The 115,343-nt window shown below is 32.2% G+C and carries 119 protein-coding genes, 1 tRNA gene and 2 pseudogenes (1 of these 122 running past the window's edge); 60 read left to right on the top strand and 62 right to left on the bottom strand.

Annotated features, from left to right (window positions below):
* The 25 genes and pseudogenes from P8H50_RS09445 to rpsL form a co-directional block, all read right to left on the bottom strand.
* Positions 1–587, bottom strand: a pseudogene (locus P8H50_RS09445) (preprotein translocase subunit SecY); the annotation flags it as partial.
* A gap of 10 nt (positions 588–597) precedes the next feature.
* Positions 598–1,050, bottom strand: coding sequence for a 50S ribosomal protein L15 (gene rplO / locus P8H50_RS09450; RefSeq protein WP_295832507.1), 453 nt, complete (start codon positions 1,048–1,050; stop codon positions 598–600).
* 16 nt (positions 1,051–1,066) lie between these two features.
* On the bottom strand, positions 1,067–1,246 hold the full coding sequence (gene rpmD, locus P8H50_RS09455) for a 50S ribosomal protein L30 (RefSeq protein ID WP_300208271.1): 180 nt from the start codon (positions 1,244–1,246) through the stop codon (positions 1,067–1,069).
* 12 nt (positions 1,247–1,258) lie between these two features.
* Positions 1,259–1,783, bottom strand: coding sequence for a 30S ribosomal protein S5 (gene rpsE, locus P8H50_RS09460; protein ID WP_271476200.1), 525 nt, complete (start codon positions 1,781–1,783; stop codon positions 1,259–1,261).
* A gap of 6 nt (positions 1,784–1,789) precedes the next feature.
* On the bottom strand, positions 1,790–2,146 hold the full coding sequence (rplR, locus tag P8H50_RS09465; RefSeq protein WP_300208274.1) for a 50S ribosomal protein L18: 357 nt from the start codon (positions 2,144–2,146) through the stop codon (positions 1,790–1,792).
* 10 nt (positions 2,147–2,156) lie between these two features.
* Positions 2,157–2,699 carry a 50S ribosomal protein L6 gene (gene rplF, locus P8H50_RS09470; protein WP_271476198.1) on the bottom strand — a complete coding sequence of 181 codons (543 nt, stop codon included), beginning with the start codon at positions 2,697–2,699 and terminating at the stop codon, positions 2,157–2,159.
* A gap of 12 nt (positions 2,700–2,711) precedes the next feature.
* Positions 2,712–3,110, bottom strand: a complete 399-nt coding sequence (gene rpsH / locus P8H50_RS09475; RefSeq protein WP_271476197.1) for a 30S ribosomal protein S8 — start codon at positions 3,108–3,110, stop codon at positions 2,712–2,714.
* Positions 3,111–3,190: 80 nt separating this feature from the next.
* Entirely contained in the window at positions 3,191–3,460 is a 270-nt protein-coding gene (rpsN, locus tag P8H50_RS09480; RefSeq protein WP_271476196.1) for a 30S ribosomal protein S14, read from the bottom strand.
* 2 nt (positions 3,461–3,462) lie between these two features.
* Positions 3,463–4,014, bottom strand: coding sequence for a 50S ribosomal protein L5 (rplE, locus tag P8H50_RS09485; protein ID WP_300208278.1), 552 nt, complete (start codon positions 4,012–4,014; stop codon positions 3,463–3,465).
* A gap of 2 nt (positions 4,015–4,016) precedes the next feature.
* Entirely contained in the window at positions 4,017–4,328 is a 312-nt protein-coding gene (rplX, locus tag P8H50_RS09490) for a 50S ribosomal protein L24 (RefSeq protein ID WP_300208280.1), read from the bottom strand.
* 14 nt (positions 4,329–4,342) lie between these two features.
* A complete protein-coding gene (gene rplN / locus P8H50_RS09495; protein WP_300208283.1) occupies positions 4,343–4,711 on the bottom strand; it encodes a 50S ribosomal protein L14 in 369 nt (122 codons plus the stop codon).
* Positions 4,712–4,713: 2 nt separating this feature from the next.
* Positions 4,714–4,971 carry a 30S ribosomal protein S17 gene (gene rpsQ, locus P8H50_RS09500; RefSeq protein ID WP_013869035.1) on the bottom strand — a complete coding sequence of 86 codons (258 nt, stop codon included), beginning with the start codon at positions 4,969–4,971 and terminating at the stop codon, positions 4,714–4,716.
* A gap of 12 nt (positions 4,972–4,983) precedes the next feature.
* The gene (gene rpmC, locus P8H50_RS09505) at positions 4,984–5,175 is read right to left on the bottom strand and encodes a 50S ribosomal protein L29 (RefSeq protein WP_300208286.1); all 192 of its coding nucleotides are present in this window, start codon (positions 5,173–5,175) and stop codon (positions 4,984–4,986) included.
* A gap of 13 nt (positions 5,176–5,188) precedes the next feature.
* Positions 5,189–5,608: a 50S ribosomal protein L16 gene (gene rplP / locus P8H50_RS09510; protein WP_300208289.1), complete on the bottom strand. Its 420-nt coding sequence runs from the start codon at positions 5,606–5,608 to the stop codon at positions 5,189–5,191.
* Between the two features lie 20 nt (positions 5,609–5,628).
* A complete protein-coding gene (rpsC, locus tag P8H50_RS09515) occupies positions 5,629–6,351 on the bottom strand; it encodes a 30S ribosomal protein S3 (RefSeq protein ID WP_300208292.1) in 723 nt (240 codons plus the stop codon).
* A 7-nt stretch (positions 6,352–6,358) separates the two neighbouring features.
* Positions 6,359–6,766 (bottom strand): 50S ribosomal protein L22, encoded by a 408-nt coding sequence (gene rplV, locus P8H50_RS09520; protein WP_300208294.1) that lies wholly within the window; start codon positions 6,764–6,766, stop codon positions 6,359–6,361.
* Between the two features lie 6 nt (positions 6,767–6,772).
* Positions 6,773–7,051, bottom strand: coding sequence for a 30S ribosomal protein S19 (gene rpsS / locus P8H50_RS09525; protein WP_290696415.1), 279 nt, complete (start codon positions 7,049–7,051; stop codon positions 6,773–6,775).
* 3 nt (positions 7,052–7,054) lie between these two features.
* Complete coding sequence (gene rplB / locus P8H50_RS09530; RefSeq protein WP_300208298.1) at positions 7,055–7,879, bottom strand: 50S ribosomal protein L2; 825 nt, start codon at positions 7,877–7,879, stop codon at positions 7,055–7,057.
* Positions 7,880–7,890: 11 nt separating this feature from the next.
* Entirely contained in the window at positions 7,891–8,181 is a 291-nt protein-coding gene (gene rplW / locus P8H50_RS09535; RefSeq protein WP_300208301.1) for a 50S ribosomal protein L23, read from the bottom strand.
* Between the two features lie 8 nt (positions 8,182–8,189).
* Positions 8,190–8,819, bottom strand: coding sequence for a 50S ribosomal protein L4 (gene rplD / locus P8H50_RS09540; protein ID WP_300208304.1), 630 nt, complete (start codon positions 8,817–8,819; stop codon positions 8,190–8,192).
* Complete coding sequence (gene rplC / locus P8H50_RS09545) at positions 8,819–9,436, bottom strand: 50S ribosomal protein L3 (RefSeq protein ID WP_300208306.1); 618 nt, start codon at positions 9,434–9,436, stop codon at positions 8,819–8,821. Before rplC ends, rplD begins: the two co-directional genes overlap by 1 nt.
* A gap of 124 nt (positions 9,437–9,560) precedes the next feature.
* Positions 9,561–9,866, bottom strand: coding sequence for a 30S ribosomal protein S10 (gene rpsJ / locus P8H50_RS09550; RefSeq protein WP_007650482.1), 306 nt, complete (start codon positions 9,864–9,866; stop codon positions 9,561–9,563).
* Positions 9,867–9,879: 13 nt separating this feature from the next.
* A complete protein-coding gene (fusA, locus tag P8H50_RS09555) occupies positions 9,880–12,006 on the bottom strand; it encodes an elongation factor G (protein WP_300208309.1) in 2,127 nt (708 codons plus the stop codon).
* A gap of 6 nt (positions 12,007–12,012) precedes the next feature.
* The gene (gene rpsG, locus P8H50_RS09560; RefSeq protein WP_267678212.1) at positions 12,013–12,489 is read right to left on the bottom strand and encodes a 30S ribosomal protein S7; all 477 of its coding nucleotides are present in this window, start codon (positions 12,487–12,489) and stop codon (positions 12,013–12,015) included.
* 23 nt (positions 12,490–12,512) lie between these two features.
* Positions 12,513–12,887: a 30S ribosomal protein S12 gene (gene rpsL, locus P8H50_RS09565; protein WP_013869047.1), complete on the bottom strand. Its 375-nt coding sequence runs from the start codon at positions 12,885–12,887 to the stop codon at positions 12,513–12,515.
* Between the two features lie 233 nt (positions 12,888–13,120).
* Here rpsL and P8H50_RS09570 point away from each other — a divergent pair, with 233 nt between their 5' ends.
* The 7 genes from P8H50_RS09570 (at position 13,121) to rlmB (ending at position 23,679) form a co-directional block, all read left to right on the top strand.
* Positions 13,121–14,767 (top strand): POTRA domain-containing protein, encoded by a 1,647-nt coding sequence (locus P8H50_RS09570; RefSeq protein ID WP_300208314.1) that lies wholly within the window; start codon positions 13,121–13,123, stop codon positions 14,765–14,767.
* A gap of 119 nt (positions 14,768–14,886) precedes the next feature.
* Positions 14,887–17,976: a SusC/RagA family TonB-linked outer membrane protein gene (locus tag P8H50_RS09575; protein ID WP_300208316.1), complete on the top strand. Its 3,090-nt coding sequence runs from the start codon at positions 14,887–14,889 to the stop codon at positions 17,974–17,976.
* An 11-nt stretch (positions 17,977–17,987) separates the two neighbouring features.
* Entirely contained in the window at positions 17,988–19,517 is a 1,530-nt protein-coding gene (locus P8H50_RS09580; protein ID WP_300208320.1) for a SusD/RagB family nutrient-binding outer membrane lipoprotein, read from the top strand.
* A gap of 35 nt (positions 19,518–19,552) precedes the next feature.
* A complete protein-coding gene (locus tag P8H50_RS09585; RefSeq protein ID WP_300208323.1) occupies positions 19,553–20,404 on the top strand; it encodes a hypothetical protein in 852 nt (283 codons plus the stop codon).
* 13 nt (positions 20,405–20,417) lie between these two features.
* The gene (locus P8H50_RS09590; RefSeq protein WP_300208326.1) at positions 20,418–21,179 is read left to right on the top strand and encodes a hypothetical protein; all 762 of its coding nucleotides are present in this window, start codon (positions 20,418–20,420) and stop codon (positions 21,177–21,179) included.
* A gap of 71 nt (positions 21,180–21,250) precedes the next feature.
* Positions 21,251–22,879: an aryl-sulfate sulfotransferase gene (locus tag P8H50_RS09595; RefSeq protein ID WP_300208329.1), complete on the top strand. Its 1,629-nt coding sequence runs from the start codon at positions 21,251–21,253 to the stop codon at positions 22,877–22,879.
* 65 nt (positions 22,880–22,944) lie between these two features.
* Positions 22,945–23,679 carry a 23S rRNA (guanosine(2251)-2'-O)-methyltransferase RlmB gene (gene rlmB / locus P8H50_RS09600; protein WP_300208331.1) on the top strand — a complete coding sequence of 245 codons (735 nt, stop codon included), beginning with the start codon at positions 22,945–22,947 and terminating at the stop codon, positions 23,677–23,679.
* A 37-nt stretch (positions 23,680–23,716) separates the two neighbouring features.
* Here the strand turns inward: rlmB and P8H50_RS09605 are convergent, their stop codons facing one another.
* A complete protein-coding gene (locus P8H50_RS09605; RefSeq protein WP_300208334.1) occupies positions 23,717–24,469 on the bottom strand; it encodes a rhomboid family intramembrane serine protease in 753 nt (250 codons plus the stop codon).
* A gap of 115 nt (positions 24,470–24,584) precedes the next feature.
* On the opposite strand from P8H50_RS09605, the gene P8H50_RS09610 reads away from it, so the two are divergent.
* On the top strand, positions 24,585–25,862 hold the full coding sequence (locus tag P8H50_RS09610; protein WP_300208336.1) for a replication-associated recombination protein A: 1,278 nt from the start codon (positions 24,585–24,587) through the stop codon (positions 25,860–25,862).
* Here the strand turns inward: P8H50_RS09610 and P8H50_RS09615 are convergent.
* The 4 genes from P8H50_RS09615 to radC form a co-directional block, all read right to left on the bottom strand.
* Positions 25,859–26,698, bottom strand: coding sequence for a hypothetical protein (locus P8H50_RS09615; RefSeq protein ID WP_300208337.1), 840 nt, complete (start codon positions 26,696–26,698; stop codon positions 25,859–25,861). The genes P8H50_RS09610 and P8H50_RS09615 overlap by 4 nt on opposite strands.
* Before the next feature lie 8 nt (positions 26,699–26,706).
* Positions 26,707–27,393 carry a YjjG family noncanonical pyrimidine nucleotidase gene (locus P8H50_RS09620; protein ID WP_300208338.1) on the bottom strand — a complete coding sequence of 229 codons (687 nt, stop codon included), beginning with the start codon at positions 27,391–27,393 and terminating at the stop codon, positions 26,707–26,709.
* On the bottom strand, positions 27,383–28,684 hold the full coding sequence (locus P8H50_RS09625; protein WP_300208339.1) for a polysaccharide deacetylase family protein: 1,302 nt from the start codon (positions 28,682–28,684) through the stop codon (positions 27,383–27,385). Before P8H50_RS09625 ends, P8H50_RS09620 begins: the two co-directional genes overlap by 11 nt.
* Before the next feature lie 97 nt (positions 28,685–28,781).
* Complete coding sequence (gene radC / locus P8H50_RS09630) at positions 28,782–29,483, bottom strand: DNA repair protein RadC (protein WP_300208340.1); 702 nt, start codon at positions 29,481–29,483, stop codon at positions 28,782–28,784.
* A 57-nt stretch (positions 29,484–29,540) separates the two neighbouring features.
* Here radC and P8H50_RS09635 point away from each other — a divergent pair, with 57 nt between their 5' ends.
* Positions 29,541–30,134, top strand: a complete 594-nt coding sequence (locus P8H50_RS09635; RefSeq protein WP_300208341.1) for an FMN-binding negative transcriptional regulator — start codon at positions 29,541–29,543, stop codon at positions 30,132–30,134.
* A gap of 280 nt (positions 30,135–30,414) precedes the next feature.
* Here the strand turns inward: P8H50_RS09635 and P8H50_RS09640 are convergent, their stop codons facing one another.
* Positions 30,415–31,770 carry a Mur ligase domain-containing protein gene (locus P8H50_RS09640; protein WP_300208342.1) on the bottom strand — a complete coding sequence of 452 codons (1,356 nt, stop codon included), beginning with the start codon at positions 31,768–31,770 and terminating at the stop codon, positions 30,415–30,417.
* A 72-nt stretch (positions 31,771–31,842) separates the two neighbouring features.
* On the bottom strand, positions 31,843–32,793 hold the full coding sequence (locus P8H50_RS09645; RefSeq protein WP_300208343.1) for a tetratricopeptide repeat protein: 951 nt from the start codon (positions 32,791–32,793) through the stop codon (positions 31,843–31,845).
* 241 nt (positions 32,794–33,034) lie between these two features.
* Between P8H50_RS09645 and P8H50_RS09650 the strand changes: the two genes are divergently transcribed.
* Positions 33,035–34,159, top strand: coding sequence for a hypothetical protein (locus P8H50_RS09650; RefSeq protein ID WP_300208344.1), 1,125 nt, complete (start codon positions 33,035–33,037; stop codon positions 34,157–34,159).
* A gap of 290 nt (positions 34,160–34,449) precedes the next feature.
* Positions 34,450–34,899 carry a hypothetical protein gene (locus tag P8H50_RS09655; protein WP_300208345.1) on the top strand — a complete coding sequence of 150 codons (450 nt, stop codon included), beginning with the start codon at positions 34,450–34,452 and terminating at the stop codon, positions 34,897–34,899.
* Between the two features lie 114 nt (positions 34,900–35,013).
* On the opposite strand, the gene obgE is transcribed toward P8H50_RS09655, so the two are convergent.
* Together obgE and P8H50_RS09665 are read right to left on the bottom strand one after the other, a co-directional pair.
* The gene (gene obgE / locus P8H50_RS09660; RefSeq protein WP_300208346.1) at positions 35,014–36,009 is read right to left on the bottom strand and encodes a GTPase ObgE; all 996 of its coding nucleotides are present in this window, start codon (positions 36,007–36,009) and stop codon (positions 35,014–35,016) included.
* A gap of 83 nt (positions 36,010–36,092) precedes the next feature.
* Positions 36,093–37,202, bottom strand: a complete 1,110-nt coding sequence (locus tag P8H50_RS09665) for an adenylate kinase (RefSeq protein ID WP_300208347.1) — start codon at positions 37,200–37,202, stop codon at positions 36,093–36,095.
* A gap of 160 nt (positions 37,203–37,362) precedes the next feature.
* Here P8H50_RS09665 and P8H50_RS09670 point away from each other — a divergent pair, with 160 nt between their 5' ends.
* From P8H50_RS09670 to P8H50_RS09690, 5 genes are all read left to right on the top strand, one after another.
* Complete coding sequence (locus tag P8H50_RS09670; RefSeq protein ID WP_300208349.1) at positions 37,363–38,517, top strand: 5-(carboxyamino)imidazole ribonucleotide synthase; 1,155 nt, start codon at positions 37,363–37,365, stop codon at positions 38,515–38,517.
* A 2-nt stretch (positions 38,518–38,519) separates the two neighbouring features.
* Positions 38,520–39,005: a 5-(carboxyamino)imidazole ribonucleotide mutase gene (gene purE / locus P8H50_RS09675; protein WP_300208351.1), complete on the top strand. Its 486-nt coding sequence runs from the start codon at positions 38,520–38,522 to the stop codon at positions 39,003–39,005.
* A gap of 369 nt (positions 39,006–39,374) precedes the next feature.
* Positions 39,375–41,408 carry a M3 family metallopeptidase gene (locus tag P8H50_RS09680; RefSeq protein WP_300208354.1) on the top strand — a complete coding sequence of 678 codons (2,034 nt, stop codon included), beginning with the start codon at positions 39,375–39,377 and terminating at the stop codon, positions 41,406–41,408.
* A gap of 71 nt (positions 41,409–41,479) precedes the next feature.
* Positions 41,480–41,710 (top strand): hypothetical protein, encoded by a 231-nt coding sequence (locus P8H50_RS09685; protein ID WP_300208907.1) that lies wholly within the window; start codon positions 41,480–41,482, stop codon positions 41,708–41,710.
* Positions 41,703–41,960 carry a glycine dehydrogenase gene (locus P8H50_RS09690; RefSeq protein ID WP_300208357.1) on the top strand — a complete coding sequence of 86 codons (258 nt, stop codon included), beginning with the start codon at positions 41,703–41,705 and terminating at the stop codon, positions 41,958–41,960. Before P8H50_RS09685 ends, P8H50_RS09690 begins: the two co-directional genes overlap by 8 nt.
* Here P8H50_RS09690 and P8H50_RS09695 read toward each other — a convergent pair.
* Positions 41,937–42,767, bottom strand: a complete 831-nt coding sequence (locus tag P8H50_RS09695) for a hypothetical protein (RefSeq protein WP_300208360.1) — start codon at positions 42,765–42,767, stop codon at positions 41,937–41,939. The genes P8H50_RS09690 and P8H50_RS09695 overlap by 24 nt on opposite strands.
* Positions 42,768–42,887: 120 nt before the next feature.
* On the opposite strand from P8H50_RS09695, the gene gcvP reads away from it, so the two are divergent.
* The 5 genes from gcvP to P8H50_RS09720 all read left to right on the top strand — a co-directional run bounded on the left by gcvP (position 42,888) and on the right by P8H50_RS09720 (position 49,369).
* A complete protein-coding gene (gene gcvP / locus P8H50_RS09700) occupies positions 42,888–45,737 on the top strand; it encodes an aminomethyl-transferring glycine dehydrogenase (RefSeq protein WP_300208363.1) in 2,850 nt (949 codons plus the stop codon).
* A gap of 183 nt (positions 45,738–45,920) precedes the next feature.
* Positions 45,921–46,979 carry a 3-oxoacyl-ACP synthase III family protein gene (locus P8H50_RS09705; RefSeq protein WP_300208366.1) on the top strand — a complete coding sequence of 353 codons (1,059 nt, stop codon included), beginning with the start codon at positions 45,921–45,923 and terminating at the stop codon, positions 46,977–46,979.
* Between the two features lie 55 nt (positions 46,980–47,034).
* The gene (locus P8H50_RS09710) at positions 47,035–47,559 is read left to right on the top strand and encodes a methyltransferase (RefSeq protein WP_300208369.1); all 525 of its coding nucleotides are present in this window, start codon (positions 47,035–47,037) and stop codon (positions 47,557–47,559) included.
* Between the two features lie 83 nt (positions 47,560–47,642).
* Positions 47,643–48,494 (top strand): glycosyltransferase family A protein, encoded by an 852-nt coding sequence (locus P8H50_RS09715; RefSeq protein WP_300208372.1) that lies wholly within the window; start codon positions 47,643–47,645, stop codon positions 48,492–48,494.
* Positions 48,495–48,517: 23 nt separating this feature from the next.
* Positions 48,518–49,369 (top strand): glycosyltransferase family 2 protein, encoded by an 852-nt coding sequence (locus tag P8H50_RS09720; protein ID WP_300208375.1) that lies wholly within the window; start codon positions 48,518–48,520, stop codon positions 49,367–49,369.
* A 45-nt stretch (positions 49,370–49,414) separates the two neighbouring features.
* Here P8H50_RS09720 and P8H50_RS09725 read toward each other — a convergent pair whose 3' ends face one another.
* Positions 49,415–50,188 (bottom strand): DNA/RNA non-specific endonuclease, encoded by a 774-nt coding sequence (locus tag P8H50_RS09725; protein WP_300208894.1) that lies wholly within the window; start codon positions 50,186–50,188, stop codon positions 49,415–49,417.
* A 131-nt stretch (positions 50,189–50,319) separates the two neighbouring features.
* Positions 50,320–52,956: a valine--tRNA ligase gene (locus P8H50_RS09730; RefSeq protein WP_300208379.1), complete on the bottom strand. Its 2,637-nt coding sequence runs from the start codon at positions 52,954–52,956 to the stop codon at positions 50,320–50,322.
* 183 nt (positions 52,957–53,139) lie between these two features.
* Between P8H50_RS09730 and P8H50_RS09735 the strand changes: the two genes are divergently transcribed.
* Positions 53,140–53,568, top strand: a complete 429-nt coding sequence (locus tag P8H50_RS09735; RefSeq protein ID WP_300208382.1) for a DUF1573 domain-containing protein — start codon at positions 53,140–53,142, stop codon at positions 53,566–53,568.
* Positions 53,569–53,619: 51 nt separating this feature from the next.
* Here P8H50_RS09735 and P8H50_RS09740 read toward each other — a convergent pair whose 3' ends face one another.
* Positions 53,620–54,954 carry an aspartyl protease family protein gene (locus P8H50_RS09740; RefSeq protein ID WP_300208385.1) on the bottom strand — a complete coding sequence of 445 codons (1,335 nt, stop codon included), beginning with the start codon at positions 54,952–54,954 and terminating at the stop codon, positions 53,620–53,622.
* A 75-nt stretch (positions 54,955–55,029) separates the two neighbouring features.
* Here P8H50_RS09740 and P8H50_RS09745 point away from each other — a divergent pair, with 75 nt between their 5' ends.
* From P8H50_RS09745 to P8H50_RS09760, 4 genes are read left to right on the top strand one after another with little or no spacing between them, the layout of a single operon-like run.
* Positions 55,030–56,220: a pyridoxal phosphate-dependent aminotransferase gene (locus P8H50_RS09745; protein ID WP_300208388.1), complete on the top strand. Its 1,191-nt coding sequence runs from the start codon at positions 55,030–55,032 to the stop codon at positions 56,218–56,220.
* Positions 56,220–57,233 carry a UDP-N-acetylmuramate dehydrogenase gene (gene murB / locus P8H50_RS09750; RefSeq protein ID WP_300208391.1) on the top strand — a complete coding sequence of 338 codons (1,014 nt, stop codon included), beginning with the start codon at positions 56,220–56,222 and terminating at the stop codon, positions 57,231–57,233. The genes P8H50_RS09745 and murB overlap by 1 nt, the downstream gene beginning before the upstream one ends.
* A 52-nt stretch (positions 57,234–57,285) precedes the next feature.
* The gene (locus P8H50_RS09755; protein ID WP_300208394.1) at positions 57,286–57,816 is read left to right on the top strand and encodes a sigma-70 family RNA polymerase sigma factor; all 531 of its coding nucleotides are present in this window, start codon (positions 57,286–57,288) and stop codon (positions 57,814–57,816) included.
* A gap of 11 nt (positions 57,817–57,827) precedes the next feature.
* Positions 57,828–58,625 (top strand): anti-sigma factor, encoded by a 798-nt coding sequence (locus P8H50_RS09760; protein ID WP_300208396.1) that lies wholly within the window; start codon positions 57,828–57,830, stop codon positions 58,623–58,625.
* 61 nt (positions 58,626–58,686) lie between these two features.
* On the opposite strand, the pseudogene P8H50_RS09765 reads toward P8H50_RS09760, so the two are convergent.
* Positions 58,687–59,058: pseudogene (locus tag P8H50_RS09765) on the bottom strand (aquaporin); the annotation flags it as partial.
* Between the two features lie 201 nt (positions 59,059–59,259).
* On the opposite strand from P8H50_RS09765, the gene P8H50_RS09770 reads away from it, so the two are divergent.
* The 7 genes from P8H50_RS09770 to P8H50_RS09800 are packed head-to-tail and all read left to right on the top strand — an operon-like array spanning position 59,260 to position 66,517.
* Positions 59,260–59,463, top strand: coding sequence for a membrane or secreted protein (locus P8H50_RS09770; RefSeq protein WP_300208399.1), 204 nt, complete (start codon positions 59,260–59,262; stop codon positions 59,461–59,463).
* A 6-nt stretch (positions 59,464–59,469) separates the two neighbouring features.
* On the top strand, positions 59,470–60,582 hold the full coding sequence (locus tag P8H50_RS09775; RefSeq protein ID WP_300208402.1) for a glycosyltransferase: 1,113 nt from the start codon (positions 59,470–59,472) through the stop codon (positions 60,580–60,582).
* Entirely contained in the window at positions 60,573–61,118 is a 546-nt protein-coding gene (locus P8H50_RS09780; RefSeq protein WP_300208405.1) for a sigma-70 family RNA polymerase sigma factor, read from the top strand. The genes P8H50_RS09775 and P8H50_RS09780 overlap by 10 nt, the downstream gene beginning before the upstream one ends.
* Positions 61,118–62,329, top strand: coding sequence for a divalent metal cation transporter (locus tag P8H50_RS09785; RefSeq protein WP_300208408.1), 1,212 nt, complete (start codon positions 61,118–61,120; stop codon positions 62,327–62,329). Before P8H50_RS09780 ends, P8H50_RS09785 begins: the two co-directional genes overlap by 1 nt.
* Positions 62,330–62,365: 36 nt before the next feature.
* Positions 62,366–63,247, top strand: coding sequence for a lipoyl synthase (gene lipA / locus P8H50_RS09790; RefSeq protein ID WP_300208411.1), 882 nt, complete (start codon positions 62,366–62,368; stop codon positions 63,245–63,247).
* Between the two features lies 1 nt (position 63,248).
* Positions 63,249–64,265: a type I glyceraldehyde-3-phosphate dehydrogenase gene (gene gap / locus P8H50_RS09795; RefSeq protein WP_300208413.1), complete on the top strand. Its 1,017-nt coding sequence runs from the start codon at positions 63,249–63,251 to the stop codon at positions 64,263–64,265.
* Positions 64,266–64,294: 29 nt separating this feature from the next.
* Positions 64,295–66,517, top strand: coding sequence for an ATP-binding protein (locus P8H50_RS09800; RefSeq protein ID WP_300208415.1), 2,223 nt, complete (start codon positions 64,295–64,297; stop codon positions 66,515–66,517).
* A 1-nt stretch (position 66,518) separates the two neighbouring features.
* Here P8H50_RS09800 and lpxK read toward each other — a convergent pair whose 3' ends face one another.
* Positions 66,519–67,517 carry a tetraacyldisaccharide 4'-kinase gene (gene lpxK / locus P8H50_RS09805; RefSeq protein ID WP_300208417.1) on the bottom strand — a complete coding sequence of 333 codons (999 nt, stop codon included), beginning with the start codon at positions 67,515–67,517 and terminating at the stop codon, positions 66,519–66,521.
* A gap of 67 nt (positions 67,518–67,584) precedes the next feature.
* On the opposite strand from lpxK, the gene P8H50_RS09810 reads away from it, so the two are divergent.
* The 3 genes from P8H50_RS09810 to msrA all read left to right on the top strand — a co-directional run bounded on the left by P8H50_RS09810 (position 67,585) and on the right by msrA (position 70,252).
* Positions 67,585–68,679, top strand: a complete 1,095-nt coding sequence (locus tag P8H50_RS09810; protein ID WP_300208419.1) for a Nif3-like dinuclear metal center hexameric protein — start codon at positions 67,585–67,587, stop codon at positions 68,677–68,679.
* 3 nt (positions 68,680–68,682) lie between these two features.
* Positions 68,683–69,462 carry a C4-type zinc ribbon domain-containing protein gene (locus tag P8H50_RS09815; RefSeq protein WP_300208422.1) on the top strand — a complete coding sequence of 260 codons (780 nt, stop codon included), beginning with the start codon at positions 68,683–68,685 and terminating at the stop codon, positions 69,460–69,462.
* A gap of 124 nt (positions 69,463–69,586) precedes the next feature.
* Entirely contained in the window at positions 69,587–70,252 is a 666-nt protein-coding gene (msrA, locus tag P8H50_RS09820) for a peptide-methionine (S)-S-oxide reductase MsrA (RefSeq protein ID WP_300208424.1), read from the top strand.
* A 112-nt stretch (positions 70,253–70,364) separates the two neighbouring features.
* Here msrA and P8H50_RS09825 read toward each other — a convergent pair whose 3' ends face one another.
* The 4 genes from P8H50_RS09825 to P8H50_RS09840 form a co-directional block, all read right to left on the bottom strand.
* Positions 70,365–70,799 (bottom strand): hypothetical protein, encoded by a 435-nt coding sequence (locus P8H50_RS09825; protein WP_300208426.1) that lies wholly within the window; start codon positions 70,797–70,799, stop codon positions 70,365–70,367.
* A 236-nt stretch (positions 70,800–71,035) separates the two neighbouring features.
* Entirely contained in the window at positions 71,036–71,380 is a 345-nt protein-coding gene (locus P8H50_RS09830) for a DUF481 domain-containing protein (RefSeq protein ID WP_300208428.1), read from the bottom strand.
* 12 nt (positions 71,381–71,392) lie between these two features.
* The gene (locus P8H50_RS09835) at positions 71,393–71,722 is read right to left on the bottom strand and encodes a hypothetical protein (protein WP_300208430.1); all 330 of its coding nucleotides are present in this window, start codon (positions 71,720–71,722) and stop codon (positions 71,393–71,395) included.
* A gap of 80 nt (positions 71,723–71,802) precedes the next feature.
* Entirely contained in the window at positions 71,803–72,603 is an 801-nt protein-coding gene (locus P8H50_RS09840; RefSeq protein ID WP_300208432.1) for a class I SAM-dependent methyltransferase, read from the bottom strand.
* Between the two features lie 63 nt (positions 72,604–72,666).
* On the opposite strand from P8H50_RS09840, the gene P8H50_RS09845 reads away from it, so the two are divergent.
* The 11 genes from P8H50_RS09845 (at position 72,667) to nhaA (ending at position 82,965) form a co-directional block, all read left to right on the top strand.
* Positions 72,667–73,278 carry a hypothetical protein gene (locus P8H50_RS09845; RefSeq protein WP_300208434.1) on the top strand — a complete coding sequence of 204 codons (612 nt, stop codon included), beginning with the start codon at positions 72,667–72,669 and terminating at the stop codon, positions 73,276–73,278.
* Positions 73,279–73,334: 56 nt separating this feature from the next.
* Positions 73,335–74,603, top strand: a complete 1,269-nt coding sequence (gene kynU / locus P8H50_RS09850) for a kynureninase (RefSeq protein WP_300208436.1) — start codon at positions 73,335–73,337, stop codon at positions 74,601–74,603.
* Between the two features lie 3 nt (positions 74,604–74,606).
* Positions 74,607–74,951 carry a hypothetical protein gene (locus P8H50_RS09855; protein ID WP_300208438.1) on the top strand — a complete coding sequence of 115 codons (345 nt, stop codon included), beginning with the start codon at positions 74,607–74,609 and terminating at the stop codon, positions 74,949–74,951.
* Positions 74,944–76,341 carry an NAD(P)/FAD-dependent oxidoreductase gene (locus P8H50_RS09860; RefSeq protein WP_300208440.1) on the top strand — a complete coding sequence of 466 codons (1,398 nt, stop codon included), beginning with the start codon at positions 74,944–74,946 and terminating at the stop codon, positions 76,339–76,341. Before P8H50_RS09855 ends, P8H50_RS09860 begins: the two co-directional genes overlap by 8 nt.
* 4 nt (positions 76,342–76,345) lie before the next feature.
* Positions 76,346–76,750, top strand: a complete 405-nt coding sequence (locus P8H50_RS09865; RefSeq protein ID WP_300208442.1) for a RidA family protein — start codon at positions 76,346–76,348, stop codon at positions 76,748–76,750.
* Between the two features lie 86 nt (positions 76,751–76,836).
* On the top strand, positions 76,837–78,273 hold the full coding sequence (locus P8H50_RS09870) for an aldehyde dehydrogenase (RefSeq protein ID WP_300208444.1): 1,437 nt from the start codon (positions 76,837–76,839) through the stop codon (positions 78,271–78,273).
* 58 nt (positions 78,274–78,331) lie between these two features.
* The gene (locus tag P8H50_RS09875) at positions 78,332–79,114 is read left to right on the top strand and encodes an SDR family oxidoreductase (protein WP_300208446.1); all 783 of its coding nucleotides are present in this window, start codon (positions 78,332–78,334) and stop codon (positions 79,112–79,114) included.
* Between the two features lie 156 nt (positions 79,115–79,270).
* Positions 79,271–79,804, top strand: coding sequence for a 3-hydroxyanthranilate 3,4-dioxygenase (locus P8H50_RS09880; protein ID WP_300208448.1), 534 nt, complete (start codon positions 79,271–79,273; stop codon positions 79,802–79,804).
* Between the two features lie 80 nt (positions 79,805–79,884).
* On the top strand, positions 79,885–80,970 hold the full coding sequence (locus P8H50_RS09885) for an amidohydrolase family protein (RefSeq protein ID WP_300208451.1): 1,086 nt from the start codon (positions 79,885–79,887) through the stop codon (positions 80,968–80,970).
* Entirely contained in the window at positions 80,970–81,611 is a 642-nt protein-coding gene (locus tag P8H50_RS09890) for an O-methyltransferase (RefSeq protein ID WP_300208453.1), read from the top strand. Before P8H50_RS09885 ends, P8H50_RS09890 begins: the two co-directional genes overlap by 1 nt.
* A 37-nt stretch (positions 81,612–81,648) precedes the next feature.
* Positions 81,649–82,965: a Na+/H+ antiporter NhaA gene (gene nhaA / locus P8H50_RS09895; protein ID WP_300208456.1), complete on the top strand. Its 1,317-nt coding sequence runs from the start codon at positions 81,649–81,651 to the stop codon at positions 82,963–82,965.
* Positions 82,966–83,026: 61 nt separating this feature from the next.
* Here nhaA and P8H50_RS09900 read toward each other — a convergent pair whose 3' ends face one another.
* The 3 genes from P8H50_RS09900 to rsmG all read right to left on the bottom strand — a co-directional run bounded on the left by P8H50_RS09900 (position 83,027) and on the right by rsmG (position 84,705).
* A complete protein-coding gene (locus tag P8H50_RS09900) occupies positions 83,027–83,314 on the bottom strand; it encodes a twin-arginine translocase TatA/TatE family subunit (protein ID WP_300208896.1) in 288 nt (95 codons plus the stop codon).
* Positions 83,315–83,405: 91 nt separating this feature from the next.
* On the bottom strand, positions 83,406–83,933 hold the full coding sequence (locus P8H50_RS09905; protein ID WP_300208458.1) for an inorganic diphosphatase: 528 nt from the start codon (positions 83,931–83,933) through the stop codon (positions 83,406–83,408).
* A gap of 142 nt (positions 83,934–84,075) precedes the next feature.
* Complete coding sequence (rsmG, locus tag P8H50_RS09910) at positions 84,076–84,705, bottom strand: 16S rRNA (guanine(527)-N(7))-methyltransferase RsmG (RefSeq protein WP_300208461.1); 630 nt, start codon at positions 84,703–84,705, stop codon at positions 84,076–84,078.
* Between the two features lie 141 nt (positions 84,706–84,846).
* Here rsmG and P8H50_RS09915 point away from each other — a divergent pair, with 141 nt between their 5' ends.
* Positions 84,847–85,941, top strand: a complete 1,095-nt coding sequence (locus P8H50_RS09915; RefSeq protein ID WP_300208464.1) for an acyl-CoA desaturase — start codon at positions 84,847–84,849, stop codon at positions 85,939–85,941.
* A gap of 30 nt (positions 85,942–85,971) precedes the next feature.
* Positions 85,972–87,159 carry a pyridoxal phosphate-dependent aminotransferase gene (locus tag P8H50_RS09920; protein ID WP_300208467.1) on the top strand — a complete coding sequence of 396 codons (1,188 nt, stop codon included), beginning with the start codon at positions 85,972–85,974 and terminating at the stop codon, positions 87,157–87,159.
* A 430-nt stretch (positions 87,160–87,589) separates the two neighbouring features.
* On the opposite strand, the gene P8H50_RS09925 is transcribed toward P8H50_RS09920, so the two are convergent.
* Both P8H50_RS09925 and trkA read right to left on the bottom strand, forming a co-directional pair.
* The gene (locus P8H50_RS09925) at positions 87,590–89,095 is read right to left on the bottom strand and encodes a potassium transporter TrkG (protein WP_300208470.1); all 1,506 of its coding nucleotides are present in this window, start codon (positions 89,093–89,095) and stop codon (positions 87,590–87,592) included.
* A gap of 6 nt (positions 89,096–89,101) precedes the next feature.
* The gene (gene trkA, locus P8H50_RS09930) at positions 89,102–90,451 is read right to left on the bottom strand and encodes a Trk system potassium transporter TrkA (RefSeq protein WP_300208472.1); all 1,350 of its coding nucleotides are present in this window, start codon (positions 90,449–90,451) and stop codon (positions 89,102–89,104) included.
* A 98-nt stretch (positions 90,452–90,549) separates the two neighbouring features.
* Here trkA and ubiE point away from each other — a divergent pair, with 98 nt between their 5' ends.
* Positions 90,550–91,278, top strand: coding sequence for a bifunctional demethylmenaquinone methyltransferase/2-methoxy-6-polyprenyl-1,4-benzoquinol methylase UbiE (ubiE, locus tag P8H50_RS09935; protein ID WP_300208474.1), 729 nt, complete (start codon positions 90,550–90,552; stop codon positions 91,276–91,278).
* A 1-nt stretch (position 91,279) separates the two neighbouring features.
* On the top strand, positions 91,280–92,002 hold the full coding sequence (locus P8H50_RS09940) for a porin family protein (RefSeq protein WP_300208476.1): 723 nt from the start codon (positions 91,280–91,282) through the stop codon (positions 92,000–92,002).
* Between the two features lie 94 nt (positions 92,003–92,096).
* On the opposite strand, the gene P8H50_RS09945 is transcribed toward P8H50_RS09940, so the two are convergent.
* Positions 92,097–92,813, bottom strand: a complete 717-nt coding sequence (locus P8H50_RS09945; RefSeq protein WP_300208479.1) for an RNA methyltransferase — start codon at positions 92,811–92,813, stop codon at positions 92,097–92,099.
* Positions 92,814–92,893: 80 nt separating this feature from the next.
* Here P8H50_RS09945 and P8H50_RS09950 point away from each other — a divergent pair, with 80 nt between their 5' ends.
* The 9 genes from P8H50_RS09950 (at position 92,894) to rpe (ending at position 103,500) form a co-directional block, all read left to right on the top strand.
* Complete coding sequence (locus P8H50_RS09950) at positions 92,894–95,425, top strand: BamA/TamA family outer membrane protein (protein ID WP_300208482.1); 2,532 nt, start codon at positions 92,894–92,896, stop codon at positions 95,423–95,425.
* Between the two features lie 116 nt (positions 95,426–95,541).
* The gene (gene fbaA / locus P8H50_RS09955; protein ID WP_300208485.1) at positions 95,542–96,609 is read left to right on the top strand and encodes a class II fructose-bisphosphate aldolase; all 1,068 of its coding nucleotides are present in this window, start codon (positions 95,542–95,544) and stop codon (positions 96,607–96,609) included.
* 207 nt (positions 96,610–96,816) lie between these two features.
* Positions 96,817–97,674, top strand: coding sequence for an acetyl-CoA carboxylase, carboxyltransferase subunit beta (gene accD / locus P8H50_RS09960; protein ID WP_300208488.1), 858 nt, complete (start codon positions 96,817–96,819; stop codon positions 97,672–97,674).
* Positions 97,675–97,779: 105 nt separating this feature from the next.
* Positions 97,780–98,049 carry a 30S ribosomal protein S15 gene (rpsO, locus tag P8H50_RS09965; protein ID WP_300208490.1) on the top strand — a complete coding sequence of 90 codons (270 nt, stop codon included), beginning with the start codon at positions 97,780–97,782 and terminating at the stop codon, positions 98,047–98,049.
* Between the two features lie 202 nt (positions 98,050–98,251).
* The gene (locus tag P8H50_RS09970) at positions 98,252–100,501 is read left to right on the top strand and encodes a polyribonucleotide nucleotidyltransferase (protein ID WP_300208492.1); all 2,250 of its coding nucleotides are present in this window, start codon (positions 98,252–98,254) and stop codon (positions 100,499–100,501) included.
* A 107-nt stretch (positions 100,502–100,608) separates the two neighbouring features.
* Positions 100,609–100,785: a hypothetical protein gene (locus tag P8H50_RS09975; protein WP_300208494.1), complete on the top strand. Its 177-nt coding sequence runs from the start codon at positions 100,609–100,611 to the stop codon at positions 100,783–100,785.
* A 467-nt stretch (positions 100,786–101,252) separates the two neighbouring features.
* Positions 101,253–102,116 carry a sigma-70 family RNA polymerase sigma factor gene (locus tag P8H50_RS09980; protein ID WP_034062287.1) on the top strand — a complete coding sequence of 288 codons (864 nt, stop codon included), beginning with the start codon at positions 101,253–101,255 and terminating at the stop codon, positions 102,114–102,116.
* A gap of 273 nt (positions 102,117–102,389) precedes the next feature.
* Positions 102,390–102,800 carry a BLUF domain-containing protein gene (locus tag P8H50_RS09985; protein WP_300208499.1) on the top strand — a complete coding sequence of 137 codons (411 nt, stop codon included), beginning with the start codon at positions 102,390–102,392 and terminating at the stop codon, positions 102,798–102,800.
* Positions 102,801–102,837: 37 nt separating this feature from the next.
* On the top strand, positions 102,838–103,500 hold the full coding sequence (gene rpe, locus P8H50_RS09990) for a ribulose-phosphate 3-epimerase (protein WP_300208501.1): 663 nt from the start codon (positions 102,838–102,840) through the stop codon (positions 103,498–103,500).
* Positions 103,501–103,557: 57 nt separating this feature from the next.
* Here the strand turns inward: rpe and P8H50_RS09995 are convergent, their stop codons facing one another.
* The 12 genes from P8H50_RS09995 to murD all read right to left on the bottom strand — a co-directional run.
* Positions 103,558–103,977, bottom strand: coding sequence for a CBS domain-containing protein (locus P8H50_RS09995; protein WP_300208503.1), 420 nt, complete (start codon positions 103,975–103,977; stop codon positions 103,558–103,560).
* A gap of 83 nt (positions 103,978–104,060) precedes the next feature.
* Positions 104,061–104,996 (bottom strand): pyridoxal-phosphate dependent enzyme, encoded by a 936-nt coding sequence (locus tag P8H50_RS10000; protein ID WP_300208505.1) that lies wholly within the window; start codon positions 104,994–104,996, stop codon positions 104,061–104,063.
* Positions 104,997–105,028: 32 nt separating this feature from the next.
* Positions 105,029–105,928 carry a zinc-dependent peptidase gene (locus P8H50_RS10005; RefSeq protein ID WP_300208507.1) on the bottom strand — a complete coding sequence of 300 codons (900 nt, stop codon included), beginning with the start codon at positions 105,926–105,928 and terminating at the stop codon, positions 105,029–105,031.
* A gap of 123 nt (positions 105,929–106,051) precedes the next feature.
* Positions 106,052–106,125 (bottom strand) — tRNA-Arg (locus tag P8H50_RS10010).
* 15 nt (positions 106,126–106,140) lie between these two features.
* The gene (locus tag P8H50_RS10015) at positions 106,141–106,590 is read right to left on the bottom strand and encodes a GatB/YqeY domain-containing protein (RefSeq protein ID WP_300208510.1); all 450 of its coding nucleotides are present in this window, start codon (positions 106,588–106,590) and stop codon (positions 106,141–106,143) included.
* Positions 106,591–106,730: 140 nt separating this feature from the next.
* Complete coding sequence (ftsZ, locus tag P8H50_RS10020) at positions 106,731–108,683, bottom strand: cell division protein FtsZ (RefSeq protein WP_300208512.1); 1,953 nt, start codon at positions 108,681–108,683, stop codon at positions 106,731–106,733.
* Between the two features lie 78 nt (positions 108,684–108,761).
* Positions 108,762–110,081, bottom strand: a complete 1,320-nt coding sequence (gene ftsA / locus P8H50_RS10025) for a cell division protein FtsA (RefSeq protein WP_300208514.1) — start codon at positions 110,079–110,081, stop codon at positions 108,762–108,764.
* 3 nt (positions 110,082–110,084) lie between these two features.
* Positions 110,085–110,804 carry a cell division protein FtsQ/DivIB gene (locus P8H50_RS10030; RefSeq protein WP_300208516.1) on the bottom strand — a complete coding sequence of 240 codons (720 nt, stop codon included), beginning with the start codon at positions 110,802–110,804 and terminating at the stop codon, positions 110,085–110,087.
* Complete coding sequence (gene murC, locus P8H50_RS10035; protein ID WP_300208518.1) at positions 110,794–112,146, bottom strand: UDP-N-acetylmuramate--L-alanine ligase; 1,353 nt, start codon at positions 112,144–112,146, stop codon at positions 110,794–110,796. Before murC ends, P8H50_RS10030 begins: the two co-directional genes overlap by 11 nt.
* 3 nt (positions 112,147–112,149) lie before the next feature.
* Positions 112,150–113,280 (bottom strand): undecaprenyldiphospho-muramoylpentapeptide beta-N-acetylglucosaminyltransferase, encoded by a 1,131-nt coding sequence (murG, locus tag P8H50_RS10040; RefSeq protein WP_300208520.1) that lies wholly within the window; start codon positions 113,278–113,280, stop codon positions 112,150–112,152.
* A gap of 68 nt (positions 113,281–113,348) precedes the next feature.
* On the bottom strand, positions 113,349–114,551 hold the full coding sequence (locus P8H50_RS10045) for an FtsW/RodA/SpoVE family cell cycle protein (RefSeq protein ID WP_300208522.1): 1,203 nt from the start codon (positions 114,549–114,551) through the stop codon (positions 113,349–113,351).
* 82 nt (positions 114,552–114,633) lie between these two features.
* Positions 114,634–115,343, bottom strand: the 3' portion of a protein-coding gene (gene murD, locus P8H50_RS10050; protein WP_300208524.1) for a UDP-N-acetylmuramoyl-L-alanine--D-glutamate ligase. It continues 628 nt past the right edge of the window; only the last 710 of its 1,338 coding nucleotides appear in the window; its start codon lies off the right edge, out of view; the stop codon is at positions 114,634–114,636.

The following is a 115,343-nucleotide window of genomic DNA, read 5'->3' on the forward strand; positions in this document are numbered from 1 at the left end:
GTAGCAATAATACCAACCATTATTAATAATGATATACCATTACCAATACCTTTGTCTGTAATCTTCTCACCTAACCACATTGCAAAAACACAACCTGTCACTAATATAACTATAGAAGAAAAGTAAAAAAGACCTCCGGTACCTAATAAAAAAGCACTTGAAGGGATTCCTAGACTAGGTAAGCTTACTAAGTAACCTGGTGCTTGTACCAAACAAATACCAATAGTTAACCAGCGTGTAATTTGATTTATTTTTTTACGACCACTCTCTCCTTCTTTCTGTAGTTTTTGTAAATACGGAATAGCTATCCCCATTAACTGGACTACAATCGAAGCTGAGATATAAGGCATGATACCTAAAGCAAATACTGAAGCATTAGCAAAAGCACCACCAGTAAAAGCATTCAATAATCCCAGAATACCACTACCTGTAGTTTCTTGGATTCCACCTAATTGAGTAGCATCAATACCTGGTAAAACTACTTGTGCTCCAAAACGATAAACTAACAATAACCCAAGAGTTAATATTATTCTATCCTTGAGCTCTGTAATTTTCCAGACGTTTTTTAATGTATCTATTATTTTCATTCTATATATCTTATAAAGTTACAGCTTCACCACCAGCAGCTTCAATAGCAGCTTTTGCCGACGCAGTAAATTTATGAGCCTTTACTGTTAATTTTGTTTTTAATTCGCCTCTTCCTAGAATTTTAACAAGCTCGTTTTTACCAGCTAATCCTAATTCTACTAGCGTTTCAAAATCTACAGTATTTTTAATTTTCTTTGTTTCTACTAACTCTTGTAAGGTATCCAAGTTTACACCCTGGTACTCAACTCGATTGATATTAGTAAAACCAAACTTAGGTACACGACGTTGTAATGGCATTTGACCACCTTCGAATCCTAATTTCTTAGAATAACCAGAACGCGACTTAGCTCCTTTGTGACCACGTGTAGCAGTACCACCTTTACCAGAACCTTGACCACGACCAATGCGTTTCCCTTGTTTTTTTACTGAACCCTCTGCAGGTTTTAAATTACTTAAATCCATTGTTAAGTTATATTTTTTAAGCTTCCTCAACGGAAACTAAATGTTCGACTTTCTTAACCATACCAAGGATATTTGGTGTGGCATCATGCTCTACAACCTGTCCAATCTTTTTAAGACCTAGGGCTACTAATGTTAGCTTTTGTCTTTTTGTGCGGTTGATTGCACTTTTAACTTTTTTTACTTTAATCTTTGCCATCTGTCCTAATGATTATCCGTTAAATACTTTTTCAAGTGAAATACCTCTTTCTTTAGCGATAGAACCAGCATCTCTTAGTTGTAATAATGCGTCAAAAGTTGCTTTTACTACGTTGTGAGGGTTAGATGATCCTTGAGACTTAGATAATACATCGTGTACACCTACGGCTTCAAGAACTGTTCTTACAGCACCACCAGCAATAACACCGGTACCTGGAGCAGCAGGAATAATGTTTACTCTAGCTCCACCAAATTTACCTTTTTGTTCGTGTGGTAATGTTCCTTTGATAATAGGAATTCTAACTAAGTTTTTCTTAGCATCTTCAATTGCTTTAGCGATTGCTGTAGCCACGTCTTTTGACTTTCCTAAACCATGTCCTACAACACCATCTTCATCACCAACTACTACAATAGCAGAAAAACCAAATGCTCTACCACCTTTAGTTACTTTAGTAACACGTTGTACGCCTACCAATCGATCTTTTAAATCTAAACCTCCTGGTTTTACAAGCTCTGCGTTTTTATATTTTTGATACATAATGTCTTAAAATTTAAGTCCTGCTTCTCTAGCACCTTCTGCTAATGATTTTACTCTACCGTGGTATAAGTATCCACCTCTATCAAAGGAGATAGTCTCAATACCAGCTTTTAATGCTCTTTCAGCAATTGCTTTACCAACTAAAGCAGCAACTTCGGTTTTATTACCTTTTGCACCACTCACATCTTTATCTCTTGAAGATGCAGCAGCGATAGTTTTACCAGTCACGTCATCTACGATTTGAGCATAAATTTCTTTATTACTTCTAAAAACAGATAATCTTGGTCTAGCTTCAGTACCAGATACAATCTTACGTATTCTGTTTTTTATCCTTTGTCTTCTTTCGTTCTTTGTTAATGCCATAACCTATTTATTAAGCTGATTTACCTGCTTTTCTTCTTATTTCTTCACCAACAAACTTAACACCTTTACCTTTGTATGGCTCTGGCTTACGGAAACCGCGAATCTTAGCTGCTACTTGACCAACTAATTGCTTGTCGTGCGAGGTTAACTTTACTATTGGGTTTTTACCTTTTTCAGAAATTGTTTCTACTTTAACTTCTGGAGCGATATCCAATACTATATTGTGTGAAAAACCTAGAGCTAAATCTAATTTTTGTCCTTGGTTAGAGGCTCTATAACCCACACCAACCAATTCTAATTCTTTAGTCCATCCTTTAGACACACCCTCAATCATATTAGCGATTAAGGCTCTATACAAGCCATGCTTTGATTTGACTTCTTTCTTTTCAGACTGACGCTCCAATGTAATAGTAGCGTCTTCTATTTTAATATCAATACCTGTGTATTCTTGAGTTAACTCGCCTAATTTACCTTTTGCAGTAATTACGCCGTTGTTCACTTCTACTGTTACACCTTCAGGAATTGAAACTGGATTTTTACCTATTCTTGACATATCTTCCTGTTTTTAGTATACGTAACATAATACTTCACCACCAACATTTTCTCTTTGCGCTTGTTTCCCTGTCATAACTCCATGAGAGGTAGAAACAATTGCAATACCTAAACCATTTAAGATTCTTGGCATTTCGTTGGCGCCAGCATACTTACGTAAACCTGGTGTACTAATTCTTTGAATTTTTTTGATGACAGACTCTTTTGTGTCTTTGTTGTACTTAAGAGCAATCTTGATTGTTCCTTGTACATTAGAATCGTCAAATTTGTAACTTAAAATATATCCTTGGTCGAATAATATTTTAGTCATCTCTTTCTTTAAGTTAGAAGCAGGAATCTCAACCACTCTGTGGTTAGCTTTTACTGCATTTCTAACTCGCGTAAGATAATCCGCTATTGGATCTGAATACATATTTATTAATTTACGGTATCGGTTTTTGGAAATAGAACTCTTCTACACCAAACCTAAAACCTATTTATAATTCTTTATTATTACCAACTTGCCTTTTTGACACCTGGGATTAAGCCTTGATTAGCCATTTCTCTAAACATAACACGAGAAACACCAAATTGTCTCATATAACCTTTTGGTCTACCTGTAAGTTTACAACGGTTATGTTGACGAATTGGTGAAGCATTTTTTGGTAACTTCTGTAATGCTTCGTAGTCTCCAGCTTCTTTTAAAGCTTTACGTTTAGCAGCATATTTAGCAACCGTTTTTGCACGCTTTACCTCACGGGCTTTCATTGATTCTTTTGCCATAATTAGTTCTTTTTAAAAGGTAATCCTAGTTCTGTTAAAAGTGATTTTGCTTCTTTATCAGTATCAGCAGTTGTAACAAGTGTAATATCCATGCCAGAAATTCTGTTAATCTTATCGATATCAATCTCTGGGAAAATAATTTGCTCTACAACACCTAGATTGTAGTTTCCACGACCATCAAAACCTGTAGCTTTGATACCGTTGAAATCTCTAACACGTGGTAATGCAGATGTGATTAAACGATCTAAAAATTCAAACATTTGCTCACCTCTTAAAGTTACCATTGCGCCAATTGGCATACCTTTTCGTAACTTAAATGAAGCGACATCTTTCTTTGATAAAGTATGTATAGCTTTCTGACCAGATATTTTTGTTAATTCATCAACAGCGTGATCAACTAATTTTTTATCTGCCACAGCAGCACCAACACCTCTAGATATTACTATCTTGGTGAGTTTAGGTACTTGCATTACATTCTTGTAACCAAATTCTTCTGTAAGAGCAGGAACAACTTTGTCCTTGTACTCTTGTTTTAATCTTGCAACGTAAGCCATAACTAAATTACTTCATTAGATTTTTTAGAAAATCTCAATTTATTATCTCCATCCATTTTGTAACCTACTCTAGTAGTTTCGCCTTTACCATTTAATAATGATAAATTTGAAATATGGATAGCTGCTTCTTTCTCTACGATACCACCTTGAGGACTTTGTGCACTTGGTTTAGTGTGTTTCTTTACCATGTTCACACCCTCTACGATGGCTTTGTTCTTTTCTATCAATACTTTAAGTACTTTACCTTCTGAACCTTTGTGGTCTCCAGCAATTACTTGAACAGTATCTCCAGTTTTTATTTTAAGCTTTGTCATTTTTTCTTGATGTATTAAAGCACTTCTGGTGCTATTGATACAATTTTCATGAATTGTTTATCACGAAGTTCTCTAGCAACAGGTCCAAATACACGTGTTCCTCTCATTTCACCCGTTGGGTTTAAAAGTACACAAGCATTATCATCGAATCTTATATAAGATCCATCCGGACGTCTTACTTCTTTTTTAGTACGCACAACAACTGCTGTAGAGACTGCTTTTTTCTTAATGTTTCCATTAGGTGTTGCATCTTTAACAGAAACAACAACTTTGTCACCTACAGAAGCGTATCTTCTTTTAGTACCTCCTAAAACACGGATTACCAAAACTTCTTTTGCTCCAGTGTTATCTGCTACTTTTATTCTTGATTCTTGTTGTACCATAATTACTTCGCTCTTTCAATTATTTCAACTAATCTCCAACATTTTGATTTAGATAAAGGCCTTGTTTCCATGATCTTTACTGTATCACCAATGTTACAGTCGTTTGTTTCGTCGTGTGCTACGTATTTTTTCGTTTTTAAAACGAATTTTCCGTACATAGGATGTTTTACTTTTTTTACTTCGGCAACAACTATTGATTTCATCATTTTGTTACTAGTAACTACACCTATACGTTCTTTTCTTAAGTTTCTTTTTTCCATCTTTCAGCAGAATTATTGTAATTCTCTTTTAGTTAATTCCGTTGCCAATCTTGCTACATCTCTTCTAACAGAACGTAATTGGATTGGGTTATCTAAAGGAGATATTGCATGTGCCATTTTAAGGTCTGAATAACTCTTTTTTATCTCACCGAGTTTCTCTTGTAACTCAGTTACAGATAATTCTTTAATTTCTGATTGTTTCATAATATCAAATAAATTATGCTTCGTAATCTCTAGCGATTAAAAACTTTGTTTTTACAGGTAATTTTTGTGCTGCTAAACGTAGTGCTTCTTTTGCAACGTCCAGAGGCACTCCTCCTACTTCAAAAAGTATTCTACCTGGTTTAACAACTGCTGCCCAATATTCTACGGCACCTTTACCTTTACCCATACGTACTTCAAGAGGTTTCTTTGTGATAGGTTTATCTGGAAATATTTTTATCCAAAGTTGGCCTTCTCTTTTCATGTAACGAGTAGCTGCAATACGAGCTGCTTCTATTTGACGCGAAGTTAAAAAGTTCGAGTCTAGTGATTTTATCCCAAAAGTCCCGTTTGAAAGTAAGTGACCTCTACCTGAGTTTCCTTTCATACGTCCCTTTTGCATTTTACGAAATTTTGTTCTTTTAGGCTGTAACATTTTTCTTGTTCTTTAAAAAATTACTTTCTACGACGAGATTGATTCTTATTATCTCTTCCGCCTCTTGCACCTTTTCCTTGCTTCTTAGATAATCCAACAAGCGGAGAAAGTTCTCTTTTACCATACACTTCACCTTTCATGATCCATACTTTAACACCTAATCTACCATATGTAGTATGCGCCTCAACTAAAGCGTAATCAATATCGGCTCTGAATGTAGATAATGGAATACGTCCCTCTTTGTAGTGTTCAGATCGCGCCATTTCAGCACCATTTAAACGTCCACTAATTTGGATTTTAATTCCTTCGGCATTCATACGCATTGTAGCAGCAATAGCCATCTTGATTGCACGTCTGTAAGAAATTCTATTTTCAATTTGACGAGCGACACTAGTTCCTACTAAAAACGCATCTAGTTCAGGTCTTTTAATTTCAAAAATATTAATCTGAACCTCTTTGCCAGTAATTTTCTTAAGCTCTTCTTTTAACTTGTCTACCTCTTGACCACCTTTTCCGATAATAATACCAGGTCTAGCAGTAGTGATAGTAACGGTTACAAGTTTTAAAGTTCTTTCAATAATTACTCTACTTACACTTGCTTTAGATAAACGCGCGTGAACGTATTTTCTGATCTTATCGTCTTCGGCAAGTTTATCACCATAATCGTTTCCTCCGTACCAGTTAGACTCCCATCCTCTGATAATTCCTAAGCGATTTCCGATTGGATTTGTCTTTTGTCCCATATCTATCTTAGCTTTGTGTATTATTATTAGCTCCAACTACGATTGTTACGTGGTTTGAACGTTTTCTTATTCTGTGTGCACGACCTTGAGGTGCAGGACGTAATCTCTTTAACATAGATCCTCCGTCAACTCTAATTTCTTTAACAAAAAGTTCTGCTTCCTCAATTGATGCATCTTCGTTTTTAGATTGCCAGTTTGCAATAGCAGAAACTAACAACGTTTCTAAACGTTTTGATGCTTCTTTAGAACTAAACTTTAATATGTTAAGTGCTTTTTCTACGCGTTCACCTCTTACTAAATCGGCTACTAAACGCATTTTTCTCGGTGATGTAGGACAGTTATTAAGTTTAGCAAAAGCAATTTGCTTTTTACCTTCCTTAATAGCGTCTGCCATTTGTTTTTTACGACTTCCCATAGCTTACTACTTTTTACCTTTGTTTTTAGCACCAGCATGACCTCTAAAAGATCTTGTTGGTGAAAATTCTCCTAATTTATGACCTACCATATTCTCAGTTACATATACTGGAACAAATTGACGTCCATTGTGTACAGCTATTGTTTGTCCAACAAAGTCTGGAGTAATCATACTTGCTCTAGACCAAGTTTTGATAACAGTTTTCTTGTTAGTTTCAACGTTAGTTGCAACTTTTTTCTCTAGTTTGTAATGAACGTAAGGTCCTTTTTTTAATGATCTTGCCATGTCTTATTTTTTTCTACGTTCAACAATATATTTATTACTCGCTTTAGTTTTAGAACGTGTTCTAAATCCTTTAGCTGGAATACCATTTCTTGAACGAGGGTGTCCACCAGAAGATTTACCTTCACCACCACCCATTGGATGATCGACTGGATTCATTACTACTGGTCTAGTTCTTGGTCTTCTACCTAACCATCTAGATCTACCTGCTTTACCTGATACTAGTAGTTGGTGATCTGAATTAGATACTACTCCGATTGTAGCCATACAAGTAACCAAAATTAATCTTGTTTCACCTGAAGGTAATTTTACGGTTGCAAATTTACCATCTCTTGCCATTAACTGAGCAAACGCACCAGCACTACGAGCCATAACAGCTCCTTGACCTGGACGTAACTCTATACAAGAAATAATTGTACCTAATGGAATATTTGCTAAAGGCATTGCGTTTCCAATTTCTGGAGCAACATTTTCACCTGAAACAACAGTTTGACCTACTTGCATCCCATTTTGAGCGATGACATAAGTTTTCTCACCATCTTGGTAATTTAATAATGCGATAAACGCTGTACGATTTGGATCGTATTGAATTGAGGCCACTTCAGCTGGAATACCTGCTTTAGTTCTCTTAAAATCCATAATACGATACCTTTTCTTATGACCACCACCTTTGTAGCGCATAGTCATACGACCTTGACTGTTTCTACCACCTGAACGTTTTTTCGGAGCTAATAAACTTTTCTCCGGCTTATCAGTTGTAATGGCGTCAAATCCATTTACAACTCTAAATCGCTGTCCTGGTGTGATTGGTTTTAATTTTCTTACTGACATTTGTCTTTTAATTACATGTTAGTGTATAAATCAATTATCTCACCTTCCGCCAGTTGTACAATTGCTTTTTTCATTGCATTTGTTTTACCATGTTGAATACCTGTTTTTGTAAACTTGGTACTTCTATCTGGACGGACATTAATAGTACGAACTTTTTCTACAGAAACTCCATAAGCAGCCTCAACCGCTTTTTTAATTTCTACCTTGTTCGCCTTTGTCTTCACGAAGAAGCTGAAACAATTGTTTGATTCACTGTTTGCTGTTGCTTTTTCTGTGATTATAGGTTTAATTAAGATACTCATCTTGTTTCTTATTTACTTAAATTCGTTACAATTCCTTCTAAAGCGCTTTCTAAAAGTATAACTTGATTTGCATTCAAAATCTTATAAGTACTTAATTCTGAAGAAGTTACGACTTCTGAGCCTTTTAAATTGCGTGACGACAAATATACATTATTATTTGAAGCACCCAACACGAAGAGTGATTTTTTGTTTTGTAAGTCTAAAGCTTTCAAAATATTAGTGAAATTTTTAGTCTTTGGAGAGTCGAAACTGAAGTCTTCTAAAACAACAATTGCTTTCTCACTTGCTTTAATACTAAAGGCTGATTTACGTGCTAATCTCTTAAGTGTTTTGTTAAGTTTAAAACTGTAGTTTCTAGGTCTTGGACCGAACATGCGACCACCACCTCTAAAAACTCCAGACTTAATTGAACCTGCTCTAGCTGTACCTGTCCCTTTTTGCTTTTTAATCTTGCGTGTAGATCCAGTAATCTCAGCTCTTTCTTTAGATTTGTGAGTACCTTGTCTTTGGTTTGCTAAATATTGTTTAACATCCAAGTACACTGCATGATTATTAGGCTCAATAGCAAAAACATCGCTAGAAAGGTCTGCCTTTCTGCCTGTTTCTTTTCCGTTTATATCTAAAACTGCTACTTTCATTATTTTCTAATAATTACATAAGCGTTTTTATGGCCAGGAACACATCCTTTAACCACAAGTAGATTCTTTTCAGCAACTACTTTTAAAACTCTTAAATTTTGAACTTTAATAGTGTCTCCACCCATTCTTCCTGCCATCTTCATTCCCTTGAAAACTCTTGCAGGATAAGATGCAGCTCCAATAGATCCTGGCGCTCTTAAACGGTTATGCTGACCGTGTGTCGCTTGACCTACACCACCAAAACCATGACGTTTTACAACACCTTGAAATCCTTTTCCTTTTGATGTTCCTGAAACATCAACAAATTCGCCTTCTGCGAAGTGTTCTACAGTGATTGCATCACCTAATTTGTACTCCTCATCAAAACCTTGAAACTCGGCGATTTTGCGTTTCACAGAAGTTCCTGCTTTTTTAGCGTGACCTAAGTCCGCTTTAGTAGCACTTTTTTCTGTCGCGTCATCGAAACCTAATTGAATAGCATTGTAACCATCAATTTCTTCAGTTCTGACTTGGGTAACGATACATGGTCCAGCTTCGATTACTGTACAAGGAATATTTTTCCCGTTTTCGTCGAAAATGCTGGTCATACCGATTTTTTTTCCAATTAACCCAGACATAATTATTATTTATTTATTATTATTTTTATTAAAAATATTCAAGGCTGAAAATACGTTTCAGCCTTGAATTGTATTTTTATCCGTTTTTCCTTTGCGCGCAGCTTAGGACATGTAAAGTTTAAAATTAAACTTTGATTTCTACTTCAACACCACTTGGCAACTCTAATTTCATAAGAGCATCAATTGTTTTAGAAGATGAAGAGTATATATCTAATAATCTCTTGTAAGAGCTTAATTGAAATTGTTCTCTAGACTTCTTGTTAACGTGTGGTGAACGTAATACAGTGAAAATTTTCTTGTGTGTTGGTAGAGGAATTGGCCCAGTTACTACAGCACCAGTACTTTTTACTGTTTTTACAATCTTATCAGCAGACTTGTCAACTAAATTGTGATCGTAAGACTTTAATTTTATTCTAATTTTTTGACTCATTTTCTTTTTAGTTTTAAGCTTCTACGCCTTTAGCTGCTTTTATTACTTCTTCTGAAATATTAGAAGGAGTTTCAGCATAGTGTGAAAATTCCATTGTTGATGTTGCACGACCTGAAGATAATGTTCTTAATGTTGTAACATAACCGAACATTTCAGAAAGTGGCACGGTAGCTTTAACGGTTTTTGCACCAGCTCTATCACCCATACCTTCCATCATACCTCTTCTTCTATTTAAATCACCTACGATATCACCCATATTTTCTTCAGGAGTGATTACCTCAAGCTTCATAATAGGTTCCATAATTACTGCTTTCGCAGCTTTAGCACAGTTTTTAAATCCTAACTTAGCAGCTAATTCAAAAGATAATTGATCAGAATCCACATCGTGGTAAGACCCATCTCTCAAAGTCACTTTCATAGAATCGATTTCGTAACCTGCTAATGGTCCATTTATCATTGCTTGCTTAAATCCTTTTTCAATTGAAGGAATAAATTCTTTAGGAACATTACCACCTTTAATTACAGATTCAAACTGTAAACCTACTACTCCTTCATCTGCAGGCTCTACCGTAAATACGATATCGGCAAATTTACCACGACCACCAGATTGTTTTTTATAAACCTCTCTATGATCTGCAGAAGCAGTAATAGCTTCTTTATATTCAACTTGAGGCTGACCTTGGTTAACCTCAACTTTAAATTCTCTTCTTAAACGATCAACAATTACATCTAAATGTAACTCACCCATTCCAGAAATAATAGTCTGTCCTGAAGCTTCATCTGAACGCACAGTAAACGTAGGATCCTCTTCAGCTAACTTAGCTAAGCCAATACCTAATTTATCAACATCTGCTTTAGTTTTAGGTTCAACCGCAATACCAATTACTGGATCAGGGAAGTCCATAGATTCTAAAATAATAGGATGCTTTTCATCTGTAAGTGTATCTCCTGTTTTTATAGATTTAAATCCAACAGCAGCTCCAATATCTCCAGCTTCTATGAAATCAATTGCGTTTTGCTTGTTAGCATGCATTTGATAAATACGTGAGATACGTTCTTTTTTTCCAGAACGGTTATTTAACACATAAGATCCTGCATCTAAACGGCCAGAATACGCTCTAAAAAATGCTAGACGACCAACAAATGGATCTGTTGCAATTTTAAATGCTAATGCAGCGAAAGGTTCGTTTACACTTGGTTTACGCAATTCTTCTTTCTCAGTATCTGGATTCATACCTTTAATACCCTCTTTATCCATTGGAGAAGGTAAGTAGCGACAAACAGCATCTAATAAGAACTGAACACCTTTGTTTTTAAAAGCAGAACCACAAATCATAGGAATAATTGCCATATCCATTACAGCAGCTCTAAGTGCAGCATGCACTTCTTCTTCTGTAATAGAATCTTCATCTTCCATAAATTTCTCTAAAAGATTCTCATCGTAACTGGCTACTTCTTCAATTAAAAGTGCACGATACTTACGAGCTTCATCTTTCATATCCTCAGGGATTTCGATAACATCGAAAGTTGCTCCTTGAGTTTCATCATGCCATATAATGGCGCGATTCTTTACTAAATCTATAATACCTTTAAAATCTTCTTCGTCACCAATATTTAAAACGATTGGCACCGCGTTAGACTTTAACATATCTTTTACTTGTTGACAAACACCTAAAAAGTCTGATCCTTGACGGTCCATTTTATTAACGAAACCTATTCTAGGTACTTTATAGTTATCTGCTAATCTCCAGTTAGTTTCAGATTGTGGCTCAACACCATCTACTGCACTAAATAAAAACACCAAACCATCTAATACACGTAAAGATCTATTTACTTCTACAGTAAAATCTACGTGTCCAGGAGTATCAATTATATTAAAATGATAATCCATTGTATCTGGAGTAGGCTCTGCGTTTTCTAGTGGAAATTTCCATGTACAAGTTGTAGCAGCAGAGGTAATAGTAATACCACGTTCTTGCTCTTGCTCCATCCAGTCCATTGTTGCAGCACCATCATGCACTTCACCAATTTTATGTGAAACTCCGGTATAATAAAGGACACGCTCTGTTGTTGTTGTTTTACCAGCATCAATATGAGCTGCGATTCCTATGTTTCTTGTGAATTTTAAATCTCTTGCCATTTCTTATTAAAATCTAAAGTGAGAGAATGCTTTATTTGCTTCAGCCATTTTGTGAGTATCAACTCTTTTCTTAACTGCAGCTCCTTCTTCTTTAGCTGCTGCTAAAACTTCTGATGCTAGACGTTGCGCCATAGATTTTTCGTTTCTCTTTCTTGAGTAACTAATAAGCCATTTCATTGCAGTAGAAACCTTACGGTCTGCACGTATTGGGTTAGGAATTTGAAATGTTGCTCCACCAACTCTACGACTACGTACTTCAACGTGAGGCATAACGTTAGATAATGCATCTTTCCATATCTCTAAAGCTGTTTTTTCTTCATCTGTTTTTTTTGACTCTACAATATCAATTGCATCGTAAAATACTTTGAAAGCTACTGACTTCTTTCCATCCCACATCATCATATTAACAAAACGTGTTACTAACTGGTCGTTAAATCGTGGATCTGGTAAAAGCGGTCTTTTTTTTGCTGCTCTTTTTCTCATGTCTTCTTCTTAAAGTTTTAAAATTACTTCTTAGGGCGTTTTGCACCATACTTAGATCTACGTTGTGTACGACCATCGACACCTGCGGTATCTAATGCTCCACGAACAATGTGGTATCTAACTCCTGGTAAATCTTTTACCCTTCCACCTCTAACCAATACTATCGAGTGCTCTTGTAGATTGTGTCCTTCACCGCCAATGTATGCATTCACCTCGTTACCATTAGTTAAACGAACCCTAGCAACCTTACGCATTGCTGAGTTTGGTTTTTTAGGTGTCGTTGTATAAACACGAGTACACACACCACGTCTTTGTGGACAAGAATCTAAAGCAGCCGATTTACTCTTCTTGGTTATTTTGGCTCTTCCTTTTCTTACTAATTGTGAAATTGTTGGCATATATTTTAATATATAAATTTAATTGACCTCTTTTAAGAGGGCTGCAAATGTAGAAATTAATTTTCTAAATCCAAACCCTAATTCGTTAATTTTCAATAGTTTTTTAAATTTCTATTTTAAACTATATTATATCTTTAGATTTTCCGTTAGATTTACACCTTATATAATACCTAAAATTCGTGTGTAAATACATATCCATTCTTTTATTAATAACTTGTTTTTGTTCTTCTACATTGAGAGCGCAGAACACAAATTTAAATGTAATAGGTGCAAATGATGAAGAGACTAAAATTATAGAAACACATGAGTACAAAAAAAACCATACTGATTATAATTCTATCCAAAACGAAATTGATTCCTTACAACAGAAAATAATCAATTCTGGCTATATTGAAAGTGAAATAAACTCTACAAGAAAAATAAATGATAGTTCTTTTCAGGTTAAATTCAGCTTAAACAATAAATATGAAAGCATTGATATTAGTTATGATAATACTGAAATTGAAAAAAACTTAATTAAAACCATTACAGAAAAGAGCTCAAACAAACAATTCTCAGTTCCTTTAAACAAATTAGAAGAAACCTTAAAGTTTATAAACCTAAAAATAGTAAACAACGGATTTCCTTTTACAAAAATTAAACTTTCAGAACTCAAAATAAAAGATAGTAAAACTTTGACAGCAAATCTTATTATTGTTAAAGATAAAAAAAAACGCCGTTTAGACAAAGTTGTAATTAAAGGTTACGAAAAATTCCCAAAATCATTTTTAAATCGGTTTTTAAAAATAAAGCCAGAAAAAACTTTTAATATAGAATCAATTAAAAGAAAGATGGATAACTTAAATAATTTACGATTCGCAGAACAAACAAAAAATCCTGAAGTATTATTCAGCAAAGATTCCACTACATTATACATATACCTTCAAAAATCCCAAAGTAATACTTTTGATGGTTTTTTAGGTTTTAGCACAAATGAAGAAACAAATAAGCTAGATTTTAACGGTTATTTAAATTTAGAACTCAATAATAATTTTAATTATGGTGAATCTTTTAGGTTAATGTATAAGAGTGATGAAAGTGAACAAAAAAACTTTGAAGTTAACCTAAACCTTCCTTACATATTCTCTTCACCGATTGGTACAGAATTATCGTTAAATATTTTAAAAAGGGACAGCACATTCACAACTGTAAATCAAAAAGCTAGTGTTTTTTATCAAATAAATTCAAAAAACAGGATTTATGTCGGAATTGAAAGTGTGGAATCTAATAACTTACTAGATGTTGAAATAAACTCCCTTTCTTTAGTTTCAGATTACAAAAGCAATTTATACAACATAAAATATACCTATAACAATAGACAGAACTTTAAAACCATTTTTCAATTGAAAAGCAGTTTTAATTTGGAATATGGTTTAGGAGAAAGACAAACAAAAAATAATAAAGAAAAGCAAAACAGAATAAATCTAGATGCTTTTCATGTCTTTCAATTAAATAACAAAAACAGCTTTTACACAAGAATAACTGGGTCGTTAATAAATTCTAGTTCATATTTAGACAACGAACTCTTTAGGTTTGGCGGCATTAACTCCATTAGAGGATTCCAAGAAAACAGTATTGCGGCTAATCAGTACATTGTACTTAATACAGAATACAGATATCAATTAAGCAAAAGTATATATGCGCACTCAATAATAGATTTCGCTAATTTTGAAAATAGAATAATTGAAACAAAAGAAAATCTCTACGGTTTTGGAGTTGGTTTTGGAATATTAACAAAGGCTGGTTTATTAAGATTTAACTTTGCAAATGGGAAAACAGAAGAGCAAAGTTTTAAGTTTTCAAACAGTAAAATTCACTTAAGTTTAGTATCTATTTTCTAATTTTAAATAGTTCGAAAAAGTTTTTTTTTGAAAAAAAATTGAAATTTTAACCAAAATTTATTGTTTAATTAACTTTTTATTATGATTTTTGGCAAAGACTAATTCAAATAAAATATAAAATGAAAACAAAGTTTAGTGGAATTTTAACGCTATTACTAGCGTTTGTTGTGCAACTCTCGTTCGCACAAGGAAAAACAATTTCAGGTACAATCTCCGATGGAGACAACTTACCGCTACCTGGAGTAAATGTAGTTGTTAAAGATACTAGTAATGGTACGACAACAGATTTTGACGGTAATTATTCAATTTCAGCGAAAACTGGAGATGTACTTGTCTTCTCTTACGTTGGTAACACTGTTGAAAAAACTGTTGGTGCGGAAAGCAACATTAGTTTTACAATGTTAGAGAACCAACTAGAAGAAGTTGTGATTACAGCTCTTGGTATCAAGAGAAAGAAAGATGAAATTACAACAGTTTACCAAGAAGTAAAAACTGAAGAACTAGTTAAAGCTAACAACCCAAGTGTTGTTAACAGTTTATCTGGTAAAGTTTCTGGTTTAACAATTACTGAAAACTCTAATGGTGTTTCTGGTGGAACTAGAATTGTACTTCGTGGTAACCGTTCTATCTCAGGTAACAACCAAGCATTGGTAGTTATAGATGGTGCAATTTCTACAACTGGAATATTAAATGCATTAGATCCAAATCAAATTGAAACAGTAAACGTTATTAAAGGTGCTGCAGGATCTGCATTGTATGGTTCACAAGGATCAAATGGTGTAATTGTTGTTACTACCAAAACGACTACTAAAGGAGAAAAGATGACTGTTCAAGTTAACTCTTCTCTAGACTTTGAAACTGTAGCATTCGTTCCAGAAAAACAAACAAGATACGGTCAAGGATGGGATTTAGGTAATGGATTTGAAAATGTAATATATGAAAATGGTGGATGGGGACCAGAATTTGACGGACAAGTTGTTCCTGTTGGATTACCTCAAGCAGATGGCACTTTTATTACAGCACCTTACGAATCAAGAGGAGCAGATCACATGAAAGAATTCTTTCAAACAGGTTTAACAAAACAAAATTCTATTTCTGTTTCTTCTGGTGGTGCTGATGGTTACATTACGCTAGGAGCAAGAAATGTAAAAACTGAATTTGTTGTTAAAGATGACAAAAGAAAAAGAAATACTTTTACGTTAAGAGCAGGCAAAACTGCAGGAAACTGGACTGCAGGTGGTAATGTGGTTTATACTAACACTACAGTAGAGCGACATAATGGTGATTTATACACTCAATTATTACAATCTGCAACTAACATTCCTATCCAAAGCTTTGAAAACTCTGGAAACGAAGGACACTGGAATGCATATTATACTAATCCTTACTGGAATTTACAAAACCAAAGATCAAAAGGAGAAAACAATAACATTAGTTTACAAGGTGACTTAGGTTACAAAGTTAACGACAATATTTCATTTAAGTTATTAAGTAATGCTCGTGTTTTTGAAGGAAATTCTTTATCGTTCCAAAATGCTTATGATGAGCCACAAAATATTATTGATGACACTGGAGCAAACAGATCTTTAATTTCTAACTTTAGTTTCCAGAACTTTAGACAGAGTACTTACTATACAGATTTCTTTGTAAACTTAGACTACGATTTAACAGAAGATGTAACATTTGGAGCTAACATTGGTTTAAACAATCAATATTTCAAAAACAGTTCTACAACAGTAGGTGGTCAAGATTTAACAGTTCCTGGGATATATACTGCAGGTAACTTAAATAATGGTGTTGATGATGCGTTTAGTGGAGATACAAGAGCAAGTTCTGCAACTATTTCTGCATTTGCTAACTTAGATTTTGGATATAAAGATTTCTTATTTGTAACAGTTACAGGTAGAAATGATTGGTCTTCAAGATTAGCGAAATCTAAACAATCTTTCTTTTACCCAAGTGTGAGTGCTTCATTCTTACCAACAAAGGCTTTTGAAGGTATGAAGAGTGATGTATTAAATTACATGAAGTTAACTGCAGCTTACGTAAAAGTAGGTAATGCTGGTGGAGTTGGAACATATGCTATTCAGCAATTTGTTAATACAGCAGGTGGGTTCCCATTTGGTGGTCAAAACTCATTTGTAGTAGATCAAACTATTACAGATCCTTTAATTAATCCTGAATTCTTAACAACTTTTGAAGTTGGTGCTAATGTTGGAATGTTTAAAGATAGATTAACAATCGATGCAAGTTACTCTTCATTTACAGGTACAGACCAAATTACAAGTGTTGCAGCTTCTGCAGCTTCTGGAATCTCTAGAGCTACTGTAAACGTTGCTGAAACAACAGGTACAGCGTTTGAGGTTGATTTAGGTATTAAAGTAATTAAAACTGATGATATCCAATGGAATGTAAACGTAGGTTACTCTACTACAAACAACGAAGTGACTAAAGTTACAGATCAAGCTGATCAAGTATCACTTGGTGGTTTTACAGGATATGCTGAAGTATTCGCAATTAAAGGTGAAGCTTTCCCAGTAATTCAGACTAACTACTACGAAAGAGATCCTCAAGGTCGTGTTTTAATTGACCCAACAAGTGGTAATCCAATTGAAGCTTCAGGTCTTAAAATCGCTGGTAGAACAACACCAAGACATACTGTAAACTTAAATACTGCTTTTAACTATAAAAACTGGTCTTTACAGGCGACTATGGATTATAGAACAGGACATGTATTTTATTCAGATACTAAATCTAACTTAACATGGTCAGGTCACGCTGTTGAAACAGCTCAAGGTGGTCGTGGTCAATTTATATTCCCTAACTCTGCTATCGAAACTTCTCCAGGAGTATTTGAAGCTAACACTAGTGTGCCTTCAGCAGGACCAAACGCTGGTGCATACATTAACTTCTTTGGTAATTATAGAGGAGTTGGTGAAAACCACGTATTAGATGCAACTGCATTTAAGGTTAGAGAATTATCATTAAGTTATGACTTAAACAAAGACTATCTTAAAAATACTTTTATCTCAGGTTTAAGAATAAGTGCTACAGCTAGAAACCCTTTTGTGGTTTTACCAGCTGAAAATAGAGGGTACAATGATCCAGAATCAGGATTCTCTACAGGTAACGCACAAGGTATTACTACGCAAGCTGGTAACTATCCTCCAACAAGAACATTTGGTTTAGGATTAAACTTAACTTTTTAAAAAAAATAATTATGAAAAAATATTTTAAAATAGGAATTGCATTGCTTTTTATAGGAGCAGCGTTTAATTCTTGTGAGAGTTCTTTAGATATCAACGAATCTGAAGTAAACTTTACAACAGACTTAGTAAGTCCAGATTTACTCTTAGCTGGAGCCATTCAGGCACCAAGAGCACAATTTGAAGTAACTACTAGTGAATTAGGTAGTATATTTATGAACCAATGGGCTGGTGATATTAATAATGTAACTGGTGGTTTTCAAGATGAATTCAGATTAAACATCACACAGAATTTTTATACATCAATTTGGCAAAACCTATACAGAGGTATGGGAACTTACCAAGCGATTATAGCTACTCCTGGTGATGAATATAGTAACCATAAAGCAATATCAAGAATATTGAAGTCTTACTACTTCCAATATATAATTGATCTTTATGGAGATGCACCATACTCTCAAGCTTTACAAGGTGGAGAAGTATTAACACCAGCTTATGATGATGCTCAAACTGTATACAGAGCTTTAGTTGAAGATATCAACTTAGCATTAGATACTTTTGCTAACTCTGGTGATTATTTACCAGTTGGAACAGAAGATACTGTATTCCAAGGTGATTTAAATGGATGGGCTCAAGTAGCAAATACATTAAAATTAAGAATCTTATTACGTCAATCTGAAATGGGAGGAGAAACAGCTACTTACTTAGCAACTGAATTCGCTTCTTTAGATAACAATTTTGTAACTACAGACGCTACTTTAAACCCAGGTTATGTAAACGAAGCTAATAGATTAAACCCTTTTTGGGCAAACTATGGTTTTGATGTAGCAGGAAATCCTACTTTTGATCGTGACTTTATTGTACCATCAGAGTATTTTGAAAAATTCTTAAAAGGTGATAACCAAACAGATGCAAATTTCAATGTAGGTTCTTTACCAGGAACAGGAGTTAACGATACTAGATTAGAGCGTTTCTTTGATCCTGCATCAGGAGTACCAGGAAATGGTGTTACAGGTGTAGTTCAAGGTGCTGAAAATAGTCAAGCTCCTACAGATCTTTCAGAGCCTGGACCAGGATTATTAAGAGGATTTGATCAAGACAGTTATATCTTTACAGCTTCTGAAAGTTTCTTCTTACAAGCGGAAGCTATTGAAAGAGGTTATATCTCAGGAGATGCTAAAGCTATGTTTGAAGCAGGAATTACTGCATCATTTAATTTACTAGGAAATCCAGGTGATGCTGCAGCTTACATTTTAGCATCACAAAACGCAAATAGAATTGGATGGAATGGTTCTTCTAACAAAATTGAGGCTATCATGACTCAGAAATGGATTGCACTTTGTGGTTTCAACGCTATTGAATCGTTTATCGATTACAACAGAACAGGATTCCCAGATGTACCATTATCTGTTATCGCTGAAAGACCAACAAGACCAGTTAGATTACTTTACCCAGCATCAGAATTTTCAACTAACTCTGGAAACGTACCTTCACAGGCTACTTCAGATGCATTTAGTGACAAGATTTTCTGGGATGTTAATTAATAGAAAAATTGTTAAATTATAGAAAAATGAAAAAAATGAAAAAATTAAAAATAGTATTATGCGCAGTAGCATTAGCTACTCTAAATTTCTCTTGTATAGTAGATGATTCTACTGGAGAGGATAATTTAAACGCTTTTGGTGAATCTAACTATCTAGTTGGATTTACAAACGGAACAGCTTTATTGAGTTATTTCGAGGATGTTGGAGCAATTCAACAAGAATTCCCAATAAACTTCTTAGGAGGTTTTGATGGAAACTTAAACAGTGATTTAACTATTAACTATAGTATCGATCCAGCATCATCTGCTGTTGAAGGTCAAGAATTTGATTTTGTAGATACTTCAGGTACAGTTACGATTCCTGCAGGTGGTAGTTTTGCACAATTTCCACTATTAGTTAATACAGGAGGACTAGATCCAAACGTACCAACAGAATTAATTTTAAACTTAGATTCTGTAACAGGTGCTCCTGCTGTAATTTCTGCATTGGGTAACCAATTAAGAATAACTTTTGTTGGATGTCAATCTGCATTAAATAACTTTAATTATAATGTTGTTTCTGTAAGAGAAGATGGTGTGACTGTAAATCAAGGTGTTAAAGACCTTAGACTTGTAGCTCCAAACACATTAAAAACTAGAACTACTGGTCCTTGGGCTGATGGTCAATTACCTCCACCTGATCATGGATTAACATTTACAGATGTTTGTGGAGACTTGAATATTGATGCTCAAAATTTAATGGAGTTTTATTCTAACCAAGTTACAGGAACAAATTTAGCAGGTCCTGATGGACAAGTAGATCCAGCTACAGGAAGTTTCACTTTATCGTATGAAATTACATTCTCTGCTGGTAACTTGGATCACGTAGATACTTATACAAAACTATAATACACAATAAATTATGAAAAATACATATATTAAATTATTAGCTTTATTGTTTGTTGCTTCGGCTTCAGTATCGTGTGTAAACGATGATGAAACGTTTGGTACTAACGATAACAAAGCTATTGCAACAACTACAGTTACCTCGTTAACACTAAATGAAGGTGAAAGTGCTGTTATTCCTTTTACTTTAAATCGTGCGATTAACAAAGCTTCTCAATTTAAAATTGAATTGATGAGTGGTAATGTTGAACAAGATGATATTGAAGCTGGTGATCAGTACATGGATGCTGATACTGGAATCTATCAAGATGGATTCGAAATTACGGTTCCTCCTTATGTAACTAACTTTGAGATTCCTGTTTCTGCACTTCTTGATTCTTCTTGTGAAGCAAACGAAAGTATACAATTAAGAGTTTCAGCTGCTGGTGTAAGAACTGCATTAACTCCAAGTAGTGATGGATACATGATAGATTTAGATATTCTTAATACTCCTACTTGGACAATTGAAGGTGTAGATACTTATGGTGATGGTTGGAATGGTGCATCAATCGACGTAACTGTTGATGGTGTTACAACAAGCTATACAGTAGATGCTGATGCTGCAACATTTGTTGTAGGTGTACCAGTAGGTTCTACTTACTCTTTCGAATTTGTAAGTGGAGATTGGGATGGTGAAATAGAATATACTATTACAGATGGTAATGGTAATGTATTTGCAGATGCTTACTATCCTGCTGTTGGTGTAATTACAAGTGGTACTGGTGTTGCATGTAACTAAGATTATTTAAAATAATTAACTAAAACCATCTCTTGCGAGGTGGTTTTTTTTATTTTTGTAATAAAAAAAAAATGAGAACATTAATTTTATTCTTGTGTTGTTTTCTAACGACAACTTTAATGCTTGGTCAAAATACAGTTGGAACATTAAGAAACGATTTGGGATCGTATGATGCTTATACCTTGTTATCTCCTATAAATTCTACAGAAACTTATTTATTAAATAATTGTGGACAAGTCGTACACCAATGGACAAGTACTTACACTCCAGGTGCCTCAGTTTACTTATTAGAAAATGGTAATTTACTCAGAACTGGTAAAATAGCTAACAATAATTTTCAATTTGGTGGTGTTGGCGGAAAGATTGAACTTTTTGATTGGGATAATAATCTTATATGGGAATATACATATACAGATTCAACATATACACAACATCATGATATCTATCCACTACCTAACGGAAATATATTAATGATTGTAGCAACTGTAATGACAGAAGCAGAAGCATTACAGGCTGGTAGAAATCCAGCAAATTTAACTCAAGGTGAAGTATTTAATGAACAAATTTTAGAAATTCAACCTTTTGGAACCAATCAAGCTAATGTGGTTTGGGAATGGAATATAAAAGATCACTTGGTTCAAGATTTTGATGCTACAAAAGATAACTTTGGTGTTGTAGCAGATAATCCTAATCGATTGGACTTTAACTACATTAACGCAACTAATGCGACCGCTAACTGGTTACATTGCAATTCATTACAATACAATCCCGCTTTAGATCAACTTGTATTAAGTTCTAGAATTATGAGTGAGATATATATTATTGATCATTCTACAACTACTGCTGAAGCAGCTACCAGTACTGGTGGAACCTATGGAAAAGGCGGTGATTTTTTATACCGTTGGGGAAATAAAGCAGCTTATGATAAAGGCACCTCTTCTAATCAAACTTTATTTGGGCAACATTATCCACATTGGATAGCAGATGGATTGACTGATGCTGGTAAAATTATGATATTTAATAATGGAGGAGCAAGAGCATATTCATCAATAGATATTATAGATCCAATGGTTACTACACCTGGAAATTATACTTACGACAATGTTAACGGTTATGGTCCTACAAATGCAGAGTGGATTTATACTACTCCAACAAATACTGATTTTTTTACAGCAATTCTATCAAGTGGAGAGCGTTTACCAAATGGCAATACTTTAATTTGTGATGGAGATTCTGGATATTTCTTTGAGATTGACCCAGCAGAAAATATAGTATGGGAATACGTAAATCCGGATGCTACTAATGGTATTATTAACCAAGGAGATACTGCATCTTTTAACTTAGTCTTTAGAGCGCATAAGTTTTCATTTGATTATCCTGCTTTTACAGGTAAAAATCTTACACCAGGAGATCCTATTGAAACAAATCCTGACATAAGTAATTGTAATTTGTTAAACGTTACAGAAAACGTTTTAGATGAAAATTCTATTAAACTTTTTCCTAATCCTGTTGTGGATTATTTAACTATTGAATACACTAAATCTATAAGTAGCATAGAAGTCTACACAATATTTGGTCAGCTTTTAAGTAAAGTAACAGATACAAAAACAATAAAGTTTGGTAATATGGCTTCTGGGTTTTACTTGATAAGAGTAAATTCTGAAGAAGGTTCGATAACAAAAAAGATTTTAAAACAATAACCTTTTAATTCATTTAAAAAAAGAGCTTGAGTTGTTTCAAGCTCTTTTTTTATACCTTTACACAAATGAAAGATAGCACACAAATATTTGGTTTAAGAGCAGTTATAGAAGCTATAAATGCAAACGAAACAATAGATAAGGTTTTTTTGCAAAAAGGACTTAAAGGCGAGTTATTTAATGAACTCGAAGCGCTTTTAAGACAAAAAGGCATAAACTCTTCTTATGTCCCAGTAGAAAAATTAAACCGCTTAACAAAAAATAACCATCAAGGTGTTGTTGCACAAATTTCTCCTATTTCTTTTTACGATCTAGATGAATTGGTTACAAAGACAATTGAAAGTGGTGCTACTCCACTATTCCTTTTATTAGATCAACTTAGTGATGTTAGAAATTTTGGTGCAATAATTAGAACTGCAGAATGTACTGGTGTTCATGGTATTATTATACAGAAAAAAGGTGGAGCTCCTGTTAATGGAGATACTATTAAAACAAGTGCTGGAGCTGTTTTTAAAGTACCTATTTGTAAAGTTGACCATATAAAAGACGCTATGTTTCACATGCAAGCAAGCGGTATAAAAGTTATAGCAGCAACTGAAAAAACAGAAAATACTGTTTTTGATGTATCTTTTGCAGGACCTTGTGCTATTATTATGGGAAGTGAAGGACGTGGTATTAATCCGTCTGTATTAAAATTGGTAGATACCAAAGCTAAGTTACCTTTGCTAGGTGATATAGAATCTCTTAATGTATCTGTAGCCTGTGGTGCTTTTTTATATGAAGCTTTAAGACAGCGACTTTAAAAGTTTCTAATTAAAAAACAATAATTAGTTTTTTATACTACTCTTTGTGTTCTTTAAATATATAATTAATTTCCGAAATTTCCTTTGAAATTTCGTCAGTTTCAGTGAACCATTCATTGACATGTGGTAACTCGATAAAGTTTCCGTTTTCATCAAAATACTTTAAAAATTCATCTTCTTCTTCATTATAATTTGGATCTTCCCAAACATACTTTTTTGGCTTTGCAATAGTCTTTCTAAATAGTATTGCAAAAACTAATCCTGTTATTAAACCTGCAGTATGGCCTTCCCAAGAAATTTGTTCGTCTATAGGAAATGCATACATAAACAGACTTCCATATAGAAATACAACAACAAAGGACAAAGCTGTTAAACGATAGTTTTTAGAAAATAAACCAATAAAAAAATTGAAACTAAAAAGCACATAAATAAGTCCGCTAGCACCAATATGATAAGATGGTCTTCCTATTAACCATGTTATTAATCCAGAAAGTAAAATACCATATATAACAACTTTAAAGGCAATTGGTCTATAGAAATAAAATAATGCTGAAGACAATACAAATAAAGGAATAGTATTGGAATATAAATGTTTAATACCTGAATGAATTAGTGGACTAAACAAAACACCTCTTAAACCTTTTATTGTTTGAGGATACACACCATACTTATTGAAACGATAACCAAATCTAATTTCAATAGCAAACACGAGCCAAATTAATAACACGAATAGCAATGGATACAGTAATGTGTCTATTGAAAATGTAAAAGGTTGCTCTTGTTTATTCATACTTTAATAAATATAGCAATTTGTAAACCATAAATTGAAAAGTGATACAATGTCAGTTACCTAAGAATTGATAAAAGTCTCGATAATTACACAAAAAAATGTTTAATTTTACCTCATGAATATTCCTTTAGCCGAAAGATTAAGACCTAAAACATTAGCAGATTATGTTAGCCAAGCACATTTGGTTGGTGAACAAGGCACGCTAACAAAACAAATTAATCAAGGCATGATTGCTTCTATGATTTTTTGGGGACCTCCAGGAATTGGAAAAACAACACTTGCCAATATTATTGCTGAAACCTCTGGAAGACCTTTTTATACTTTAAGCGCTATTAGCTCTGGAGTAAAAGATGTACGCGAAGTTATAGAAAAAGCAAAACAAAGTGGTGGGTTGTTTACCACTAAAAATCCTATTCTATTTATAGATGAAATCCATAGGTTTAGTAAATCTCAACAAGATTCCCTTTTACAAGCTGTAGAAAAAGGTTGGGTGACTTTAATTGGCGCTACAACCGAAAACCCAAGTTTCGAGGTTATTCCTGCATTATTGTCACGCTGTCAGGTTTATATTTTAAATCCGTTTGAAAAAAAGGATTTAGAGGTGCTTTTAAAGCGTGCTATTGAAACTGATGAGGAAATATCTAAAAAAAAGATAACACTTAAAGAAACCAGTGCGCTATTAAGACTTTCTGGAGGTGATGCAAGAAAATTACTTAATATTTTTGAGTTGATTGTAAATTCTGAGGCTTCAAATACTATTACAATTACAAATGACATGGTTTTAGAAAAAGTGCAAAATAATACTGTACGCTACGATAAGACTGGTGAGCAACATTACGATATAGTTTCTGCTTTTATTAAATCTATTCGAGGAAGCGACCCAAATGCTGCAGTGTATTATTTAGCACGAATGGTAGAAGGTGGAGAAGATGTAAAATTTATTGCAAGACGCCTTCTAATTCTTGCAAGCGAAGATATTGGCAATGCTAATCCAACAGCTCTAGTACTAGCAAACACAACCTTTCAAGCTGTTTCAACCATAGGCTATCCAGAGTCTCGAATTATCTTAAGCCAATGTGCTACATACTTGGCCTGTTCGCCAAAAAGTAATGCTGCTTATATGGCTATTGGCAATGCACAGCAACTGGTAAAACAAACAGGTGATTTATCTGTGCCTTTAGCGATGCGAAATGCACCAACAAAGCTTATGAAAGAGATTGGTTATGGAGAAAACTATAAGTATTCGCATAATTACAACAACAATTTTGTGTTACAAGAATTTTTACCTAAAGAAATTGTAGACACCAAGCTTTACGATCCTGGAAATAATGCCAGAGAAAATGCACAACGCGACTTTTTAAAAGCGAGTTGGAAAGAAAAGTATGGTTATTAGAATTTAATTTCTAATGCTATAACTTTTAAATCGTTTCCATTAGCTTCAGCAATAACCCAATTATTATTTAATTTATAAATTATTGCATCTCTATCTTTCACAATATATAAATCAGTTTTTCCAGAAAATAAAATACTATAAACTTTATTACCATTACTATTTATTAAATTATAAGCAAAGGCACTATCTGGTATGGCTTCAGCACGAAGACGATAAGTAGAATCAGCTGTATTTTTTGAAGATTCTTCTTTTTTTATTTGTTGCTCTTTAACTTCTTCAACAACTACATTCTCATCCTTTGTAGCTTCTTTAAGTTGCTTTACTTCTGCTTTAAGTTTATCTATTTCTTCTTGCTTCTCCTCGACTACTGCAATTTCTTGATTTAAAGTCATTTCATTTTTAGCATTATAATTGTAATTTTCAGATTCAAAACTTGTAAATGCTTGCCTTAAAGCTTCGTTATAAGCTACTTTTAAATTCTTATCTCTAGATTCTCCTTGAACACTTGTAAAAATCACTTCATTTTTACAATTTTTTAATTGTACCAAAAGCTTGGTTTTAAAAAAGTTAGACTCTTTTAATACATCGGCTTTTAAAGCCAAACAATTGTTTTTAGCATAATCACTTGGCAAAACAACATCATCTGCCATTATAGGCTCAAAATTGTATTTTTCGAATAAATATTTAGTTAATGAATTTAATCTATATTGATCTGCTTCTTTTAAAAATTCGAACTTTTCTGGAACGATAATATATTTATAATCGTTAAGGCTTTGTTGAGCAAAAGTTGCTATAAAAGCAAAAAACGTGAGTAAAATTAAAACTGTTTTTTTCATAATAATTGTTATAAGAATTCTTTTAAATCTAGTAAATGCTTAACTTCTTTAATATCCTTTTCTAGTGTTACATTATGGTAATTATAACAAATAGCATCTAAGCCAATGTTTAAAGCTCCAAGTATATCTGCTTCGTAATTATCACCAATCATTATACCATTTTCTTTTTTAATGTTTGCAAGCGATAATGCATGATGAAACACTTTTGCATTTGGTTTTTTAACTCCTACAGCTTCAGAGCTTGTTACGGTTTCAAAGTAGTGCGAAATATTAGATTTTTCTAATTTTGTTTGCTGTACTTCAATAAAACCATTGGTAATAATATGCAATTTATATTTTGGTTTTAAATAGTCTAAAATTTCAATAGTACCATCAAAAACATGATTATAGGTTGTTAAATAATCGATATAATCTATTGCTAATTGATGTATTACTTGGTCTTCAACTACAATATCTAAAGCATCAAAAGCCTCTTTAAGTCTGCCATAACGCAAATTACTTTTAGTTACTTTCTCTTCTCGATAGAGTTTCCAATATTTTAAATTTATAGGTTGATAAATTTCAGAAAAACGTTTCAAGTCTACATCAATAGTATTCTTTTTAAAAATTATTCCGAAGGTTAGTTCAGAATTTTTATCGAAATCCCAAAGCGTGTGGTCCAAATCGAAAAAGATATCTGTTATTTTATGCTTCATCTGTAGAATCTAATATAATATTGAAAAGTTCTTTATAATCTTTCCATGTTTCTGTTGTGCCAAAGGTATAATTATGGAACACAGGAACAAACTCACCATTCACCTTTTTTACAGCATTAATAATTTGATTTAAATGCATTTTTTTATCTAAAGTCGACTGGTATTTTAGTAAAGCATAATCTAAAACATGGTAAGTATTAATGCGTAACGGTGTTTGGATTTCGTAATCTAAGTCGTAAAAGAAAAAAGGTGTACAGGTTCCAGCTCTAAAACCAATTTGGTTTATATAACCCATAGTAAAATCTTCAGGTATTTCTAACTCTACAAGGTTTCTGTAAGATTCTGGTAAATTTAATTTAGAATAGGAATTTCTGGACGCATATAAATCTTGATTAATAATAGATTCCATTCTTAGTTTTTCGGTTTTAAGAATTGCACTATCTGTAAGCGCAAAATAGGAAGCTTTAAGTCCAATTTTAGAATAGTCTCCTACTTCTTTTATTAGAGAAATAAACTTACTTTTTTGTGCGTTTATATTTTTATCGTAAGTAGAAAAATCGCCAATTAAAAAAAAGAATATAAATTTATCTTTTACTTGTTTCTGTTTATTAATAATATATTTAAATGTATCGTAAGGATCGTTTCTAAACCCAAATAACACAGAATATCGAGTGTAAATGTTTTTTAGTTTAAAACGAAACAAATCGTTAAACGTACCACCAACACTTCGCATGATGCCTTTTAATTTATAACTGTAGGCTTTTGGAATATCTATAACTGGTGTAATTTTATACTGTCGCTCTGGAAATGTAAAGTCTGGAAATTGTACTTCCAAAGTTTTTCTAAATTTTAAAGCCCAAATATCTACCACTGGTTGTCTTAAAAAACCATTATTAAAAGCTAGACTTTCTTTGGCAGTAAAACGTCCAAACTCGTCTTTTACATGTGGCATATATTCTTCATAACGACTCAGCAAATAAAAAGAAGCTGCAAAAATATCGAATGGTAAAGCACTTTGTTCTCCATTTGGGAAAAAGCATTTTGTGTCTTCCCAATCGCTAACCTTTATTTCGACATCGTTTAATCCTTGTTCAAAAAGCAACTCATTAGAGCGAATAAAAAACTCTTTACCTAATGGCTGCCTTGTGTAAGACATTTTTAAATTGTCGTGCGCTATAAAATCTTCTATAGTAGTAGTAAAACTTACAGGCACTCCTAAAATTCGCGTACAGATTTGTTTAAAAGTGTAGCGTAATCTTGGTGTAATTTTATGAGTGTATACTAATAACATATAGCTTTGGCAAATTCCAATCGCTAAAATACCAAATTCCAAGTACAATATGTTATTTCAAATCACACATCTAGTAAAAGTGTTTCTGACTTAGAATTTAAGTAATTAAGTTTTCGTCTGCAAAACTAAAGTATGCGTTTTCTGTAATTATTAAATGATCAAGGACTTTAATGTCTAAACTCTGTCCTGCAGTTTTTAATTTTGTTGTTAAATCTTTATCGGCTTGACTTGGTTTTAAAGTTCCAGAAGGATGGTTATAAACTAGAATAATAGCTGTTGCACTAACTTCTAATGCTGTTTTTAGAGCCAAACGCACATCTACTAAAGTACCAGTAATACCTCCTTTGCTGAGCTGATTTTTCTGGATAACCTTATTAGAATTATTTAAATAAACAATCCAAAATTCTTCATGTGCTAAGTCTCCAATTACAGGTTGCATCAACTCAAAAACCGAAACGTTTGATGTAATTTTTTTGCGTTCTAAAGCATCAGCTCCTCTTCTTCGTCTTCCTAACTCTAATGCTGCAATAATAGATATGGCTTTGGCTTCACCAATCCCTTTAAATGCTGTAAGTTGTTTAATAGATAGTTTTCCTAATTCGCTTAAGTTATTATCTGTACTCGCTAAAATACGCTTAGATAACGCTACTGCACTTTCTGCCTTAGTTCCAGAACCTATTAAAATAGCTACAAGCTCAGCATCGCTTAAAGCGGCTTTGCCTTTATCTCTTAGTTTCTCTCTTGGCTGGTCGTGTTGCGACCAGTTTTTTATTGAAAATGAAGCGCCTTTTTCTGTCATCTAGTAAATATAAAAATTGTAAATTTATAAATCGTTAATCTAAATTAGTAATTGCTTTTGAAATATCCACCAAAACACCATCAAGATAACGATAGAAATCACATAATAGAAGTGATTAAAACCTATCCTTTAGCAACTATAATATCGGTTAAAAATAATGAGCCTTTAATTACACATTTACCTTTAATTTTTAAAGATGATAAGCTTGTTGGACACATAGACATCTACAATCCACAAACCCAATTACTAAAAGACAATAACAACATAACTATTCTATTTTATGGCCCACAATGTTATATTTCGCCAAGTATTTACACAACTACACAGTTACCAACCTGGAACTATATTCGCGTGCATTTAAAAGGAAAAGTGAATGCAATAGAAAGTACAGAAGCTTTAAAGGCATCGCTAATAAGTATGACCGAATTTTTAGAAGCACCAGACCACAAATACACTTTAGAGGCTAATAATCCTAGATTAGATGCTAACCTCAACTATATAAAACTTTTTGAAATTACTATTGATACTTGGGAAGGTAAATTTAAACTCTCGCAAGACAAACACCCAAAAGACATAGAAAATGCGAGAGCCGAATTGGTTCGTGCTAACCAAGAAAATGTTAAGGCATTTTTGGATGGTGTTTTTAGCTAAAACTTAGTTTGATTTTCTAAAAAAGATTAAGAACTTAGTCTCAATGAATAAAATATTACTACAATTATTAGAGCAAAAACCACAATAAATGTTAAAATCAGGTTGTAAAGTATTTGATTAAAACCTTCAGAAAAATATTTAGTTTTTTTAGGCTTCTCTCCTGTTATCTTATAAATAATATAGAAGAATCCAAAACGTATTGCCATTCCAATAACAGATGAAATTATACTAAAAAAGGATTTCTTTGATTATTCAGCATTAATTAATTTATAGATAAACCTTAACCAACCAACTTCTTCAAAGCCTCAAAATCCAAACCTCCATAATTTCCAGAACTCATCAACAACAAAGCTTTATCATCAAAATTCTGAGAGAATAAAAAGTCTTTAAATGCTTCAGGATTGGTATAAATAATTAAATCGTCTCTCTGGAAAGCATTAGCAATTTGCTCGTGTGTTACTGCTTCCAATTTTTTAATTTCTACAGCATGAGGAGAATAAAAAACCACTGCAACGTCTGCTGCATCTAGTGCGCCTTTATATTCCTTTAAAAACTCAGCATTTAAACTACTGTAAGTATGTAGTTCTAAACAAGCAACTAAAGTTCTATTTTGGTATTGTTCTTTTACAGCATTTGTAGTAGCTTCAACCTTACTTGGTGAATGTGCAAAATCTTTGTAAGCGACACTAGTTTTGCTTTCGGCTATTTTTTCTAAACGTTTACTTGCACCTTTAAAAGTTGAAATGGCCTCGTAAAAATCGTCTTCATCAATTCCCATGTGTTGGCAAATCCATTTTGCGCCAGCCAAATTATTTAAATTGTGTTTCCCAAAAACTTCAATTGGCAAAGGTCCTTCTGGTGTTTCTAAAAGTGTTTCTCCATCTTCAACTGTATAGTCTGGAGTTTGGTATGCTAATTTTCTTATTGGGTTTTCGCTGGCTTCCACTACGCGTTTTACCTCATCATCTTCTTCGTTATAATTAATGCTTCCACCTTGTACAACAGAGTCTACAAAAATACTAAACTGCTCTACATAGTTTTCGTAAGTAGGAAACACATTAATATGATCCCAAGCAATGCCACTTAATAGGGCAATATTTGGTTTATAAAGGTGAAATTTTGGTCGTCTGTCTATTGGTGAACTTAAATACTCATCGCCTTCAAGCACAATAAAGTCGTTCTCTTCCGTAAGTTTTACCATAACATCAAAACCTTCTAATTGTGCACCAACCATATAATCGACATCGCGATTGTGATAATGCATCACGTGTAAAATCATAGACGTAATGGTTGTTTTTCCATGGCTTCCACCAATAACCACTCTCGTTTTATGTTTAGATTGTTCGTATAAAAACTCTGGATAGCTGTAAATTTTTAAGCCTAATTCTTGGGCTTTTAACAATTCTGGATTATCTGCTTTTGCATGCATACCTAAAACAATAGCATCTAAACTAGATGTTATTTTCTCTGGAAACCAACCAAAAGCTTTTGGTAATAATCCTTTTGCTTCTAATCTTGATTTTGAAGGCTCGAAAACTGTATCGTCGCTTCCTGTAACTTGGTAACCTTTATTGTGTAAAGCTAAGGCAAGGTTGTGCATGGCACTACCACCAATCGCTATAAAATGTACATTCATGTTTTAATGTTGAAGATGATTCAAAGATAGTTTTTTGGTACGAATTTTAGGAATATTCCCAGAGAAAAACAATCAATGTAACGTTTCTTTAAATTCCTTAAAAACATCAATTTCTGGCAAATCAGTAATCGCTTTATCAATCCAAATTAACGCTTCATCTTTATCTTTTTTATGCTTATAAATTTGTGCTAATCTATAATAAGCCCAAGCTTTTGGAACACCATCTTGTGAGCTATAATTATCGATATAAACTTTTAAACAAAACTCACCTTTTTCTAGTTGTACATTGTAATCTGCACACACTTTTCCTATTTGGTAGTGCATGGCATTACGTTTATGTTTTACATGTGCTGCTTCAAGATTAGAAATTGCTTTTATAGATTTTCCTTCTTTCTCGTAGAATTTAGTCAACTTATCGTAACAGGTTATGGAGCCTCCTTCCTTAATGGCTAGCTTGTAGAATTTTTCGGCTAATTCAGGTTCTTTATCGTATTCGTAAATATAACCTTTTGCCAAATAACCATCTACTTTAGACAATTTTTCAAGCTCGTTAGCATATTTAAAACTTTTACTTTTACTGCCACCAATAATACCTGGTAGTTGCATATATAATTCTACCAAAGCCCAACGTGTATCTACGTGGTTTGGGTCGAGTTGTGCAGCTTTTAAAAAGGCTTCTTTTACATCACCAATAATCCCTATCGCTCTAATTTTAGTCACATTTAATGCTTTCATTCCTAAAGCACCTCCATATTTGTAATGAAAATTAGCTTCAGTAGGTTTGGCTTCAACTAACAGCTTGTATTGTGTTATGGCTTCGTCCCATTTTTTTTGATATCCAAAAGCATCACCAAGTAATTCAGTTGCTTGAATATTATCAGGATTATTATTTACAAAAGGAATAAGCACTTTTTCTGCTTTATAAAATTGCTTACTTTCAATTAATTTTTGTGCTTCAGTAAGGCTTGTTTGCCCAATCAAAAAGAGCGGAAAAAACACTAAACCTAATACGATTTTTTTCATAATTTATAAGTTAATACAAAAATAATAATCTATTTGTATTGTTTTTGATTTTGTATCAAAAAATGTTCCGCTAACATTTAAGTTAGCGTATCTTTAAAATGTTATTACTTTAAAAAAAGGAAACTAAAATAAAAGGTTACTTTTAAAACTGCTTAGTTTACTCATTGAAACGACTACATTACGTATTTAGTGTTTTGTTGAACATACTTTGCTATTAAATTGCTTCAAAAAATTGATTACAATGAACAAATTAGCGACTATATTAATGATTATTCTCTTTGCCAACACTTCGCTTTCTCAAAACAACAACTATTCCAAATTATGGAGTGACGTTGAAAATTTTGAAGTTGAAGGTCTACCAAAATCTGCTTTAAAAGTTTTAGAGAAAATAGAGACTATTGCAAAAGCCGAAAATAATGCACCACAGCTTATTAAAATAATGCTCTTTAAAAGTAAGTTTATGCTTACTCTAGAAGAGGATGCGCAGCTTAATATTATAAATGCGTTTAGAGCAGAAATTAAAGTAAGCCAAGCACCAACTAAAAACGTGTTAGAAAACATTCTAGCCACTTTATATTGGCAATATTTTCAGCAAAACCGATGGAAATTTTATAATCGTACAAAAACTAACGAGAAAGTAGACACGGTAGATTTTAGAACTTGGGATTTAGAAACCTTATTTGAAGAAGTACACACGCATTATAAAAATTCTCTAGACAACGGATTGATTTTACAGCAAACCAGTTTAGAAAATTTTGATGTTGTTATAGATAAACAAAAAGATTCTAGAATTTATAGACCAACACTTTTCGATTTTTTAGCACACAATGCGCTTATATTCTATAAACATCAAGAAAGTAAAATCACAAGACCTGCTTATAAGTTTAGTATCGATGATGCTGCTTACCTCTCGCCTGCTAATGAATATGCTAGGTTAAAAATAAAATCTAAAGACACGTTATCTCTAGAGTTAAATGCTATAAAATTATATCAAGATTTAATTAAATTCCATTTAAAAGACAAAGCGCCTTACGCACTGGCAGACGCTAATAAAGAACGCTTAGATTTTGTAAAACAACATGCTACATTTAAAGCTAAAGATTCGGTTTACATTGCTGCACTTGAAGCTGAAATAGAAAAACATAATAAACACGAAGTCTCTACTTTATATGCTTTTAAATTAGCTTCAATTTTAAAGACTCAAGGTATTTCTTACAAAGCTGAAACCAATGCAGAAGTACGTTGGAAAATTAAAAAAGCGATTGCTATTTGCGATGCAGCTATTTCAAAATCCAGTATACTTATAGGTCACTTCTTCTGCGATACCAAAAACATTAGAACACAACCAAGGAATAAACGCATTTAATGCTTCAAATGGATATTTAAAAATTACATACCAATATGGAAATGCTCCATTATTTTGAAAACATATAAATAGTATGAAATAGATAAAAAGAAATCTAAAACCTATTTTTTGAAATTTTGACCATTGAGGTGCTAAGTTTTCAATTTTCATGTAAAGTTTAATATTTATTAAACCTAAAAATAATGAAAATATAATTATTTAGAATATTAAAATAACTGTTCGTGATTATTTTAGATTTTAATATCTTTAACATATTGTATTTATTTTTAATTAAAAAAACGATTTAGAATATGTTACTTTATAAAAAAACACAATACGGAAAACTAGTTATAATAATATTAACTGTTGTGGTAATTTCTATTCTAACACCTTTTATTCTACAATCTGGAGACAACCCAATATCATGGTTTTATTTAGCCTCTATTGTATTACTCTTACTTTTAGTTGCCTTAACATTTTACAAATTGACTATTACAATAGATCATGAAAAAATAGAAGCTAAATTTGGCATAGGTTTACTTAAACGTTCACTAAAAATTAAAGATATTAATTATGATTCTATAGAAAGCATTAAAGTACCTGCTCTTTATGGAATTGGTATTAGATTAACACCTCATGGCTGGTTATATAATGTAAGTATTGGAAATGCTATTAAAATAAAATCTAACAATAAAACGTTTTTTGTAGGTACGGAAGATTTTAAAACCATTCATTCAGTTTTACTGAAGCTTAAAAAATAATCTTATCACTTTTAAGTATTCTATTTGTAAATCAATACATTAAATTACAAAATATAAGGTATTGAAGTAGACGTTCCAAAACGATATTCTCAAAATTTTAAAAAAAATAGAATTTTAATTTAAAGCTTCCCAAAGCAAATCTTTAAGTTCTACTAGTCCTTGTTGGGCAACACTTGAAATAAATAAATAAGGTATTGGTAATTCGTTATCCAATTCTACTTTAAGCTCAGCTTGTAACTCATCATCTAACATATCGCATTTAGAGATGGCTACAAATCTATCTTTATCTAGCATTTCTGGATTATAACGACGTAGTTCGTCTAATAATATATCGTACTGTTTTTTAATATCTGGAGCATCTGCAGGAATTAAAAATAATAAAATAGAGTTACGTTCTATATGACGTAAAAAATAATATCCTAAACCTTTACCTTCTGCAGCACCTTCTATAATTCCAGGAATATCTGCCATTACAAAACTCTGGAATTCACGATGCTTTACAATTCCTAAATTTGGTTTTAGTGTAGTAAACTCGTAATCTGCAATTTTTGGTTTTGCTGAAGTAACAACAGATAGCAATGTAGATTTTCCTGCATTTGGAAACCCAACCAATCCAACATCTGCTAATAATTTAAGTTCTAGAGTAATGTCCTTTTCTTCCATTGGAATTCCAGGCTGTGCATAACGTGGTGTTTGGTTTGTAGAACTTTTAAAATGCCAGTTTCCACGACCTCCTTTTCCGCCTTGCGCTACAATTCTCTCTTCTCCTTCTTCGGTAATCTCAAAAAGCGTCTCGTCGGTTTCTGTATCTTTAACTACAGTTCCTAAAGGCACCTCTACATACATGTCTTCACCATCTGCTCCTGTACTTCTACCACTACTTCCACTACCTCCATGTCCAGCACGAATGTGTCTTTTGTATTTTAAGTGTATTAATGTCCAAAGATTAGAGTTTCCTCTTAAAATCACGTGTCCTCCTCGTCCACCATCACCACCATCTGGTCCACCTTTTGCAAGATATTTCTCGCGATGTAAATGTGTAGAACCTTGACCTCCTTTTCCAGAGCTAACGTGCATTTTTACGTAATCAACAAAATTTCCTTCTGTCATTTTTCTAAGTTATAAGTTTAGAGTTATAAGTTAAAAGTTGTTCACTCTAGTACTTACTCAGTTTTTAGTTTCGTTATAAAAAACTATAATTTATCGATAGCAGCACATAAACGTTCTGTAATGGCTTCAATACTACCAAAACCATCTACACCAAAATATTTATCTTGAGCAGAATAATAATCTTTTAAAATAGCTGTTTTTGTATAATACTCTTTAATACGGTTTCTTATAATACTCTCATCTGCATCATCTGATCTTCCACTAGATTTTCCACGTTCAAGGAGTCTTTCAACTAGAACTTCATCTTCAACTTCTAAAGCAATCATGGCATTAATTTGAGAGTCTTTACTTTCCATGAGTTTATCTAAAGCTTCTGCTTGTGTATTTGTTCTTGGAAAACCATCAAAAATAAACCCATTTGCATCAGTATTTTTTTCTACTTCAGCATTCAACATGTCTATGGTTACTTGGTCTGGCACTAACTCGCCTTTATCCATATACGATTTAGCTAAAATTCCAAGGGCAGTTTCATTTTTTATATTAAATCTAAATACATCTCCTGTAGAAATATGTACAAGATTATATTTTTCTTTTAAAAAATTGGCTTGAGTACCTTTACCTGCTCCTGGAGGTCCAAATAATACTAAATTTGTCATGTGTTGCGTTGTTTTTATTTGATATACTTCTGGCAAGTCTCTTCCTAAACCATCATAATCTAAACCGTAACCAACTATAAATTTATTAGGAATTTCTATACCAACATAATGAATTTTAAAGTCTTTTTTATAAGCTTCTGGTTTGTAAAACAAGGTTGCTATAAGCAATTGTTTTACACCTTCGTTTTTAAATATTCTGTGAATTTCATGAAGCGTTTTACCTGTATCTATAATATCTTCAAGAATAACTACAGTTCTTCCAGTCAAGTCTTGTGTTAAACCTATTAAACGCTGTATATCGTCTGAAGATTTTACACCTTCATAAGATGCTAATTTAATAAAAGTGACCTCACAAGGTTTTGGGTATTTCTTTACAAAATCGCTAACTACCATAAACGAACCGTTTAAAACACCAATAAACACTGGTATTTCGTCGCCTAAATCGTTTGCAAGTTCTTCTGCCATTTTAGACACAGCAGCGTCTATTTCTTTAGCAGAAATAAAAGGCTTAAAATATTTGTCGTGCAGCTTAATCATTATTTTACTTTAAGGAAAGTGGCAAAGATACGTATTTGTTAATCGAAATACGATTTTTGGTTTATCATTTTAGGGCTGATTTATTTTATAAAATGTATTTTTGTGTTATATAATATTATTATTTAATAATTAAAAAGTTTACCACTTTTGTGGCAATACAATGAACTATTTCTCTTCAGATTTTAAATTAGGTATTCTTGGTGGTGGCCAACTAGGCAAAATGATGCTTTACAGCACTAGAAAATTTGATATTCAAACCTATGTATTAGATCCAAATGATGAAGCGCCTTGCAAAATAGCTTGCAATACATTTATTCAAGGTGATTTAATGGATTTTGATACTGTTTACAACTTTGGTAAACAAGTAGATGTTTTAACTTTTGAAATTGAAAACGTAAATGTTGATGCCCTAGAAAAACTTGAAAAAGATGGCATAAAAGTATTTCCTAGTTCAAAGAATTTAAGAGTAATACAGAATAAAGCAAAACAAAAATTATTTTATTTAGACCATAATTTACCTACTTCAGAGTTTTCTCGATTTGCCTACGCTTCAGAAATTGAAGATGCGGTTTTAAATGGTGGTTTACATTTTCCTTTTGTTTGGAAGAGTGCACAATTTGGTTACGATGGTAATGGCGTAAAAGTCGTACGCAATTTAAATGATTTAAAAGGATTACCAGCTGGCGAATGTATAGCTGAGGAACTTATAGATTTTAAAAACGAATTGGCTGTAATTGTTGCTAGAACTCCAGATGGCGATGTTAAAACATATCCTGTTGTAGAAATGGAATTTCATCCAGAAGCCAACCAAGTAGAATATGTAATTTGTCCTGCAAGAATTACAGATGATGTGGCTAAAAAAGCACAAGATATTGCCTTAAAAGTGTCTCAAGCTTTTAATCATGTTGGATTGTTGGCAGTAGAGATGTTTCAAACTAAAAATGACGACATTTTAATAAACGAAGTCGCACCAAGACCACATAATTCTGGTCACCAAACTATTGAAGCCAGTTACACCTCTCAATTCGAACAGCATATTCGTGCTATTTTAAACTTACCTTTAGGCAAAACCGAAAGTAAAGTTGGTGGCATTATGGTAAATCTAGTTGGAGCAGAAGGATATACAGGTGATGTTTTATATGAAAACATTGCAGATATTATGAAAATGGAAGGCGTAACACCACATATTTATGGTAAAAAACAAACCAGACCTTTTCGTAAAATGGGACACGTAACTATAGTAAATGAAAATTTAAATACAGCACGTAAAATTGCTGAAGATGTAAAAAAGACGATTAAAGTAATAAGTAAATAATTATGAGCAAAGTAAGCGTAATCATGGGAAGCGATAGCGACCTTCCAGTAATGCAAGAAGCAATAGATATATTAAAAGGTTTTGATATTGAAGTTGAAGTAGATATTGTATCGGCACATAGAACACCAGAAAAACTTTTCGATTATGGTAAAAATGCACACACACGTGGCATAAAAGTTATTATAGCTGGTGCTGGTGGTGCTGCACATTTACCAGGAATGGTAGCTTCTTTATCGCCTTTACCTGTAATTGGTGTTCCTGTAAAAAGCAGGAATTCTATAGATGGTTGGGATTCTATTCTATCTATTTTACAAATGCCAGGAGGTGTTCCTGTTGCAACAGTTGCTTTAAATGGTGCAAAAAATGCTGGGATTTTAGCTGCACAAATAATTGGATCTAGCGACCAATGTGTTTTAGATAAAATAACAACCTATAAAGAAGGCTTAAAACTTAAAGTTGAAACAGCTTCTAAGAACTTAAATATATAAAAATATAAAAGCCCAGTCTCCTGGGCTTTTAATCGCTATTAATCTTTCTATCTATGAGTAAAACTCACATAAAAAAACTTATAGCAAAACTCTTAATTTGCATTTAGTTGAAAGAAAACAGAAGTAATTCTTCAAGGTTTTTCGGTTATATACAAAAATAATCGATTAAAAGCGATTTATATTCTGGCTTTTATTTGAATTTGAGACAAAAAAAAGCCTCAAATAAATTTGAGGCTTTTTATCGCTATTAATCAATAATTTTTAAGAGAGTAACCAGCTCTCAAGAAAAAATCTGATGCAAATTTAAAAGATATTTTCAATTTTTTGCATCTTTTAACTAAATTTTATTAAAAAATTAATCATCACATCATGAATATATTAACAAAAAAATTTTCTAATCCATATAATTCGGCTCCATTTACCCAAATTAACAATGAAAATTTTAAGCCAGCTATTATTGAGCTTATTGAAGAAACAAAACGAGAAATAGAAGCAATTACAAATAACCAAGCCCTTCCTACTTTCGAAAATACTATAGAAGCGTTAGAATTTTCTGGACAGCAATTAGATCGAGTCACTAGCATTTTTTTTAATCTTAATTCTGCCGAAACGAGTGACGATATTCAAAAAATTGCGCAAGAAGTCTCTCCAATACTTTCAGAATTTGGTAATGATATTACTTTAAACGCAGCCTTATTTAAGCGTGTAAAAGCTATTTACTACAAAAAAAACAATTTAAAACTAACTACAGAACAGCAAACCTTATTAGACAAAAAATACAAAAGCTTTTCTAGAAATGGCGCCAACTTAAATGAAGTTGATAAAGCTAGACTTCGAGAAATAGACAAAAAACTAGCAAAACTAAAACTACAATTTGGTGAAAATGTTTTAGCCGAAACCAATAAATATGAATTACACCTAACTAATGAAAACGATTTGTCTGGCTTACCTGAAGGTGCAAAAGAAGCTGCAAAACAATTAGCAGAAAGCAAACAAAAAGATGGTTGGCTAATAACTTTAGATTACCCAAGTTATATACCGTTTATGACTTATGCAGATAATAGAAATCTAAGACAAGAGCTTTCTAAAGCTGCAGGAAGTAAAGCCTTTAAAAACGACGATTTAGATAACCAAAACATTGTTTTAGAGATTGCTAATCTACGTTTTAAACGTGCTAATTTATTAGGTTATAAAACACATGCGCACTTTGTTTTAGAAGAACGCATGGCAGAAACACCAAAAAAAGTTCTTGAGTTTCTAAACGAATTACTTGAGAAAGCAAAACCAGCTGCAGAAAACGAATATAAAAACCTTGAAAACTTTGCCAAAAAAACAGATAAGATAGATCGATTAGAAAAATGGGATTCTGCTTACTATTCTGAAAAATTAAAACAAGAATTATTCAGTTTAGACGATGAGCAGTTAAAACCATACTTTAAATTGGAAAATGTTATAGAAGGCGCATTTATAGTAGCTAAAAAATTGTTCGGTTTGCAATTTGAAAAAATAAACAACATCGATAAATATCATGGAGATGTATTAACCTATAAAGTAACAGACAATAATGGTGATTTAGTTTCTATTTTTTATGCAGATTTCTTCCCAAGAAAAGGAAAAAGAAATGGTGCTTGGATGACGAGTTATAAACCACAATTTATAAAAGATGGAAAAGAGGAAAGACCTCATGTTTCTATTGTTTGCAATTTTACAAAACCTACAAAAAGCAAGCCTTCATTATTAACATTTAACGAGGTTACAACACTCTTTCACGAATTCGGCCATGCTTTACATGGTATGCTTGCAAAAACAACTTATCCAAGTTTATCTGGCACAAGTGTTTACTGGGATTTTGTTGAGTTGCCTAGCCAAGTTATGGAAAACTGGTGCTACGAAAAAGAAGCTTTAGAGCTTTTTGCAAAGCATTACGAAACAGGAGAAATTATACCAATAGATTTGGTAAATAAAATTAAAGAGTCTGCCACTTTTCATGAAGGTTTGCAAACGTTAAGACAAATTAGTTTTGGCTTATTAGATATGGCTTGGCATGCAGGAGAGTCGCCAGAGACTATTAAAAATGTGAAGGCTTTTGAAAACGACGCATTTAAAAACACCAACTTATTTCCTGATGTAAAAGAAAATTGTATGAGTACTGCATTTGCTCATATTTTTCAAGGTGGTTATAGTTCTGGATACTACAGCTATAAATGGGCAGAAGTATTAGATGCAGATGCATTCGATTATTTTAAACAGGAAGGTATTTTTAATAAAAATATTGCAAACAAATTTAAAGAACACGTATTGTCAAAAGGCGGAACAGAAAATCCAATGACATTATACAAGCGCTTTAGAGGTCAGGAACCAAAACCAGAAGCATTGCTAAAACGTGCAGGATTAATAAAATAATTTACTTTGCATTAAATTATAAAACAATCATTTTAAAAAGACGTTAAATTATATATAACGTCTTTTTTTTTATGAAAATACTTAAAGTAATTTTTCACTTTCTACTAATCTTACTACTAACAATAGTAACACAAGCAAAACAAGCTCAAGTTTTCGAAATGAAAACCATCTTAAATTACGAAACTGAAGCTATTTGTAATGAATTAAATATTACAGCGTCTAATCTATGGGTAATTATACACAGAGCACGAACTGCTATGGCTGGTTGTCTAGAAAAAAAATTGGTTTTAAAAAATGAGTAATAAAATATTTCTAAGCTGTGAAGAGGCAAACCATACTTGCGATAAAACGCAGTATAACGATGCTACACTGTGGGAAAAAATTAAGCTTACACTACATTTAGCATACTGTGTCGCTTGTAGAAAATATACAAAAAACAACACAAAACTTACTCATTTAATTAAGCAGAAATCTGTAAAATTAGATATTAAAGAAAAAACTAAAATGCAATCTGTTTTAGATAAAGAATTAGCAAAGCAGAACAATAATTAACCAAAATATTGGAATACTTTCTACCCAAAAGGAACTGTAGTAACGGTTCCTTTTTTTATTCGTAAAGACCAGAAATATAGCAGTAATAAATGTAATAATTGATGAACTAGTAATATTACAGTTGCTTAATTCATCTTTAAAAAATTCAGCAAAAAAGAAAACCATTAAAAATATTAATCCAAATAGCTTTGTAAGCTTTACTCCTATTTTTTGTGGTATTGTAGCTAATTTTAAACTATCGTACTTTAAGTCTCTAATCTCAAAAGGCAACATTAATACTATTACAAAAATAAAATATTGAAATGCAGTAATAAAAACATCTGCATTAAAGGTAAACTCGTTGTTAATTAGAGGTAAAAAAACAGTAACTCCTGTCCAAACAAAAGCAATAATATACACTTTAATTCCACTAACATCACGCAAGTTTTGCTGGTTATCTAAATAAAAATCTTTTGGGATAAATGGAAAGGCGTATAAAAAAGTAATTACTCCAAAAGCTAGAATATATATTAAAGATTTAAAGGGTAGTTGTAATGCATAATAACATAAAAACGCAAAACAAATAAAAGAGAATATTTGTATGGCCTTTAATGATTGTGTTAAACTTCTGTGATGAAATTTTGCAATCCCAAAATATTTCACAAAATTATAAGCAGTAATGGTAGCGTAAAAAATAAAATACAAGATGTTTTCATCGTATAAAATGTTGAATCTTTTTAACGTAATAAAACTCATAGCATACACGGCTAAAGCAACATGAACACTACTATTTAAATAAAAATCAAAAAACTGTTTAATTACTCGCATTAAACAAAGTTAAGCAAACTGTTAATAAAGGAGTTAAATGGTTAAAAACTTTCATTTATTTAAGAAATAATACCTTAAGTTTTCATTATTTTTGCATCACTAAATTTACACACAATTATAATGGATACAAACGCTTTTGCACTTCGCCATATTGGACCAAGAGAAGACGATCAAAAATTAATGCTTGACGCTATTGGTGTTGAGACTATAGAGCAACTCATATCAGAAACCATTCCTAATGACATTCGTTTAAAAGACGATTTAGACTTAGAATCAGCTATGAGTGAATTTGAGTATTCATCACATATTAATGAGCTTTCAAAACTTAACAAAGTATATAAAACATACATAGGCTTAGGGTATCACCCAACTATTTTACCAGCAGTTATTCAGCGTAACATTTTAGAAAATCCAGGTTGGTATACAGCCTACACTCCATATCAAGCAGAAATTGCACAAGGCCGTTTAGAAGCATTGTTAAATTTTCAAACTATGATTATTGATTTAACAGGAATGGAAATTGCAAACGCATCGCTTTTAGACGAAAGTACTGCTGCTGCAGAAGCCATGGGACTTCTGTTTTCTGTTAGAGAACGTCACCAAAAGAAAGCTAATGTAAATAAGTTTTTTGTTTCAGATTTAGTATTACCTCAAACAATAGATTTATTAGAAACCAGAGCAAACCCAATTGGAATAGAATTGGTTATTGGTAATGAGTCTGAATACAACCTTTCTAATGAATATTTTGGTGCATTATTACAGTATCCAGGTAAAAATGGACAAATTACAGATATAAAATCTTTTATAGAAAAGGCAAATGCTGAAGAGATTAAAGTCGCTATTGCAGCAGATATTTTAAGTTTAGTAAAATTAGAAGCACCAGGTCATTTTGGAGCAGATGTTGTTGTAGGTACTACACAACGTTTTGGTATACCAATGGGCTTTGGTGGACCTCATGCCGCTTTTTTTGCAACAAAAGAAGCTTATAAACGTGATATTCCTGGTAGAATAATTGGTGTAACAAAAGATGTTGATGGCAACAGAGCCTTACGTATGGCCTTACAAACCAGAGAACAACATATAAAACGTGATAAAGCAACATCTAATATTTGCACAGCACAAGTGCTTTTAGCAGTAATGGCTGGCATGTATGGCGTTTACCATGGACCAAAAGGATTAACTTTTATCGCAGATAAAATTAAAAACTCAACTTCTACTTTAGCTAAAGCTTTAGAAAAACTAGATTTAGAACAAGCTAACTCTCATTATTTTGATACTATTCAAATTAAAGCTGATGCTGTAAAAACTAAATATGAAGCTGAAAAAAGAGAGGTAAACTTTCATTATCCTGATACAAATACTGTAACAATATCTATTAATGAAACAACTTCTATTTCAGATTTAAATGAAATTATTTCAATTTTTGAAAGCGTTACAGAACTTACTACAGACAAAATCAAATCGATTGAAATTAGCAATACCATTCCAGATCATTTAAAACGTCAATCAAGTTTTATGACCTTTGATGTTTTTAATTCGCACCATTCAGAAACAGAATTAATGCGATACATCAAAGGATTGGAGCGTAAAGATTTAGCACTAAATCACTCCATGATTTCTTTAGGATCATGTACAATGAAATTAAATGCAGCAGCTGAAATGCTTCCGTTGAGTTCTACAAATTGGGGAAGTGTACATCCATTTGTACCAGTAGATCAACCAATAGGTTATAAACTAATGCTTAATGCTTTAGAAAACCAATTAACTGAAATTACAGGTTTTGCTGCCACTTCATTACAACCAAATTCTGGAGCACAAGGAGAATTTGCTGGTTTAATGGTTATTAAGGCCTATCACGAATCTCGTGGTGATCACCACAGAAACATTTGTTTAATTCCATCGTCTGCTCATGGCACAAATCCAGCAAGTGCAGTTATGGCTGGAATGAAAGTAGTGGTTACCAAAGCATCAGAAAACGGAAATATAGATGTAGAAGATTTGCGTGAAAAAGCAGAATTACATAAAGATAATTTATCTGCTTTAATGGTTACTTATCCCTCTACTCATGGTGTTTACGAATCTGCTATCAAAGATATTACTAAAATTATTCATGATAATGGAGGTCAAGTGTATATGGATGGCGCAAATATGAACGCTCAAGTTGGCTTAACTAATCCAGGAAATATTGGTGCAGATGTTTGTCATCTTAACTTACACAAGACCTTTGCAATTCCTCATGGTGGTGGTGGTCCTGGCGTAGGACCAATTTGTGTTGCAGAGCAATTGGTTCCTTTTTTACCTGGAAATCCAATTATTAAAACAGGTGGACATCAGTCTATCTCTGCAATTTCTGCTGCACCTTATGGCTCTGCATTAGCTTGCTTAATATCTTATGGTTACATAAAAATGTTAGGCTATAGAGGCTTAAAGAAAGCTACAGAAGTAGCCATATTAAATGCAAATTATATTAAAGAACGCTTAAAAGACCATTATCCTACATTATATTCTGGTGAAAAAGGAAGAGCTGCTCATGAAATGATTATTGATTGTCGTGATTTTAAAGCTAATGGCATTGAAGTTGTTGATATTGCAAAGCGTCTAATGGATTATGGATTTCATGCTCCAACAGTATCATTTCCAGTTGCTGGAACCATGATGATTGAGCCTACAGAAAGTGAAAGTAAAGCTGAAATGGATCGTTTTTGTGACGCCATGATTTCTATAAGAAAAGAAATTGCCGAAGCAAACAAAGACGACGACAATAATCCTTTAAAAAATGCACCTCATACCATGGATATGGTGACAAGTGACGAATGGCTTCTGCCTTACTCACGCCAAAAAGCAGCTTTTCCACTAGATTATGTGCATAACACCAAGTTTTGGCCAAGTGTAAGACGTGTAGATGATGCTTATGGAGACCGAAATTTAATTTGTACTTGTGCTCCAATCGAAGCCTATATGGAAGTGTAGTGGTTTTAAATACTTTAAAAAAAAGTCTTTACCTCTTTTTTGGTAAAGACTTTTGTTTTTTGTTATTTTTAAGTATCATATTTTAAGAAATAATCAAAAAAAGACAATTAATTTAAAAACACTCATTACTCTATTTTTATTTAATTAGATTAGTAAAATAATAATGACTAATAGCTTTGCATTATGCCTACAAAAATTACAGGAACAGGAAGTTTCATTCCAACTCAAATTGAAAAAAACGAGAGTTTCTTTAATCATGAATTTATAAATTCAGATGGTTCTACAATAAACAATACCAACGAGGTTATAGTTGAAAAATTTAAAGCTATTACTGGAATTGAAGAAAGACGATATATAAAACCCTCATTATTAAATTCTGACATCGCCTTTTTCGCATCAGAGAAAGCAATAAAGGATGCAAGAATTGATAAAGAAACTTTAGACTATATTATTGTTGCTCATAATTATGGTGATGTAAAACATGATTCTGAACAAAGCGATACCGTGCCAAGTATAGCATCACGTATAAAACATTTATTAGGAATAAAAAATCCTAAATGTGTTGGTTACGATATTTTATTTGGTTGTCCTGGTTGGATAGAAGGTGTCATTCAAGCCAAAGCCTTTATTGCTTCTGGAATAGCTAAAAAATGTTTAGTGGTAGGCTCCGAAACTTTATCTCGCGTAGTAGACAAACATGATCGGGATTCAATGATTTATAGTGATGGTGCAGGAGCAGTAATTGTTGAAGCTACTGATGAAGAAGGCGGAATAAATGCTCATGAAACAGCAACTTTTGCATTAGACGAAGCACACTTTATTTACTTTGGAGAAACAAATAAGCCAGAAATTACAGATAAGCGTCGTTACATTAAAATGTATGGTCGTAAAATTTACGAGTTTGCCTTAACAAATGTACCACTAGCTTTAAAAGCTTGTCTAGAAAAAAGCGATTATAAAATTGAAGATGTAAAAAAAATATTGATACATCAGGCTAACGAGAAAATGGACGAGGCCATTGTAAAACGTTTTTATAAGCTACATAAAATGGAAATGCCAGAAGGTATAATGCCAATGAGCATTAATACACTAGGAAACTCTAGTGTTGCAACTGTACCAACTCTTTACGATTTAATATTAAAAGGACAACTTAAAGGTCATAAAATAAATAAAGGAGACGTTATTATTTTTGCTAGTGTAGGTGCAGGAATGAATATTAATGCCATAGTTTACAAACATTAATTAGTATTATATTTAACACGTATGCGTTGAGTATAAAACTTAAAAAAACAAAGCCTTGTACGAAGGAAAATTTCCACATAAAAGATACAAACTCACCTTTCAGTTTTTAAATAAACATATACCTAAAGAAGAAAAAATCTTAGATTTAGGCGTATCGAATCCGTTTACAAAAGTAATGGAAAAAGGCGGCTTTACAGTTAAAAACACAATTGGTGAAGATTTAGATGAAGACACCTCAGCTATTGTAAAATCTGATGCTACAGTTGTAACAGCTTTCGAGATTTTTGAACATTTATTATCACCATACACTGTTTTAAAGTCTATAAAAGCCGACAAGCTAGTTGCAAGTATTCCATTACGATTATGGTTTGCTTCAGCTTATAGAAGTAAAACTGACAAATGGGACAGGCATTACCATGAATTTGAAGATTGGCAATTTGACTGGCTTTTAGAAAAAGCAGGTTGGAAAATTATTGATCGAAGAAAATGGACTAACCCAACGAAAAAATTAGGCATACGCACTATTTTACGCTATTTTACCAAAAGGTATTACATTGTTTATGCTGAAAAAATAAAATAACTAAGTACCTTTATTTAACTTCAAGGCATGGCTGTTTCATTATAATTTCGGAAATTTAACACAGAAAAACACAACTATAAACCTTGAATATTTATATTGTCATTCCTACCCATAACGAAGAAAACTACATTGCATTAATGTTGGAGTCTTTAACAACACAGACATTGTTACCAAAAAAAGTTGTAGTTGTTAATGATAATTCTACAGACAAGACACAAGAATTAGTCGATGATTTTTCAACTAAAAACAATTGGATTGAAAGCATTACAATTCAATCTTCTAAAGAGCACATTCCAGGTAGTAAAGTAATAAATGCATTCTATAAAGGTTTAGAAACATTAGACAGTAACTACGATATTATTTGTAAATTTGACGCAGATATTATTCTACCTAATAATTACCTAGAATGTATAGTAAATCTTTTTAAAAGCAGTGAAAAAATTGGCATTGCAGGTGGTTTGGCCTATATTAAAAAAAACAATAAATGGATTTACGAAACCATCTCATCAAAAAATCATGTTAGAGGTCCATTTAAAGCCTACAGAAAAGACTGTTTTAAAGCCATTGGTGGTTTAAAACAAAGTATTGGTTGGGACACTGTAGATGTTTTATTAGCACAATATTATGGTTGGAAAATAAAAACAGATACGACTCTAAAAGTTAAGCATTTAAAACCAACTGGAAAATACTACAATCCAAAAAATCGCTTTTTACAAGGAGAAGCATTTTACAAAATGCGTTATGGTTTTACAATTACACTAATTGCAGCAATAAAAAAAGGACTAACGAACTTAAGTTTTATATCTTTTGTAAACGATTTAAAAGGATTTTTTAAGGCTAAAACTAATAAAACCGAATATCTAGTTTCTGAAGCCGAAGGTAAATTTATTAGAAAATTACGTTGGAAAGGTATTAAAAGTAATATTTTAGGTTAATTTTATTCAGAACTCTTATTTTTTTGAAATTCTATATTGTTATACCTGCACACAATGAAGCATCCTATATTGGGCTAACGCTTCAGTCTCTAGCTTCGCAAACATTATTACCTAAAAAGGTTATAGTAGTTAACGATAATTCTACTGATGAGACTAAAAACATTATTGATGAATTTGAGAAAAAACACCAATGGTTAACCGTATTAACTATTACATCTTCAAACAAACATTTACCAGGTTCTAAAATTATTAATGCTTTTTATAAAGGTTTTAATAGTTTAGATGACGATTATGATGTGATTTGTAAGTTTGATGCCGATTTAATATTTCCAGATAACTATCTAGAAACATTAGCTAAACATTTTAACAAGGATAAAAAAATTGGTATGGCTTCTGGCTATTGTTATGTTGAAAAAAACAATAAATGGGAAAGAGAAAAAATTACAGGAAAAAAACACATTAGAGGCGCATTAAAGGCTTATAGAAAAGATTGTTTTATAGAGATTGGTAAACTTAAAAACGATATGGGTTGGGATACAATTGATGAGTTATTAGCTAAATTTTACAATTGGGAGATTGTGCTTGATGATAATTTAATAGTAAAACACTTAAAACCAACTGGACAAAACTATGGAAAACAAGCAAGGTTTATGCATGGTGAAGCCATGTATAAAATGCGCTATGGTATTATACTTACTTTTATAGTAGGTGTTTTTAATGGTTTAAAAAGAAAGAGCTTTGCTACTTTTAACAATTTTGTTTATGGATATTTTAAAGCAAAAAGAGCAAAATTAGAACCTTTTATCACAGAAAAACAAGGTCGTTTTGTAAGACAGGAACGCTGGAAAGATTTTAGAGACAAGATAGGTTTGTAAATGTTGAATTGATGAGGTTTCGCCTTCAATGAATTAGAAAAATAATTAATTAAAACTCCAATTTTTATAATTGCTTGAAGCCTCTAATCTATTTTCTACTTCGTCGTCTAATTCATGAAAAAAATCGATTCCTGTTAGTGCTTCAACCTCATCTACAGATACTACAAATTTATAAAGTGGCTTGTTAGAATCTTCATGATCCATTAAAAAAGCCAACATTTTTGTGTCTCCAGAATTGTTATCGATTATTACCTTATAAAACTGATTTGGGACGGCTACTTTTTCGGTTCCAATGGTTTTCATCGTGCCTTTTAAAACACCACCAGAAACCACAAAAACACCATCATACTTGCTTGCCCAATAGCGTGTTTTTTGTTCTAATCTATTCCAAACACCTGCATTGAAATCGTGTTTTTGAGGCGAAATATTACTTGTTAAAAAAGTTTCATCATGTGCAGTTTGACTGTACTTTCTGTCTCCAGCAGGACATAAATGACCTTTATCATACCCAGATTTTTTGTAATTTCTCCAATGGGCAGCTTTCGTTTTTACAGCTTCATCTATTTCAAAATACGGTCGCTTAAAATTGGTATTAGATAAATGCGATTTCTTAAGTTCATAAGCGACCCATTCTGCTTGTTCATGTGGTTCGCTATAACTTAAACTATAGCCTTGATGATGTATAGTTTGTCCTGTAGTACTTGTAGGCAAAAAATATTCGTTGGTATTTGCTTTTACAGTAACACCGCCTGAAACAACTTTTATTTGCTCTTGATTACTTATGTAATCCTTAATTACTAAGGTTGCAATAATTACTATTGCTGTCAATATGGAATATTTTGTTTTACTGTTCAATTTAAATTGTTTTTTTATTAATTAAACTAAACTCACAGAATTTAAGAAAAATAAAACCTCGCAATTGCGAGGTTTTAACACTATGTTCTTAAGTTTTATTTTAAACTTTCTAAGCTACTTTTTAATGTTTCAATCTTGGCCAAAGCATCTGCTTCTTTTTTCTTTTCACTTGCAACAACTTGCTCTGGTGCTCCTGCAACAAAACGCTCGTTGGAAAGTTTCTTTTGTACAGATTTAAGAAAACCTTCTGTGTAGTTTAATTCTTCTGTTAGTTTTGCAATTTCTGCTTCTACATCTATTGCGCCTTCCATTGGTATAAAGTACTCGTTAGATTTTACTCTGTAGGTTAAAGCACCTTCTACAGGTTCTTTAACGTATTCTATAGCTTCTAAATTTCCTAATTTTGAAATAACATCGTCAAAAGTAGTATCAGAATTTTCGTTATTAATAACCGATAAACTTATAGCGTCTTTAAATGCTATATTCTTTTCTTTTCTTACCGTTCTTATTCCAGAAATGACTTCTGAAGCAAATTCGAATTGAGAAATAATCTCACTATTAATTGGTTTTGCTTCTGGCCATTTGGCAATGATTAATGCTTCTTCTGGTGAACGCTCTGCAATATATTGCCATATATCTTCCGTTAAAAATGGCATAAAGGGATGTAATATTTTTAAATTATCTTCAAAAATGGCGATAATCGCCTTATAGGTAAGACTATCTATAGGCTTACCATAGGCAGGTTTTACTATCTCTAAAAGCCAACCACAAAAATCATCATAAATTAATTTGTAGATTGCCATTAAAGCATCACTTAGTCTGTATTTACTAAAATGGTCTTCTATCTCTACTAAGGCTGTTTGAAACTTTGCTTCGTACCAATCTAAAGCTATTTTACTAGAATTTGGTTGTAGTATATTATCACTAACATCCCAAATATTAGTTAAGTTAAAAGCATTCCATATTTTATTTCCAAAGGCTTTTCCTTGTTGGCAAAGTGCTTCGTCGAACATTAAATCGTTTCCTGCAGCACTACTTAGCAGTAAACCTACACGAACACCTCCTGCTCCATAATCTTCAATTAATTTTAATGCGTCTGGAGAGTTACCTAGAGATTTTGACATTTTACGACGTTGCTTATCGCGAACAAGACCTGTTAAATAGACATTGTTAAATGGTTTTTGGTCTTTATACTCGTAGCCAGCAATTATCATTCGTGCTACCCAAAAGAACAAAATATCTGGTCCTGTTACTAAATCGTTTGTAGGATAATAGTATTTTATTTCTTCGTTTTCTGGATTACGAATACCATCGAACACACTCATTGGCCATAACCAAGAGGAAAACCATGTGTCTAAAGCATCTGTATCTTGTTTTAAATCTGAAGCTTTTAAATCTGCGTCTCCTGTTACTTTTCGAGCTTTCTCAACTGCTGACTCTATATTCTCTGCAACCACAAAATGGTCTTTTCCGTCGCCATAGAAATAAGCAGGAATTTGTTGTCCCCAAAGTAATTGACGTGAGATATTCCAATCGCGAATGTTCTCCATCCAGTGACGATAAGTGTTTTCAAATTTCTTAGGAAATAATTTAATCTCTGCATCTTCACCTAAAACAGCTTCAATAGCAGGTTTTACTAATTCTTCCATTTTTAAAAACCATTGGTCGCTTAACCTTGGTTCTATTACAGCTTTGGTACGTTCAGATGTTCCTACTTTATTAATATGTGTTTCAGTTTTTATTAAAACACCAGTTTCGTCTAATAGTTTCGCTACATTTTTTCTTGCAACAAAACGATCTTGACCTTCAAATTGTAATCCAAAGCTATTTAACGAAGCATCTTCATTAAAAATATCAATGACTTCTAAATTATGCTTATCTCCTAAAACTTTATCATTTTCGTCGTGAGCAGGAGTTACTTTTAAACAACCAGTTCCAAACTCTATATCAACATATTCGTCTTCAATAATAGGAATCACTCTTCCGCAAATAGGCACAACTGCCTTTTTTCCTTTTAAATGTGTAAAACGTTCATCTTCTGGGTTAATACAAATTGCAGTATCACCAAAAATAGTTTCTGGTCTTGTGGTTGCAATGGTTAATGTATCATTACTTCCTTCAATTTTATAATTTAGATAATACAGATTTCCTTGACGTTCTTCATGTATTACTTCTTCATCAGACAACGTTGTTTTTGCTTCAGGATCCCAATTTACCATTCGGTAACCTCTATAAATTAATCCTTTTTCATGCAAATCAACAAAAACTTTAATTACAGCTTCAGACATGTCGTCGTCCATTGTGAATTTTGTACGTTCCCAATCGCAAGAGCAGCCTAACTTTTTAAGTTGCTCTAAAATTACACCTCCATATTCTTCGGTCCAATCCCAAGCATGCTTTAAAAAGGCTTCTCTTGTTAAGTCGTTTTTATCTATTCCTTGCTCTTTTAAACGTGCTACCACCTTAGCTTCTGTTGCAATAGAAGCGTGATCTGTACCAGGAACCCAACAAGCATTTTTCCCTTGTAAACGTGCACGACGAATAAGTACATCTTGAATTGTATTGTTTAGCATGTGTCCCATATGCAGTATTCCAGTAACGTTTGGAGGTGGAATTACAATGGTGTAAGGTTCTCTCTCGTCTGGTGTAGAATGAAAATAATCATGCTTCATCCAGTAACTGTACCATTTATTTTCTACTGCTTTTGCATCATATTTTGATGGAATGTTCATACTTTGGAATAGTTTTTGAATATTGAATAGCAAAAATACTTATATTTCTGTTTCTGCGAAATATTAACTTGTATTAATGTATTGATAAATATGCTGAATGTACATGTAAGATTGTATTATATCTAATAATTTTGCAGAACGCATAAAAAGGAGTTAAATTTACAAACACTTAAAATAAATATGATGAAAAAATTAATAACATTATTATTTGTCGGATTAATTAGTTTCTCAATTAATGCCCAAGATAAAGTAGCAAAAATTGAGTTTAAAGAAACAACGATTGATTATGGTACGATTGAAAAAGGAGCAAATGGCTTAAGAACTTTTGAGTTTACAAACACAGGTGATGCGCCATTAATTGTATCTAAAGTGAGTTCAAGTTGTGGATGTACTGTACCTAAAAAACCTGAAGCTCCTATAATGCCAGGGAAAACTGGTGAAATTGAGGTTAAATATGATACTAACCGTGTTATGCCAATTAGAAAAACAATTACAGTATTATCTAATGCCAATACACCAACTGTTACACTTAAAATTAAAGGAGAGGTTATTGATCCTTCTAAAGCAAGTGTTCTTGAAAAAACAAAAGGTAAAAGTGTAATGGAACAGTAGTACACATTTTTATATTTACACAAAAAGCCTAAAACATATGTTTTAGGCTTTTTAGTTTATTAGGGACTCAAGACTAAAAGTAACTTTTATTCTTTTTCCAAATCTTTCAACTTCCATAGTTATACGCTTTCCTTCTTTATCATAAAACTTATAAATTAACTCTTGTAAAGTGTACTTTATGGTATCATTACCGTTAATTTTTAATATAACATCTCCTTTTTGAAGCCCAACACGAGCTGCTGGAGAATTAGGTCTCACAAAAGAAATAGTATAGGCTTTCTTAACTACAAATTTTCTAGTATTGGTATAAACAGCTTGAACATTTATTGTATTCGAACTCTTATTATCTTTACTTGTATTTGACATAGTATTAGGTTCATATTCTGTAACCAATCTTATACCTTCATTCTCTACTTCTAGCCCACTTTTATTATAAATAAATTTGTTTTTAAAATTAGAGTTCCGTTTTAAAATAATTCTTGCGTTAGTGTAATCCATAATGATATTAAACCGTTTTAATATTTCGCCTCCAATACTACCATTTCTACCTTTAATTTTTCTTAAAACAGATGTATATGTTGAGTCTGGATAAGCAACCAAAGGCTTTCGTAAAACAAAAGACTTTAAACTAAAAGCTTTTAGTTTAGAACGTTTACCATGAACACTACCACTTAAACCATAGCCTAAAAAATCGTCGAAATAATTATCTTTTATTACTATGCCTAAACTATCATTTTCAAAAAGCCATAGTGCATCACTACTACCAGAATCTATTAATAATTTTACAGGAATGTTTTTATCTTTAATAGCAACTGAAACATTAAAATAAGGCTTATTATTATAAAACTCTAGCGCAAAAGTCTCACAAGCTTTACATGTTTTGTATTTATACTTTTCTGGAGAGATTAGTTTTATTTGCTTACTATTATAGTTAATATCTACCACTAAATCTCTAAATAAATCAAAACCTATAATACCATGAATTGGGATTCCTAATTTAGGTGCAAAATTTATTGTAGAATCAAAAATCACGTAAAAATCTTGATTATAATTTGTAACATCTCCTATTTTAAAAGTATTTCCAGAAGATTTTAATGCAGGAACCTTCCCATTATTACCTAGCCCTTTTAAATAAATAGTTTCAGCATTTAAAATCTCTAAAGAATCTGATGCCTTTAGAAAGTTAAACACAATTGGCTTACTAACTCCAGAATCTAGTAGAAAAGAAAGAGCGACACCATTAACTTCAACTGGAATGACTATAACATTATTAAGCAGTTTAAAACTAATTTTATCGACTCCTTTTTTATTATTTACAATATACTTGCCTTGTGCAACAGAAAGCAAAGACAAAAAGAGAAAAAATAATGTGATTTTTATTTTCATTGTTCATGAAGTTAAGAAATTTAATAACACAGATTAGACTTTTTTTTTGCAACTTTGTTATCTAAAATATATTTTATGCCATCGATTTCTAAAAAAGGGCAATCTATGCCTCAATCGCCAATAAGAAAGCTAGTTCCGTTTGCTGAAAAAGCTTATAAACAAGGTAAAACAGTTTATCATTTAAACATTGGACAGCCAGATATAAAAACACCTCAAATAGCCTTAGATGCTGTAAAAATTCACTCTCTAGATATTTTAGCCTATACAAGATCTGAGGGTTCTGAACAATACAGACAAAAAATTGCTAAATATTATGCTAAAAATAACATCCATGTTAAGCATGACGATATAATAGTAACTACAGGAGGAAGCGAAGCTTTATTATTTGCTTTTGGTAGTATTATGGATGTTGATGATGAGATTATTATTCCTGAGCCTTTTTACGCAAATTATAATGGTTTTTCAACTGCATCTGGTGTAAAAGTTGTACCAGTTATTTCTAAAATTGAAGATAATTTTGCATTACCTCCAATTGAAGAATTTGAAAAGTTAATTACACCAAAAACAAAAGGTATTTTAATATGTAATCCTGGAAACCCAACAGGTTATCTGTATTCAAAAGAAGAAATAAAAAAATTAGCTGCCATTGTAAAAAAACACAATTTATTTTTAATTGCAGACGAAGTTTATAGAGAGTTTGCATACGATGGCGCCAAACATTACTCTATTTTACAAGAAGAAGGGTTAGAAGATTATGCTATTGTAATAGACTCTGTTTCTAAACGTTACAGCATGTGTGGCGCAAGAATTGGTTGTCTAGTTTCTAAAAATAAAGAAGTAATACAAACCGCTTTAAAGTTTGCTCAAGCAAGATTAAGTCCACCAACACTAGCTCAAATTGCAAGTGAAGCAGCTTTAGATACACCGCAAAGTTATTTTGACGACGTTATAGAGGAATATGTAGAACGAAGAAATACTTTAATTTCAGAATTAAATAAAATAGAAGGCTTAAAAGTTGCAAATCCAAAGGGTGCCTTTTATTGTATAGCCGAACTACCAGTTAAAAACAGTGATGCTTTTGCACAATGGCTTTTAGAAGATTTTGACGTCGATGGAGAAACAGTAATGGTTGCTCCAGCAGCAGGATTTTACTCAACTCCTGGAGTAGGTTTAAATCAAATTAGAATTGCTTACGTACTAAACAAACAAAGTTTAATAAAATCTGTAAACATACTTAAAGAAGCTTTAAAAGTATATAAAGATTAGTGCTTATTCAACATAACATATCTCTAAAAAGCCACAATACTTTTGGTATCGATGTAAAAGCAAAACATTTTATTTCGGTTACCACTTTAGACCAGTTAATAGAAGTCTTAAAGCTTAAAGACTATCCAAACAAATTAATTCTTGGAGGAGGAAGCAATATGCTTTTAACCAAGGATATTCAAGCACTAGTAATACATATTAACTTAAAAGGCGTTTCATTAATTAAAGCCAACGATAAAAACGTTATAGTTAAAGCAAATGCTGGAGAAAACTGGCACGAATTTGTACTTTGGTGTATAGAAAACAACTATGGTGGCTTAGAAAACATGTCTTTAATACCTGGAAATGTTGGCACTTCTCCAATACAAAATATAGGAGCTTATGGTGTAGAGCTAAAAGACCACTTTGAGTCTTGTGAAGCATTAAATTTAGAGACTCTAAAGATTGAGGTTTTTAAAAATAAAGATTGTAATTTTGGATACAGACATTCCGTTTTTAAAAATGAATTAAAAGGCAAATACATAATTACAAGTGTTTCTTTTAAACTCTCAAAAACCAAGCATCAATTACACACCAATTATGGAGCTATTGCTGCACAGCTTGAAACCATGGCCATAAGAGAACCTACTATTAAAGATGTTTCTCAAGCAGTTATAACCATAAGACAAAGTAAACTTCCAGACCCAAAAGAAATTGGTAATAGTGGGAGTTTCTTTAAAAATCCAGTAATTTCAATAGAAGCTTTCGAAAAATTAAAATTAAATTTTCCTGAAGCACCTAGCTATCTTGTGTCTCAAAAAGAAGTTAAAGTTCCTGCAGGCTGGCTTATTGAAACCGCAGGTTTTAAAGGTAAAACCTTTGGTAATTATGGTGTGCATAAGAAGCAAGCCCTTGTTTTAGTAAATTATGGTGGTGCTAAAGGTGAGGACATCTTGGCGCTTTCAAAATTAATTCAAAAAACAATTTATCGTATCTTTAATATTGAAATTGAAGCCGAAGTAAATATTCTTTAATACAATAAGTTTACATTCCAAAAGTTAACCTAACAAAAGACAATAACAAAACTTGAGCACTTCAACAGAACAAGACATAATAACGTTACTACAAAATGGAGATAAAAAAGCCATTTCGCTTTTATACGAGCATTATTCTGGTGCGCTTTTAAGTGTCATTAAAAAAGTAATAAAAGATAACGATGTTGCACATGATGTGCTACAGGAAAGTTTTATAAAAGTCTGGAAAAAAGGAAAAACATACGACCCTTCTAAAGCCAAACTATTTACATGGTTGTATCGTATTTTTTATAATTCTGCAATAGACAAAGTACGCGCTTTAAAGAACAAAACTACTAAAGAAGTCCAAATTGAAGATTCTAACGTATATAAACTAACAACCAATAGTTTAAATCAAGACACTTTAGACATAAAAAAGCACTTGAGTAGTTTAGAATTAAAATATCAGGTAGTTTTAAATGCGCTGTTTTTTGAAGGTATGACTCAACAGGAAGCTTGCGAAGCGTTAAATATTCCTTTAGGAACCATTAAATCTAGATTAAAAATAGGGTTGCGTGAACTAAAAAAAATTTACAATCCTTAACAACTAATGTGATGACTGTTAATAAAGACACATTTTTAAAATCTGATTTGTTAGAAAGATATCTAACAGGTCTAACCAATTCTCAAGAAAACCTTGAGGTAGAACACTATATTAATACTTTTCCTGAAGTAAAAGAAGCCTACCATACACTTGAAAATAAATTAGAATTAGTTGCTTTTGCAAATGCAGAAGAGGCTCCTATACATTTACTAGGTTCAATTTTAGAAACATTGGATAATAAACCAGTAATGACTCTAAAAACCAAACCAAACAAATCGTGGTTTATTTTTGGTATTGCTGCTAGCATAGCGACATTAATTTTTGCTGGAAGTTCGCTCTACTTTTTTGTTCAAAATCAAGATTTATTAGATGAAAACCAAGTAATTGTTGATGAACTCTATGATTTAAGAAGCGATATTGACGAAAACAACTTAAAACTTGAGGCATTATCTGAAGAATTTTCAAGATTAAATAATCCTGAAACCGAAAAATACATTTTAAATGGTAATGGTCGAGCCAAAAATTTGAAGACTATAGCGTACATCAATCCTAAAGAAAAAACATCTTTAATAGATGTGGTTTCTTTACCAATTTTACCAAAAGATCAAGAGTATCAAATTTGGGCAGAGTTACAAGATAAGCAAGTTAATTTAGGAATATTAAGTCCTTCAGACAGACGATTGCAACAAATTCCTTATACCAAAGATGCACTTGGCTTAAGTATTACCATTGAACAGAAAGGCGTTAAACCTAACAAAAACACCACAGACACTCCTGTAGCAGAAATAGAGTTAAAAATTGGAGAATAAAACTTTATTGAGAATAAAAAAAAGCGCCTACCATTCCAAAGTTTACACCGTAAACATTAGCATCGTAAAAATTAGTTGCAAAAGCACCTGGATAAGTCTCAATACCACTAAAACCTTTAGCACTACTTACAATTAAATACAATACTGCTGCGCCAACTGCTCCACCCAATACTTGAGCTATAATATATCCAGGCAATTCTTTACTATTAAATCGTCCTCCCATAAATAGTCCAATAGAAACTGCTGGATTAAAATGACCACCCGAAATATGGCCTAAAGCATAAGCTCCTGTAAGAACCGTAAGTCCAAATGCTAGTGAGACTCCTACAAGTCCAATACCTACATCTGCAACACCTGCAGCTAATACTGCACTACCACAACCACCAAGTACTAACCAGAAAGTACCAATAAATTCTGCTAATAGTTTTTTCATAATAATAATTAATTTAAAGTTATGACTTCAATTTAATAAGATTACTCTCTTTTTTAACAATTACACTATGATTAATTAACTAAAATTTCAATAAAATTGATTAAATGCAAAAAAATTAGTTAAATGGAATATAGATTACACATTAAGCAACATTGATATAAAACTATTATCTTTGTATTATAATATCTTAAACAAATTAACGTGAAATTTTTTTTACTTACTTTAGCTTTGTTAGCTATAGCTGTTGGAGGAATTGCCATTAAAATATGGGCAAAAAAAGATGGTAAATTTGCTGGAACATGTGCAAGTCAGAATCCTATGTTAAATAAAGAAGGTGAATCTTGTGGTTTCTGCGGTAAAACTTCAGACCAGTTCGAGAACTGCAACGAAACACAACATTCATAATATTTTATGAATTTACTTGACGTTATTTTCTACAGCTTCGTGGTTGTAGTATTTATTCAAGTTATTTACTATGGAGTACTTTTTGGAAGTTTTGCATTTATAAAATTAGATAAGAAACCTTTTAAAAACCTTCCAGTATCTGTATTAATCTGTGCAAAAAATGAAGCAGATAACCTAAAACAGTTTTTGCCTTCAATATTTAAACAAAACTATTCTAATTTTGAAGTTGTTTTAATAAATGATGCCTCAATAGACGAGACATTAGAGGTCATGGAATCATTTGCTGCAAAACACGCGAACACAAAAATTATTAATGTTAAAAACATTGAAGCTTTTTGGGCAAATAAAAAATACGCATTAACTTTAGGTATAAAAGCAGCAAAACACAACCACTTATTGTTTACAGATGCAGATTGCGAGCCTATTTCTAATCAATGGATTAGCGAAATGGTTGCTCGATTTACAAACGAAAAAACCATAGTCTTAGGTTATGGTGCTTACCATAAAATTAAAAACTCTTTCCTTAATAAGTTAATTCGCTACGAAACTTTATTAACTGCTATTCAATACTTTTCTTTAGCAAAATTAGGGATGCCTTTTATGGGAGTTGGAAGAAACCTAGCCTACAGTAGAGAAGAATTTTTTAAAACTAATGGATTTATTAAACATATAGATGTGCGTTCTGGTGATGACGATTTGTTTATTAACGAAGCTGCACATTCCGGAAATACAGCAATTTGCTTTACAAAAGAAAGTTTTACAACTTCTAATCCTAAAACCACATATAATAAATGGTTTCGTCAAAAACGAAGACATGTCTCAACTGCCAATCGCTATCAATTTAAACACAAATCCATTTTAGCTCTATTTTACATTACTCAAGTGTTATTTTGGGTGCTTTCAATTACTTTATTAATTTTCTTTTTTTACTGGCAATTTGTAGCATCTCTAATCATTTTTAGATTAATTATTCAATATTTAGCAGTTGGCTTTTCAGCAAAAAAATTAAACGAAACCGATGTGCTTTATTTACTTCCTTTTCTCGAACTGTTTTTAATTGGTTTTCAATTAACTATATTTATAGCAAATCTTATTTCAAAACCAAACTATTGGAAGTAGAAGAAGCCATTGCAAAAGCAAAGAAAAATAACCAAAAAGCCTTCAATTTTTTATTGGACGAATTTTGGGATTATGTGTATGGCTATCAGTTAAAGCGTGTTACTAATGAATATGATGCTGAGGATATTACTATTCAAACCTTTTCTAAAGCCTTCGATAAAATTGATAAGTACGACGAAAAATATGCTTTTAAAACATGGCTAATTACCATATCTAAAAACATTCAAATAGATTTACATAGGAAAGAAAAAAGCTCTATTAATTCTAAAATAACAGATCATGAAGATGACAAAGTGTATCGTTTACTAGACGACTCTCCTTCACCTGAAGACAAATTAATTACAGAACAAAATTTAGCAAAGTTACTACGTGATATAAAAAAACTAAAACCAAATTATCAAGAGGTAATTAATTTACGTTATTTTCAAGAACTAAGCTATAACGAAATTAGTCAAGAGTTAAACGAACCCATGAATAATATAAAAGTAAAATTGCTTCGTGCTAAAAAATTATTAGCAGAAATTATTAAAAAGTAATGCTCTCATTAAAAAAACTCGGTCCTGGTTTATTATTTGCAGGTGCTGCAATTGGAGTATCGCATTTAGTTCAATCCACAAGAGCTGGAGCAGATTTTGGATTAAGTTTGCTTTGGGCTTTAGTTTTAGTTAACGTTTTTAAATATCCATTCTTTCAATATGGACCACGTTATGCATCTGCAACTGGAGAAAGTCTTTTAGAAGGTTATAAAAGGTTAAGCAAAGGCGTACTTATTACTTATTTTGCACTCACATTTGCAACTATGTTTACTATTCAAACAGCAGTAACTATAGTAACGGCAGGTTTAGCTTCAACTTTATTTGGAGATTTTATTTCTATAAAGCTATGGACTATAATTATTCTTTTTATTTGTCTAGCCATTCTATTTTTTGGTAAGTATAAACTTCTAGATCGATTAATGAAAACTATCATTGTTACACTAACTATAAGCACAATTCTAGCTGTTATTTTAGCTTTTACTAAAACGAATAATCATTTATCTCTTATTCAAATTTTACCAAAAGAAAGTCTAGAAATTGGGTTTTTAATTGCCTTTATGGGATGGATGCCAGCACCTTTAGATATTTCTGTATGGCATTCACTTTGGACAGTAGAAAAAGAAAAAAACACTAAAAATATAACTCCCAAATTAGCACTCTTCGATTTTAACATTGGTTACATTACAGCAATCTTTCTAGGCATTGGTTTCTTGCTTTTAGGTGCTTTAGTGATGTTTAATAGTGGTGAGATTTTTAGTAGTAAAGCTGGTGTGTTTTCAAACCAACTAATTATAATGTATGCAAACAGTTTAGGAAATTGGTCTTATGTCATTATTGGTATTGCAGCTTTTACAACCATGTTTAGCACAACACTTACTACACTTGATGCTTCACCAAGAGCAATGAATAGAACTTTAGAATTATTAACTAATAAAAAACAAAAACTTGGTTATGTCTTTTGGATTTTACTCTTAACCTTTGGTACAATTTTTATTTTTTTCTTTTTCGCATCAGAAATGGGTTTACTTATAAAAATAGCAACTATTCTTTCATTTATTACTGCTCCTTTTTATGCCATAATTAATTATGCTCTAGTTAGCAGTAAACACACTCCAGAAAGGTGGAGACCATCTAAACCACTACATTTACTTAGCATTTTAGGAATTATTTTTCTAGTTGGTTTTAGTGTCTGGTATCTTACTATTTTATAGAATACTTCGTATCTTTGTAACTTGAAAGAAAAATTTATGAATACGGAAACTCCTTCAGTATTATCAGTTAAAGAAAGACAGCCTAAACCAAAATGGTTGCGTGTAAAATTGCCTACAGGAAAAAAGTACACAGAACTTCGTGGCTTAGTGGACAAGTACAAATTAAATACCATTTGCACCTCTGGAAGTTGCCCAAATATGGGTGAATGTTGGGGAGAAGGCACTGCTACTTTCATGATTTTAGGTAATGTTTGTACACGTTCATGTGGCTTTTGCGGTGTAAAAACTGGAAGACCAGAAACTGTAGATTGGGATGAGCCTGAAAAAGTTGCACGCTCTATAAAAATCATGAAAATTAAACATGCTGTATTAACTAGCGTTGATAGAGATGATTTAAAAGATATGGGAAGCATAATGTGGGCAGAAACTGTAAAATCGGTTCGCAGAATGAATCCTGAAACCACTCTTGAAACCTTAATTCCAGATTTTCAAGGTATTGAAAAGCATATAGATAGAATTATAGAAGTAGCGCCAGAAGTAGTGTCTCATAATATAGAAACCGTTAAGCGATTAACTAGAGAAGTAAGAATCCAAGCAAAATACGAGCGTAGTTTAGGTGTGTTAAAATACTTAAAACAACAAGGACAGCGCAGAACAAAATCTGGTATTATGCTAGGTTTAGGCGAAACACGCGAAGAGGTTATAGAAACATTACAAGATTTACGTGCTAATAACGTAGACGTTGTTACTATTGGTCAATACCTTCAACCTAGTAAAAAACACTTACCTGTAAAACAATTTATTACTCCAGAGCAATTTAAAGAATACGAAACTATAGGTTTAGATTTAGGTTTCCGTCATGTAGAAAGTAGTGCACTAGTGCGTTCTTCTTACAAGGCTCAAAAACATATAAATTAATATGATTACTGTTGCTATAAACGGTTTTGGTCGTATTGGACGTCGTGTTTTTAGACTATTACAAGAACACAAAAACATTAAAGTTATAGCAATAAATGACCTAGCAGATGCAAAAACACTGAGTCATCTATTAAAGTACGATAGTATACATGGTGTTTTTAAGGGTAAAATATCTTATAAAGAAAATAGTATTCTTGTTAATAAAGATGAAATCACCCTTTTAAACGAAAAGCATCCTAAAACTATAAATTGGGAACCATTTACTCCAGATTTTGTTATTGAAGCGACAGGGAAATTTAAAACATCTAAAGATTTAGAGTTTCATATAAAAAATGGAGCAAAACGTGTTATTTTATCTGTTCCGCCTGAAGATGACGCGATTAAAACTATTGTTTTAGGAACAAACGAAGGTATATTAGATAGTAATGAAACTATAATCTCTAATGCATCATGTACTACTAATAATGCTGCACCAATGATTGCTATTATTAACAAACTTTGTGGAATCAATCAAGCTTACATAACAACAGTACATTCATACACAACAGATCAAAGTTTACACGATCAACCACACAGAGACTTACGTCGCGCTCGTGCTGCAGGACAATCTATAGTACCCACAACTACAGGAGCTGCAAAAGCTTTAACAAAAATTTTTCCAGAATTAGTAAATGTTATTGGTGGATGTGGTATTCGCGTACCTGTTGCAAATGGCTCGTTAACAGATATTACGTTTAATGTAAAAAAACCTGCAACTATTAAAGCAATTAATAATGCCTTTAAAAAAGCATCAAAAAACAAATACAAGGGCATTTTAGAATATACAGAAGATCCAATTGTATCTATTGATATTGTGGGAAACCCAAACTCTTGTATTTTCGATTCTCAAATGACTTCTGTTATTGGAAACATGGTTAAAATTATAGGTTGGTACGATAACGAAACTGGTTATTCTAGCCGTATAATCGACCTGATTAACAATTTGTCGACAAAAAAAGCACTTTTATCGAGTAAATAATTATATTTGTTATAGTCAACATCGCTATAATGTATTCATTTCAGAAAACTATTTTTATATTTTTTTTGTTGTTTGGATTAACCACCTTTGCTCAAGAAGAGCTAACACAAAAAGAGATAGCCGTAATTCAGGCTGAAGTAGAAGCAGACCTGTCTTTTGCTAAAAAAAACATTGAACACTATAATTATTTACAAGCAAAAATAAGTTTAGAAAATGCTATTAATAAAGCTAAAATACTAAACAATAAAAAAAGTTTAGGGCTTATTTATTATAATCTTGGAAAAATTCATCATCTGTTAGAAGAGCCTAATCTAGCTATTAGAACACTCACTAGAGCAATACAAATTCAACGTATAACAAAAGACAATACTAGTGTTGCAGAAACCTACAAAACACTTGGTGATGTTTTACTCAAAATTAAAAAACCAAAAGAAGCTTTAGAACACTATAAATCCGCACAAACCTTTTCTAGTCTAGAAAATCTTCAAAAGCTAGAAACTGAGACTATTATAAAAAAAGGAGAAGCTTACCTCGCTTTAAAAGATTATAAAAATGCCGAAATAACCTTTAAAAAAGCCATTTCTTTATCTAAAAAACTTAATTTAAATAACTTACTAAGTATTAGCTTAATACATTTAGGAGATGTACAAATTAAAAATGGCGCACTTAAATCTGCACAAAAAAACATTGAAGAAGGTATTGCAATTGCTAAGAAAAATAATGCTACAGACAACCTTAATGATGGATATTTAAGCTTAAGTAATTTACAAGAACGCGATGGGAATTATAAACTTGCAAATAAAAATTTAAAAGCCCATATAAAACTAACAGACTCATTACTAGAAGCTAAAAATAAATTGTTATTAACTGAGAAATTTAACGAATCTAAAATTACAAATCAATTAAACGCTCAAAAACAAGTTAATGCAGAGTTAGAACAAGAGAATGAACAGGATTCTGAAACGAGTACTTTTAATCAATTAACAATTGCTTTAATTACAATACTCTCATTACTAACATTATCGCTTTACAAAAACAATAATATTAGACTAAAATCTAATCTCATATTACAAAATAAAAATAGCGAACTTATTGAAAGTAAAGAAAAAGCTGAGCTAGCTTCAAGAACCAAAGCAAATTTTCTATCTACTGTAACTCACGAATTGCGAACACCATTATACGCAGTAACCGGATTAACAAATATGCTTTTAGAAGAAGATCCAAGACCAGAACAAATACCACATTTAAACTCGTTAAAATTTTCTGGTGATTACCTTTTAACCTTTATTAACGATATTCTTCAAATTAATAAAATTGAAGCTCATAAAGTAGAAGTCGAGAAAGAAGTTTTTAATTTAAAAAAGAAAATTGAAAATGTCATTTCTGCTTTAAATAACTCAGCTAACAGCAATAATGTTAAAATACATTTTGAATTCGACAAAAAACTACCTCACAATTATTTGTCTGATCAGCTTAAAATCTCTCAAATTTTAATTAACCTAATTGGAAACTCAATAAAGTTTACAAAAGATGGAGATATTTGGGTTAGAGTGCACAAAATAGAAGTTACTAACGGTATTTATAACATAAAAATAGAAGTTGAAGACAATGGTATAGGAATTAGTAAAGAAAAGCAAGCAAAAATGTTTGATAGCTTCTCTCAAGGCTCTATTCAAATTAACAGAAAATATGGTGGAACTGGATTAGGACTTTCTATTGTAAAAGGTTTAATAGACATACTTAATGGAAAAATATACTTCGATAGCGAACTTGGAAAAGGCACGACTTTCTTTATAGAAATACCTTTTGAATTTGCAGAAGAAACAATTGAAAAAGAAAAAATAAATTATTTTAAAGACTTAAATGAAGACGTTTTAAGTAAAATCAATATTCTTTTAGTTGAAGACAACAAAATCAACCAAATGATTACTAAAAAGATTTTAAACAAACTGAAACTTAATTGCGACATTGTAGAAAATGGTGAAGATGCCATTGAAAAAGTAAAAGTTAATACTTACGGTGTTGTTTTAATGGATATTCATATGCCAGGAATTAGCGGGATTGAGGCAACAAAAATAATTAGAAAATTCAATAAAGACCTTCCTATATACGCACTTACTGCTGTAACAATAGAAGATAAAATGGTAGAGTTTGACGAAGCAGAATTTACCGATATTATTAGCAAACCATTTAAGCAAGAAGATTTCGAAAAGAAATTATTTGATGTAATCGTATTTAAAGAAAACGCTTAAACTAAATTTTGGAGTTCACTAATTCGTTAAAAACTTGCGCGTTATCTATAGTAATTGTAATGGGAAGATAGAATAAATTATCTCCTAACTGCTGCTCTTCTAAAAGTCTAACATAATCCTTCTCTGTGGTTACAACAAGCTTATGTTTAGAGATAACCTCGATTTCTTTTTTAGAAAAATCATGATGATCACCATATTCTAAATGGTTAAAGCTTAAACCTTCTTTTTTTAAAAATGCAGTTAAAGGTTTTGCATTAGCAATACCAGTTACAAGTGTAAAATCTTTTAAATCTTGTAATGCTACATTTTTTTGTTTACCTACAACTTCTCTAGCGTAACTTATGCTGCTAAAAAAAAAATGTTGGTGATTTTTAGGCTTTAATTTAGATACTATAGTTTGTTTTTGGGATTGTGACAAATCACTTGGGCATTTAGTAACAACTATTATTTGCGCACGTTTTGCACCTTGTTTTGGCTCACGTAAATTACCTGTTGGTAACACCAAATCATAACAATATAAATTAGAATACGTAGTAAGTAAAATATTAAGCTTCGCTTTAACTTTTCTATGCTGAAAAGCATCATCTAATAAAATTAAATTGGGTTGTTTTTTTAACGCTCTAAGTTTAGAAATACCATTTTGCCTATTTTCATCAACAGCAACGGTTATTTCATTTTTAAATTTATTATAAAACTGAAACGGCTCATCTCCAAGTGTTTTGGCAGAAGATGTATTGTTAGCTAACAAAAAACCTTTAGTCTTTCTGCCATAGCCTCTACTTAATGTCGCTAAAGTATAATCTTTATGTAACAGTCTAATTAAATACTCAACCATTGGTGTTTTTCCAGTTCCACCAGCACTAATATTACCAATACAAACCACAGGAAAATGGTAAGATTTAGAAGCAAATAGACCTAAATCATAAAATCTATTACGCAACCAAGTAATGCCAAAATAAATAGGCACGATTGGGAATAATAAGACTCTAATAAATTTCATTAGTAAGGTTTAAGTATAACGAAAGTAAAAATTTTATATTTGTTATAAATCAATTCATACAAATAAAATGATTATTCAAGATGTTATAAACCACCTCGAAGACTTTGCGCCTTTAGCATACGCAGAAGATTTCGATAATGTAGGATTACTAGTAGGAGATAAAAACGCTAGTTTAACAGGTGTATTAGTAACCTTAGACACTTTAGAAGAAGTTGTGGATGAAGCAATAGAAAACAACTGTAACCTAATTGTAAGTTTTCATCCTATTATTTTTAAAGGTTTAAAGAAGCTTACAGGTAAAACATATGTAGAACGCACAGTACAAAAAGCTATAAAAAACGATATTGCTATTTATGCCATTCATACTGCGTTAGATAACCATATAAAAGGTGTAAACTATATAATTTGCGAACAACTTGGATTATTAAATAGAAAAATATTAATACCACAAGTAGAAACCATAAAAAAACTTACTACTTATGTGCCAAAAAGTGAGGCAGACAAATTAAGAGCAGCCATTTTTAACATTGGAGCTGGCAGTATTGGAAACTACAGCAATTGTAGTTTTAATGTAGAAGGTATTGGCGGTTACAATGGTAATGAAAATTCTAATCCTGTTATTGGTGAAAAAGGAAAAACACATTATGAAAATGAAACAAAAATAAGTGTCACTTTCGCTAAACATCTAGAATCTAAAGTAGTAGAAACATTATTTAAAAACCATCCTTACGAAGAAGTTGCCTACGAAATAACAACCTTAGAAAACAAAAACCAGAATATTGGTATGGGAATGGTTGGCACTCTAAAAAAACCAATGACTGAACATGATTTTTTTAAGTTTTTGAAAACTACAATGAAAACCAAAAGCATACGCCATTCAAAATTTACAAATAAACAAATTCAAAAAGTAGCCGTTTTAGGAGGCTCAGGAAGTTTTGCTATTAAAGCTGCAATAGCAGCAAAAGCTGATGTTTTTGTAACTTCAGACCTAAAATACCACGACTTCTTCTCTGCCGAAAACACCATTATTTTGGCAGATATTGGACATTATGAAAGCGAACAGTACACAAAAAACGGTTTAGTTGCACATCTTACAAAAAAAATTAGTAATTTTGCAGTCGTTTTATCAAAGACAAACACCAATCCTGTTAACTATTTTTAAAGTATGGCAAAGAGTAAAGAAATAAGTGTTGAGCAACGTTTAAGAGCTTTATACGATTTACAATTAATCGATTCTAGAATCGATGAGATAAGAAACGTTCGTGGAGAACTACCTTTAGAAGTTAGTGATTTAGAAGACGAAGTCGCTGGATTAAATAAAAGATTAGAAAAACTTGAAGAGAATTTAGCAGCAACCGATACTCAAATTAGCGACAAAAAAAATCTAATTGAAGAAGCTAAAACTTTAATAAAAAAGTACAGCGAGCAGCAAAAAAATGTTAGAAATAACAGAGAATTCAACTCGATTACTAAAGAAGTTGAGTACCAAGAACTAGAGATAGAGCTTGCCGAAAAACACATTAGAGAGTTTAGAGCTCAAATAGAGCAAAAGAAAGAGATTGCAGACAAAACAAGAGCACATGCGAAAGAGCGTGAAAACCACCTTAAGCATAAAAAAAGTGAGTTGAATGCTATTTTAGCTGAAACTGAAAAAGAAGAAGAGGCTCTTATTAAAAAGTCTGAGGACTACAAGAAAAAAATAGAAGAGCGTCTTGTTAAAGCATACAACCGTATACGTACAAATGTAAAAAATGGTTTAGCAGTTGTACCAATCGAAAGAGGTGCATCAGGCGGTTCTTACTTTACTATTCCACCTCAAGTACAAATGGAAATTGCAGCTCGTAAAAAAATTATTACAGATGAGCATTCTGGACGTATTTTAGTAGACGAAGTTTTAGCTGAAGAACAACAAGCAAAAATGGAAAAAATGTTTAAAAACTTATAATTTTTTTTCTTTTAAAATCATAACAAAGCCTTCATTAAAAATGAAGGCTTTTTTTTAGCAAAATTTTAAAACAATTAAAATTAAGGTTACTTAACTTTACAGTAGAAAATTGAAAAATAAACCTATGAAAAAGTTAATACTATTAGTTTTAGTGAGTGTCATGTTTAGTTGTAAAAATACAGCCCAAAATACAGAGTTAAAAACAATCCAAGACAATATAAAAAATGCAAAACCTGTTGAAGTTCCAATAGAAAACGGAATGGCCAAAGCCTACTTTGCTAGTGGCTGCTTTTGGTGTGTAGAAGCCATTTACGAAAGCGTAAAAGGAGTAGAAGAATCTATTAGTGGTTATGCTGGTGGACATACAAAAAATCCAACTTACGAAGCTAGCAACACTGGAAGAACAGGACACGCAGAAGCTGTAGAAATTATTTACAACCCAGAAATTGTAAGTTTCGACACCTTGGTAGATGTATACTTTGCATCCCAAAATCCAACGCAAGTTAATGGTCAAGGTCCAGATAATGGCTCACAATACCGTTCTATTATTTTATATCAAAACGAAGCGCAGAAAAAAATTATCGAATCTAAAAAAGCAGATTTAGCGAGTAAACTTAACAGGATTGTTGCTGCAGAAGTATACCCATTCCAAAAGTTTTGGGTTGCAGAAGACTATCATCAAAATTACGAAAAACTACATCCAGAAAATAGGTATATCCAAGGCGTTTCAATACCAAGATTAAAACGTTTTCAAGCAAAAATGCCTGAGATTTTGAAAAAAAACCATTAATTAAAGTAATGTAAAAATGGGTAATAGTGGTTTAACGATTAATAAACCAAGGTTTTAAATAAAAATAATTAAGATTAAGCTATCAAAATTATTTTCTAAATAAATTAAACTGTTAGTATAACAATTTAAAACTCTTTGCTATATTTTCGCCTTCAACAATATCTTTATCATAACAATATATGGTTGTTTCGTAAATAATACTTTTGTCTGGATGATACATAACAACAACAAAAACTGGTGTTCTAATATCACCATCTATATCTGTTGCTCTCACATAATAGCCTTTAGCAACATTTCTTAATTTTTTTGGTGTTTTAACCTCATATAAAGATAATTGGCTAGCAATAACTTTTGTGGTTTTAGATAGGTCTAAAAAGTAATCACTAGCTACCTCACTTGGATAAAATATCTCTGTATCTACAGCCAAATCATTATTTTCATAACCAACAACACGAATTGATTCAGTATCATATAATTCTATGTTTTTAGTTGTTTCGTAAGAAAAAAAATATTTTTCGGAAGTAATCGTTGTTTGAGCAAAACCCATTTGAATTATTCCTATTAGAAAAACTGCAGTATAAATTATATTTTTAATTATGTGTTTTGTTTTTATTTACTTACAATAAGTAATTATTTATCTGTTAGTGCTTAAGTTCTAATTTTGGTTTTTAAAATATAGTCACTTTTTAAAGAATGATTATAGAAAAATTTAAAAAATCTAAATATTAGTAGCCATACTCTTAAAAATTAATGGATACAATTTATCTTTTGTTCTAAATATGCTTAAAAACTTTTTAAGGTAAAACCAAAAGTTAAAAAACGATCTTCTTGTTTTTGATCTCCAATAACAAGGCTCTCGAAAGTGTGCCTATAATTAACTTTAAGATTTAAAAATTTCCATACAGGAAACTTCAAACCAACATCGCCTTGCCAACGAAAGTTATCACTTTGTGCTAAAGAAGGTTGGAAATAAATTTCATGATTAAAAATCAACTTTTCTTTAAATAAATAATACTTACCGTTTACCCAAATTGTGCCTCTAAAGGTGTTTATAGACTCCATACCATCGTAGTTGTTATAATTAAAGTCTGTATTAGAAAAGTTAGTATTCTCATATTCGCTAGACAAAGACAGTTTAAGCTAATCTTTTTCTTTCTCAAGAATCTGGAATGTTACACCAGCACCAAACAAGTAACGCAAATCTATTGCTCTTCTATAATTTGTACTAACAAAACCCAAAACAAAAGGATAGATTTTTTGCTCTGGATTTAGATATAAAAAGTTAAGACTTAAAATATCTTCATCTGCTTTTTCTTTACCAAATTCTTGAAATACATAAGAGTTCTGGTTTTTAAAAACCCACTTTTTCCATGGTTTAAAACTAAAGTCTGATTTTGCTCTAAATATTACTGTTTCTACATTTCCGCGTTGGTAAAAACCAGTAAGTGACATACTGGCTTTAACGCTCAATGTATCGCTCTCATTAATTTGGGCAAACAGTACAATTGGGAAAATAAATCAAAAATAGAATCGTTTTTTCATTGTTTAAACTAATACTTTATTGCCTTTAGTTCAAAAATTAAAGGATATAATTTGTCTTTTGTTACATACATTCCAGATGGAGTTTCTATTAAATTTGGCAAAACATTATAAGGTGCTTCATCATGCTCCTTTAAATACTCAATATGTAATCCAGCTTCAGTTAAAGCATTAATAACTTCACTTAAACCATGATTCCATCCATATTCTTTAGTTACCATTTTAGAGTCTTGGTTAGCGTAGGTGCCTTCATATTCTTCATAAATCACTTCATCTTGCATATAACCGTATTTCATAATGGGTTTACCTTCTAAGTAATCGAACATCCAAACTATTGGGTGAAACTCAACCATATAAAAAACACCTCCTTTGTTCAGTTTTTCGGCAATCATCTGTCCCCAAGGCTTTAAATCTGGTAACCAACCAATAACACCATAACTGGTATAAACAATATCGAAGGTTTCTTTTATATGTGCTGAAGCGTCTAAAACATTACAACAAACAAAATTAGCATCTAATTGCAACTCTGTGTTTAATTGTGTTGCTAATGCGATACCTTCATCGCTTAAATCTACTCCAGTACATCTTGCTCCTAACCTACTCCAACTTAAAGTATCTTGACCAAAATGACACTGTAAATGTAGTAGTGTTTTACCATTAACATCTCCTAAAGCATCCAATTCATACTGCATTAAGGAAGTCTTACCGTTTTTAAAAGCTTCCATTGCATACATCTCACTTTTAGCATGTACTTTTACTTTAGTATTCCAAGTTGCTTTATTTACCTCAAAATATTGAGAATTTGTGCTCATAACTGTTTGGTATTTTACCAAAACTAATTATTATTTCTTAGCTTTGAAAGAAAACTAAAAACCATGTATAGATTACTTATTATTTGTGTGCTCATTTTAGCGTCTTGCAAACAAGAAAAACCTGAAATTGAATTAACACTAGCTCAAAAAATTGCTAATGCGCATGGTTTTGAAAATTGGGATAAGGTTAAGGAATTTCACTTTACATTTAATGTTAACAAAGACAGTTCTCATTTTGGGCGTTCTTGGGTATGGAAACCAAAAGCAAACGAGGTAACAATGCTTACAGAAAAGGACACTATTACATACAACACGTCTAAAATAGAACAAGAAAGCATAAACACAGATCGCGCCTTCATTAACGATAAATATTGGGCTTTGTTACCTTTTCAATTAATTTGGGACACTAGCGCAACATTAGGAGAACCTTTTAAAGTTGAAGCACCTATAAGTAAAATAGAACTTAATAAAGTTACGTTAACCTATCCTTCAGATGGTGGTTATACACCAGGCGATGCCTATGATATTTTTTATGATGACTACTTTATTATAAAAGAATGGGTTTATAGAAAAGCAAATGCTAATGAACCATCAATGACCAATACCTTTGAAAACTACGAGAAATTTAGTGGTATTAAAATAGCTCAAGACCATAAAAAAGCTGAAGGCAATTAGAACCTTAATTTCACGAATATTAAAGTAATTACAGAATAACAACTAAAAACTAAAAAGTGTCAAACCATATTTTAGGTATAGCCTATGCTAAGCAATTAGACAAAGAAGATACAGTATCGCATTATAGAGAGCAATTTCATATTCCAAAAGACAAAGACGGAAATAACTGGCTGTACTTTACAGGAAACTCGCTTGGTTTACAACCAAAAGCCACTCAAAAATACATTCAGCAAGAATTAGAAGATTGGGCAAATTTTGGTGTAGAAGGCCATTTTGAAGCTAAAAATCCATGGATGCCATATCATGAATTCCTAACAGAATCTATGGCGAAAATTGTAGGTGCAAAACCTATTGAGGTTGTTATAATGAATACTTTAACAACTAATTTACACTTACTTATGGTAAGTTTTTACCAACCAACAAAAACAAAATACAAGATTGTAATAGAAAGTGATGCTTTTCCAAGCGATAGGTATGCTGTACAAACACAATTAGATTTTCATGGTTTTGATGCAAACGAAGGCTTAATAGAGTGGAAACCAAGACCAGGCGAAGAGCTTTTAAACATTGAAGATTTAGAAACTATACTTGAAAAACAAGGCGATGAAATTGCTTTACTACTTATTGGAGGTGTAAATTATTACACAGGGCAATATTTAGATTTAAAAAAAATAACACAATTAGGTCATGCTAAAAACTGTATGGTTGGCATAGATTTAGCACATGGCGTTGGTAATATAAAACCAGATTTACATAACTCTGGAGTAGATTTTGCAGCTTGGTGTACTTACAAATATTTAAACTCTGGACCTGGAAGTCTAGGAGGACTTTTTGTACACGAAAAACATGCACATAATAAAAAATTAAAACGTTTTGCTGGATGGTGGAGCCATAATAAAGCTACTCGTTTTAATATGAGGCAACCTCTAGATGTTATTCCTGGTGCAGAAGGTTGGCAACTTAGTAATCCACCAATTTTATCTATGGCAGCAATTAAGGCTTCTTTAGATATGTTTAACGAAGTCGGAATGGATGCACTTCGCGAGAAATCTGAAAGACTAACAGGTTATTTTGAGTTCTTAATTAATGAATTAAACAACAATAAAATTAAAATAATTACACCATCTAATCCAACTGAAAGAGGTTGTCAACTCTCTATTCAAGTAAAAGATGCCGATAAAAATTTACATAAAAAATTAACCGAAGCACATATTATTACAGATTGGAGAGAACCAGACGTAATACGTTGTGCTCCTGTGCCTTTGTATAATACTTTTGAAGATGTTTATAGAATGGTTGATAAATTGAAAGCTATTTTGAATTAAATTTTGAATACATTTCATAAAATAATTAGAGGAGAAAACATTATTGTTAAAATAAAAAAGAAAAGTGAAGTATCATTTTGGGAATTTCAAATCCTAGGTATTTTTAGCTTATTTACTAAACAGGGTTATGATTGTTTTTTTATTACAGATAAAAGAATTTTATTTTTAATAAAAGGTGAAATTATTACAAATATTGAGTATAACGATTTTAACAAAATCATATTTAACTCTCTAAACGATACATTAAAAATCGTGACTAATAGTGACAAAGAACAAATAGTATCATTAAAAAAACTAAGATTATCATTTGAAGAAATTCAATATCTAAAAAACAAACTAAATGCCTAAATCTCAAAACATACTAATCATTGGAGCAGGACTTTGCGGAAGTCTTTTAGCATTACGTTTAGCACAAAGAGGCTATACTGTTAACGTTTACGAAAGCAGACCAGATTTACGTACAACCGATATCTCTGCAGGACGTTCAATAAACTTAGCACTATCTGCTCGTGGTTTAAGAGCACTACGATTAGCAGGAATAGAAGACAAAGTCAAACCCTTATGTATACCAATGTATGGTAGATTAATGCACGACACACAAAGCAATACATTTCCTTCTAACTATTCTGGTCGCAAAGGCGAATTTATTAACTCTATTTCTAGAGGAGAGCTAAACGGATTGCTACTTACTGAAGCTGATAAATATGACAATCTAACCATTCATTTTAATAAAAAATGCAATAGTATAGATATAGAAAATAATACAGCACAACTTTACGATTACGAAACCAAAAAAGAATTTGAAGCAAAAGGCGATGTCCTTTTTGGTGCAGATGGTGCAGGATCCTCTTTACGTAAAGCCTATTTTTTAGAACGTAAATTTTTGTTCAGTTTTTCTCAAAATTATCTAACACACGGTTATAAAGAATTAGAAATTCCTGCCTCAAAAGAAGGCAAACACCAAATAAGTAAAGACTATTTACACATTTGGCCAAGAGGCGAATACATGCTAATTGCACTACCTAATTTAGATGGAAGCTTTACAGTAACGCTCTTTTTAAGTTATGAGGAAGGCGAATATAATTTCAATAATCTTACTACAGAAAAAACTATAAAAGCCTTTTTCGAATCGCAATTTCCTGATGCTTTAGCTTTAATTCCTAATATACTTGAAGAATTTACCAATAACCCAACAGGACCTTTAGGCACTATAAAATGTTCACCTTGGCATTACCAAGGTAAAAATGTATTATTAGGTGATGCTGCACATGCTATTGTGCCATTTTATGGACAAGGCATGAATGCTTCTTTTGAAGATGTCACTGTATTTAATACTGTTTTAGAGCAACATGAAGGCGATTGGGAAACCATTTTTAAAGTATACGAAAAAACAAGAAAAGCAGATACAGATGCAATAGCAGACTTAGCCATAGATAACTATTACGAAATGCGTGATCATGTGGCAAACCCAATGTTTAAAGAAAAGCGTATTTTAGAGATGGCTTTAGAAAAAGAATTTCCTGAAGAGTATTTCTCGAAATACTCGATGGTAACTTTTAAAGAAGACATTCCGTACAGCCAAGCCATGAAAAAAGGAAGAGCGCAAGACAAAGCAATTTTAAATATGATTGCAGACAAAACCATTAACATGAAAGACGATTTAAAAATTATATTAAAAAAAGTGCAACAAGAAACTAATGCCATTCTAGAAGACGATAGAATTGCAGGATTGAAATAAAATTATGAGTGAAAAAACAGTAACACCAAGAGGAGCATATCCACATGTAAGACAAGTAGGCGATTTTATTTTCGTTTCAGGAACCAGTTCTAGAAGAGCAGACAATACCATAGCTGGAGTGGATACTATTGACGAAATGGGAACAAAAAAATTAAACGCTTATACGCAAACACAAGAGGTTTTAAAAAATATAGACACCAACCTTAAAAAAGTTGGAGCCAGTTTAAAAGACGTAGTAGATGTCACTTCCTTTTTAGTAAACATGAATGACTTTGCAGATTATAATAAGGCTTATGCAGAGTTTTTCGAAAAAGAAACAGGACCAACACGCACTACAGTAGCAGTACATCAATTACCTCATCCAGATTTGGTAATTGAGATTAAGGTGATGGCTTATAAACCGAAATAATTTAGTTATTCTGTCATTCCGAAGGAGCACAGCAACTAGGAATCACATCATAATATTCTCGTATTCGTTCGAAATGACAAAAAAATATGAACATTCAAAACTACATAAACGGCAATTTCCACGATCCAATTCAAAATAATTGGATAGATAACTATAACCCAAGTAACGGAGAAGTATACGGACAAATACCAAACTCAACTAAAGAAGATGTAGAGAATGCATACATCGCTGCAAAATCTGCATTTCCTGTTTGGTCTCAAACAAGTATAGATGAACGTAGTAGAATTTTAATAAAAATATCCGAATTACTTGAAGCTAATCTAAATCGTTTTGCTGAAGCAGAAAGCAAAGACAATGGCAAACCAATTAGTTTAGCAAAAGCAGTAGACATTCCAAGAGCTGCAAGTAATTTCAGGTTTTTTGGTAATGCTATTACACAGTTTGCAAGCGAAAGCCACGAAAGTATTGGAGAAGCCATAAATTACACATTACGTCAACCTATAGGTGTTGTAGGTTGTATTTCTCCATGGAATTTACCTCTTTATTTATTTACCTGGAAAATTGCTCCAGCCATTGCTGCTGGAAATTGTGTGGTTGCCAAACCAAGTGAAGTCACACCAATGACAGCTTATTTATTAGGTAAAATCTGTAATGAAGCTGGACTCCCAAAAGGCGTTTTAAATATAGTGCATGGTCTTGGTGGATCTACAGGTCAAGCCATTATCGAGCATGAAGACATTAAAGCGATAAGTTTTACAGGAGGAACAGCAACAGGAGCACATATTGCAAGAGTTGCTGCACCACTATTTAAAAAACTCTCGCTAGAATTAGGTGGAAAAAACCCAAATATTATTTTTGCAGATTGCGATTATGACGATATGTTAGACACAACTGTAAGATCTTCTTTTGCTAACCAAGGTCAAATTTGCCTATGTGGAAGTCGCATTTTTGTAGAAGCTACTGTTTATAAAAAGTTTAAAAAAGATTTTGTTGAAAAAATAAAGGCTTTAAAAGTTGGGCATCCAAGTGAAGCTTCAACTAATATTGGCGCATTAGTCTCTAAAACACATTTAGAAAAAGTAAAAGAATATATAGAAATTGCCAAAACAGAAAACGGAAACATACTCTGTGGAGGAAATGAAGTTTCTGTAAATGGTTACGAAAATGGCTATTATTTGCAACCTACTGTTATAGAAGTTCCTACAGATGAATGCAGAGTAAACCAAGAAGAAATTTTTGGACCAGTAGTAACCATAATGCCTTTTAATACAGAAGACGAAGTCTTGCAAATGGCAAACAAAGTGAAATACGGATTGTCTGCAACACTTTGGACTAACAACCTTAAACGTTCTATGCGCATGAGTAATCAATTACAAGCAGGAATTGTTTGGGTTAACACATGGATGCTTCGCGATTTACGCACACCATTTGGTGGTGTAAAAGCCTCTGGTGTTGGACGTGAAGGTGGTTTTGAAGCGTTACGTTTCTTTACTGAAGCTAAAAATGTTTGTATAAAATATTAAAAAATTAAAAGAAATGTCTCCTCGAGTACAGTCGAGAGGTTTCAAAAGAACTTAGAACATGAATTTAAACCTAAACAACAAATACGCATTAGTATGTGGAAGTACAGCAGGAATTGGTAAAGCAACAGCTATGGCTTTAGCAGCAGAAGGAGTACAAATTACTCTTATTGCTAGAAATGAAGAGAAGCTAAAAGCAACATTAGCCCAATTACCTCAACATAGAAATCACGATTACATAGTTGCTGATTTTTCTAATCCGAAAACATTAAAAGAAAAGGTTGAAGCTTATGTAAAACAAAATCATGGCTTTCATATTTTGATAAACAATACAGGTGGCCCAAAAGGCGGACCAGTTTTTTCTGCTGATGTTGAGGAGTTTGAAAGTGCTTTTACACAACATTTAAAATGTAATCATGTACTAGCACAAGCTGTTGTTCCATTTATGAAAAGCGAATGTTATGGCAGAATTGTAAACGTCATTTCAACCTCTGTAAAACAACCATTAGATGGCTTAGGTGTAAGCAACACTATTCGTGGTGCAGTAGCCAACTGGAGTAAAACCTTAGCTAACGAGTTAGGGCAATTTGGTATTACCGTAAACAATGTACTTCCTGGAGCTACAGGAACAGAGCGTTTAACTGAAATTATAAAAAACAAATCTGCTAAATCTGGAAATACAGAAGAAGAATCTGCAAATGCTATGAAAAGTGCAGTTCCTGCTAAACGTTTTGCAAAACCAGAAGAATTAGCAGATGCCATTACATTTTTGGCAAGTGAACGTGCTGGTTATATTAACGGCATTAATCTTCCTGTAGATGGAGGAAGAACGAAGAGTTTATAGTTCAATTTCTCAATTTTTATTCCTATTTTTATTGAATTGATAAATTTGCGTTAAGGATTGAAGCGTTGTTGGAGCTCCTTGAAGAGAGCGACTGCCGAAAGCCTGACCAAGACAATGCTTTTTTGCATGCCTTGGTAACGCCCAAAATATAAAATGATGAGTAAGTTATTTCCGCCTATAAATTTTAAAGAATGGATTGAAGAAAACAGACACCTTTTAAAACCACCTGTTGGTAATAAAGTAGTCTGGAAAGATGGCGATTTTATTGTTATGGTTGTTGGTGGTCCAAATAGCAGAAAAGATTACCACTACAATGAAACACCAGAATTTTTCTATCAAGTAGAAGGTGATATTACCTTAAAAGTTATAGATAAAGGCACTCCAAAAGATATACTTATTAAAGAAGGAGAAATATTTTTATTACCACCTAAAGTACCACATTCTCCACAACGTGGCGCTAACACTGTTGGTTTAGTAATTGAATATCCTAGAGAAAAAGGCATGAAAGATGCTTTATTGTGGTTTTGTGAGAATTGTACAACAAAACTATATGAAGAAGATTTTACTTTAGATAATATTGAAACAGATATGCCTGCAATATTTGATAAATATTATGGTGATTCAAACAAACGTAGCTGCCCAAATTGTGGTCAAGTAATGCAACCACCAAAGAAAGTGCAATTAAATTAGCATTGTCATTCCTGCATATCCAGGAATCCATTATAATTTTAACTAAAAAGTAGATTCCTGCTTATGCAGGAATAACAAATATGAGCAAACGAAAACTAAGAATAAACGGTCACTCACACTTATTACCATATCCTGAAGACATTCCTCAGTTTATGCATGATAAAGGTATTTTTTGGGTTGATAAAGACCGTAAGTTTATGCTCCAGAAAGATTGGAGTCGTCCAGTTACAGATTCTAGTTTCTTTTTAGATGAGAAGTTAGAGTGGATGGAGCGTAACAAACTAGATCATGCTGTGGTACTTAACTTATCACAATTGTATGGCAATGGTTTACATGTGGAAGAGATGAAACAAGCGTTACGTTTTCAAAACGATTTTAATGCTAAAGTACAACGCGAAAACCCAAGTAAATTTACTTGTGGCTTTGTGGTTCATCCTGGTTTTGTGCGTGGTGCTTGCTGGGAAATAGAACGCTGCGTCGAAGAATTAGGGATGCGTTTATTATGCTTACCAACACATTACATGGATACCATTGGTACTTGGCGTTGTATTTTTGATGAAGAAAACGAGCCTATTTTTGAACTCGCCAATAAGTATAATTTGGCAGTAGAAATACATCCATACGATGGAGAAAAATTTATAAAATTAGAAAATACTTCTTGGCGTTTTCATTTAATCTGGATGTTAGCACAATGTGCAGATGCTTATCATTTCTTAACATTAAATGGATATCAAGATAAGTATCCAAACATGCGAACTTGCTTTGCACATGGAGGACAATTAGCACAAATTAACCTTGGACGACGTATTCAAGGTTTTGATGGTAGACCAGATTTATTTGAAGGTAAAACGCATCCAAGAAAAGCAGTTGGACACAAAAACATTTTCTTCGATACGTTAGTTCACGATACAGGAGGATTAGAACTTTTAATAAGAAATCAAGGTTCTAAACAAGTACTCATGGGACTCGACGATCCCTATCCTTTAGGAGAAATGGAAAGTGAAAAACAAAGTTCTTATCCTGGTAAAATTTTAGATTTAGCCATCGAAAGAAAAATTATTACAGAAACCGAACGTGATGCTATTTGGGAACACAACGTAATACAGTGGCTTTGTGGAGACGACCAAGAGGCAAAAGATAAATTAGTAAAACGTATTTTAGGCTAATGCATTTTATACCAGAAAAACTTGACGATTACGTTGTTGCACATTCTGAAAATGAACCAGAATTACTACAACAATTAACTCGAGAAACTTTTCAAAAAATATTACAGCCTCGTATGTCTAGTGGTCCATACCAAGGTCGCGTATTAAGTATGATTTCAAAATTAATTAACCCTAAAAACATACTAGAAATAGGGACTTTTACAGGTTATTCTACATTGTGTTTAGCTGAAGGTTTACAAAGGGAAGGTACTATTGATACTATTGATATTAATGAAGAACTCATTGATTTTCAACGTAAATTTTTTGATAAATCTATATATGGAACACAAATTTTTCAACATCTTGGTAATGCTTTAGAAATAATACCAAAATTTAATAAGACATTTGACTTAGTTTTTATTGATGCAGATAAAGATAATTATGTTAATTACTTTAACTTAATTATTAACAAACTAAAAACTGGAGGAATCATATTATCTGACAATGTTTTATGGAGTGGCAAAGTGATTGAAGTATTAGATCCAAAAGATAAAATGACGAAAGCCGTTTTAGAATACAACTCACTTTTAAAAGAAGATTCTCGCATAGAAACTGTAGTGTTGCCTATTCGCGACGGATTGACTATTAGTAGAAAGTTTTAATTTTGTTTCAGAAAAACAATTTAATACTAAAAAAGTAATGATTAAAGATTTACTGCTAACACCTTTTCAGAAATTTGTAAAACTAGAAAGCCTCTCTGGTATATTATTATTTGGAGCAACTATTGTTGCTTTAGTTTGGGCTAATTCTAGTTTTGGAGACAGCTATTTAACGCTTTGGGATTATAGACTAGGAATTTCTACTGAAGGATTTGAATTGAAAAAGCCTCTAATTCTTTGGATTAACGATGGCTTAATGGCTATTTTCTTTTTTTTAATCGGTCTAGAATTAAAAAGAGAATTATTAATTGGCGAAATAAATACTTTTAAAAAGGCTACGTTTCCTTTAGTAGCTGCTCTAGGTGGTGTTTTAATACCTGTGTTACTATATTTAGTATTAAATCAAGACCCAAATACAACAAAAGCTTGGGGAATACCAATGGCAACAGACATTGCTTTTGCTTTAGCTATTTTAGGCACATTAGGAAAAAGAGTGCCATTAAGCTTAAAGATCTTTCTTACTGCATTTGCAATTATAGACGATATTGCAGCTGTACTAGTTATAGCCATTTTCTACAGTGCCGCAATTAATTGGGTTTTAGTATTAATCGCTCTGGCCTTAATTGGGTTTCTTGCATTAATATATTATAAATTTAATTACTCACTAGCTGTTGGGTTAATTATTGCTACGATTGTTTGGTTTCTTTTTTTAAAATCTGGAATTCACCCAACCATAGCAGGTGTACTTTTAGCATTTACTGTGCCTATTAAAAGACGAATTAATATTTTTTCTTTTTCAAAAAACTTGTCTATATTATCTAATAAAATAGCTCAAAATGCTGCTGGAGAAGAGAATAACAACAAACACCTTTTAAGCGAAGACGAAATTAATAATATAGACAACTTAGACGATTTAACATTTAAAGTACGTTCTCCGCTTCAGTTCTTAGAACATAAACTACACAGCTTTACAGCTTATTTAATTTTACCAATCTTTGCTTTTGCCAATGCAGGTGTTGTGATTAGCACTTCTTACAATTTCAACTTTTCTTTAATGAGCAATATTGCAATTAGTCTGTTTTTTGGTAAATTATTAGGCATTACTTTGTTTTGTTATTTAGGCCTAAAATTAAAAGTAACGCAGTTACCGAGTGGTGTTAACTTTAAACAAATAATAGGAATTGCAAGTATTGCAGGAGTAGGTTTTACAATGTCTATTTTTATTGACAACTTAGCTTTTGCAGGAGACTTAATCAGTATTAACTCAGCTAAGGTTGGTATATTAATTGGTTCTTTTACCTCAGGATTATTAGGATTTTTAATTTTACGTTTCTCTAGTAAAGCTGATAAATTATAGACCAATAAAGGTTAACTAAAGAAATAATGCTAAAAATTATTATTTAATAAAAAGGAAAATACTACATTTTTCTTCTAATAGAACCTGTAAAATCCTCTAAATCGTCTTTTACCTTTTTAAGTTCGTCTTGCACATCTTTAGTAATGCTAGTATCTAAACCATTTTGCTCTGCACTTTTAGTAATTTCGCCTTTAATGTCATTACTCGCATCTTTTAGCATACGCATACCTTTACCAAGACCACGTGCTATTTCTGGAATATTTTTTGCGCCAAAAATCATAACTACAGCGAGTATAATTAAAATAAACTCTTGGCCTCCAATAAATAAAAATGTTGTTAACTGTATCACTTTGCAAATATAGTAAGTAAATAGTTTTAAAAGTAAAAAGCCTTTTAAAATAAATTTCAAAAGGCTTTTTTACAAAGACGTATCATAGAATTTAAATGGTAAAATCACCATTTTTTTTATGTTCGCTATTCTCGTAACGTTCTATACATTTATTTAAAATATCGTAGGCTTCTTTTGCATCTCCCCAACCACCAACATCTACTTTCTTCTTTTCTAAATCCTTATAAACTTGAAAAAAATGTGTAATTTCTTTAATTCTATGCGGATTTAAATCGTTGATATCATTATAAGTATTCCATATTGGGTCTGTAACTGGAACACATATTAACTTTTCGTCAGGCCCTTTTTCATCTGCCATATGAAACACTCCAATAGGTTTTACTTCTACTACACACATTGGAAATGTAGGCTCTGTTCCCATTACTAAAACATCTAATGGATCGCCATCTAATGCCAATGTTTCTGGAATAAAACCGTAATCTCCTGGATACATCATCGATGAAAATAACATACGATCGAAACGTATTTTACCTAATTCGAAATCGTATTCGTATTTATTTCTACTCCCTTTTGGAATTTCTATTAAAACGTCGAACGTTAATTTTCCTGCTGGACTCATTTAAAATATTTATTATTTTTTATAAAAAACTGTTGTTTTTCGGGCTGCAAAAATACAAGATTCTTTAAGTATGCACAAGTAATCTCGCTTTAGATTAAAATTAACGATATTCTCTTATAGTTTACGTTTTTAAAAGCAATAATTAAAGTCTTACCTTTATGGGTAAGTGAACAATCTTTTTAGTTTCATAGAAATCTTCTGAATAGAAATCTGAAATATTATAAATAGTTGCTGTTTTATAATCTTTCAATTCTTCTGTTAAATCTCCGCCTTTAAGATAAAGGATTCCGTTTTTAAGTGCATTGTTTTGTTGTTTCGATACTTTTCCTTTTATCCAATGAACAAAAGTAGGCATGGCAGCAACTGCTCTGCTTATTACAAAATCGTAAGTACCTTTTATATCCTCTACTCTTGAATGTGTTGTTTTAACATTCTCAAGACCTAAACCAGCAACTACTTCGTTTACAACTTTTAACTTTTTAGCAATACTGTCAACTAAATGAAAATCGCACTCTGGAAATAATATTGCTAAAGGAATTCCAGGGAAACCTCCTCCAGTACCAACATCTATTATTTTTGTTTCCTCTTTAAAAGTTATAACTTTTGCAATTGCAAGAGCATGTAAGACATGGCGTAAATATAACTCGTCTATATCTTTTCTAGACACAACGTTTATTTTTAAATTCCAATCTTGATACAATGATTCAAGTTTAGCAAACTTATTAATTTGATCTTGTGTAAGGTTAGGAAAATACTTAAGAATGAGCTCCATGTTTTTAAATTTTGAGCAAAAGTAGAGAAATTATTGTGCATTTTTATGATAAATTAATTTATAAGCACGTCATTATTATTTATCTTTGTAGATATACTTAATACTTAAAAAACATCGTTTTAGGTATAAAAAATTAATAGCATGACAAAACAAACAATATCTTTTTCAAGAAAAGACTCTGCAAAGTTTTTTAAAACATTAAACAAACGTGTTAACACTTACTTTAAAGAAAATAATATTAAAAAAACTGGTAACTGGAAGTTATATCTTAAAGCCATAGTAATGTTTACATTATTACTTGGACCACTCATTCTTATATTAACAGTAGAGTTACCGACTTGGCTTCAAATAATATCTATGATGGTTATAGGTATTGGTATGGCTGGAGTAGGAATGAATGTGATGCATGATGCCAATCATGGATCCTTTTCTAGCAAAAAATGGGTTAATAAATTAATGGGAAGTAGTATTCATATTTTAGCTGGTAACGATTACAATTGGAAAGTACAACACAATGTTTTGCACCACACATACACTAATATTCAAGGACACGATGAAGATATTGACGCAGGAAGAATTATTCGTTTTTCTAAACATTCTAAATGGTTAAAAATTCATCAATACCAAAAATATTATGCGTTTTTACTGTATGGTTTATTAACAGTAAATTGGGCAATTACTACAGATTTTAAACAAACTTATGTATATTTAAAGAGAAAGTTGTCTTATGGTAAATTTCCAAAACCAGCAACACAATGGACAAAATTAATTATAGGCAAAATAACCTATTACACTATTTGGGTGGTTTTACCATTAGCTTTAGGTTACACTTGGTGGCAGGTTTTAATAGGCTTTTTAATTATGCACTACACCGCTGGAATGATTTTAAGTGTTGTTTTTCAATTAGCACATGTTATGCCTAATACTGAAATGCCTGTTCCTGACGAAGAAGGCAACATGAAAAACACATGGGCAATTCATCAATTATTTACAACCTCTAATTTTTCACCTAAAAGTTGGTTGGTAGAATTTTATACAGGAGGATTAAATAGGCAAGTAGAACATCATTTATTTGCACATATAAGCCATGTTCATTACAAAAATATAGCAAGAATCGTTAAAGAAACAGCAAAAGAATTTAGTTTGCCTTACAATGAGTACAACTCTATTTGGACTGCCATTGGTGAGCATTATCAACAACTAAAAGAATTAGGTATGAAACCTAATATGGCTTAATTTTAATGTATTTTCAATCAACAATTTACAATGAACCTACTTTCAGATAGAATAACGAATATGTCTACCTCTGCTACTTTAGCAATGGCAGCAAAAGCAAGAGAACTTAGAGCCGAAGGCAAAGACATAATAGGTTTAAGTTTAGGAGAACCAGATTTTAACACTCCAGATTTTATTAAAAATGCAGCAATAGAAGCTATAAATCAAAATTACAACTCTTATTCACCAGTAGATGGTTATGTAGAATTAAAAGAGGCTGTAATTACAAAGTTTAAACGCGATAACAATTTAACCTATACCTTGCCACAAATTGTAGTATCTACTGGTGCAAAACAATCGTTATATAACGTTGCACAAGTCATGCTAAATAAGGGAGACGAGGTTATTTTACCTTGTCCTTATTGGGTAAGTTATAGCGACATTGTAAAGGTTGCAGAAGGTATTCCTGTTGAAGTAAAAACGTCTATAGATACAGATTTTAAAATGACTGCCTCACAACTTGAAGCAGCTATTACACCAAAAACAAAAATGCTTTGGTTTAGTTCGCCTTGTAACCCAAGCGGTTCTTTATACAGTAAAGAAGAATTAGAAGCTTTGGCTGGAGTTTTAAGAAAGCATCCAAATATTTACGTTGTTTCAGATGAGATTTATGAACATATAAACTATACGGGGAAACCACACGCGAGTATGGCAGGAATAGAAGATATGTTTGATAGAACTGTAACCGTAAACGGCGTTTCTAAAGCGTTTGCCATGACAGGTTGGAGAGTTGGTTATATTGGTGCTCCAGATTGGATTGCTCGTGCTTGTAATAAAATGCAAGGTCAAGTAACAAGTGGTACAAACTGTATTGCTCAACGCGCTGTTATTACTGCCTTAAATGCAAAGCCTAGTGTGATAAATTATATGATTGACGAATTTAAAACACGTCGTGATATGGTTTTACAATTACTTGAAGATATTGAAGGTTTTAAAACCAACACACCAGAAGGTGCTTTTTATGTGTTTCCAGATGTTTCTTTTTTCTTCGGAAAAACCTTACGTGGAAAAACTATACATAACGCTACAGATTTTTCACTTTATTTATTAGAAGAAGCACTTGTGGCTACAGTAACAGGTGATGCCTTTGGAAATCCAGATTGTATAAGAATAAGTTATGCCGCTTCGCAAGAGCAAATTAAAGAAGCTGTTAAGAGGATTAAAGCTGCTTTGGTTTAAATAACTAATACTCATAAAAAATATAAAGCCTCTGATTGATTACAGAGGCTTTTTTTATAACTGTAATCCGTCAAACCAAAGTGGACTGTTTAGTATAATGCCTTTATTCAATTATAAATATTAGCTTAAAGCAACAAGAATTCTTATGCAAACACAACAAACTTTTTTACAGTACTCAAGGTACAACATAAATACAATTGTTCACTTTTTTCAGGTTGCTTTAAACAGAAATAGAGTTTGTCTTTAAATTTTTAAAATTCTATTTTACAATAGATTGATAATTAGAATTTAAAAAACCAGTGTAAGAAGTATGAATGTTTGATTTGATGATTGATTTCATCACACTGTTTTTTCTGGTTATATTATGACGACAAATCGTAATGAAAAATGTATCATATACCTAATTGAAGGTCAATTAAAAAATATAATACTACCTATTCCTCCAAAAGAAAGGTGTTAATAAAATTAGTACAGTAAACAACTCTAAACGTCCAATAAGCATTAAAAAAGAGGCCCACCACTTTCCAATTGGTGGTAAAGCTGCATAATTATTTACAGGACCAAAATCTCCTAATGCTGGACCTACGTTTCCTAAACTTGAAGCTGCTAATCCTATGGCAGACTCAAAGTCTATTTGCATCATAGAAAAACCTAGCGAACCTATAATAAAGGACAACAAGTATAATATAAAGAATCCTAAAATATTAAAAACAATATCACCTGAAACCGAACGTTTATTATACCTAACAGGTAAAATAGCATTAGGATGTAATGTACGCTTGAACTCTAAAAATCCATTCTTAATGGTTATTAAGTGTCTTACAATTTTTATTCCACCCGAAGTACTACCAGCTGAACCACCAAGAAACATTAATCCGAAAAAGAAGATGGTTAAAAAAGGTGTCCAGAGTGTATAATCTGCAGTAACAAAACCAGTAGTAGTAATTATGGCTAGAACTTGAAATAAACTGTGTCTAAAAGCACTCTCACCAACTCCTAAAACTTGTGGATGTTCTATAGTAGAAAGACTAAGGTCTGCATTAAAATATATAATTACTGCAGCCAAAATTGTAAAAATTGCTATAAATTTAAAATAGAGTTTAAACTCTTCGTCTTTATAAACTTTAGAGATTTTGCCTTTAAAAGCAAAGTAACTTAGCACAAAATTTGTTCCTGCTAAAAACATAAATACAATAATAATGTACTGTACCATTGGCATTGCATTCCAATAAGCAACACTAGCATTTTTTGTAGAAAATCCTCCTGTAGACAAAGTACTCATAGAGTGATTTATAGCATCAAAAAAATTCATTCCTGCTGCTTTAAGCAAAATAGTTTCTGCAGCTGTATAGCCAAAATAAATAAGCCATAACCGCTTTGCTGAATCTGTTATTCTAGGATGTAATTTATCTGCACTTGGGCCAGGAGCTTCAGCTGCAAAAAGCTGCATACCACCAATACCTAATAATGGTAGAATAGCCACCGCAAGAACAATAATACCCATTCCACCAATCCAATGTGTTAAACTTCTCCAAAATAAAACACCTTCTGGGACTGCTTCAATATCATTTAATATAGATGCACCTGTAGTTGTAAATCCAGACATGGTTTCGAAAAAGGCATCTGTAAAACTAGGAATCGCCTCAGTAAAAACATAAGGAATAGTACCAGATAGTGCCATAACAATCCAACCAAAGGATACTACTATGTAACCTTCTCGTTTATTCATTTCCTTTTTATGGTTTCGAGTATAAACCATTGCAGAAACACCAATAAGTAAGGTAACTAAACCAGATAAAAATAGTTTTAATGTTACACCATCTTTATAAATTAAGCTTACTATAGCAGATAATAGCATAAAACCACCATTAAACAGAAATAGTAAACCAAAGAAATGGAAAATAATTTTATAATTAAGTTTAAGGCTTTTGTACATAGTAGATTATAAAAACAATTTTTCTACCTCTTTTATAGATCTAGGTAAACAGCAAACTACTATATAATCGCCTTCTTGTATTTTAAAACTCCCTAAAGCAATTAATCCTTCGCCATTTCTTATAACTCCTCCAATAATTGCAGAACGTGGAAACGAAACATCCTTTATTTGCTGATTACAAATTTTAGAATCGCTCTTGACTTTAAATTCTAACAACTCTGCATTCATGTTGTTAAGCTTAGTCATGGCAATAACCTCGCCTTTTCTTACGTACCTAAATATGTTATTGGCTGCTAATAGTTTTTTATTAACCAATGTGTCAATACCTATGGAATGAGATAGCTCAAAATAATCCATATTCTCAACCAAAGCAATCGTCTTTTTTACACCTTTAGATTTTGCTACTAGACAAGACATAATATTAGTTTCAGAATTTCCAGTTACAGAAATAAAAGCATCCATATCACTAATATTTTCTTCTTCTAAAAGCTCTACATTTCTTCCGTCGCCATTAATAACTAGCACTTTTTCTAGAGTATCTGCCAAATCGAAAGCAACATCTCTATTATTTTCAATTAACTTAACATTAAATTGTTTTTCACTTAGATCTCTAGCTGTTTTATACCCTATTTTACTTCCACCAAGAATCATTACATCTTTAATGGCTGTGTTTGTTTTTCCTGTCATTTTACACAACTCGTCTCCTCCTCCTGCGCTTGTAATAAATACAACAGTATCGCCTTCTTTAAACTGCGTGTCGCCTCTAGGAATAATTGTATATTGTGTTCCAAAACGTTGAATTGCTATAGGTACAAAGTGAATTTCAGAAAAATGCTGAGCGGCCTCTTTTACAGATTTTCCAACAAAAGAAGCGGTTCTTGCCAAATCTAAACTCACCATTGTAAGTGCTCCATCTTCAAACTCATAACTTTCATTAAAAGCAGATTGATTTAATAATAATTGAATTTCTGATGCAGCAAGAGCTTCAGGAGAAATAAGCTCGTCTATACCAAAGCGTGTAAAACCAACCTCATCCTTATGCGTAATAAATTCGGTATTAGATATTCTAGCAATTGTGCGTTTAGAACCTAATTGCTTAGCTAAAACACAAACCGTAATGTTTGTGGTTTCTGAGGCTGTAACAGCAATTACAAGATCACTACCTTCTACTTTTGCTTCTTTTAACATAGCAATAGAGGTCGCATCTCCTTTTAAAACTTTAATATCTAAATGGTTATCTGCGTAAGAAAGACTTGCTCTATCTGTGTCTATTAACGTAATTTCTTGCGATTCATAAGACAATAATTTTGCTAAATGAAATCCTACTTCACCAGCTCCAGCAATAATTATTTTCATTCTTTGATTTATATAAAACGAATGACAAAGATAATTAATTAATTGTTTTCTTGTTTCTTAAAGGCTAAGCAATGTATTATATTTGCAAAAAAATAGTTTTGGAAAAAGTAAACCCTTATAAAGATAGTAAACTTGGCAAAAAAGAACAGGTTACTAAAATGTTCGACACGATTTCTGGAGAGTACGATGGTTTAAATCGTGTTATCTCTTTTGGAATAGACATTAAATGGAGAAAAAAGGTGGTGGAAATAGTTAAAGCTACCAATCCAGATAGTATTCTAGATATAGCTACAGGAACAGGAGATTTAGCTATTAACCTTGCGGAAACTAAGGCTAGTAAAATTATTGGTTTAGATATTAGTAGCGGAATGCTTGATATTGGAAAAACTAAAATTACAGCAAAAAAACTAGACGATAGAATTGAAATGATTATTGGAGATAGCGAAAATATGCCTTTTGAGGATAATTCGTTTGATGCTATAACTGTAGCCTTTGGAGTTAGAAATTTTGAAACTCTTGAGAATGGTTTAAAAGATATTTTACGTGTACTAAAACCTGGTGGTACCTTTGTAATTCTTGAAACTTCTGTACCTACAAAATTCCCATTTAAACAAGGCTACACATTTCACTCTAAAATTATACTACCAACCATAGGAAAATTATTCTCTAAAGACAAAACAGCTTACAAGTATTTAAGCGAAAGCGCTTCAGTTTTTCCTTACGGTGAAAATTTAAACAATATTTTGCGTAATATTGGGTTTATTAATGTTATAGATTTACCACAAACTTTTGGAGTGGCAACAATTTACAAAGCATCAAAAAAATAACATGAAGAAACTAATTGCACTAATACTATTTATTACAGCCACTTCTGTTTGTTCTGCGCAGTTATTTACTAGAGAAAAAGTTCAGAACAACCAAAGTATGGATAAACAATCTCTTAGTTGGGGATATTACTTTGGCGCCAATAATCTAGATTTTAAAATAGATTATAATGATAATATAGGAGATGTAGAAACCGTAAGATCTATAGGTTTTAATGTGGGTTTAGTTGCAGATGTTCGTGTAAACGACTATATAAACTTTAGGTTAGAACCAGGTTTAGTAATTGCCTCAAGAAATTTACAATATCCAGAAAATTATTTTGAAGGTATTCCTGAAGAAGACTTAAGTCCTTCAGATTTTTTACGAGAAATTAAATCGACTTATGTATACATTCCATTATTAATGAGGCTTTCTACAAAGCGTGTTAATAATTTTAAACCTTACATTACTTTTGGTGTCGCGACCTCGTTAAACTTATCTAGCAACGAAAAAAATCCTGAAGACAACACTGGAGGACGATTTAGAACTGCCAGAAGCGTTCAGTTTTTCGAAGTTGGTTTTGGTATAGATTTCTATTTATATTGGTTTAAATTCACACCCTCAATTCGTGGTGTTTTTGCTCTAAACGATGAGTTAGTAAGAGATGTAGATCCTAATAGTCCTTGGACAGGTAATATTAATTCTATGCAAACACGTGGTGTTTTTATTAATTTCACGTTTAGATAGATTTTATATTGTAGTATGTACAGTTGTAGTTTTTAAATAATGTGCTCAAGTGGCTAAATTTAAATACTTTTTAACAATAAGCACTTATAACTTTTTACCTTTTTAACTCACTTAAAAATATAGCAGTAGCAGTAGCAACATTTAAACTTTCTGTTGCCTGTAAATCTCCAAATCTTGGAATGGCAACACGTTGTGTTACTTGTTTTTCTATAGCTTCAGAGATACCATTAGCTTCATTTCCCATTATTAGCACACCTGTTTTTGGCAATTTACTTTTGTAAACATTTTCACCATCCATAAAAGCACCTAAAATTGGAATTTCAGCTTCCGATAAAAAAAGATGTAAATCTAAATAGTTAATATTTACTCTAGTAATCGAGCCCATTGTAGCTTGTATTACCTTAGGATTATAGCAATCTACCGTTTCTTTACTACACACTAATTCTTTAATACCAAACCAATCGCACAATCTTATAATAGTGCCTAAATTTCCAGGATCTCGCACACTGTCTAGAGCAACAACTAATCCTTTACAATCTATGGCTTTGGGTGTTGGTATTTTAAAAATCGCTAACGCTTTATTTGGTGTGGTTAAAAAACTAACTTTATTTAACTCGACATCTGTAATTAGTGTTTGATTATTGGTATAACTTTTGAAAGACACTGTCGTAAACAAATGATGTAATTCTAAAGAAGATTCTAAAAGTTCGTTAATGACTTTTAAACCTTCAGCAACAAAAAAACCGTCAGCAATTCTATATTTTTTTTGCTTGAGACGCGTTATTAATTTTATTTGGCTTTTTGATAGCATTTAAAAAATGTATTTTTGAACTTCTGGAGATTCAAAATTAGAGTTTAAAGTCAATACAAATCCTTTTAAAGATTGTTTAATTGAAAATACAAGATTCAAAAATACTATTTATTATTTTAATTTTTGGTTTTCTAACCTCGTGTAACTCTATTAAACGTGTGCCAAAAAACGCACATCTGCTAACAAAAACCACAATAAAGGTTAACGACAAAAACGAGGAGAGCGAAGCTGTAACAAACCTTATCCACCAGAAACCAAATAGTAGTATTCCCTATATTAACTTTAAAACAAGACTTTATCTATACAATTGGGCACGACCAAATTTAGACTCTATTTTAAAAGCTAGAGTTAAAAACAACCCAAAACGCACAGCAAGACAAACTCGATTTTTGTCTAAAAAACAATTTAATCAAGGACAAAGAATGAAGCTTGGTTTTAATAAATGGCTTAAAGAAACTGGTGAAGCTCCTGTAATTGTTAACGATTCGCTATCAAAAAAAACAGCCAAAAGACTTGAAGACTATTATTGGAATAATGGATGGTTAGACGTTAAAACAGATTTCGAAACCATAAGAAACGACAACCAAAGAGCAAGTGTAACTTATAAAGTAATTACAGGTGAACCTTACATTATAGACTCGCTCTCAACAAATATTGAAACTCCAGTTATAGACTCTTTGTACCAAAATAGTTTAAGTGAATCTTTAATTAAACCTAATAAACAATATAAAACTAACGATGGCTTAGCAGAAAGAGACCGTATTACAGACATGTTAAGAAACTCTGGAGTTTATCATTTTTCTCAGGATAATATTTTGTTTAAAATGGATAGTATTGGAAAAACAAAAAAAATAAATATAGAGCTTTACATAAGCGAAAAACCTATTAGAAAAGAAGATACTACACTATACGAACCTTTTAAAATATACAAAGTAAAAGATGTAAATATTTACACTAATAATGCTTTCGAGGATAAAGACATTCCTATAAAAGATACTACGTTTTACAACGGTTATAACATATATAGTAAAGAAAAACTACGTTTTAACTCTAAAATGCTTACTGATGCTGTTTTTATAAAACCAAAAACACTATTTAGAGACAAAAACAAATCACTAACATCTAGAAGAATTAGTAATTTAAAAACGTTTAAGTATCCAAAAATAGAATATGTAGAAAATACAGCAGATACCACTTTAACTGCTAATATTTATTTAACACCTTTAAAACGCTTTTCGCTGGGCTTTAGCGCAGAAGCATCACAAAGTAATATACAAACCATTGGTTTTTCTTTAAACCCAAGTCTATTAATGCGTAATGTTTTTAAAGGTGCTGAAACTCTTGAGCTTTCTGGAATAGCATCTATTGGTGCCTCTAAAGATGGCTCAAATGAACGTGACCAGTTTTTTGATATTAATGAAATAGGTGCTAATTTAAGATTAACAATTCCTAGGTTGTTTTCGCCTTTTAATACCGAGAAAATAATACCAAGTTCTATGTTTCCGTCTACTAGAATTAGTTTAGCCACAACAAGCCAAACTAATGTAGGCTTAGATAAGCAAACAGCAACAGGAACATTTAATTACAGATGGTTCCCAAATAATAAAGTATCTAATAGACTAGATGTATTTAACGTACAATTTGTAAAAAACCTAAACACAGGAAACTACTTTAATGTATATGAAAATTCTTTCAACTCACTTAATACCATTGCTATAAATTCTGGTTACATTAATAGTGGCGAAACTTTAGCATTACCAAATCAAGCAAATTTATTTATTGCAGACGCTACAAGTGGAAATGTATCAGGCATTACAACAACAGACTTACAAACTGTAAAAGCAATTAACGAAAGAAAAGAAAGACTTACAGAAGAAAACCTTATCCTAGCAACAAATTTTAGTTATACCAAAGACAGACGTGATAACTTATTCGATAACGACTTCTCTATCTTTAGACTAAGATTAGAACTAGCAGGAAATGTTCTAGCAGCAACATCAAATATGTTAGGCTTACAAAAAAATAACAACGATAAATACGAATTGTTTAATGTTGCTTTTTCACAATATGTAAAAACAGAGTTAGATTATGTTAAATATTGGGATTTAGGTGCTAAAAATGTTATTGCAATCCGTTCTTTCTTCGGTATTGCTATTCCTTATGGGAACTCTACAAACATTCCTTTTGCAAAAAGTTTTTTTGGGGGTGGTGCTAACGATAATCGTGCATGGTCTGCTTATAATCTTGGGCCTGGAAGCACACAATCTGTAAACGAATTTAACGAAGCTAATATGAAAATTGCCTTAAGTGCCGAAAACCGTTTTAACCTTTTTGGCGCACTTAATGGAGCCTTATTTGTAGATGCAGGAAACATTTGGAATGTACTTGATGATGTAGATGATGATGCCTCCACTTTTAATGCAATATCATCTATAAAAGATATTGCTGTAGGCTCTGGTTTTGGTTTAAGATACGATTTTAATTTCTTCATCCTTAGAGGAGATATTGGCTTTAAAACATACGATCCTGCTTACAACGAAGGCAACCGTTGGTTTAAGGACTATAACTTTGCTAATGCTGTGTATAATATAGGGATTAACTATCCTTTTTAAACTCTATTTGTCTTACCAACACTATATCGTTTTCGCAGTTTTATCATCAATTTTAGAGATAAATATTTAGAAATTGCTTACTTTTGAGTCTCAATTTTCAACCAAAACAATAGACCATGTCTCATAATATAAAACCAGGAGTTGCAACAGGAAAAGAAGTACAAGCTATTTTTAAATTAGCAAAAGAAAAAGGCTTTGCCTTACCAGCAGTTAATGTTGTAGGCTCTAACACAATTAATGGTGTTTTAGAAACAGCTAAAGCTTTAAATGCTCCTGTAATCATTCAGTTTTCTAATGGTGGTGGTGTGTTTAATGCAGGAAAAGGTTTAAGTAATGAAAACCAAAAAGCTGCAATTGCAGGTTCAATAGCAGGCGCAAAACATGTACATTTAATGGCAGAAGCTTACGGTGTACCTGTAATATTACATACAGACCACTGTGCAAAAAAATTATTGCCTTGGATTGATGGTTTATTAGATGCTAGTGAACAACATTTTGCAGAAACTGGCAAATCGCTTTACAGCTCTCATATGATTGATTTAAGCGAAGAACCTCTTGAAGAAAATATAGAAATTTGCAAAACTTACCTTAAGCGTATGAGCAAAATGGGTATGACTTTAGAAATCGAATTAGGAATTACTGGTGGCGAAGAAGATGGTGTAGATAATAGCGATGTAGACGAGTCTAAATTATATACACAACCAGAAGAAGTAGCTTATGCATACGAAGAATTAAGTAAAATAAGCGACCAATTCACCATTGCAGCAGCTTTTGGAAACGTTCATGGTGTTTACAAACCAGGAAATGTGAAATTGACTCCAAAAATTTTAAAAAACTCTCAAGAATATATTTCTAAGAAATTTGGTGTAGCGCACAACCATATCGATTTTGTTTTTCATGGTGGATCTGGATCTACAGAAGCAGAAATTCAAGAAGCCATTGGTTATGGTGTCATTAAAATGAATATAGACACAGATATGCAATATGCATTTATGACAGGTATTCGTGATTATATGGATGAAAAAGCAGACTATTTAAAAACTCAAATTGGTTCTCCAGATGGTCCAGAATCTCCAAATAAAAAACACTACGACCCACGTGTTTGGTTAAGAAAAGGAGAAATTACTTTTGTTGAAAGACTTAAAAAAGCATTCAAAGATTTAAATAATGTAAACACATTATAAGTAAATTATAACCTTGATTATAAATCCCATTTTAAAGTTTTAAAATGGGATTTTTATTTTTCAAAAAAAACAATTCTAGATATAGCGAAAACAAATTTTGAGTTGTAACAATAAAATGAGTAATTTTGTGTGCTTGTAAAAGCAAATTAACAAATAGATTTTTTAGAGTACTTCTAAAATTGTAAACCTAAAATCGTTAATCGAAATATGGCTTGGTTTAAAAGAAAAGAAAAAGGAATAACAACATCTACCGAAGAGAAAAAAGACATTCCAAAAGGATTGTGGTACAAATCTCCTACAGGAAAAGTTGTAGATTCTGAAGAATTAGCAAAAAATTTCTACGTGAGTCCAGAAGATGGTTACCATGTAAGAATAGGAAGTAAAGAATACTTCGAAATATTATTTGATGACAATAAATTTAAAGAATTAGACAAAGACTTATCGTCTAGAGATCCGCTTAAATTTGAAGACACTAAAAAATATCCAGACCGATTAAAAGCAGCTCAAGAAAAAACCAAATTAACAGACGCAGTACGTTGTGCTGTTGGCAAATCTAAAGGCAAAGACTTAGTAGTTGCAGCAATGGATTTTAGTTTTATTGGAGGTTCAATGGGTTCTGTTGTAGGCGAAAAAATTGCGCGTGCAGCAGACTATGCACTTAAAAACAAATTACCATTCATGATTATCTCTAAATCTGGAGGTGCCAGAATGATGGAAGCAGCATTATCATTAATGCAGCTAGCAAAAACATCGGCAAAATTAGCACAACTAGCAGATGCTGGCTTACCTTATATTTCGTTGTGTACAGACCCAACAACAGGTGGAACAACTGCATCATTTGCTATGTTAGGCGATATTAATATTGCAGAACCAGGAGCATTAATTGGGTTTGCAGGACCAAGAGTTGTAAAAGACACTACTGGTCAAGATTTACCAGATGGATTTCAAACTTCAGAGTTTTTATTAGAACATGGCTTTCTAGATTTTATTACCTTAAGAAAAGATTTAAAGAAAAAAGTAAATCTCTACATAGATTTAATAACAAATCAACCTTTAAGAGCCTAAATTCAATTTACACCTAAAAACTTTGCAATTAAACAAAAAAACGTATATTTGCCGCTCGAAAGATAGGCTTTCGTGTACATAACAATCATTTACAATAATATTAGAATGTATTTATCAAAAGAAGAAAAAAAAGAGCTCTTTAAAAAGCACGGTGGAGACTCAAAAAACACTGGTTCTGCAGAAGGGCAAATTGCTTTATTTACTCAAAGAATAGAGCATTTAACACAGCACTTAAAAACTAATCGTAAAGATTATAATACAGAGCGTTCGTTAGTAATGTTAGTTGGTAAGCGTCGCGCTTTACTAGATTACTTAACTAAAAAAGATGTCTTAAGATATCGTGCAATAGTTAAAGAATTAGGATTAAGAAAATAATCTCAATATAAAGACCACGCCTTACAGCGTGGTTTTTTGGTATAAACTAACTCGTTTGGAAGAGTTTAAACTCCAAAATTGAAGAAGCTAATTATAGTTTTTCATTGGTACAGCAACTATTACTACTACACAACACAACTACCAATGTTTAACCAAAATTTCGATATTAACTAAAATAGTCGAAATTAGAATTAAAAAATTTATGATTCCAAAAGTATTTAGAGAGGTCATAGACCTTGGAGATGGTAGAGAAATTTCTATCGAAACCGGAAAACTTGCAAAACAAGCACATGGTAGCGTTGTTGTGCAATCTGGAAAATGTATGTTATTATGTACAGTTGTTTCCAATTACAAACAAAGTCCAGTAGATTTTTTACCATTAACGGTAGATTATAGAGAGAAATTTGCTGCTGCAGGTCGTTATCCTGGAGGTTTCTTTAAAAGAGAAGCAAGACCTAGTGATGGCGAAGTATTAACCATGCGTTTAGTAGACCGTGTTTTGCGTCCATTATTCCCAAAAGATTACCATTCTGAAACTCAGGTGATGATACAGTTAATGTCTCACGATCCAGAAGTTATGCCAGATGCCATGGCAGGATTAGCAGCTTCTGCTGCTATTCAATTATCAGATTTTCCTTTTGAATGTGCAATTTCTGAAGCAAGAGTTGGCCGTGTAAATGGTGAATTTATTATTAATCCAACACCTTCACAATTAGCAGAATCTGATTTAGATATGATGATTGGTGCTTCTGCCGATTCAGTAATGATGGTAGAAGGTGAAATGCACGAGATTTCTGAAGAAGAAATGGCAGATGCCATTAAGTTTGCTCATGAAGCGATTAAAGTACAATGTGCTGCTCAAGTAAGATTGGCAGAAGCATTTGGTAAAAAAGCTGTACGTGAGTATGAACCTGAAAGAACAGACGAAGATTTAGAGAAAAAAGTATATGACATGGCTTACGATAAAGTGTATGCTATTGCAAAAGCTGGTTCTGCTAAACATGAAAGAAGTGCTGCATTTCAACAAATAAAAGAAGATATTAAAGCGACGTTTTCTGAAGAAGAATTAGAAGATTATGGTGGTTTAGTGTCTGATTATTATAGAAAAGCTGAAAAAGCTGCCATTAGAGATTTAACCTTAAATGAAGGGTTGCGTTTAGATGGTAGAAAAACAGACGAAATTAGACCAATCTGGTGTGAAGTAGATTACCTACCATCAACACATGGTTCGTCAATCTTTACTCGTGGAGAAACGCAAGCATTAGCAACCGTAACTTTAGGTACTTCTAGAGACGCAAACCAAATAGATATGCCATCTCAAGAAGGTGAAGAGCGTTTTTATTTACACTATAACTTCCCTCCTTTTTGTACAGGTGAAGCGAGACCAATTCGTGGTACATCGCGTCGTGAAGTAGGACATGGTAATTTAGCACAACGTGCTTTAAAAAACATGATTCCTGCAGATTGTCCTTATACAGTTCGTGTGGTTTCTGAAGTATTAGAATCTAACGGTTCGTCATCTATGGCAACTGTTTGTTCTGGCACAATGGCCTTAATGGATGCTGGAGTTCAAATGACTAAACCAGTTTCTGGTATTGCCATGGGATTAATTTCTCAAGGTGACAAATACGCAGTATTATCAGATATTTTAGGTGATGAAGATCATCTTGGTGATATGGATTTTAAAGTTACTGGTACTGCAGATGGTATTACTGCTTGTCAAATGGATATTAAGGTAAAAGGATTAAGCTACGAGATTTTAGTAAATGCGTTACAACAAGCACGAGCTGGTCGTTTACACATCTTAGAGAAATTAACAGATACCATTGCTAAGCCAAATACAGATGTTAAAGAACATGCACCCACAATGGTAACAAGACGTGTTCCTAACGAATTTATTGGAGCCTTAATAGGACCTGGTGGAAAAGTAATTCAGGAAATGCAAAAAGAAACTGAAACTACTATTGTTATTAACGAAGATCCAGTAACCGAAGAAGGTATTGTAGAAATTTTAGGTGTTGGTAAAAAAGGTATTAATGCTGTAATGGCAAAAATAGATGCTATTTTATTTAAGCCTACAGTTGGAAGTGTATACGAAGTAAAAGTTATCAAGATGTTAGATTTTGGTGCAGTTGTAGAGTATATGGATGCTCCTGGAAACGAAGTGTTATTACACGTTAGTGAATTAGCATGGGAACGTACAGAAAATGTAAGCGATGTTGTAAATATGGGTGATGTTTTCGATGTAAAGTATTTTGGATTGGATCCAAGAACACGTAAAGAAAAAGTATCTCGCAAAGCCATTTTACCAAAACCAGAAGGCTTTAAGGAAAGACCACCAAGAGACGATAACCGTTCTGGCGGACGTGATAACAGAGGTTCTCGCGACAATAGAGGTCGTGATAACAGACGTGATGACAGAAAACCAAGAGGAGAAAAGAAAGAAGATTAATTCTTTTTTAACATAGCTATTAAAAAGCCCATCAAAAATTTGATGGGCTTTTTTTTATAAAGAATCTAAAGGGCTTTTAAGTTTAGATGTTGCTCTAGAAAACCGAGATGTTATGCAGACTTACAACTTCGACTTCTTTAGATTGGTTAGCAATTCCTGATTTAGATATAGACGCTTCTTGGCTAGATTTCGGAGATGTCTTTAATGGATTATTAGAAGGTGTTGGAGAATTTATTGGAGGAACTTTGACGGACCATAAAAAACTACCTACAACACCTGTATAATTAATTGCTTGGTCACCTGCCGACTTACAATCATTCCTTCGGAATATTCTATCTGTGATTTATTTGCTAAATTAGTTGCTTAACCACGCAACTAATCTTATACAAACACGTTGTAGCCAATTACGAAAACCTGCTTAACACTGCAGGAGAAAAAGAGCGCAATACGTTTTTTAATAAAATATATGCTAAAATTGACGCATTGTATAATTTAATTGAAGCGACTCAAGTCTTAGATTTTGAGTAAGCCATAAGAGTAAGTGCGTTAAGGATGGAAACGACATCCTTTTTTATTTTTCTTAAAAAAGATATAGTGTACAGCCTGACGTTTTTAAGCCATCTCAGGTTTAAAAAGGTAACGCCAAAAAAAATAATTAAACTTTATTGTAACAAAATGTAACAATCGTGCGTATAACTAATGATAGTAAATTATTCACTCCCTTTTTAGGGAAAAATTCACACTTACATACATGAGACAACTTAAAATTACCAAGCAGGTTACTAATCGTGAGACCGCATCGCTAGATAAATATCTACAAGAAATTGGAAAAGTTGACTTAATTACCGCAGACGAAGAAGTAGAATTAGCACAACGTATTAAGGCTGGCGACCAGTTAGCACTTGAAAAATTAACAAAAGCTAATTTACGTTTTGTAGTATCGGTAGCTAAGCAATACCAAAACCAAGGTTTAACGTTACCTGATTTAATTAACGAAGGTAATTTAGGTTTAATTAAAGCTGCACAACGTTTTGATGAAACGCGTGGTTTTAAATTTATTTCTTATGCTGTATGGTGGATTAGACAGTCTATTTTACAAGCCTTAGCAGAACAATCTCGTATTGTACGTTTACCGTTAAATAAGATTGGTTCTATTAACAAAATAAACAAAACATTTGCCTTTTTAGAGCAAGCACACGAGCGTCCGCCAAGTGCTGAAGAAATTGCAAAAGAGTTAGACATGACTATTAACGACGTTAAAGAGTCTATGAAAAATTCTGGACGTCACGTAAGTATGGACGCGCCTTTAGTTGAAGGTGAAGATTCTAACCTTTATGATGTATTAAACTCTGGTGAGTCGCCAAACCCAGATCGTAACCTTTTACATGAGTCTTTACGTACTGAAATTGAGCGTGCCCTTGAGACTTTAACACCTCGTGAAGCAGATGTTATTAGATTATACTTTGGTTTAGGAAACCAACACCCAATGACTCTTGAAGAAATTGGTGAAACTTTCGATTTAACACGTGAACGTGTGAGACAAATTAAAGAAAAAGCAATAAGAAGATTAAAACATACTTCTAGAAGTAAAATATTAAAAACTTACTTAGGATAAAATCTAAGTTCTAGTAACAAACAGTTATTCATAACTGTTCGTTTTTTGATTGATGAAAGAAACCACGGCTGATTACCGTGGTTTCATTTTTTTATAATGTTATACTTTAATTTTTACAACTATATTTTGCTGTAAAACCAAATCTGTATTTTTATTAGTTCGCATTTTGTCGATAATTTTATACTTTTAATCGATAAATTGTATTGATTAATATAAAAAAACCTGCTTTTTAGGGTAATTTCTGGAATTTTAAATTTTGATTCCTACTTAACTATGTTGAAGACCATTTGCTATAGAAGCTTGATTACTAATGAACCCTCTATTCTAGAAATTGAGACACTATTTAATGCTTGTAAAAAGAACAATGATAATTACAATATAAAGGGTCTATTATATAAATACGAGGGTTACTACTTTCAAATTATTGAAGGAGAAACTGAAACTATTGATGCTATTTTTTCATGTATAAAAACAGACAAAAGGCATAAAAATATTGACGTTTTGGTAGATATTCCTATAACAGAGTATACTTTTGATAACTTTACAACTGGTTATAATAAGGTTAACGATTTAAACACTTTATTTGGGCTGCAAGAGTACCATGACCTAATTGTTACTAACAACTTTGCAAGTAAAGATATTTTTTCTGAGATTATTTCAAATCTATTTAGTCTAGAAGCATAAAAGTATTAGCTTTGTGTTTTACACTAAAAACATAAAAATGTCTTCAAAACTAATAGCGCCTTCAATGCTTGCTGCCGATTTTGGCAACTTGCAACGTGATACAGAAATGGTTAATAACAGTGATGCCGATTGGTTTCATATAGATGTAATGGATGGTCATTTTGTACCTAATATATCATATGGAATGCCAGTAATTGCAGCCATAAAAAAGCATGCAACAAAACCATTAGATGTACATTTAATGATAGAAAAGCCTGAGCGTTATATTGAAGAATTTGCAAAAGTTGGTGCAGATATTATAACTGTTCATTATGAATCTACTGTGCATTTGCATAGAACTTTAAGACAAATTAAAGATGCTGGATGTAAAGCTGGAATAGTTTTAAATTTAACAACACCAGTTTCTGTTTTAGAAGATATTTTACCTGAATGTTATATGATATTATTAATGTCTATTAATCCAGGTTTTGGTGGACAAAAATTTGAAGAGGTTACTTACCAACGTGTTCGTAAACTTCGTAAAATGATTGATGCACAAGGTCTAAACACCAAAATTGAAATTGATGGTGGTGTTACAGACAAGAACATTAAAAAACTTGTTGATGCTGGTGCAGATGTTTTTGTTGCTGGAAGCCATATTTTTAAAAGTGAAGACCAAATAAAAACAACTGCGAACTTAAAAGCTTTAGCAAACTCTTAAAACAAAAAAAAGCTCCATAAAGAGCTTTTTTTTTCTTTACAATTATTGATTTTGGATTTAATACTGTTCTAATAAATAGTTAATTAAATCTGTAGTAGTTACTATACCAACCAGTTTAGTATTGTCTACTACTGGTAAAGCATGAAATTCTTTTTTAGAAAGTATTTCGGCTACCTCTTTAATTAAAGTAGTAGATGATACTGTCGTTAAATTTTTTGCCATTACTTGCTCTATAGTAAACATATTATAGATAACCGTTTCTACATTATCTTCATTTTCGTCTATGGCATCTGCAAAACTAATTCTTAATAAATCTGTATAACTAAGCATTCCTATAATTGCATCTCCACTTACAACTGGAATATGTCTTATGTTATTTTTTTTAAATAACTCTTCTGCTCTTTCTAAACTATCTGTATGATTAAGAGTAATAACATTTTCTGTCATTATTGTTGAAACTTGTGTTCTTTTTTTCATTTGTCTTGGGTTTTAAATTCATATTAAAGTTATTAAACATTAAGCTAAATAAACATGACAAATATCACCACAAGCACTATTTTCTAAAAAGGAAGTCTTGATAAGTCTACATTACCTCCTGAAAACAGTACTCCAATTTTTTTGTTTTTAAAATGTTCTTTTTGTTTTATTACAGCTGCTAAAGCGACTGCACTTGAAGGTTCTATAACAATTTTAAGTCGCTCGAAAACTAATATCATTGCTGAAATAATTTCAGATTCCTCAACTCTTATAATTTGTTTTATATGCTTCTGAATAATTGGAAAGTTAATATCTCCTAATTGTGTTTTTAATCCGTCTGCTATAGTATTTGTAGAACTATTAGTTTCTATTTTACCACTCATTATGGAACGATAAGCATCGTCTACTACCATTGGTTCTGCTCCTATTACCTGACACTGTTTCCCAAAGTAATGCGCTGCTAAAGCTGTTCCTGCTATAAGTCCTCCTCCTCCTATTGGACATACTATGTAATCTAAATCATTATAGTCTTCTAAAAGTTCTTTACAAGCAGTTCCATTGCCTATTATAACATCCATATCATTAGAAGGATGAATAAATGTCGCTCCAGTACTGTCTTGAATTCTATTTGCAGTCTCTTGCCTAGCTTTAGTTGTAGATTCACATTCGGTAATACTACCATTATATTGTAAAACCGCATTCTTTTTAACTTGAGGCGCGTTTTCTGGCATGACAATATGTGCTTTTACACCTAAACTTTTAGCTGCTAAAGACAATGCTTGTGCAAAATTACCTGAAGAATGTGTAACTACACCTTTACTTCGTTGCTCTTCTGTTAACTTTAAAATAGCATTTGTTGCACCACGCATTTTAAAAGCACCCATTTTCTGGAAGTTTTCGCATTTAAAATACAAGTCTGCTTCTACTTTTTGATTAATAAGCTGGGAACTTAAAACTGGAGTTCTATGTATAAACTGTTGAATGCGCGCATGTGCTTTTGTTATATTGTCTTGTTTCATAATTACAACTAAAGATAGTTATTTTATTTTCGCTAATAACCTGAAAAATCAAAGTTAAGCATTTGCTTGACTTTGCCATATATTACTGGAAATTGAGATTGAAATTCTAAAGGCGTTTCTATAAAGTTTTCTACAATAACAGAAATAAACTCGTATTGATTTTCGTAGGCATAATCTCTTAAATAACCAGAAGTGACAAGCTTTTTCTTTAAAGACTGGTTGGCATCTAATAACACCAAAAGTTCATGAAAAGAGTCTAAAAAAATAGCCGAACTTGTACTATATTTTCTAGATTTTAAAAATGAAAAATGTATGGCATGAATACATTCGTGTACGCCTAAATTTAAGTTATCGTTACTTATAGCATATCCTTTTTTGAAGTCTTCCCAAGAAAATATTAATGCCTGGTAAGCCATATTAAATTCTCCTTTATGCCATTGCTTGTTTATTTTCGAAAAATAAGTTTTTGGGTAGATAATAATTTTATTTACAGAATCTATTTTATAATGTCGAAATCCAAAAGTTAATTTTGCAGCTGTAGCAGCAATCATTACTTTCATGGTCTTATTGACTTCAATTTCTTTACCAATAAACTCCCATTTTTTTAGATAATACTGTAAACGATGTTCAAAATTCTTTTGCTCAGAGAGCGTTAAACGATTATAAAAACCAAATTGTTCTTTAAGAATAGATTTATAATCGTTGTGAAGTGTTCTCTTTTTTAAATAAGCATGTGTATAAAATTGCTTTTTTTTAAAAAGCTCCACTTGTGCCATTTCAAAAAAATTAAAAGAGCCTCTTAAAACAACATAAACCACAACAATTGTTAGAAAGACAACTATTAAAACTAGAATTAGAAGTACAATTTTAAATACTAGAGCTGGTTCTTTTTCTATTAACAAACTTACAGTACTTAATAAAGTTGTATTCATTTAGTATTGGTTGAAAATTACAAGAGAATTAAATGTCTTGGTCAAGCTCCTTTTGTATAAAGAAAAGCAGTACTTACAAATTCAAGCAAGCTTGTTTTTACGCTCAGCTTTTATTTTTATTCGTGACCACGAGAGGATTCGAACCTCCAACCATCAGAGCCGAAATCTGATATTCTATCCAGTTGAACTACGTAGCCGTTTTTATTTTTTACCTAAGATAACTTACTTTTTACAATAGAAGAAATGGTTTTACCATCTGCTTTACCAGCTAATTTACCGCTTACCATTCCCATAACTTTACCCATATCTTTCATACCATCTGCTCCTACTTTGGCAATAACATCTTCAACAACTTTAGTTATTTCCTCTTCGCTTAATGCTTCTGGTAAAAACTTAGAAATAACTTCTGCTTCGGCCAATTCAGGTGCTGCTAAATCTTCTCGTCCTTGTTCTAAAAAAATAGCTGCACTATCTTTTCTTTGCTTTACTTGTTTTTGAAGTATTTTAAGCTCTTGCTCCTCTGTTAGTTCTTGTTTTGCGCCAGTTTCTGTTTGTGCTAATAATATTGCAGATTTTACTGCTCTTAAAGCCGTTAAGGCAACTGTGTTCTTACTTTTCATTGCCTCTTTTAAGGCTGTCATGATATTTGTAGTTAAACTCATTTTAAAATTTTATTTTAGTTTACGAAGATATGCAAAAAGATAAAAAGACTTGATAGGTCCATAAAACAAAACCCAAAACGTTTGGGAGCGTTTTGGGCTTGTTGAGATTAAATCTATTACTTGCTATTAACCAATACTATTTAATCTACATTATCGTGTAAAAATGAATTGTTATTTCTTAATTGAATATCATCATTATCATCTATGCTCAAGGTTGTTTTAGAAACGTTGTTTTCTGATGATGAATGTACTGTTTCATCTAAATTTAAACCTTGACGCTTATATGCTGGTATTTTCTCAATATCGTCTATTTTTGATGCGTTAAATTTATGATTAAACGACTTCATTTTTTGTCGTCTATCGTCTGCTCTTTCTTTAAGAATATCTGATATAGAACTATTCATTGGATCTAAATCTTCCTCAGGAGCTTCTACCTCTTGTTCTTGAGCAATTATTTTCTTTTCGAAAACAATTTCTTGATCTATAACCTCTTCTACTTTTATTGTTTGTTTATTATTAGTACTTACTTCTGCATAATCGTCTAAAGCATAACGCACTTCTTGGCCTTCATTAACTTCTGTTACTGGAATAACCTCTACATGTTCGTTTACTTCTATGTCGTTTAAATTAAAAATAATTTCTTCTTGCTCTTCTTCTATATTGTCTTCATTTATAGGCAAGTCGAAACTTAAGGTTATTTGTTGTTTTTCTTCTTCCTCAATACTTACAGGATTTATATTGGCTGTTTTATCTTCGGTTGAGGTAATAACAAACTCTTCGTCTGTGTTAAAGGTTGCAACAACTTCATCATAAACAACATCCATATTTTTTATAACTTCTGTTGTAGGTATTAACCCTAAATCATCTAGAGAGACTGTTCTTTGCTTATTAACCAAATTCATTTCCTTTTTGCTCAAAGAGTCTTCTGTGTCCTCATCTAAATCCAGAGTATGCTTTACGACTTTTGGTGGCTGAGGTTTTTCTAAAACAATGTCTGGCTTAATAATAGCAGGAGTGACTTCTTTTGGAGTTAAATCTTTTTCAATACTTTGGTCTTCTTCTAGAGCATGAATAACTTTTTTAATCTCTGTATTAGAAATTTCGTTTTGTTGTTCTACATTAAATCCTGTTGCAATAATGGTTACAGCTATTGATTCTTCTAACGATTCGTCTTCACCTACACCCATAATTATGTTTGCACCATGTCCTGCTTCGGTTTGAATATGATCGTTAATTTCACCAATCTCATCTATTGTTATTTCTTGAGAACCAGAAACGATTAGCAACAATACGTTTTTAGCTCCTGTAATTTTATTATCGTTTAATAATGGAGAATCTAAAGCTTTAGTAATCGCTTCATGTGCACGGTTTTGACCTGAAGAAATAGAAGATCCCATTATTGCTGTTCCACTATTACTTAGTACTGTTTTAGCATCGCGTAAATCGATGTTTTGTGTATAATGGTGTGTAATCACCTCTGCAATACCACGAGATGCAGTAGCTAAAACCTCGTCTGCTTTAGAGAATCCTGCTTTAAAACCAAGATTACCATAAACTTCTCTTAACTTGTTATTATTAATTACAATTAAAGAATCTACTTCTGCTCGCAACTTTTCTATTCCAATTTGTGCTTGTTCATTACGCATTTTTCCTTCAAACTGAAAAGGCATAGTTACAATACCAACTGTTAAAATATCCATTTCTTTGGCCATTTTAGCAATTATTGGTGCAGCACCTGTTCCTGTTCCTCCTCCCATTCCAGCAGTTATAAATACCATTTTAGTATTTGTACCAAGCATTTGTTGGATATCTGAAAAACTCTCGACTGCAGATTGCATGCCAACGTCTGGGTTTGCACCTGCTCCTAATCCTTCTGTTAAATTAACGCCAAGTTGGATTTTGTTTGGAACACCACTATTTTGAAGTGCTTGAGCATCTGTATTACAAATCACAAAGTCTACTCCTTTGATGCCTTGTTGAAACATGTGGTTAATGGCGTTGCTTCCACCTCCTCCAACGCCAATAACCTTAATGACATTAGATTGATTTTTAGGTAAATCAAAGGCGATACTTTCGAATTCATTGTTGCTCATAAAATTCTGTTTTATTATTTTTTATTCTTGCGCAGCATTGCTACGTTTATATTTTTATTAGATTTTTAGTGCTTGGCACTATTCTGCGTTGTCTAAAAAATCTTTTACTCGTTCTGTTAACGCATCTAAAAAAGAGCGTTTTTGTTTTGGTTTTGTTTCTTCTTGCACAGCTTCTTCCTCTTCTAATACTTCTATTTCTTCTGTTACTTCTTCTACAACGGCTTCTGCTTTAACGCGTTCTTGACGTTTTAAACCATCCATTACTAAACCAACTGCTGTTGCAAATAGTGGACTTGTAATAGCATCGTCGCTGTCACCAGCAAGATGCTCGTTTGGAAAACCAACTCTGGTGTCCATGCCAGTAATGTATTCTACTAATTGCTTTAAATGTTTTAACTGTGCTCCTCCTCCTGTTAAAACAATACCTGCTATTAATTTTTTCTTTTGTTCCTCGTGTCCGTAATTTTTTATTTCTACATAAACTTGCTCAATAATTTCTACAACACGAGCGTGAATAATTTTTGACAGGTTTTTAAGTGTAATTTCTTTTGGGTCTCTACCACGTAATCCTGGAATAGAAACAATTTCATTGTCTTTATTTTCTCCTGGCCACGCAGAACCAAATTTAATTTTTAATAGTTCGGCTTGCTTTTCAATAATAGAACAACCTTCTTTTATATCTTCTGTTATTACATTTCCTCCAAATGGAATAACAGCTGTATGTCTTATTATACCATCTCTGAAAATAGCTAAATCTGTTGTTCCACCTCCTATATCTATTAATGCAACACCTGCTTCTTTTTCTTCTTGACTTAATACGGCATTTGCTGATGCTAGTGGCTCTAGTGTAATGCCTTCAAGTTCTAAACCTGCACTTTTTACACAACGACCAATATTTCTAATCGATGATACTTGACCAACAACCACGTGAAAGTTTGCTTCCAATCTTCCACCATACATGCCTATAGGTTCTTTTATTTCTGCTTGACCATCAACCTTAAATTCTTGAGGTAAAACGTGAATAATTTCTTCTCCAGGTAACATTACTAATTTATGTACTTGGTTAATTAAACGCTCGATGTCATCTTCGTCTATAACCGTTTCTGAATCTGCTCTAGTAATATAGTCACTATGCTGAAGACTACGAATATGCTGTCCTGCAATACCAACAGTAACGCCTTCAATTTTAGTTGCTGCTGCTGCTTCGGCTTCTTGTATAGCCAATTGTATAGATTGAATAGTTTGGGTAATATTATTTACCACACCACGATGCACACCTAAACTTTTAGACTTACCAATACCTAAAATCTCTACTTTTCCGTACTCGTTTTTACGACCAATCATTGCCACAATCTTTGTGGTTCCAATGTCTAATCCAACTGCTAAATTTTGTTCCATAATTTATACTTTAGTGCAAACAACCTGGTTTTCAAATTGCAAATTCACTTTGCTGTATTTATCTAAACTTTTATCCTTAATCGCCTTTTTATAGAAAGCTTTTAAGTTGTTTATTTTTTTATCTAGATATTCAAGTTTTCCTATTTGCACAATAAATTTGCATTGTCTTAACTTTAAATCTATAGACTTATTTTGATTTTGATGAATTTCTACAACATTCTTTTTCAAGAACTCATCGGCATCAACTCTGCTAGCAACATTATAAATATTACTTAACTCTGTTTTAAGCACGTTACCAGTTACAACAGGCACTCGCGCTGTATAATTAGACGACAAAGGCATGTAACCGCCTTTACTGTCTATGTAATAAGAGTCTGTTGTTAAGACTCTTGCAATAGGTTTTTTTTGTTTTATTTTAGCTGAAAAATCACCATTTACATTTAAGAAAATTTCGGCTTTTTCAATCATTGCATTAGCATTCAGGGCAGATTCTAAAGCATTCAAATCTAAAGTTTCTTTAGGCACATTCGTAAGCGGTTGTTGATTTTGTATTAACAATTTACTAACATTTGCATGTGTAATAAATGGCTTCTGCTCATCTACAAATTCTATTGTTGTTTTTGCTACTTTTCGACTGCCATTTTTAGCAGAAGAAAAAGCAAACAAAAACACTACTAATAGCAGTAAAACTGTGCCTTTTATGTAGTTCCAATTAATTTTCATGAACCAATGCTTTTTTAATTTTTTGTACTTCTGCTCCTATATCTCCAGCACCAATGGTGAGAATAATTTTTGCATTACTTTCTTTAATTTTTTGGATGATATTAGATTTGTTAATTAATTGTTTTTTTGGATTACTAATTTTATCTAAAAGCCATTGAGAACTTATGCCTTGTATTGGTAATTCTCTCGCTGGATAGATATCGAGAAGAAGTAACTCGTCAAAATTTGAAAGAGTTTGGGCAAATTCTACTCCAAAATCTCTTGTTCGTGAAAACAGATGCGGCTGAAAAATAGCAAGCACTTTGTCTTCAGGATACATTTCTCTAACGGCTTGATGTACAGCGTTTATCTCTTCTGGATGGTGTGCATAATCGTCTATAAAAACAAGTTTCTCTGTTTTTATCTGGTAGGTAAAGCGACGCTTTACACCTTTATAGGATGCTAATGCTTTAGTAAGCTCTGGTGTTGGGACACCATATTCTACAGCCATCGCTAAAGCTATTAATGCATTCGATAAATTATGTCTACCAGGAAGGCTAAATTGTAATTGTTTTAGCATAGTAACTGGCGTTTTTACATCAAATACATAAACACCATTTTCTATTTTTATATTTTGAACTGAATAATCTGAATCATCTTCAATTCCATATGTAATACCTTCAAGCGGCAAACCGTTTCTAACTAACAGTTTTCCGTTTGGTTTTATTTTTTTGGAAAAATCTTCGAAAGATTTTATTAATTCTGAAGCATCTCCATAAATATCTAAATGGTCTGCGTCCATAGATGTAATACAAGCAATATCTGGTGACAGTGTTAAAAAAGAACGATCAAACTCGTCTGCCTCGACAACGCTTACTTGATCTCCATTTAAAATGAGATTAGAATTATAATTCTCACTAATTCCTCCTAGAAAAGCTGTTAATGGCACATTACAAACTTTCATTATATGTCCAAGAATACTTGTTGTAGTTGTTTTACCATGTGTACCTGCAACTGCCAGACAAAAGGTGTTTTGTGTTATTAAACCCAATATTTCAGATCGCTTTAAAACATGATACCCATTGTCTTTAAAATAATTTAGTTCACTATGTTCTTTTGGAATAGCTGGTGTATAAACTACTAGAGTACGTTTAACATCTAAAAACTGTTCTTTAATACAACTTACAGCATCTTCAAAATGAATGGTAATTCCTGAATTTTCTAATGCATCTGTTATCTCTGTTTTAGTTTTATCGTATCCTGAAACAACTTTTCCAATAGCACTAAAATAACGTGCTAAAGCAGACATACCGATACCTCCAATACCTATAAAATAGACGTTATGTATGTTATTTAAGTTCATTATTTAAATATTTAGAAGTTTTTCAACTTCATCTGCTATTTCTTTTGTTGCATTAACTAATGCTAATTTTTTAATATTCATACTCAGTTGTTCTTGCTTTTCTTTAGATGCAATTAATTGAGAAAATTTGTTTTTAAAATCTACTTTCAAATCTTCTTGAGCAATCATTAAAGCCGCATGCTCTTCAACTATAGCTTTTGCATTTTTAGTTTGATGATCTTCTGCTACGTAAGGTGAAGGCACAAAAATTACTGGTTTACCAACAATACACAACTCAGAGACCGAGCCTGCTCCAGCTCTAGAAATAATAATATCTGCAGCTGCATAAGCATAATCCATACTATTTATAAACTCATGAACCTGAACATGCTTTATATCTCCATTTATTTTATACTCTTTATAATACAATTTTCCAGTTTGCCAGATAATTTGTACTTGTTGTGTTTGTAAAAAATCTAATTCGTTTTTTAATAATTCGTTAATGGCTTTTGCGCCTAAACTTCCACCTAAAACCAGCAGTGTTTTTTTACCTTCAACTAAATTAAAATACTTTATAGCTTCGCTTCTTTTAGAATCAATATCTAATAGATCTTGGCGAACAGGATTTCCTGTTTTTATAATTTTTCCTTTAGGAAAAAATCGCTCTAAGCCATCGTAAGCAACGCAAATTTTTTGAACCTTTTTTGATAATAATTTATTTGTAATTCCTGGATAAGAATTCTGTTCTTGTATTAAACTTGGTATTCCTTTTGATGCTGCAATTTGTAATAGTGGACCACTAGCAAAACCTCCTGTTCCTATAGCAACATCTGGTTTAAATTGTTTAATAATTTTTCTAGCATTCCATAAACTATTTATAAGTTTAAACGGAAACATTAAATTTTTAAGTGTTAATTTCCTATCTATACCTGTAATCCATAAGCCTTTAATACTATAACCAGATTGTGGCACTTTCTCCATTTCCATACGGTCTTTTGCTCCTACAAAAAGAAACTCTGCATTTGGAAAACGTAGTTTTAATTCGTTGGCAATTGCAATTGCAGGATAGATGTGTCCACCTGTTCCTCCTCCAGATAATATAATTTTATATGTTTTGTTTTTACTACTCACTTTAATAATTTGCCACGAATTCACGAATTTTATCGCTTACTCTTTTTATTTATTACACTCATTTATTTTGCGTTGCATGCAACATCTCTGTATTATAATGTTTCCGAAAGAATTTCTAATTGATTATCTTCTATTTCACCTTCTCTTTCTTTTCCTATAATCTCTTCTCTTTTGGCACTTACACTTAATATAATTCCTATGGCTAAACACGTCATCCAAATAGATGTTCCACCACTACTTATTAGAGGCAAGGTTTGACCTGTTACTGGAAACAGCTCAACTGCTACAGCCATATTAATCATGGCCTGAAACACAATTGGCAATCCAACACCAAGCACCAAAAGTTTACCGAAAATAGTATCTGCTTTTTGTGAAACTATTACAATTCTAAACAAAAGCCACATGTATAATACCATTAAAAACAAACCTCCAATGAGTCCATATTCTTCAATAATTATAGCGAATATAAAATCGGAAGACGATTGTGGTAAAAAGTTTTTTTGCATACTTTTTCCTGGACCAACTCCTTTAATACCTCCAGATGCAATGGCTATTTTTGCTTTTTCAATTTGATAATCGGCTTCTGTATCTCCACCATCTGAAAAGTTTTCAATCCTGCTTATCCAAGTATCTACACGATTTGGCATTGCCTCTGGAAAGGCTTTTGCAACAAGAATAAACAAAGTTAAAGCTAAAATTCCCGCACCAATAATTACTGCTAAATAACGCACTGGATAACCACCTAAAAAAACAAGCACAACTACCATTAAAAAAATTAAAGCTGTGGTTGAAAAATTTGAAGGCAGAATTAATGCTAAGACTAAAAAAACTGGAAGCCAAAGTGGTAATATTGACTCTTTAAAAGAGACGTGTTCGTCTTTTATTTTAGATAAGTATCTAGCAACATATACCATTAAAACAACAGAAGCCAAAGTAGATGTTTGAAAAGACATGTTTACAAACGGAATTCTAATCCACCTACTTGCATTTGCACCTTCAATAGTTGTGCCTTGCAAAATGGTAACAACTAGCAATACTAGTACAATAGGAATCATGATCATAGACAAACCACGGAAATAACGATATGGAATTTTATGAATACCATACATAATTGAAAACCCTAAAAACAAATGCATAAAGTGCTTAAACAAAAAAGAGAATGTATTTGTGTTTCCACCTACATAAGCTAAATTACTAGCAGCACTGTAAACAGGCAGAAATGAGGAAATAGCAAGTAAAGCAGCTATTGCCCAAATTAATCTATCGCCTTTTATATTTTTAAATACTTGTTGCATTTGTTTTTGGCATTCTACGCAATGACGCAAAACCTATTTTATTTTTTTGTTGACTCGGCATTAATTATGAAATGACAAATAATTATAAATTTCTTACTGCGTTTTTAAATTGTCTTCCTCTGTCTTCATAGTTTTCGAATAAATCGAAACTTGCACATGCTGGAGATAACAATACATTATCTCCAGCTTCAGCTACTTTATATGCTATTTTTACTGCTTCACTCATAAATTGAGTTTCAATAATAATATCAACCATGTTTCCAAAGTTTTTCATTAGCTTCTCATTGTCTATGCCCAAACAAATTATAGCTTTTACTTTTTCGTTTATAAATGGAAATAACTCTGTATAGTCGTTGCCTTTATCTACACCTCCAACAATCCAAACTGTTGGTGCATCCATGCTTTCTAAAGCATAATATGTTGCGTTTACATTGGTAGCTTTAGAGTCGTTTATATACTGTACTTTATTAATTTTAAGTACTTGTTCTAATCGATGCTCTACACCATGAAAATTCTCTAAACTCTCACGAATGGTTTGCTTTCTTATTTTTAGCAAATGCGCTACTGTAGAGGCAGCCATTGCATTTTTAATGTTGTGTTTTCCTTCTAAAGCTAAATTATTTGTTGGCATAATTATTTGGTTGTTATCTATTGTTATTTTTATATTATGGTTATCTAAATACGCACCATTTTCAATTGGTTTTTCTAATGAAAATGGTAATAATGTAGATTGAATAGTATTTTCTTTTAACCACTTGGTAATTACTTTATCGTCTGCATCATAAATCAAAT

This window comes from Lacinutrix sp., from assembly GCF_029238095.1.
Taxonomy (GTDB): Bacteria; Bacteroidota; Bacteroidia; order Flavobacteriales; family Flavobacteriaceae; genus Lacinutrix.

Coding starts and splice junctions, on each gene's coding strand:
- P8H50_RS09775 (WP_300208402.1), top strand. CDS start 59,470: ATGAATTTACTTGACGTTATTTTCTACAGCTTCGTGGTTGTAGTATTT.
- P8H50_RS09705 (WP_300208366.1), top strand. CDS start 45,921: ATGCCTACAAAAATTACAGGAACAGGAAGTTTCATTCCAACTCAAATT.
- lipA (WP_300208411.1), top strand. CDS start 62,366: ATGAATACGGAAACTCCTTCAGTATTATCAGTTAAAGAAAGACAGCCT.
- P8H50_RS09605 (WP_300208334.1), bottom strand. CDS start 24,469: ATGAATAAACAAGAGCAACCTTTTACATTTTCAATAGACACATTACTG.
- P8H50_RS09870 (WP_300208444.1), top strand. CDS start 76,837: ATGAACATTCAAAACTACATAAACGGCAATTTCCACGATCCAATTCAA.
- P8H50_RS09575 (WP_300208316.1), top strand. CDS start 14,887: ATGAAAACAAAGTTTAGTGGAATTTTAACGCTATTACTAGCGTTTGTT.
- P8H50_RS09740 (WP_300208385.1), bottom strand. CDS start 54,954: ATGAAAATAAAAATCACATTATTTTTTCTCTTTTTGTCTTTGCTTTCT.
- P8H50_RS09880 (WP_300208448.1), top strand. CDS start 79,271: ATGAGTAAGTTATTTCCGCCTATAAATTTTAAAGAATGGATTGAAGAA.
- rpsG (WP_267678212.1), bottom strand. CDS start 12,489: ATGAGAAAAAGAGCAGCAAAAAAAAGACCGCTTTTACCAGATCCACGA.
- P8H50_RS09620 (WP_300208338.1), bottom strand. CDS start 27,393: ATGAAGCATAAAATAACAGATATCTTTTTCGATTTGGACCACACGCTT.
- P8H50_RS09890 (WP_300208453.1), top strand. CDS start 80,970: ATGCATTTTATACCAGAAAAACTTGACGATTACGTTGTTGCACATTCT.
- P8H50_RS09885 (WP_300208451.1), top strand. CDS start 79,885: ATGAGCAAACGAAAACTAAGAATAAACGGTCACTCACACTTATTACCA.
- P8H50_RS09865 (WP_300208442.1), top strand. CDS start 76,346: ATGAGTGAAAAAACAGTAACACCAAGAGGAGCATATCCACATGTAAGA.
- lpxK (WP_300208417.1), bottom strand. CDS start 67,517: ATGAAATTTATTAGAGTCTTATTATTCCCAATCGTGCCTATTTATTTT.
- nhaA (WP_300208456.1), top strand. CDS start 81,649: ATGATTAAAGATTTACTGCTAACACCTTTTCAGAAATTTGTAAAACTA.
- P8H50_RS09665 (WP_300208347.1), bottom strand. CDS start 37,202: ATGATTAAGCTGCACGACAAATATTTTAAGCCTTTTATTTCTGCTAAA.
- rplR (WP_300208274.1), bottom strand. CDS start 2,146: ATGGCATTAACAAAGAACGAAAGAAGACAAAGGATAAAAAACAGAATA.
- P8H50_RS09595 (WP_300208329.1), top strand. CDS start 21,251: ATGAGAACATTAATTTTATTCTTGTGTTGTTTTCTAACGACAACTTTA.
- rpsL (WP_013869047.1), bottom strand. CDS start 12,887: ATGCCAACAATTTCACAATTAGTAAGAAAAGGAAGAGCCAAAATAACC.
- P8H50_RS09800 (WP_300208415.1), top strand. CDS start 64,295: ATGTATTCATTTCAGAAAACTATTTTTATATTTTTTTTGTTGTTTGGA.
- radC (WP_300208340.1), bottom strand. CDS start 29,483: ATGACAGAAAAAGGCGCTTCATTTTCAATAAAAAACTGGTCGCAACAC.
- rplE (WP_300208278.1), bottom strand. CDS start 4,014: ATGGCTTACGTTGCAAGATTAAAACAAGAGTACAAGGACAAAGTTGTT.
- rplV (WP_300208294.1), bottom strand. CDS start 6,766: ATGGGAAGTCGTAAAAAACAAATGGCAGACGCTATTAAGGAAGGTAAA.
- rpmD (WP_300208271.1), bottom strand. CDS start 1,246: ATGGCAAAGATTAAAGTAAAAAAAGTTAAAAGTGCAATCAACCGCACA.
- P8H50_RS09860 (WP_300208440.1), top strand. CDS start 74,944: ATGCCTAAATCTCAAAACATACTAATCATTGGAGCAGGACTTTGCGGA.
- P8H50_RS09980 (WP_034062287.1), top strand. CDS start 101,253: ATGAGACAACTTAAAATTACCAAGCAGGTTACTAATCGTGAGACCGCA.
- rsmG (WP_300208461.1), bottom strand. CDS start 84,705: ATGGAGCTCATTCTTAAGTATTTTCCTAACCTTACACAAGATCAAATT.
- P8H50_RS09925 (WP_300208470.1), bottom strand. CDS start 89,095: ATGTACAAAAGCCTTAAACTTAATTATAAAATTATTTTCCATTTCTTT.
- P8H50_RS09585 (WP_300208323.1), top strand. CDS start 19,553: ATGAAAAAATTAAAAATAGTATTATGCGCAGTAGCATTAGCTACTCTA.
- rplD (WP_300208304.1), bottom strand. CDS start 8,819: ATGAAAGTAGCAGTTTTAGATATAAACGGAAAAGAAACAGGCAGAAAG.
- rplF (WP_271476198.1), bottom strand. CDS start 2,699: ATGTCAAGAATAGGTAAAAATCCAGTTTCAATTCCTGAAGGTGTAACA.
- rplN (WP_300208283.1), bottom strand. CDS start 4,711: ATGGTACAACAAGAATCAAGAATAAAAGTAGCAGATAACACTGGAGCA.
- gap (WP_300208413.1), top strand. CDS start 63,249: ATGATTACTGTTGCTATAAACGGTTTTGGTCGTATTGGACGTCGTGTT.
- ftsA (WP_300208514.1), bottom strand. CDS start 110,081: ATGGAACAAAATTTAGCAGTTGGATTAGACATTGGAACCACAAAGATT.
- P8H50_RS09685 (WP_300208907.1), top strand. CDS start 41,480: ATGAAAATACTTAAAGTAATTTTTCACTTTCTACTAATCTTACTACTA.
- rpsN (WP_271476196.1), bottom strand. CDS start 3,460: ATGGCAAAAGAATCAATGAAAGCCCGTGAGGTAAAGCGTGCAAAAACG.
- P8H50_RS09875 (WP_300208446.1), top strand. CDS start 78,332: ATGAATTTAAACCTAAACAACAAATACGCATTAGTATGTGGAAGTACA.
- P8H50_RS09695 (WP_300208360.1), bottom strand. CDS start 42,767: ATGCGAGTAATTAAACAGTTTTTTGATTTTTATTTAAATAGTAGTGTT.
- rpsH (WP_271476197.1), bottom strand. CDS start 3,110: ATGTATTCAGATCCAATAGCGGATTATCTTACGCGAGTTAGAAATGCA.
- rplP (WP_300208289.1), bottom strand. CDS start 5,608: ATGTTACAGCCTAAAAGAACAAAATTTCGTAAAATGCAAAAGGGACGT.
- P8H50_RS10015 (WP_300208510.1), bottom strand. CDS start 106,590: ATGAGTTTAACTACAAATATCATGACAGCCTTAAAAGAGGCAATGAAA.
- P8H50_RS09810 (WP_300208419.1), top strand. CDS start 67,585: ATGATTATTCAAGATGTTATAAACCACCTCGAAGACTTTGCGCCTTTA.
- P8H50_RS09650 (WP_300208344.1), top strand. CDS start 33,035: ATGAACAAATTAGCGACTATATTAATGATTATTCTCTTTGCCAACACT.
- P8H50_RS09670 (WP_300208349.1), top strand. CDS start 37,363: ATGAACTATTTCTCTTCAGATTTTAAATTAGGTATTCTTGGTGGTGGC.
- P8H50_RS09970 (WP_300208492.1), top strand. CDS start 98,252: ATGATTCCAAAAGTATTTAGAGAGGTCATAGACCTTGGAGATGGTAGA.
- P8H50_RS10005 (WP_300208507.1), bottom strand. CDS start 105,928: ATGAATACAACTTTATTAAGTACTGTAAGTTTGTTAATAGAAAAAGAA.
- P8H50_RS10030 (WP_300208516.1), bottom strand. CDS start 110,804: ATGAAAATTAATTGGAACTACATAAAAGGCACAGTTTTACTGCTATTA.
- P8H50_RS09655 (WP_300208345.1), top strand. CDS start 34,450: ATGTTACTTTATAAAAAAACACAATACGGAAAACTAGTTATAATAATA.
- purE (WP_300208351.1), top strand. CDS start 38,520: ATGAGCAAAGTAAGCGTAATCATGGGAAGCGATAGCGACCTTCCAGTA.
- rpsE (WP_271476200.1), bottom strand. CDS start 1,783: ATGTATCAAAAATATAAAAACGCAGAGCTTGTAAAACCAGGAGGTTTA.
- rpsJ (WP_007650482.1), bottom strand. CDS start 9,866: ATGAGTCAAAAAATTAGAATAAAATTAAAGTCTTACGATCACAATTTA.
- P8H50_RS10000 (WP_300208505.1), bottom strand. CDS start 104,996: ATGAAACAAGACAATATAACAAAAGCACATGCGCGCATTCAACAGTTT.
- P8H50_RS09845 (WP_300208434.1), top strand. CDS start 72,667: ATGTATAGATTACTTATTATTTGTGTGCTCATTTTAGCGTCTTGCAAA.
- rplC (WP_300208306.1), bottom strand. CDS start 9,436: ATGTCTGGGTTAATTGGAAAAAAAATCGGTATGACCAGCATTTTCGAC.
- rpsS (WP_290696415.1), bottom strand. CDS start 7,051: ATGGCAAGATCATTAAAAAAAGGACCTTACGTTCATTACAAACTAGAG.
- P8H50_RS09730 (WP_300208379.1), bottom strand. CDS start 52,956: ATGAACATTCCATCAAAATATGATGCAAAAGCAGTAGAAAATAAATGG.
- rpsO (WP_300208490.1), top strand. CDS start 97,780: ATGTATTTATCAAAAGAAGAAAAAAAAGAGCTCTTTAAAAAGCACGGT.
- P8H50_RS09680 (WP_300208354.1), top strand. CDS start 39,375: ATGAATATATTAACAAAAAAATTTTCTAATCCATATAATTCGGCTCCA.
- ftsZ (WP_300208512.1), bottom strand. CDS start 108,683: ATGAGCAACAATGAATTCGAAAGTATCGCCTTTGATTTACCTAAAAAT.
- P8H50_RS09610 (WP_300208336.1), top strand. CDS start 24,585: ATGAATATTCCTTTAGCCGAAAGATTAAGACCTAAAACATTAGCAGAT.
- rlmB (WP_300208331.1), top strand. CDS start 22,945: ATGAAAGATAGCACACAAATATTTGGTTTAAGAGCAGTTATAGAAGCT.
- P8H50_RS10045 (WP_300208522.1), bottom strand. CDS start 114,551: ATGCAACAAGTATTTAAAAATATAAAAGGCGATAGATTAATTTGGGCA.
- P8H50_RS09940 (WP_300208476.1), top strand. CDS start 91,280: ATGAAGAAACTAATTGCACTAATACTATTTATTACAGCCACTTCTGTT.
- obgE (WP_300208346.1), bottom strand. CDS start 36,009: ATGACAGAAGGAAATTTTGTTGATTACGTAAAAATGCACGTTAGCTCT.
- P8H50_RS09815 (WP_300208422.1), top strand. CDS start 68,683: ATGGCAAAGAGTAAAGAAATAAGTGTTGAGCAACGTTTAAGAGCTTTA.
- P8H50_RS09825 (WP_300208426.1), bottom strand. CDS start 70,799: ATGGGTTTTGCTCAAACAACGATTACTTCCGAAAAATATTTTTTTTCT.
- rpsQ (WP_013869035.1), bottom strand. CDS start 4,971: ATGGAAAAAAGAAACTTAAGAAAAGAACGTATAGGTGTAGTTACTAGT.
- P8H50_RS09745 (WP_300208388.1), top strand. CDS start 55,030: ATGCCATCGATTTCTAAAAAAGGGCAATCTATGCCTCAATCGCCAATA.
- P8H50_RS09640 (WP_300208342.1), bottom strand. CDS start 31,770: ATGAATGTACATTTTATAGCGATTGGTGGTAGTGCCATGCACAACCTT.
- P8H50_RS09975 (WP_300208494.1), top strand. CDS start 100,609: ATGTTATGCAGACTTACAACTTCGACTTCTTTAGATTGGTTAGCAATT.
- P8H50_RS09760 (WP_300208396.1), top strand. CDS start 57,828: ATGACTGTTAATAAAGACACATTTTTAAAATCTGATTTGTTAGAAAGA.
- P8H50_RS09625 (WP_300208339.1), bottom strand. CDS start 28,684: ATGTTATTAGTATACACTCATAAAATTACACCAAGATTACGCTACACT.
- P8H50_RS09615 (WP_300208337.1), bottom strand. CDS start 26,698: ATGAAAAAAACAGTTTTAATTTTACTCACGTTTTTTGCTTTTATAGCA.
- P8H50_RS09920 (WP_300208467.1), top strand. CDS start 85,972: ATGAACCTACTTTCAGATAGAATAACGAATATGTCTACCTCTGCTACT.
- P8H50_RS09945 (WP_300208479.1), bottom strand. CDS start 92,813: ATGCTATCAAAAAGCCAAATAAAATTAATAACGCGTCTCAAGCAAAAA.
- rplO (WP_295832507.1), bottom strand. CDS start 1,050: ATGGATTTAAGTAATTTAAAACCTGCAGAGGGTTCAGTAAAAAAACAA.
- P8H50_RS09985 (WP_300208499.1), top strand. CDS start 102,390: ATGTTGAAGACCATTTGCTATAGAAGCTTGATTACTAATGAACCCTCT.
- rpsC (WP_300208292.1), bottom strand. CDS start 6,351: ATGGGACAAAAGACAAATCCAATCGGAAATCGCTTAGGAATTATCAGA.
- P8H50_RS09905 (WP_300208458.1), bottom strand. CDS start 83,933: ATGAGTCCAGCAGGAAAATTAACGTTCGACGTTTTAATAGAAATTCCA.
- msrA (WP_300208424.1), top strand. CDS start 69,587: ATGAAAAAGTTAATACTATTAGTTTTAGTGAGTGTCATGTTTAGTTGT.
- P8H50_RS09645 (WP_300208343.1), bottom strand. CDS start 32,793: ATGAAAAAAATCGTATTAGGTTTAGTGTTTTTTCCGCTCTTTTTGATT.
- accD (WP_300208488.1), top strand. CDS start 96,817: ATGGCTTGGTTTAAAAGAAAAGAAAAAGGAATAACAACATCTACCGAA.
- P8H50_RS09735 (WP_300208382.1), top strand. CDS start 53,140: ATGAAAAAATTAATAACATTATTATTTGTCGGATTAATTAGTTTCTCA.
- rpmC (WP_300208286.1), bottom strand. CDS start 5,175: ATGAAACAATCAGAAATTAAAGAATTATCTGTAACTGAGTTACAAGAG.
- P8H50_RS09995 (WP_300208503.1), bottom strand. CDS start 103,977: ATGAAAAAAAGAACACAAGTTTCAACAATAATGACAGAAAATGTTATT.
- fusA (WP_300208309.1), bottom strand. CDS start 12,006: ATGGCAAGAGATTTAAAATTCACAAGAAACATAGGAATCGCAGCTCAT.
- P8H50_RS09785 (WP_300208408.1), top strand. CDS start 61,118: ATGCTCTCATTAAAAAAACTCGGTCCTGGTTTATTATTTGCAGGTGCT.
- murC (WP_300208518.1), bottom strand. CDS start 112,146: ATGAACTTAAATAACATACATAACGTCTATTTTATAGGTATTGGAGGT.
- rpe (WP_300208501.1), top strand. CDS start 102,838: ATGTCTTCAAAACTAATAGCGCCTTCAATGCTTGCTGCCGATTTTGGC.
- fbaA (WP_300208485.1), top strand. CDS start 95,542: ATGTCTCATAATATAAAACCAGGAGTTGCAACAGGAAAAGAAGTACAA.
- trkA (WP_300208472.1), bottom strand. CDS start 90,451: ATGAAAATAATTATTGCTGGAGCTGGTGAAGTAGGATTTCATTTAGCA.
- P8H50_RS09590 (WP_300208326.1), top strand. CDS start 20,418: ATGAAAAATACATATATTAAATTATTAGCTTTATTGTTTGTTGCTTCG.
- P8H50_RS09690 (WP_300208357.1), top strand. CDS start 41,703: ATGAGTAATAAAATATTTCTAAGCTGTGAAGAGGCAAACCATACTTGC.
- P8H50_RS09580 (WP_300208320.1), top strand. CDS start 17,988: ATGAAAAAATATTTTAAAATAGGAATTGCATTGCTTTTTATAGGAGCA.
- rplB (WP_300208298.1), bottom strand. CDS start 7,879: ATGTCAGTAAGAAAATTAAAACCAATCACACCAGGACAGCGATTTAGA.
- rplW (WP_300208301.1), bottom strand. CDS start 8,181: ATGAGTATCTTAATTAAACCTATAATCACAGAAAAAGCAACAGCAAAC.
- P8H50_RS09915 (WP_300208464.1), top strand. CDS start 84,847: ATGACAAAACAAACAATATCTTTTTCAAGAAAAGACTCTGCAAAGTTT.
- rplX (WP_300208280.1), bottom strand. CDS start 4,328: ATGACAAAGCTTAAAATAAAAACTGGAGATACTGTTCAAGTAATTGCT.
- gcvP (WP_300208363.1), top strand. CDS start 42,888: ATGGATACAAACGCTTTTGCACTTCGCCATATTGGACCAAGAGAAGAC.
- P8H50_RS09840 (WP_300208432.1), bottom strand. CDS start 72,603: ATGAGCACAAATTCTCAATATTTTGAGGTAAATAAAGCAACTTGGAAT.